Origin of the sequence: Maribacter flavus (genome assembly GCF_008386635.1) — a bacterium.
GTDB classification, from domain to species: Bacteria; Bacteroidota; Bacteroidia; order Flavobacteriales; family Flavobacteriaceae; genus Maribacter; species Maribacter flavus.
Genome location: NZ_VUOE01000001.1, coordinates 1,612,574 through 1,727,916 on the forward strand (window position 1 = coordinate 1,612,574; position 115,343 = coordinate 1,727,916).

105 protein-coding genes and 1 tRNA gene (2 of these 106 running past the window's edge) are annotated in these 115,343 nt (G+C 43.2%); 52 read left to right on the forward strand and 54 right to left on the reverse strand.

Annotation, left to right across the window (positions count from 1 at the left end; genetic code table 11):
- Positions 1-964: the 3' portion of a DUF1501 domain-containing protein gene (locus tag F0361_RS06980; protein ID WP_154917791.1), read on the forward strand. The gene continues 491 nt to the left of window position 1, outside the view; 964 of the gene's 1,455 nt are visible here — the last part of the coding sequence; its start codon lies off the left edge, out of view; the stop codon is at positions 962-964.
- Between the two features lie 4 nt (positions 965-968).
- Complete coding sequence (locus F0361_RS06985; RefSeq protein WP_154917792.1) at positions 969-2,408, forward strand: c-type cytochrome domain-containing protein; 1,440 nt, start codon at positions 969-971, stop codon at positions 2,406-2,408.
- Between the two features lie 348 nt (positions 2,409-2,756).
- On the opposite strand, the gene F0361_RS06990 is transcribed toward F0361_RS06985, so the two are convergent.
- Entirely contained in the window at positions 2,757-4,052 is a 1,296-nt protein-coding gene (locus F0361_RS06990; RefSeq protein ID WP_246160826.1) for an alpha/beta hydrolase family protein, read from the reverse strand.
- Positions 4,053-4,691: 639 nt separating this feature from the next.
- On the opposite strand from F0361_RS06990, the gene F0361_RS06995 reads away from it, so the two are divergent.
- Positions 4,692-5,147, forward strand: coding sequence for a nucleoside deaminase (locus F0361_RS06995; protein ID WP_154917793.1), 456 nt, complete (start codon positions 4,692-4,694; stop codon positions 5,145-5,147).
- Positions 5,148-5,515: 368 nt separating this feature from the next.
- On the opposite strand, the gene F0361_RS07000 is transcribed toward F0361_RS06995, so the two are convergent.
- The 11 genes from F0361_RS07000 to F0361_RS07050 all read right to left on the reverse strand — a co-directional run bounded on the left by F0361_RS07000 (position 5,516) and on the right by F0361_RS07050 (position 21,512).
- Complete coding sequence (locus tag F0361_RS07000) at positions 5,516-5,887, reverse strand: hypothetical protein (RefSeq protein WP_154917794.1); 372 nt, start codon at positions 5,885-5,887, stop codon at positions 5,516-5,518.
- 401 nt (positions 5,888-6,288) lie between these two features.
- A complete protein-coding gene (locus tag F0361_RS07005) occupies positions 6,289-8,475 on the reverse strand; it encodes a xanthine dehydrogenase family protein molybdopterin-binding subunit (RefSeq protein WP_154917795.1) in 2,187 nt (728 codons plus the stop codon).
- A 4-nt stretch (positions 8,476-8,479) separates the two neighbouring features.
- Positions 8,480-8,953 (reverse strand): (2Fe-2S)-binding protein, encoded by a 474-nt coding sequence (locus F0361_RS07010; RefSeq protein ID WP_154917796.1) that lies wholly within the window; start codon positions 8,951-8,953, stop codon positions 8,480-8,482.
- Between the two features lie 82 nt (positions 8,954-9,035).
- Positions 9,036-10,442 (reverse strand): AGE family epimerase/isomerase, encoded by a 1,407-nt coding sequence (locus tag F0361_RS07015; protein ID WP_154917797.1) that lies wholly within the window; start codon positions 10,440-10,442, stop codon positions 9,036-9,038.
- A gap of 1,437 nt (positions 10,443-11,879) precedes the next feature.
- Complete coding sequence (locus F0361_RS07020; RefSeq protein WP_154917798.1) at positions 11,880-12,683, reverse strand: SH3 domain-containing protein; 804 nt, start codon at positions 12,681-12,683, stop codon at positions 11,880-11,882.
- A 208-nt stretch (positions 12,684-12,891) separates the two neighbouring features.
- Positions 12,892-14,448 (reverse strand): arylsulfatase, encoded by a 1,557-nt coding sequence (locus F0361_RS07025; protein WP_154917799.1) that lies wholly within the window; start codon positions 14,446-14,448, stop codon positions 12,892-12,894.
- Between the two features lie 515 nt (positions 14,449-14,963).
- Positions 14,964-15,170 (reverse strand): YgaP family membrane protein, encoded by a 207-nt coding sequence (locus F0361_RS07030; protein WP_154917800.1) that lies wholly within the window; start codon positions 15,168-15,170, stop codon positions 14,964-14,966.
- An 18-nt stretch (positions 15,171-15,188) separates the two neighbouring features.
- A complete protein-coding gene (locus F0361_RS07035) occupies positions 15,189-15,494 on the reverse strand; it encodes a hypothetical protein (RefSeq protein ID WP_138256730.1) in 306 nt (101 codons plus the stop codon).
- 218 nt (positions 15,495-15,712) lie between these two features.
- Positions 15,713-18,961: an efflux RND transporter permease subunit gene (locus F0361_RS07040; RefSeq protein ID WP_154917801.1), complete on the reverse strand. Its 3,249-nt coding sequence runs from the start codon at positions 18,959-18,961 to the stop codon at positions 15,713-15,715.
- Between the two features lie 123 nt (positions 18,962-19,084).
- Positions 19,085-20,167: an efflux RND transporter periplasmic adaptor subunit gene (locus F0361_RS07045; RefSeq protein WP_154917802.1), complete on the reverse strand. Its 1,083-nt coding sequence runs from the start codon at positions 20,165-20,167 to the stop codon at positions 19,085-19,087.
- Positions 20,168-20,210: 43 nt separating this feature from the next.
- Complete coding sequence (locus tag F0361_RS07050; protein ID WP_154917803.1) at positions 20,211-21,512, reverse strand: TolC family protein; 1,302 nt, start codon at positions 21,510-21,512, stop codon at positions 20,211-20,213.
- 189 nt (positions 21,513-21,701) lie between these two features.
- On the opposite strand from F0361_RS07050, the gene F0361_RS07055 reads away from it, so the two are divergent.
- The 3 genes from F0361_RS07055 to F0361_RS07065 all read left to right on the forward strand — a co-directional run bounded on the left by F0361_RS07055 (position 21,702) and on the right by F0361_RS07065 (position 26,877).
- Positions 21,702-22,625 carry a formylglycine-generating enzyme family protein gene (locus F0361_RS07055; RefSeq protein WP_154917804.1) on the forward strand — a complete coding sequence of 308 codons (924 nt, stop codon included), beginning with the start codon at positions 21,702-21,704 and terminating at the stop codon, positions 22,623-22,625.
- A gap of 20 nt (positions 22,626-22,645) precedes the next feature.
- Positions 22,646-23,959 carry a Gfo/Idh/MocA family protein gene (locus F0361_RS07060; RefSeq protein WP_154917805.1) on the forward strand — a complete coding sequence of 438 codons (1,314 nt, stop codon included), beginning with the start codon at positions 22,646-22,648 and terminating at the stop codon, positions 23,957-23,959.
- Positions 23,960-24,261: 302 nt separating this feature from the next.
- On the forward strand, positions 24,262-26,877 hold the full coding sequence (locus tag F0361_RS07065; RefSeq protein WP_154917806.1) for a M14 family metallopeptidase: 2,616 nt from the start codon (positions 24,262-24,264) through the stop codon (positions 26,875-26,877).
- A 98-nt stretch (positions 26,878-26,975) separates the two neighbouring features.
- On the opposite strand, the gene F0361_RS07070 is transcribed toward F0361_RS07065, so the two are convergent.
- Positions 26,976-27,713 (reverse strand): sulfite exporter TauE/SafE family protein, encoded by a 738-nt coding sequence (locus tag F0361_RS07070; RefSeq protein ID WP_154917807.1) that lies wholly within the window; start codon positions 27,711-27,713, stop codon positions 26,976-26,978.
- A gap of 91 nt (positions 27,714-27,804) precedes the next feature.
- Between F0361_RS07070 and F0361_RS07075 the strand changes: the two genes are divergently transcribed.
- The 4 genes from F0361_RS07075 to F0361_RS07090 are packed head-to-tail and all read left to right on the forward strand — an operon-like array spanning position 27,805 to position 31,634.
- A complete protein-coding gene (locus tag F0361_RS07075; protein ID WP_154917808.1) occupies positions 27,805-29,613 on the forward strand; it encodes a sodium:solute symporter family protein in 1,809 nt (602 codons plus the stop codon).
- A 10-nt stretch (positions 29,614-29,623) separates the two neighbouring features.
- On the forward strand, positions 29,624-30,709 hold the full coding sequence (locus tag F0361_RS07080) for an acyltransferase family protein (protein WP_154917809.1): 1,086 nt from the start codon (positions 29,624-29,626) through the stop codon (positions 30,707-30,709).
- A complete protein-coding gene (locus F0361_RS07085; RefSeq protein ID WP_154917810.1) occupies positions 30,706-31,275 on the forward strand; it encodes a hypothetical protein in 570 nt (189 codons plus the stop codon). Before F0361_RS07080 ends, F0361_RS07085 begins: the two co-directional genes overlap by 4 nt.
- The gene (locus F0361_RS07090) at positions 31,260-31,634 is read left to right on the forward strand and encodes a DUF2237 family protein (RefSeq protein WP_138256741.1); all 375 of its coding nucleotides are present in this window, start codon (positions 31,260-31,262) and stop codon (positions 31,632-31,634) included. Before F0361_RS07085 ends, F0361_RS07090 begins: the two co-directional genes overlap by 16 nt.
- A 58-nt stretch (positions 31,635-31,692) precedes the next feature.
- Here F0361_RS07090 and F0361_RS07095 read toward each other — a convergent pair whose 3' ends face one another.
- Complete coding sequence (locus tag F0361_RS07095) at positions 31,693-32,283, reverse strand: riboflavin synthase (RefSeq protein WP_138256742.1); 591 nt, start codon at positions 32,281-32,283, stop codon at positions 31,693-31,695.
- 58 nt (positions 32,284-32,341) lie between these two features.
- Here F0361_RS07095 and pdxA point away from each other — a divergent pair, with 58 nt between their 5' ends.
- The 15 genes from pdxA (at position 32,342) to F0361_RS07170 (ending at position 47,834) form a co-directional block, all read left to right on the forward strand.
- A complete protein-coding gene (pdxA, locus tag F0361_RS07100) occupies positions 32,342-33,394 on the forward strand; it encodes a 4-hydroxythreonine-4-phosphate dehydrogenase PdxA (RefSeq protein ID WP_154918519.1) in 1,053 nt (350 codons plus the stop codon).
- Between the two features lie 119 nt (positions 33,395-33,513).
- On the forward strand, positions 33,514-34,044 hold the full coding sequence (locus tag F0361_RS07105; RefSeq protein ID WP_154917811.1) for a YceD family protein: 531 nt from the start codon (positions 33,514-33,516) through the stop codon (positions 34,042-34,044).
- A gap of 8 nt (positions 34,045-34,052) precedes the next feature.
- Positions 34,053-34,250 carry a 50S ribosomal protein L32 gene (rpmF, locus tag F0361_RS07110; RefSeq protein ID WP_125221936.1) on the forward strand — a complete coding sequence of 66 codons (198 nt, stop codon included), beginning with the start codon at positions 34,053-34,055 and terminating at the stop codon, positions 34,248-34,250.
- A gap of 238 nt (positions 34,251-34,488) precedes the next feature.
- The gene (locus tag F0361_RS07115) at positions 34,489-35,481 is read left to right on the forward strand and encodes a beta-ketoacyl-ACP synthase III (protein WP_154917812.1); all 993 of its coding nucleotides are present in this window, start codon (positions 34,489-34,491) and stop codon (positions 35,479-35,481) included.
- Between the two features lie 31 nt (positions 35,482-35,512).
- Positions 35,513-36,010 (forward strand): acetyl-CoA carboxylase biotin carboxyl carrier protein, encoded by a 498-nt coding sequence (accB, locus tag F0361_RS07120; protein ID WP_154917813.1) that lies wholly within the window; start codon positions 35,513-35,515, stop codon positions 36,008-36,010.
- Positions 36,011-36,093: 83 nt separating this feature from the next.
- A complete protein-coding gene (gene accC / locus F0361_RS07125; protein ID WP_154917814.1) occupies positions 36,094-37,446 on the forward strand; it encodes an acetyl-CoA carboxylase biotin carboxylase subunit in 1,353 nt (450 codons plus the stop codon).
- A gap of 453 nt (positions 37,447-37,899) precedes the next feature.
- A complete protein-coding gene (locus tag F0361_RS07130) occupies positions 37,900-39,567 on the forward strand; it encodes a hypothetical protein (RefSeq protein WP_154917815.1) in 1,668 nt (555 codons plus the stop codon).
- A gap of 288 nt (positions 39,568-39,855) precedes the next feature.
- On the forward strand, positions 39,856-40,152 hold the full coding sequence (locus F0361_RS07135; RefSeq protein WP_154917816.1) for a hypothetical protein: 297 nt from the start codon (positions 39,856-39,858) through the stop codon (positions 40,150-40,152).
- A 116-nt stretch (positions 40,153-40,268) separates the two neighbouring features.
- On the forward strand, positions 40,269-40,886 hold the full coding sequence (locus F0361_RS07140) for a hypothetical protein (RefSeq protein WP_154917817.1): 618 nt from the start codon (positions 40,269-40,271) through the stop codon (positions 40,884-40,886).
- A 131-nt stretch (positions 40,887-41,017) separates the two neighbouring features.
- Positions 41,018-42,409 (forward strand): alpha/beta hydrolase family protein, encoded by a 1,392-nt coding sequence (locus F0361_RS07145; protein ID WP_154917818.1) that lies wholly within the window; start codon positions 41,018-41,020, stop codon positions 42,407-42,409.
- Positions 42,406-43,518: an NAD(P)/FAD-dependent oxidoreductase gene (locus F0361_RS07150; protein WP_154918520.1), complete on the forward strand. Its 1,113-nt coding sequence runs from the start codon at positions 42,406-42,408 to the stop codon at positions 43,516-43,518. Before F0361_RS07145 ends, F0361_RS07150 begins: the two co-directional genes overlap by 4 nt.
- A gap of 169 nt (positions 43,519-43,687) precedes the next feature.
- The gene (locus tag F0361_RS07155) at positions 43,688-44,284 is read left to right on the forward strand and encodes a hypothetical protein (RefSeq protein WP_154917819.1); all 597 of its coding nucleotides are present in this window, start codon (positions 43,688-43,690) and stop codon (positions 44,282-44,284) included.
- Positions 44,285-44,327: 43 nt separating this feature from the next.
- On the forward strand, positions 44,328-44,723 hold the full coding sequence (locus tag F0361_RS07160) for a GreA/GreB family elongation factor (RefSeq protein ID WP_154917820.1): 396 nt from the start codon (positions 44,328-44,330) through the stop codon (positions 44,721-44,723).
- Between the two features lie 59 nt (positions 44,724-44,782).
- Positions 44,783-46,504: an IlvD/Edd family dehydratase gene (locus F0361_RS07165; RefSeq protein WP_154917821.1), complete on the forward strand. Its 1,722-nt coding sequence runs from the start codon at positions 44,783-44,785 to the stop codon at positions 46,502-46,504.
- 1 nt (position 46,505) lies between these two features.
- Positions 46,506-47,834 carry a GntP family permease gene (locus tag F0361_RS07170; RefSeq protein ID WP_154917822.1) on the forward strand — a complete coding sequence of 443 codons (1,329 nt, stop codon included), beginning with the start codon at positions 46,506-46,508 and terminating at the stop codon, positions 47,832-47,834.
- Positions 47,835-47,876: 42 nt separating this feature from the next.
- Here F0361_RS07170 and arfB read toward each other — a convergent pair whose 3' ends face one another.
- The 7 genes from arfB to F0361_RS07205 all read right to left on the reverse strand — a co-directional run bounded on the left by arfB (position 47,877) and on the right by F0361_RS07205 (position 55,323).
- Complete coding sequence (gene arfB / locus F0361_RS07175; RefSeq protein WP_154917823.1) at positions 47,877-48,278, reverse strand: alternative ribosome rescue aminoacyl-tRNA hydrolase ArfB; 402 nt, start codon at positions 48,276-48,278, stop codon at positions 47,877-47,879.
- A 221-nt stretch (positions 48,279-48,499) separates the two neighbouring features.
- Positions 48,500-49,552, reverse strand: a complete 1,053-nt coding sequence (locus tag F0361_RS07180; protein WP_317131730.1) for an ABC transporter ATP-binding protein — start codon at positions 49,550-49,552, stop codon at positions 48,500-48,502.
- Between the two features lie 20 nt (positions 49,553-49,572).
- A complete protein-coding gene (locus F0361_RS07185) occupies positions 49,573-51,729 on the reverse strand; it encodes a prolyl oligopeptidase family serine peptidase (RefSeq protein WP_154917824.1) in 2,157 nt (718 codons plus the stop codon).
- An 89-nt stretch (positions 51,730-51,818) separates the two neighbouring features.
- Entirely contained in the window at positions 51,819-52,808 is a 990-nt protein-coding gene (locus F0361_RS07190; protein ID WP_154917825.1) for an aspartate-semialdehyde dehydrogenase, read from the reverse strand.
- A gap of 285 nt (positions 52,809-53,093) precedes the next feature.
- Positions 53,094-53,501, reverse strand: coding sequence for a large conductance mechanosensitive channel protein MscL (mscL, locus tag F0361_RS07195; RefSeq protein ID WP_125221951.1), 408 nt, complete (start codon positions 53,499-53,501; stop codon positions 53,094-53,096).
- A 78-nt stretch (positions 53,502-53,579) separates the two neighbouring features.
- Positions 53,580-54,686, reverse strand: a complete 1,107-nt coding sequence (gene alr, locus F0361_RS07200) for an alanine racemase (RefSeq protein WP_154917826.1) — start codon at positions 54,684-54,686, stop codon at positions 53,580-53,582.
- Positions 54,679-55,323 carry a thymidine kinase gene (locus F0361_RS07205; RefSeq protein WP_154917827.1) on the reverse strand — a complete coding sequence of 215 codons (645 nt, stop codon included), beginning with the start codon at positions 55,321-55,323 and terminating at the stop codon, positions 54,679-54,681. The genes alr and F0361_RS07205 overlap by 8 nt, the downstream gene beginning before the upstream one ends.
- A 106-nt stretch (positions 55,324-55,429) precedes the next feature.
- On the opposite strand from F0361_RS07205, the gene F0361_RS07210 reads away from it, so the two are divergent.
- The 7 genes from F0361_RS07210 to F0361_RS07240 all read left to right on the forward strand — a co-directional run bounded on the left by F0361_RS07210 (position 55,430) and on the right by F0361_RS07240 (position 61,624).
- On the forward strand, positions 55,430-56,113 hold the full coding sequence (locus F0361_RS07210; RefSeq protein ID WP_154917828.1) for a hypothetical protein: 684 nt from the start codon (positions 55,430-55,432) through the stop codon (positions 56,111-56,113).
- A gap of 63 nt (positions 56,114-56,176) precedes the next feature.
- Positions 56,177-56,848, forward strand: coding sequence for a 16S rRNA (cytidine(1402)-2'-O)-methyltransferase (rsmI, locus tag F0361_RS07215; protein WP_154917829.1), 672 nt, complete (start codon positions 56,177-56,179; stop codon positions 56,846-56,848).
- Between the two features lie 111 nt (positions 56,849-56,959).
- Positions 56,960-57,334: a hypothetical protein gene (locus F0361_RS07220; RefSeq protein ID WP_154917830.1), complete on the forward strand. Its 375-nt coding sequence runs from the start codon at positions 56,960-56,962 to the stop codon at positions 57,332-57,334.
- Positions 57,335-57,593: 259 nt separating this feature from the next.
- The gene (locus tag F0361_RS07225) at positions 57,594-58,394 is read left to right on the forward strand and encodes an MbnP family protein (RefSeq protein WP_154917831.1); all 801 of its coding nucleotides are present in this window, start codon (positions 57,594-57,596) and stop codon (positions 58,392-58,394) included.
- 52 nt (positions 58,395-58,446) lie between these two features.
- Positions 58,447-59,490, forward strand: a complete 1,044-nt coding sequence (locus tag F0361_RS07230) for a cytochrome-c peroxidase (RefSeq protein WP_154917832.1) — start codon at positions 58,447-58,449, stop codon at positions 59,488-59,490.
- 2 nt (positions 59,491-59,492) lie between these two features.
- Positions 59,493-60,470, forward strand: coding sequence for a transporter (locus F0361_RS07235; protein ID WP_154917833.1), 978 nt, complete (start codon positions 59,493-59,495; stop codon positions 60,468-60,470).
- Between the two features lie 26 nt (positions 60,471-60,496).
- Positions 60,497-61,624: a DUF819 family protein gene (locus F0361_RS07240; RefSeq protein WP_154917834.1), complete on the forward strand. Its 1,128-nt coding sequence runs from the start codon at positions 60,497-60,499 to the stop codon at positions 61,622-61,624.
- Between the two features lie 88 nt (positions 61,625-61,712).
- Here F0361_RS07240 and F0361_RS07245 read toward each other — a convergent pair whose 3' ends face one another.
- The gene (locus F0361_RS07245) at positions 61,713-62,315 is read right to left on the reverse strand and encodes a carboxymuconolactone decarboxylase family protein (protein WP_154917835.1); all 603 of its coding nucleotides are present in this window, start codon (positions 62,313-62,315) and stop codon (positions 61,713-61,715) included.
- A 58-nt stretch (positions 62,316-62,373) separates the two neighbouring features.
- On the opposite strand from F0361_RS07245, the gene F0361_RS07250 reads away from it, so the two are divergent.
- From F0361_RS07250 to F0361_RS07265, 4 genes are read left to right on the forward strand one after another with little or no spacing between them, the layout of a single operon-like run.
- Complete coding sequence (locus F0361_RS07250; protein WP_154917836.1) at positions 62,374-62,802, forward strand: OsmC family protein; 429 nt, start codon at positions 62,374-62,376, stop codon at positions 62,800-62,802.
- Positions 62,803-62,843: 41 nt separating this feature from the next.
- A complete protein-coding gene (locus F0361_RS07255; RefSeq protein WP_154917837.1) occupies positions 62,844-63,215 on the forward strand; it encodes a four helix bundle protein in 372 nt (123 codons plus the stop codon).
- 35 nt (positions 63,216-63,250) lie between these two features.
- Positions 63,251-64,939: a single-stranded-DNA-specific exonuclease RecJ gene (recJ, locus tag F0361_RS07260; protein ID WP_154917838.1), complete on the forward strand. Its 1,689-nt coding sequence runs from the start codon at positions 63,251-63,253 to the stop codon at positions 64,937-64,939.
- 7 nt (positions 64,940-64,946) lie between these two features.
- Positions 64,947-66,215, forward strand: coding sequence for an MFS transporter (locus F0361_RS07265; protein ID WP_154917839.1), 1,269 nt, complete (start codon positions 64,947-64,949; stop codon positions 66,213-66,215).
- A gap of 20 nt (positions 66,216-66,235) precedes the next feature.
- Here F0361_RS07265 and F0361_RS07270 read toward each other — a convergent pair whose 3' ends face one another.
- Positions 66,236-66,991 carry a UDP-2,3-diacylglucosamine diphosphatase gene (locus F0361_RS07270; protein WP_154918522.1) on the reverse strand — a complete coding sequence of 252 codons (756 nt, stop codon included), beginning with the start codon at positions 66,989-66,991 and terminating at the stop codon, positions 66,236-66,238.
- A 38-nt stretch (positions 66,992-67,029) separates the two neighbouring features.
- The gene (locus tag F0361_RS07275; RefSeq protein ID WP_154917840.1) at positions 67,030-67,479 is read right to left on the reverse strand and encodes a 6-pyruvoyl trahydropterin synthase family protein; all 450 of its coding nucleotides are present in this window, start codon (positions 67,477-67,479) and stop codon (positions 67,030-67,032) included.
- Between the two features lie 87 nt (positions 67,480-67,566).
- Between F0361_RS07275 and F0361_RS07280 the strand changes: the two genes are divergently transcribed.
- Positions 67,567-68,214, forward strand: a complete 648-nt coding sequence (locus F0361_RS07280) for a 2OG-Fe(II) oxygenase (RefSeq protein ID WP_154917841.1) — start codon at positions 67,567-67,569, stop codon at positions 68,212-68,214.
- 344 nt (positions 68,215-68,558) lie between these two features.
- Here the strand turns inward: F0361_RS07280 and F0361_RS07285 are convergent, their stop codons facing one another.
- From F0361_RS07285 to F0361_RS07295, 3 genes are read right to left on the reverse strand one after another with little or no spacing between them, the layout of a single operon-like run.
- The gene (locus tag F0361_RS07285) at positions 68,559-69,326 is read right to left on the reverse strand and encodes an enoyl-CoA hydratase/isomerase family protein (protein WP_154917842.1); all 768 of its coding nucleotides are present in this window, start codon (positions 69,324-69,326) and stop codon (positions 68,559-68,561) included.
- A 22-nt stretch (positions 69,327-69,348) separates the two neighbouring features.
- Positions 69,349-70,683, reverse strand: a complete 1,335-nt coding sequence (locus F0361_RS07290; protein WP_154917843.1) for an MATE family efflux transporter — start codon at positions 70,681-70,683, stop codon at positions 69,349-69,351.
- A 7-nt stretch (positions 70,684-70,690) separates the two neighbouring features.
- A complete protein-coding gene (locus tag F0361_RS07295; RefSeq protein WP_154918523.1) occupies positions 70,691-71,191 on the reverse strand; it encodes a GNAT family N-acetyltransferase in 501 nt (166 codons plus the stop codon).
- Between the two features lie 51 nt (positions 71,192-71,242).
- Here F0361_RS07295 and F0361_RS07300 point away from each other — a divergent pair, with 51 nt between their 5' ends.
- Positions 71,243-72,040: a universal stress protein gene (locus F0361_RS07300; protein WP_138256771.1), complete on the forward strand. Its 798-nt coding sequence runs from the start codon at positions 71,243-71,245 to the stop codon at positions 72,038-72,040.
- A gap of 49 nt (positions 72,041-72,089) precedes the next feature.
- Positions 72,090-72,166 (forward strand) — tRNA-Ala (locus F0361_RS07305).
- A gap of 42 nt (positions 72,167-72,208) precedes the next feature.
- Here the strand turns inward: F0361_RS07305 and F0361_RS07310 are convergent.
- The gene (locus F0361_RS07310) at positions 72,209-73,144 is read right to left on the reverse strand and encodes an ion channel (RefSeq protein ID WP_154917844.1); all 936 of its coding nucleotides are present in this window, start codon (positions 73,142-73,144) and stop codon (positions 72,209-72,211) included.
- A 41-nt stretch (positions 73,145-73,185) separates the two neighbouring features.
- Positions 73,186-74,505, reverse strand: a complete 1,320-nt coding sequence (locus F0361_RS07315; RefSeq protein ID WP_154917845.1) for a sugar porter family MFS transporter — start codon at positions 74,503-74,505, stop codon at positions 73,186-73,188.
- 106 nt (positions 74,506-74,611) lie between these two features.
- On the opposite strand from F0361_RS07315, the gene F0361_RS07320 reads away from it, so the two are divergent.
- The gene (locus F0361_RS07320) at positions 74,612-75,328 is read left to right on the forward strand and encodes an SDR family oxidoreductase (protein WP_154917846.1); all 717 of its coding nucleotides are present in this window, start codon (positions 74,612-74,614) and stop codon (positions 75,326-75,328) included.
- A gap of 1 nt (position 75,329) precedes the next feature.
- Here F0361_RS07320 and F0361_RS07325 read toward each other — a convergent pair whose 3' ends face one another.
- From F0361_RS07325 to F0361_RS07340, 4 genes are all read right to left on the reverse strand, one after another.
- Positions 75,330-78,095: a PD-(D/E)XK nuclease family protein gene (locus F0361_RS07325; RefSeq protein WP_246160827.1), complete on the reverse strand. Its 2,766-nt coding sequence runs from the start codon at positions 78,093-78,095 to the stop codon at positions 75,330-75,332.
- Between the two features lie 50 nt (positions 78,096-78,145).
- Positions 78,146-79,486, reverse strand: coding sequence for an OmpA family protein (locus F0361_RS07330; RefSeq protein ID WP_138256775.1), 1,341 nt, complete (start codon positions 79,484-79,486; stop codon positions 78,146-78,148).
- Between the two features lie 112 nt (positions 79,487-79,598).
- The gene (kbl, locus tag F0361_RS07335) at positions 79,599-80,792 is read right to left on the reverse strand and encodes a glycine C-acetyltransferase (protein ID WP_154917847.1); all 1,194 of its coding nucleotides are present in this window, start codon (positions 80,790-80,792) and stop codon (positions 79,599-79,601) included.
- Between the two features lies 1 nt (position 80,793).
- Positions 80,794-83,889: a UvrD-helicase domain-containing protein gene (locus tag F0361_RS07340; protein ID WP_154917848.1), complete on the reverse strand. Its 3,096-nt coding sequence runs from the start codon at positions 83,887-83,889 to the stop codon at positions 80,794-80,796.
- Between the two features lie 120 nt (positions 83,890-84,009).
- Here F0361_RS07340 and F0361_RS07345 point away from each other — a divergent pair, with 120 nt between their 5' ends.
- Positions 84,010-84,618: a superoxide dismutase gene (locus tag F0361_RS07345; RefSeq protein WP_138256778.1), complete on the forward strand. Its 609-nt coding sequence runs from the start codon at positions 84,010-84,012 to the stop codon at positions 84,616-84,618.
- A gap of 648 nt (positions 84,619-85,266) precedes the next feature.
- Here F0361_RS07345 and F0361_RS07350 read toward each other — a convergent pair.
- From F0361_RS07350 to purN, 4 genes are all read right to left on the reverse strand, one after another.
- Positions 85,267-87,165: an amidophosphoribosyltransferase gene (locus tag F0361_RS07350; RefSeq protein WP_154917849.1), complete on the reverse strand. Its 1,899-nt coding sequence runs from the start codon at positions 87,163-87,165 to the stop codon at positions 85,267-85,269.
- A gap of 41 nt (positions 87,166-87,206) precedes the next feature.
- The gene (locus F0361_RS07355; RefSeq protein ID WP_154917850.1) at positions 87,207-88,133 is read right to left on the reverse strand and encodes a PfkB family carbohydrate kinase; all 927 of its coding nucleotides are present in this window, start codon (positions 88,131-88,133) and stop codon (positions 87,207-87,209) included.
- 89 nt (positions 88,134-88,222) lie between these two features.
- Positions 88,223-88,858, reverse strand: coding sequence for a ribonuclease H1 domain-containing protein (locus tag F0361_RS07360; protein ID WP_154917851.1), 636 nt, complete (start codon positions 88,856-88,858; stop codon positions 88,223-88,225).
- 42 nt (positions 88,859-88,900) lie between these two features.
- On the reverse strand, positions 88,901-89,479 hold the full coding sequence (purN, locus tag F0361_RS07365; RefSeq protein WP_154917852.1) for a phosphoribosylglycinamide formyltransferase: 579 nt from the start codon (positions 89,477-89,479) through the stop codon (positions 88,901-88,903).
- A gap of 260 nt (positions 89,480-89,739) precedes the next feature.
- Here purN and F0361_RS07370 point away from each other — a divergent pair, with 260 nt between their 5' ends.
- The 6 genes from F0361_RS07370 to F0361_RS07395 all read left to right on the forward strand — a co-directional run bounded on the left by F0361_RS07370 (position 89,740) and on the right by F0361_RS07395 (position 94,777).
- A complete protein-coding gene (locus F0361_RS07370) occupies positions 89,740-89,973 on the forward strand; it encodes an acyl carrier protein (RefSeq protein WP_047247024.1) in 234 nt (77 codons plus the stop codon).
- Positions 89,974-90,081: 108 nt separating this feature from the next.
- Complete coding sequence (gene fabF / locus F0361_RS07375) at positions 90,082-91,332, forward strand: beta-ketoacyl-ACP synthase II (RefSeq protein WP_154917853.1); 1,251 nt, start codon at positions 90,082-90,084, stop codon at positions 91,330-91,332.
- 7 nt (positions 91,333-91,339) lie between these two features.
- Positions 91,340-92,071 carry a ribonuclease III gene (gene rnc / locus F0361_RS07380; protein ID WP_138256784.1) on the forward strand — a complete coding sequence of 244 codons (732 nt, stop codon included), beginning with the start codon at positions 91,340-91,342 and terminating at the stop codon, positions 92,069-92,071.
- A gap of 117 nt (positions 92,072-92,188) precedes the next feature.
- Positions 92,189-92,656: an IPExxxVDY family protein gene (locus F0361_RS07385; RefSeq protein WP_154917854.1), complete on the forward strand. Its 468-nt coding sequence runs from the start codon at positions 92,189-92,191 to the stop codon at positions 92,654-92,656.
- 2 nt (positions 92,657-92,658) lie between these two features.
- On the forward strand, positions 92,659-94,101 hold the full coding sequence (gene pyk, locus F0361_RS07390; RefSeq protein ID WP_138256786.1) for a pyruvate kinase: 1,443 nt from the start codon (positions 92,659-92,661) through the stop codon (positions 94,099-94,101).
- A 220-nt stretch (positions 94,102-94,321) separates the two neighbouring features.
- A complete protein-coding gene (locus F0361_RS07395; RefSeq protein ID WP_154917855.1) occupies positions 94,322-94,777 on the forward strand; it encodes a COG2426 family protein in 456 nt (151 codons plus the stop codon).
- A gap of 35 nt (positions 94,778-94,812) precedes the next feature.
- On the opposite strand, the gene dinB is transcribed toward F0361_RS07395, so the two are convergent.
- Positions 94,813-95,916, reverse strand: coding sequence for a DNA polymerase IV (dinB, locus tag F0361_RS07400; RefSeq protein ID WP_154917856.1), 1,104 nt, complete (start codon positions 95,914-95,916; stop codon positions 94,813-94,815).
- A 28-nt stretch (positions 95,917-95,944) separates the two neighbouring features.
- On the opposite strand from dinB, the gene F0361_RS07405 reads away from it, so the two are divergent.
- Genes F0361_RS07405 through F0361_RS07415 form a run of 3 tightly spaced genes read left to right on the forward strand, consistent with a single transcriptional unit; the run spans position 95,945 to position 97,566 of the window.
- Positions 95,945-96,616 (forward strand): NAD(P)H-binding protein, encoded by a 672-nt coding sequence (locus tag F0361_RS07405; protein WP_154917857.1) that lies wholly within the window; start codon positions 95,945-95,947, stop codon positions 96,614-96,616.
- Positions 96,609-97,076: a CYTH domain-containing protein gene (locus F0361_RS07410; RefSeq protein WP_154917858.1), complete on the forward strand. Its 468-nt coding sequence runs from the start codon at positions 96,609-96,611 to the stop codon at positions 97,074-97,076. The genes F0361_RS07405 and F0361_RS07410 overlap by 8 nt, the downstream gene beginning before the upstream one ends.
- Position 97,077: 1 nt before the next feature.
- A complete protein-coding gene (locus F0361_RS07415; RefSeq protein ID WP_154917859.1) occupies positions 97,078-97,566 on the forward strand; it encodes a YciI family protein in 489 nt (162 codons plus the stop codon).
- 32 nt (positions 97,567-97,598) lie between these two features.
- On the opposite strand, the gene F0361_RS07420 is transcribed toward F0361_RS07415, so the two are convergent.
- The 16 genes from F0361_RS07420 to F0361_RS07495 all read right to left on the reverse strand — a co-directional run bounded on the left by F0361_RS07420 (position 97,599) and on the right by F0361_RS07495 (position 114,099).
- Entirely contained in the window at positions 97,599-98,741 is a 1,143-nt protein-coding gene (locus F0361_RS07420; protein ID WP_154917860.1) for an AEC family transporter, read from the reverse strand.
- Positions 98,742-98,745: 4 nt separating this feature from the next.
- Positions 98,746-99,939, reverse strand: a complete 1,194-nt coding sequence (locus tag F0361_RS07425) for a pyridoxal phosphate-dependent aminotransferase (protein ID WP_154917861.1) — start codon at positions 99,937-99,939, stop codon at positions 98,746-98,748.
- Between the two features lie 159 nt (positions 99,940-100,098).
- Positions 100,099-100,494, reverse strand: a complete 396-nt coding sequence (locus F0361_RS07430; protein WP_138256793.1) for a hypothetical protein — start codon at positions 100,492-100,494, stop codon at positions 100,099-100,101.
- A gap of 40 nt (positions 100,495-100,534) precedes the next feature.
- Positions 100,535-101,554 (reverse strand): phenylalanine--tRNA ligase subunit alpha, encoded by a 1,020-nt coding sequence (gene pheS / locus F0361_RS07435; RefSeq protein ID WP_138256794.1) that lies wholly within the window; start codon positions 101,552-101,554, stop codon positions 100,535-100,537.
- 94 nt (positions 101,555-101,648) lie between these two features.
- A complete protein-coding gene (locus F0361_RS07440; RefSeq protein WP_154917862.1) occupies positions 101,649-102,284 on the reverse strand; it encodes a carbonic anhydrase in 636 nt (211 codons plus the stop codon).
- A gap of 87 nt (positions 102,285-102,371) precedes the next feature.
- Positions 102,372-102,998 (reverse strand): carbonic anhydrase family protein, encoded by a 627-nt coding sequence (locus F0361_RS07445; RefSeq protein WP_154917863.1) that lies wholly within the window; start codon positions 102,996-102,998, stop codon positions 102,372-102,374.
- On the reverse strand, positions 102,995-104,578 hold the full coding sequence (locus F0361_RS07450) for a SulP family inorganic anion transporter (protein ID WP_154917864.1): 1,584 nt from the start codon (positions 104,576-104,578) through the stop codon (positions 102,995-102,997). The genes F0361_RS07445 and F0361_RS07450 overlap by 4 nt, the downstream gene beginning before the upstream one ends.
- Before the next feature lie 77 nt (positions 104,579-104,655).
- Positions 104,656-104,952 carry a hypothetical protein gene (locus F0361_RS07455; RefSeq protein WP_138256798.1) on the reverse strand — a complete coding sequence of 99 codons (297 nt, stop codon included), beginning with the start codon at positions 104,950-104,952 and terminating at the stop codon, positions 104,656-104,658.
- A 73-nt stretch (positions 104,953-105,025) separates the two neighbouring features.
- Positions 105,026-105,784: an SH3 domain-containing protein gene (locus F0361_RS07460; RefSeq protein WP_154917865.1), complete on the reverse strand. Its 759-nt coding sequence runs from the start codon at positions 105,782-105,784 to the stop codon at positions 105,026-105,028.
- Positions 105,785-105,786: 2 nt separating this feature from the next.
- Positions 105,787-107,565: a BatD family protein gene (locus F0361_RS07465; RefSeq protein ID WP_154917866.1), complete on the reverse strand. Its 1,779-nt coding sequence runs from the start codon at positions 107,563-107,565 to the stop codon at positions 105,787-105,789.
- A 10-nt stretch (positions 107,566-107,575) separates the two neighbouring features.
- The gene (locus tag F0361_RS07470) at positions 107,576-108,433 is read right to left on the reverse strand and encodes a tetratricopeptide repeat protein (protein ID WP_154917867.1); all 858 of its coding nucleotides are present in this window, start codon (positions 108,431-108,433) and stop codon (positions 107,576-107,578) included.
- 1 nt (position 108,434) lies between these two features.
- Entirely contained in the window at positions 108,435-109,481 is a 1,047-nt protein-coding gene (locus F0361_RS07475; RefSeq protein WP_154917868.1) for a VWA domain-containing protein, read from the reverse strand.
- Between the two features lie 3 nt (positions 109,482-109,484).
- Positions 109,485-110,483 (reverse strand): vWA domain-containing protein, encoded by a 999-nt coding sequence (locus F0361_RS07480; protein ID WP_154917869.1) that lies wholly within the window; start codon positions 110,481-110,483, stop codon positions 109,485-109,487.
- Positions 110,484-112,139 (reverse strand): hypothetical protein, encoded by a 1,656-nt coding sequence (locus F0361_RS07485; protein ID WP_138256804.1) that lies wholly within the window; start codon positions 112,137-112,139, stop codon positions 110,484-110,486.
- A gap of 3 nt (positions 112,140-112,142) precedes the next feature.
- Positions 112,143-113,009 (reverse strand): DUF58 domain-containing protein, encoded by an 867-nt coding sequence (locus F0361_RS07490; protein ID WP_138256805.1) that lies wholly within the window; start codon positions 113,007-113,009, stop codon positions 112,143-112,145.
- An 88-nt stretch (positions 113,010-113,097) separates the two neighbouring features.
- A complete protein-coding gene (locus tag F0361_RS07495) occupies positions 113,098-114,099 on the reverse strand; it encodes an AAA family ATPase (RefSeq protein WP_138256806.1) in 1,002 nt (333 codons plus the stop codon).
- 157 nt (positions 114,100-114,256) lie between these two features.
- Here F0361_RS07495 and F0361_RS07500 point away from each other — a divergent pair, with 157 nt between their 5' ends.
- A complete protein-coding gene (locus F0361_RS07500; RefSeq protein ID WP_154917870.1) occupies positions 114,257-115,132 on the forward strand; it encodes an aldo/keto reductase in 876 nt (291 codons plus the stop codon).
- Between the two features lie 11 nt (positions 115,133-115,143).
- Positions 115,144-115,343, forward strand: partial view of an SDR family NAD(P)-dependent oxidoreductase gene (locus tag F0361_RS07505; protein ID WP_154917871.1) — the 5' end (the start) only. Its footprint extends 556 nt past the window's final position; the window shows 200 of its 756 coding nt (coding positions 1-200); it begins with the start codon at positions 115,144-115,146; its stop codon lies beyond the right edge, outside the window.

Sequence of the window (115,343 nt, forward strand, 5' to 3'; positions counted from 1 at the left end):
TTTTCAGACCGGGAGCCAGATATCCGGTAGGCCCAGTATGGGTTCTTGGATGAGTTATGGCCTGGGCAGCGAAAATAAGAACCTGCCTTCTTTTGTGGTTCTGACCTCTAGGGGAGATGGCAATAGCCAAGGGCTCTATTCAAAACTTTGGTCCAGCGGGTTTTTGGATTCCAAGCACCAAGGGGTGCTGTTGCGTTCCGGAAAGGACCCCGTACTCTATCTCAATGACCCGGAGGGTATTTCCCGATCGGAAAAACGAGACCTCTTGAACGAGGTATCCGTATTGAACAAGTTACACCATGTGGAGACGGGCGATGACGAGATAGAATCGCGTATTGCCCAATATGAAATGGCGTATCGCATGCAGATGTCGGTTCCCGATGTCATGGACATTTCCAAGGAACCCAAATCCATTATCGACCTATATGGCGAGGATTGCCAGGTACCCGGAACCTATGCGGCCAATGCGCTTCAAGCAAGAAGATTGGCGGAGAACGGGGTGAGGTTCATACAATTATACCATCAGGGCTGGGACCAGCACGGCAATCTGCCCAACGAAATGGCGGGTCAGGCGAAGGATGTTGACCAAGCCTCGGCCGCTTTGGTTTTGGATCTGAAACAACGGGGCATGTTGGAGGATACCTTGGTAATCTGGGGAGGAGAATTCGGAAGGGGCAATTACTGCCAAGGAAAGTTCGACCCGGCCAATTACGGCAGGGACCACCACCCCAGGGCCTTTAGTATCTGGATGGCCGGTGGGGGCATAAAGCAAGGCTTGAATTACGGTCAGACCGATGAATTTGGGTACAACGTCATTGAAAATCCGGTGCATATCAACGATTTTCATGCAACCTTGATGTATGCCTTGGGACTGGACCATGAACAGCTCACATATAAGTATCAGGGGCGTCGTTTTCGATTGACGGACGTGGCCGGGAACGTTATCAAAGATCTTTTAGCATAACCCGATGACAAAGTCTACGCAAAAACGCTGGGTGGACTACCTCATTTTGGGGCTTTCCGTCTTTTTGGTCTTTTGCCTGCTGTTTGAATCCTACATGGAATTACCGGCGTGGGTGTCCTGGTTGGGACGGTGGCATCCCTTGGTGCTGCATTTCCCCATTGTGCTGCTGCTTATAGCAATTTTCTTGAGCCTAACGGGTAAAAATGTGCCGAAAAGGTTGCTAATAGTTGCGGTTGTATCGGCCTTGGTTACGGCCATATCAGGATTTTTTCTAGGGAAGGACACCTTGGTAAAAGGAGACCTGCTCGTTTGGCACCAATGGTTGGGCGGGGCCCTGGCCTTGCTATCGGCAGTATGGTATGCCTTCGTAAATATGTTTCCATCCCAAATACGCTACCAACAAGTAATCCAGGTCGTACTCATAGGACTTATTGGGTTTACGGGCCACTATGGGGGAATGGTCACCCATGGACCGGATTTTTTGGCCTTTCCACAAAGCAAAAGACTGGATAAAATACCCGAAAACCCGAATATTTATTCGGATGTCGTGATGCGTATTTTGGACAATACCTGCCTATCCTGCCACAACCCCAACAAACAAAAAGGCGAACTCTTGATGACAAACCTTGACCAACTTTTTAAAGGGGGAGAACACGGCCCGGCCGTGGTACCCGGGGATTTGGAAAAGAGTTTGTTGGTACGGCGTGTACGGCTGCCCAAAGAGGACGAGGACCATATGCCACCGGAGGGAAAGACCCCTTTGAGCGAACTCGAAATCAATATCTTGGAACGTTGGATTGCCCTGGGCGCTCCCGATACGGTACGACTCGACCAGCTAGAACCCTCGGAACCGCTGGTAGGGCTCATACAGGAAATGAGGACGCCGGACCACGAAGAAAAATGGAGGAGTTTTGCCACGGTTGCGGATAGTACCTTGCAGAACCTGTCCTCGGACTATCTCACCATTGAAAGAATGGTGGCCAACTCCAACGCCCTTAGTGTGGACGTCTATGCGCCACCAAACTATGACCCCAAACCGATAACGGATTTAAAACGGGTAGCGGACAACCTCGTGGAATTGGATGTGAGCGGCCTGCCGGTTGGCACTGAGGAGATGGCCACAATCGCCTCCTGTACGAATCTGGAATGGTTGGAAATTGATGGAACCCCATTGACGGACAAAGAGTTACAATCGCTTACGAATTTGCAGAACCTGACCCTCCTCAAGGTATACCAAACGGGAATAACGGATCGGAGCGTAGAAGTTTTCAAACAGTTGCCGAAGCTCTCCAAACTCTATGTTTGGGATACGAATATCTCCGATGCGGCTCTGGAAGCCCTTCAAAAAGAGCGTCCCGCACTTCAGGTATACAAGGGCATAGACCCCAAGACCAAGGACTTTTTTGTAACGACCGATTCCACGGATACCAGCAGTCTCCAATAAGTTTGCCCTTTAATAAGAAACTGTTTACCAAAATGCTTTCCCGTTTTAATGTTCCATCACAAATGCCATTGGTCAAGAGAAGAGTCCACCAAACAAAAATGCTAACCAAGGGTAGGTTTTTGTTGTTGCACCAAGTGAGGTGGTCTACCTATCTTTAACTAGCCTCTTTTTGTTTATCAAAATGAGTATTATTTGTCAAGGTACATCAACGACTTTAGCGATAAATGCCCTTAAGCAAAACTTTAGGTCAATAAATGGACCTGTAAAGAACACTGTCTTGAATGGTCTTGGACCAAAAAGCCAAACCAAGACCTTATAAATTGCATCAGATTGAACTATCTATTTTTTCTATTCCATTCCCTGTGCATGTAACAATTCCATGCCGGTGGATGAGCGTGGTTTAAAACCGGGCCAATCCTTCTCATTGGAGTTTTTAGGAATGTCCAAGAGTAGGGAATGGTCCTCTCCCTTTAGATGGATACCCAGAAATGCGGTGACAAAGTGTTGATTAACATTATTTATTTTACGCTGGTCCCATGAGGAATCTGCATAGCGATAATATTCATCCATGTGGAGTCCGGGCGCCAAGGATTCGGTCGGTGGTGGATTTGGGGCCACATTATGCCTTGCATTCATATAGGTAAGCAGGTATCGGTCTGCATTGATAGCTCCTTCATATAGGGCCTTGATACCATTTTCATAGCCGGATATATCATCCTGACTGCCGGCAATGAAAAAAGTGGGTTTTTTTAACCCTTTTAACCCTTCAGCATCCCAAACCCCCCGCGCCATACCCCAAGGGGCAAAGGCTACGATCGCCTTTATGCGTGGATCAATGGATTCTTGATAATCGGGATTGCTAGCTACAAGGGATTGGATAGCCGTGCTGCCCCCTGTCATTTGTCTGAAGAAACCAGCAGCACCATCACTATAACCCGCACCACCCACATTTAAAACACCATAGCCGCCCATGGAATAACCAATTATGCCCGTACGGTCTATATCCGTAATTTTCCCAAAGGGGGTATTGGTCAAAGCAGCCATTTCATTTAAAACAAATGTGATGTCCTTGGCCCTGTTCAGCAAGGTACTGTAAAACGCATTGGCGTCCCTAAAAGTAGAATCGGTATGGTCAATGGCAACAACTACATACCCTTTGGATGCTAAATTTTCTGTGAGATAGGTCATCAAATAGCGCGAACCTACATAGCCATGCGAAACTATTACCAAGGGAAAAGCACCTTCCGTTGTTTTTGGTGCTGCGTCTCGAACGGCCCTGCCTTTAAAAGTAAAGGGAATCAATGGGCGCAGGCTATCCCCACGCGTGCCCATTACTTCTTCGTATGTCGTCAATACGTTGTTGGCTGATGCTACTGCTGCAGGATACCAAACTTCAACGGTCAGAGGTCGATCGTAAAGCACGTCCTTTCCTCCTTTAGAATTTAGGATGTCAATTTGATCTTTATGGAAGAGCTCCATGGTTTGGACCCCTACGGTGTGTTTGCCCCGTGCGGCAAGTTTCGGTGCATCCGGTAAGAGATCACCGTATAGAAATTCTTGTTGGGCGTTAAGCGTTTTTCCAGCACACAGTGCAAGAAAGAATATGGCCAAAAATGGCATGGAGCAGATTTTTTTACCTTTCATGATCGCGTTTTACGTTAGGTAATCAAGATACTTAATTTTGATTGTTTCCTAACAGCCAAGTCAAAATTTACAAGGCATTTGGGACATTACGATATTCCATAAGGCTATTTCGTTAAAATGGCCGGTATAGCCGCACGCTTTTAGGATGCGCTTTTGAATGTTGGGCCTAGTAGGTTCGATGCCTTCAGGAAAGTACTTTGGTATATTATAGGATAATCACGTATCTTGTAAAGGCCCACCCTGTTCGCAATTTCAATGTTCCCCCGAAATATGTTATTGCTGCTATCCAGAAATGGGCCTATTTTTACGGGAACAAAGAAAGGATGCGGAATCAAACTAAAAAATACCCAATTATGGGGATATTTTCGTTGGATATAAGAAGTAAAGTTTAACATTATAGGCAAATGCTTAAGAATTGAAAATATTGACAAATCAGAAATCCCACGGCATATTTTAATATTTTTCACACTTTCCTGTTTTTGGCTCAGCTTCCATTCGAAATGATATTTTCTATAAACCTTAAAAAAGGTATTGGTCATCAACTGAGAAAGATAGTTCCAAATAAAGATTATATCCCATGTTTGGGTGAACGAGCACGGTAGTCGCAATCAATCGACTTATCTTTAACAACAAAACACCATGACACACGAGACCTATATGCAAATGGCCATCACAAAGGCCAAAGAGGGGAAAAGCGCTTCTACCGGAGGTGCTTTTGGGGCAGTTATCGTTTTAAACGATGAAGTAGTGTGCGCCGTGCACAATCAAGTAAAAAAGGAACAGGACATTACCCAACATGCGGAGCTACACGCCATTCAAATTGCTGCTAAAAAACTGGGCAAGCATCGATTAAAGGATTGTGTGCTATATACCAGTTGCGAACCTTGTATGATGTGCTTGGGAGCCTGTTATTGGGCGCAGTTTAAAGCTGTTTATTTTGGGGCCTCTGCGCAGGATGCCAAGGATTATGGATATGTGTATTCCAATTGTTACTACGAAATGGATAGCGACCAGCGGCACAAGGAATTTAGAATGACGCAGCTATTGGCTAAGGAGGCCATATCGGTTTGGGAGGAAAAGGGTGTTTCTCGTTAAGTGAAATGGGAAGGGTCAGAATTCGATACTTTTTCCATCGCCGATAAAGGTTTCAAAAACGATAGGATGGAATTTTAGATTTCTCACGTTCATTATATTCAGTTCGAAATGACATCGGGAGTGATTGGGTCATTTTGACTCAGCTCAGTGAACAAGCTGTGGACTGGCCGCTCAAGGCAGTTTTTTTGACTAGAAAGCTTCTCGATACATTTTCGACTTCACTACCGTTCGTTTGAAAACACTCGAAGTGACAGAATGTTTATTCGATATTTTTTGGATTTCTATACTCGATTCGAAATGACATATTGGTCAATTTGTGAATCAGGTAACCGTTCGACACCTGCAAGCTATGGTCTACAAAATGATGATCATTCTGTACGTATTCTTCGCTCTAACCAAAAAAACAAGCACATTCCTGCGGCGTAGCAAAGTAAGTCCCAAGGGTCTTGTGTATAGCGCGCATTTATAATGGGCAGATATCCTTCGAAGTAGCCAGCGAATAGCAAGGTGACTGTGAAGCACAACATAGGGGGCAATTGCAATCTATTGTCCGATTTTATAAATCGCGCCACTTCCAAACAAATTTTCAGCACAATGGGCATACACAAGAAATCGTTCAGATAATTATTTGCTAGCGCTGGAAGGGATATCTCCAAGCGTTGCGCCAAATAGATTAACACCGCAAAGAGTGAAAATACCTGAAAATAGTGTTTTTGAAATGTTAGAAAGACCTGCTTCATCGGAATGGTTTCAAATCCTAAGCCGCAATATATCCAAAAACCAACGCTAAAAAAGAACCTATGGCCAGTACCACAATCCAAATCGAGTAAAAAAAGCGGGCGGTATACCGGATGACTATATTCTCATGTTGCTTTGCGTCTTCAAAAAAGAGGGTTATTTTATTTTTTTTCTTTACCTTTTGGATTGCTCTCTTTTCCTTTACCTTTTGCTGGCGTTCAAGCTTTCTTTTTAAATTAATATTGATTATTTCCCCACAGTTTTTACAATAATCCCGATTTAAATTTTCGGTTCCACAATTTTGACAGGTTCTATAGGTGTCTACGGACATTTATTATTAATTGTTTTCGAGTTTATATGTATTGACTTCGGGATTCTTTTATTGATATTCTCAACCATCGTTCTAACCAATCAAGACCTCCAAAACCCGGTCCGGGGTAAAGGGTAGGTGCCGCAAGCGTTTGCCGGTCAATTTTAAAAAGGCATTGGCAATGGCCCCGGCCACCATAGGCGTTGCCGTTTCACCCACTCCTTCCGGATGTTCCGCTGAGGGAAGGATGATCGTTTCAATGCTATCCGGAACTTCCTGCATGCGCAGCAGTGCGTAACTGTCATAATTGCGTTGTTGTACCTGTCCGTCCACGATCGTAATCTGTTCCTTGAGCACGGAACTTAGTCCCATGACGATACCACCTTCCATTTGCGCCTTCACGTTGTCCGGCTGTACCACCACCCCGGCATCCAGGGCAATCCAAAAATGGTGCACGCTGATTTTTCCCGTATTGCGGTTCACAGAGATTTCACACACCCCAGTACCCAAGGAGCCATGCTCTACAAAGGCAACACCTTTAGCCCGACCTTCAGGGGAAGGGGTATCCCAATTGGAGATTTCAGCTACTTTGTTCAGGGTGGCCAGGGCGCGAGGGGAATCGGCCATGAGTTTGCTGCGTAAGGCCACCGGGTCTGTCCCTTGATCATGGGCCACCTCGTCCAACATGGCCTCAATAGCGAATTTGTTAGGGCCATGCCCCACGGAACGCCAATGTTTTAAGCGTACCCCGTGCGAGGCTTCCCGCCATTCCACCCATTGGTTGGGGATGGTATAATGATCGTTCCTTGCTCCGCTGGCCACCAAATTGCCACCATCGCCCACTACACAGTGCGAGAAACCGCTAAGGTTTCCTTGGGCATCGGCACTTACTTTGAGCCGCTGCAACGTTAAGGGTCTATAGGCACCATAACGGACATCATCCTCCCGGGTCCATAGCAATTTTAGGGGCTTCGGTGCCATTTGCTGTGCTAGGCGGCCACATTCCAGAACAAAATCGTTCATACTGCGCCGTCCAAAGCCACCGCCTAAATATTGCAGGTGAACGTTGACGGCTTCGTGGGGAATGCCCAACAGATCAGGGATTCCCAATTTGGTATCCGGACCCTGCTGACTGCCTACCCAGACTTCGGCACTTTGGCCATCAGCAGCTACTTGAACCACCGCATTCAGAGGTTCCATTTGGGCATGGTAGACATAGTCGTTCTTGAAGTCGGCTTCATAGGTTTTGGCCGCGGTCCGAAACGCTTGGTCCACATCTCCCACTTCATTAACGGTATTTCCCTTTTCTGGGGCACTGGCCATTTGGGCATATACATCGTAAATTTCCTGTGAGTTGAATCCGGAGGCCTGCGCATCGCTCCATGTGATGTCAAGAACTTTTTTAGCTGCCAAGGCAGCCTCCAAAGTACTTGCTACAATACCAATAGCATAGTTAAAAGGCACAACTTTTAAAACACCATCCATGGCCAGGATGTCCGATTCATTGTTCAGGGTAGGTTTGGCCCCATGTAAGGCACCCCGTTCCAAAACACCATAGACCATATCGGGCAAACGAAGGTCGATGGCAAATTGGGCACTCCCGTCCACTTTCTGTGGGATTTCCGTACGGGGAATTAGACTTCCGATCAATTTAAAATCTTTTGGATCTTTTAATCCCCCATCATTAAAATCGGGCAAGGTTTCGGGCATGGTCAAGTAAGGTACTAGTGCCCCGTAGCTTATTTTTTTACCGCTGTTTTCATGCATTATTTCACTGGCACCCGTGGTCAATTCCTCCAAAGGAACCTCCCAGTGTTTGGCCGCCGAATGCAACAATACATAGCGTGCCTGAGCTCCCGCGTTTCGCATGACGGTGTAGTAACTATTGGTAGTTCGACTCCCCACCGTAAACATCAGCTTGGTACCGGGCTGCCATCCCGGGGAACCATAGATGTCCGATTCCTGGGGAGAAAATTCTACATCCACTTTGGACCAATCCGCATCCATTTCTTCGGCAAAAATGACCGGAAGTGACGTCATAGATCCCTGGCCCATTTCTGCGGCGGGATTGTAGATGGTTATCTGGCCATCTTCGGTGATTCGTACCCAAGCCGTGACGTCGTGTTTTGCGAATTGGCCCTCCATGCCTTTGGCATCCGTACAGGAGATTAAATTGGGCAAGAGGCCCGAAACTCCAATAAAAAGGGCCGCTCCTCCAGAGGATTTTAGGAACTGCCTGCGGCCTATGGGCGCTATCGCTTTTTTGCTGATATTTTTCATGGCCTTACGAAGTTGTATTGGTTTGTTCCTTGGCCATTTCTATGGCCTCTAGGATGCGTAAATAGGTGCCACAACGGCAAAGTACCCCGTTCATATGGCTTTTGATTTCTTCTCGTGACGGATTCGGATTTTTTTCCAAGAGTGCGGCTGCTTGCATGATTTGCCCCGATTGGCAGTAGCCACATTGAGGTGCCTGCGCTTCTACCCACGCCTTTTGCAAGGGATGGTCACCATTTTCAGACAGACCTTCTATAGTCTTGATTTTCTGTCCGTTGGCCACATTGTCCACTTGAAGGACACAGGCCCTGACCGGATTTCCATCCAAATGGATGGTGCAACTTCCACATTGCGCAATACCACAGCTATATTTGGTACCCGTAAGTCCCAAGTGTTCCCGTAATACCCAGAGCAATGAGGTGCCCTGGGCCACATCGACCTCGTACAAGGTTTCATTGATGTTAAGCGAATAGGTAGCCATAATCCTTTAGTTTCCGTTAAGTTAGCAAAAATAGAATTGCCTTTTGGCCCGTAGCTAGAAACTTTAAGGATGCCAAAGGCGTTTATTGGTGGGACTGGGTCAGTTCAAATTCGCCTTTCATCATTTTTATGACGTTCATCAACGACCTGACATTGTGATAGTTTACCTTCCAAATTTGGGCCTTGGCCCTTTTTTCCGCCTCTGGGCTTGTATCCAAACCGGCGTCAAACCAACCGTTATAGGTATGGTCTATCAGATAGGTGTTAATATAGTGCCATTGTTTCTCAAACAACTCGTAATAACGCGGTTCTTCCGGATATAGTTTGGACATGAGCAACAGCGTGTTCAGGCATTCTGCTTGTGTCCACCATACCTTCCGGGCATCTTCAATGGTTCTAGTATTGGTTTCTTCCCAATGGTGACCTCCTTCGTAAAAGCCACCTTTTGAGTCGTCCCAGCCCCAATCCAAGGCATGGTCTACCATGATTTTTGCCCTCCTCATGGTAAGTGTATCGTTTTTCTTGCCCAGCACATGGGAGGCCTCCAAGAGTAAAAAGGCGGTTTCTACATCATGACCGAAGGAGACATGGTCCAAGAAGAAGTTTTCTTTGCGGACACTTTCCGTAGAATCTTTATAGGAAACTGGAGTCCAATCCCGTTGCAAGTGCAGGATGAGATAGCCATTTTTCGTTGTGATGGTATCTCTAATCAAGACCAAAAGCTCTTCCAGCCGTTCTTTTACCAAGGCATCGGGCCATACCTCATATAATGCTGTGAAACTCTCTAACAGATGTATCGATGAGTTCTGATCTTTCCAGTCCTTCCGGATATAATTGTCATAATTACGGTCATTTTCGGTAACATCCAACATCCAGGAACCATCCATTTGCAACACATCAAAATAGCCTCCATATTCTGGATCATGGGCATGTTCCTCCAACCAACGGAAGGTTTTTTTGGCCAAATTCAAAGCCGAAGTATCTTTTGAGACCTTGTAATACGTGGCCAGTCCGTAAATGGCAAATGAATTTCCATAGGCGCTTTTCCCTGTCGATAATAGTTTTAGGGAATCCCCTTCTACACCTAACAGGGTATGGAAACCCCCGTGCTGGGAATCCCACATGTGATTTCGTAAGAAATGATATCCGTGTTTGGCGATTTGCTGATATTTGGAGTCATTGTAATACAGGGCCAAGGTGGAGGCGGTCCAAACATGCCGAGCCTGACTCACCAACATTTTGTTTTGCTCTCCAACCTTTTCCCATTTATAATCAAAGTCCGACCAAAAACCTCCGTGAACACTATCAATGGTCCTTGGGTACCAAACGTTGGAAAGGGTATCCAATGAAGCTTCTAATGCCGTGAGGAGTTGTTTTTTAGTGTCATTGTTCTCACTAGGAATTTCTTCGCATGAAACGCATAGCAATGAAAAGAATACAATCAGAAATCCATAGGAACTACGTAGAAATAAAGTGTTCTTTGAAATCATATTTCGGTGCAAGAATGATTACACCTAAAGCTACAGATTAATTTTCAAAGAATTAGGGCGTAGCTTTTAAGAGGACAATGAATGGTTTTTTTCGATTGATTTCTCACATTCACTCCATTCAGTCGACTTAGACTCCCTTCGGCTGCGCTCAGGGCGAGCCGCTCAGTCTGACAGGTTCGAAATGACTTTCTGTTTATGTTTGGTCATTTCGAAGAAGCTTGCGACTGAGAAATCTCATTTCATAAGCCTAGATTTCTCACGTTCCACTCTGTTTCGGTTCGAAATGACATTCTGTGTTTGTTTAGTCATTTCGACGGAATCCCTATTCCCATCGGGAAGACAAAAAATGAACACAATTATTCTTCATTTTCTTTACTTGCCTAAAGAAAACGAAGCAAAAGAAAGTGCACTTTCCAGTAGGAATTTTTACTTCGTAAAACCCATCTCGAAACTCGGCCGTTCCGTTGCACGGAACAGGTACCTTTCCGAGCTTTCTCGATGTTTTCTTCTGGAAAGGGAATCAAAAATTCGGTATTTGGTCATTGTCCGTCATTTTTCCAAACTGCTTTTCCCAAGTTGGAAATGCCCATATTTTTTACCCAGAAAAAGCTCCCCTCCCTGAGTAGGGAGGGGTCTTTCGCTTTAGTGAAATGGGGAGGGTTGGAATTCGACACTTTTTCCATCGCCGAAAAAAGGTTTCAAAAATGTTGGTTGGAATTTTAGATTTCTCACGCTCCTTATCAGTCGGTTCAAAATGACATTTGGTTTATTTTAGTCATTTCGACAGAGTCCCCGATGCCCATCGGGACGATGAGAAATCCACAAGAGCCTTCTTCTCTAAGTACTGAAGGGTGTTTCTCCGATTGTCAGTTCGGGTGGCGTCCCGAAAGAGACGTTGTATCGAGAACCCTTCGGCTTCGCTCAGGGCAGGCTCCTTGTTTACCCGAATGCTTATCGATACAAATTTTCTCGTACCTCAAAAATTCACTCGAAGTGACGGAAAGGAGGTACAAATTAATAGGAGTAAATCTGCCGTTAAAAAATCAAATGTCAGTTCGAGTGGCGTCCTGAAAGAGACGTTGTATCGAGAACCCATCGCCTTCGCTCAGGGCAGACTTTTTTTGGGTCCGAGAGCTTCTCGATACGAATTTTCTCGTACCTCAAAAATTCACTCGAAGTGACGGAAAGGAGGTACAAATTAATAGGAGTAAATCTGCCATTAAAAAATCAAATGTCAGTTCGAGTGGCGTCCTGAAAGAGACGTTGTATCGAGAACCCTTCGGCTTCGCTCAGGGCAGGCTCCTTCTATACCCAAATGCTTCTCGATACAAATTTTTTCGTACCTCAAAAATTCACTCGAAGTGACGAACAGACCGTGATATTACAAAACAAAAACCTGCCACTCATGGTGACAGGTTTAGATCGAAATCATTGCTATTATCGCTGTGCCAGCTCCAGATTAAGATTGTTCCAGACCAGTATTTTGGTCTCTTTGCTCATCTTTTCCCACTCGGCCGCTTCATTAAAGTTTTCCCCTATTTCCTTTTTATAGCGGATTTTTCCAGGTACGCCATATTGGTCTTCGGGGAAAATGAATTCCTCCCAGTAATAATAGACCCCTGCATCGGAAGTTTGGGAAAGTCGGGCCACTTGGTGCAGGGCGCCTTCCTGTTGAAAAAGGTAAATGCCACCGCCTTCGACCCCACAGGCTTCAGCCAGATAATCTATAAATAGGATTCCCTCAATATTCGGGAGACCCTTATTTCCCAAAGCACTTAAATAGAACTGGCCATTGGCCAACCGGGTGGATTTTTCGATAAAACTGCCATCGTTCTTTAAGGAGCGTATCAAGAGATAATCCTCATCGCCCGTTTTGCTCCGCCCGAAAAGATGGACCACATCATTGATCACCTTTTTTTCCAAGGAAATGAGTCCGCCAAGGACATAGCCCGCTACGCCCTTATAGGTTACCCTGTAAAATGGGTGGTCAACGCCTTTATAGGGCCATGAGTTTTCGTGCTTTTCTTGGATAACCAAAGGCGAACCTATGGAAAGGGTTTTCAGCACTTTGGAATTTGTGGTAGGCGCTTCCCGTAGTTGTACCTGGTCGCCAAATAGGTACACGGTCTGCCCGGGTTCAAAGCCACAATCTTCATAGATACAGTGCACTTTTTCTTGGGCCTTGGTAGACAAACAGATGGTTAGTATGGTAAGGATGGACAATATCTGTTTTGCTTTCATCGTAAAGAAATTTAATAGTAAATAAAGAACGTTGACCTAGCTAATGGTCTGTATGAACCCGGTTCCTTATACCTACGTGATGCTAAATATCAAGAGCCGACAATATCGATGAAAAGTGTTGTTTTGTGGATGAACTACGGGATTTATTAAACCCTTAACAGTGATTTTAGGGTAGATCATGGCTAAATAATGAACACATCCCTCAAGATCAAGAACCCAATAATCCCGATTCTATCAATGGAATCCGAAACCGTTCCGTTTCCGCATTGGTATGTTCCCTAGCAAAAATGGCAGCGGCCTTTTCCAAAATTTCGGGGTGCTGGGTGGCGACATTTTCGGTTTCGGCGGGGTCCGTTTGTAGATTATAAAGTTCCAAAGTGGGACTTTCTTCATCCTTTAAATGTTGACGGACCACTTTCCAATCGCCCATACGTATGGCGACCTGACCCCCGTATTCCGGGAATTCCCAAAAAAGGAATTCATGCACCTCCTGTCCTTCATGCTGTAACAACGTGGGTAAAAAACTGATACCATCCGTGTCCGAAGGTTTTTCATAGCCGATTAAATCGGACAGCGTAGCCATGACATCATACTGTACCGAAATATGGTCCGTCTTGGAACCTGCTTGAATATGGCCCGGCCAACTCGCAATCATGGGAACCCGGATACCGCCTTCATAAACAAACCCCTTGCCTTTACCACGTTCCTCCCCAAAAGGTCCGGAGCTATTGAAAAATTCCCCATCGGTTCCTCCGGTGAAGGTGACTCCATTATCGGAACTAAAAATAATCAGCGTATTCTCATAAAGACCTTCTTTCTTAAGGTGGGCGATTAGTTTGCCCACATTCTCGTCCAAGTATGAAATCATGGCGGCATAGCCTGCCCGTGGATTTTGGTGGGGAAAATACCCCTTGTCGCCCAAATAGGGTTCTTCCGGACCAAACTTTTTCTTGTAATAGTCCACCCAACGTTGCGGGGCCTGTATCGCATTGTGGGGTATGGGTGTGGCCCAATAGAAAAAGAACGGGTTTTTTTGTCGCTCGGAAATAAAACTGATCATTTGGTCGAACATCAAATCCGGAGCGTAGTCATTAAGGGTATAATCGGCATAACTTGCCGGGTCGTTAGGGTCCGTTCCTTCGGGAAATTTGGTGGAAGGGGGCACGGTATCGTTCTGCAGATGTACCCTATTTTCATTATGATAGAGGTGTAATGGATAGTAGGTGTGCGCCTGCCGTTGGCAATTATAGCCAAAGAAAAAGTCGAACCCCATTTTCGTGGGAATGGACTCCGTATGTGGGGCTCCCAAGCCCCATTTCCCTACCATGCCCGTGGCATAGCCTTGTTCCTTTAGTTTTTGGGGCAATAACACGGTATTGGAAGGTATGGGCCGCTGCCCTTCTAGCGTAGAATCTTTGGCCATAGCCCTATAGTCCCAAACATCGCCCCGTACGCCCCACTCATCATTGCCTCTTATATAGGCATGCCCGGAATGTTTTCCGGTCAATAACATGTACCGGGCCGGGGCACAGACCGGTGCACTGGTGTAGTGTTGGGTAAAAAGCATACCGCTTTTGGCGAGGGCATCTATGTTTGGGGTTTCTATTTTTTCCTGTCCATAGACGCCTAGTTCACCGTACCCTAGGTCATCGGCAAGAATGTAAATTATGTTTGGTTTTTGTGGTTTGGGAGCTTCGGTTGTTTGTTCCTCTTTACAGCCAAGTATCAAAAGGGAGCATAAAAGCAGGGAAAAGGTTGGTTTCATGGTGTTCGATTTTCTTCCTACAAGCTACTAAAAATTGGCGGATTTGTTTTGGATGGAGATTAATGCCTAACGACCCTCCCCGTTCCGCTCTCGCGGAACGCCCCTCCCTGACCAGGTAGGGGAGCTTTTATTAGTTGTAAAAAAAGGTAAGTGAAATGAATTGATGTTTAGGGGAAAACGGCTTGGGCGATGTGGACCAAGGACTGCTTGGATTTTAAGTATCCCACAATCAGCCTAGCTTTATTTGGATACTTTTTCGGCAATGGAAAAAGTATCGGAGACAGACCCCATTTTCTCTGCTAGGTATCCCTTTGGGCAATCTTTCCCACAACGGATACTTCGCTTTGCTCAATAAGATAAATCGGTGTCTGTTGTCATTCTTATGACGGGCATAGCGAGGAAGAAGAATCTATTTATTGCCCGACCCTCCCCGTTCCGCTATCTAGAAACACCCCTCCCAGAACCGGGTGGGGAGCTTTTTTTGTGTAGAAGAAGTTAGTTGGCAACTATTTAGTTTAGGCCTCACATCCTTTATCTGTATCCTTGACACCAATTTTTCTAAGGATATCTTCCATCAAGCACCATTTGGTAAAAGAGGATTGCAACAAGTTGGCTCCAACGAATACGGTGAACCATAACCAATTAATGTTAACATAGAGAGCCAATAGTACGCTAATGATGATAAAAGTACCGGCAATTGCACGAATATATCTGTTGATCATAGTTTTTGGATTTAGTTTTTAAATTGATTTTTCAATGGGGACCACAACAGCTTTAATTGGGTTATTGGTTTCCATCTTACTGTTGAATTCCTTAATGAGGCCGAAAAGCTGGTCGATATTTTCATCCTCCGTAAAGGAGAAGAAAAGGCTGGACTCCACACCGCCTTTTTCGCTGGGGAACCAACTGGCGGTTCGTACCATGGGCGCAACATTTTTATAGCCGTCAATATCGGAGCCGCTATAGCTATCGATATGTGCTTTTTTAAACATTTGAAGGATTTCGGTATCGAACTCCTCCACTACGGTGACGATCAATAGTTTCATCTGTTTATATTTAATATTAATAAAAGGTCAGATGCAATTCGCCAATAACCATCAAGGTTGGTATCAAGACTTGTTATGGCTCATTTCATACGGTTAAAATTCAAGTTCAAGTACAAATGTCAAATTCAATTGTTTATTTCAAATCCCGATTTCCAATTAAAAATAGCTACATGGTTTCACTCGTTTTGAAAGTTGAAGCACCATCCAATCCATGAAAATCAAATACTGTCAATCTCATCTTCCGTTGTTCCTCCTTCGGGGGTAAGGGGGCTTTCCGGATAATTCTTCTTTTCGATCATATAATACACCAAGGGCACTACCAGTAATGTCAATACGGTAGAGACAATGGTTCCCCCCATGAGGGAGATGGCCAGACCTTGGAAAATAGGGTCAAAAAGGATGACAAAGGCCCCGATTACCACGGTTCCTGCTGTCAATAGGATGGGCGTCGTACGAACGGCACCCGCTTCAATGGCCGCCTGTTTTAAGGACACTCCCTCAGCCAAACGCAGGTTGATAAAATCGATTAACAAGACCGAGTTCCGTACCATGATACCTGCCAAGGCAATCATCCCAATAAAAGAAGTCGCGGTAAAGAAGGCACCCATTAACCAATGCCCTAGGATAATCCCGATCAAGGATAAGGGTATCGCTACCATCATGACCACGGGCGCTTTAAAGTTCTGGAACCATCCCACGATCAAAATATAGATGAGAATAATGGCCCCCATAAAGGCAATGCCCAAATCGCGAAATACTTCCAAAGTAATCTGCCACTCTCCGTCCCATTTTACGGTATAATCATCTTCATATTCGGGCTGGCCCAAGTACATCTCGTTTATTGCGTAGCCTTGCGGTAGCCGTATTTCTTTCAACTTCTCGTCCATACCCAAAATGGCATAGGCGGGACTCTCCAATTTCCCGGCCATATCCGCCATTACATACACCACGCGTTTCTGGTTCTTTCGGTAGATACTCTTTGCGCTGGTGACGGGCTGTATATCGACCAGATCGCCAATGGGGACCATATTCCCTTGTTGGGACTTTACCTTCAACTGGGCAATGTCCGTTATGGTAGATTTCTCCTTTTCATCCAAGGCCAATACCAATCCCACCTGCTGAACGGCGTTCTCATCATATAGATTCGCAATAGGTCTATTGCTCAATGCCATATTCATGGTATAGGCTATCTGTTGTGGGGCCACCCCATACAACATGGCTTTTTCCCGATCTATGACAAACTGATACTCTGTTTGATCCGATTCTACCATCCAATCGATATCTACCACATCTTGAGTGTTTTTCAAGATATCCTGAACATTATCCGCAATTTGCATTTGGGTATCGTAGTCCGGACCGTATACTTCCGCCACGATGGTTGAAAGTACAGGGGGTCCTGGTGGTACCTCTACCACCTTTACATTGGCATTGTATTTTGAGGCGATGCGTTGTATTTCAGGTCGTAGCAATTTGGCAATATCATGGCTTTGGGCACTTCGTTCGCCCTTGTCGATGAGGTTTACCTGAATGTCTGCCATATTGCTACCGCCACGAAGATCGTAGTGCCGTACCAAACCGTTGAAGGTAATGGGAGCAGAGGTACCTACATAATTTTGATAGTTTACCACTTCTGGCCTGGTGGCCAGGTATTGGGAAATTTCCTGGGCTACGACTCCGGTACGTTCCAATGTGGTACCTTCTGGCATATCGATGACAACCTGAAATTCATTCTTGTTATCAAAAGGCAACATTTTAACCGCTACCGATTTTGTAAAGAACAGCAACATGGTCCCGATAAGCAAGAAGAAGGTGAAACCAAGGAACATCCAACGTTTCCCCTTGTTCTCTATCAACGGACGCTCAAACTTGTCATAGAACTTATAGATCAACGTGTCCTCCAACGGTTTTTCCTTTTTCTCCACGGTTTCCTTTTTCTCCTTTTCCCGCAAGAAAATATATCCCAAATATGGGGTGATGGTCAAGGCCACAAAGAGCGACAAGATCATGGCAATGGATGCACCAATGGGCATTGGGGCCATATAAGGGCCCATCAATCCAGACACAAATGCCATGGGCAATACGGATGCGATTACGGTGAACGTAGCCAAAATGGTAGGGTTGCCCACTTCGTTTATGGCATAGAGCGCGGCCTGTTTAAAAGGCAGCCGTTTCATCTTGAAGTGGCGGTGCATATTCTCCGCAATGATGATGGAGTCGTCCACCACGATACCTGTTACGAACACCAAGGCGAAAAGGGTGATTCGGTTCAAGGTATAATCCAGCATGTAATAGCTCAACAAGGTCAAGGCGAAGGTGATGGGCACCGAAAGGAATACCACCAAGCCACCGCGCCATCCCATTGCCAACATGACCACAAAGGTCACCGCAATGATGGATCCGATGAGGTGCAACAGGAGTTCAGACACCTTATGGGAGGCCGTCTCCCCGTAGTTTCGGGTGATTTCCACATGCACATCATCGGGAATAAGTGTGGTCCTTAAATAGTCTACCTTATCCACGATCACTTCCGCAATTTTCATGGCATCCGCTCCTTTCCTTTTGGCCACGGATAGGGTCACTGCAGGGTATTCAGATGGATATTCCGAAGCTTTTTCACTGGCCTGGCCAAATCCGAGGCTCACGTAATTTCGGGGGATTTCCGGACCATCGATAATTTCTGCCACCTGTTTGAGGTAGACCGGTCTATTTTGTTGTACCCCCACGACCAGGTTTTCGACATCGGTGGCGGATTCCAAAAACTTTCCGGCACTCACTAAAAATTCGGTATCGTTTCGGTCAAAACTCCCCGAATTCAGTTGGGCGTTGTTGCCCTTTATCATTTCGGAAACACTTAGGAAATCCAGTCCACTGGCGGCCAATTTGTCCTTGTCCAGAACCACGCGTAATTGTCGGTTTTGCCCCCCTATTTTATGGGTAACCGCCACATCGTTCACTTTTTTGATTTCCGCTTCCAGCTCCTGGGCCATTTGTCCCAGTTGGTAGCCGCTATAGTTTTCGCTCCAGAGGGTCAATCCCAACATGGGAACATCGTCTATGGCACGGGTCTTTACCAAGGGAAAGGTCACCCCCAGTGGCATCTGATCCATGTGCTTGTTGATCTCGTTGTATAGTTTTACGAAAGAGCGCTCAATATCTTCGCCCACGTAGAACTGCACGATGACCATGCCCTGTTCCTTCATGGACGTGGAATACACATATTCCACCCCCTTAATGTTACTGATGAGCTGCTCCAAGGGTTTTATGACCCTCGATTCCACTTCGGTTGGGCTTGCCCCAGGGTATCCCACAAAAATATCGGCCATGGGCACATCGATCTGTGGTTCTTCCTCCCGTGGGATCAAAAACGAGCTATAGACCCCAATGACCATGAATACGATCATCAGGAGCACCGTTAACTTACTACCTATGAACATTTTGGCAATCTTGCCAGCTAAACCTTCTTTCATGTGTTTTTTTATTAGTGGGGCGTTTTCACCTGCCAATGGGGCAGGCGGGCGGGCTTTCCGTTAATACTCCTCCCTGCCAAGGCAGGTGCGGGGTAACCACTGCAATCCCTAACGCGTTTCCTTTTATTGTATGGCCAATTTTGCTCCGTTGTACAGTTTTCCTTCGGAAGAAACAATATACTCCTCATCGTGCGCAAGGCCGGAGAGAACCTCTACCTTGTCACCCAAAGTCCTTCCCAATCGTAACCATCGCAACAAGGCGGTATTACCTTCACTTACGGTATACACCCCGGTAAGACTTCCTTGCGTCACCAAGGCATCCTTAGGTATCAAAATTGCGGCGCTGTTTGTTTTTTTGGTTACAGGGAACTGTACTGTGGCATACATTCCGGATAGTATCGGGATGTCTGTTTTTTCCAAAACCACCTTCACCATATACTGTCCTCCCGTGTTTTTAGAGGAGGAACTTACCTCGGTCACTTTACCCTTTACATTTTGCTCCAAGGACTTAATCAGGACGGTTACGTGGGTATCATTCTTTACTTCGGAAATCTCGGATTCCGGTACCATGGCCAATACCTGATAGGTGCCCGGGGCCTCTACTTCCAATAAGGGCATCCCAGGGTTTGCCATATCCCCGGTATTGATAAATTTATTGGTCACCACGCCGCTAAAGGGAGCGCGAATGTTGGCATAGCCCATTTGCGCATTGACCTCGTTCTTCATTTGTTTGGCCGACTCCAATCGGGCCTTGGCCATAGTATAATGCGCCGTAACGTCATCCAGTTCCTTTTGGGAAGCACTGTTCTCCTTAAAAAGGGCGGTAAACCGGTTATAATCCTTTTCGGCATTGGTATAAGCGGCGGTTGCCTCGGCAATACCGGCATTCACTTGGGCCAACTTGGCGGATACATCCGCATTGTTCACGCTCAACAAGAGCTGCCCGTTGGTCACTTTTTCACCAACCTGTACGTATATTTTATCCACATACCCCATCATACGCGTACTGATGTTCGCACTTCTGGCCGCTTCCACCTTGCCGCTTACGGTAAGGAACGGGTCATTGCTGTTTTGTGTAACGGTACTTGTGGTAACCGAAATGGCAGCACCTTTGGTTGCCACAGCTGTTTTTTGGTCGTTTCCACAACTGGCAAATATGGTGAGTGCCGCCAAAGCCATTACTGATATATAAAGATTATTTTTCATGTTTCTTATTGTATTTGGTCTTACGTTGAACCTGTATTAATTATTAAATTTTTGTCAAGAACTGCACGTACGCCAAGGCATAGTTGTGTTCAAAAATGGTCATATAGTACTCCAGTGTTTTTTGGGAATATTGGGTTTCGGCCATTAACAGGTCGGTCGTTTTTTCCAGGCCCTGCTCAAATCGGTTCGTACGGATCCGCAGGGATTCTTCGGACTGTTCCAAGGCCATTTTCGTAAGCCTTAGCTTATTCTGGGCGTTCTCCAAGTTTCGTTTTGCCCTGTTCAGTTCCAAAGCACTTTCAGATTTGTATTGCTCCAATTGCAGTTTGGCCTTGTTGTATTCGGCCTTGCTTTTTTGTGATTTCCCAAAACGTTTGCTTCCCTCAAAAAGGTTCCATTTAAGTTCTGCCCCAAACAAATATCCATCGGCATCGCCCTGAAAGACTTCATCGTCATGCATTTCGTAGGTACCAAAGGCATTCAACCTGGGGAGAAAGGACATTTGATCGGCCTTGTGCATTTGTTTATAGGCCTCGGTAGCGGAATCTAGGGCCAAAATATCCTTTCGGTTTTCAGAAAGCGATACTGCATCGATGTCCGAATAAGAAACGGAGAGGGAGTCCGTCGGTTTCAGAACCGAAGTTCCGCCCTCGTTCATGAGAACCGACAAATAGTTGCTGGCATTCAGGATATTGCTCTGGGCATAGTGCAGTTGGTTGTCAATTTCCGTGACCCGTACTTGTACGGCCAATACGTCCGACTTTTGCAAATATCCCTGGGCAAAGCTGTTTTCCGCAATGCGCTGGTTTTCCAAAGCCGTTTCCTTCGCTTTTTCCAACACTTCTACCGTTTTATAGGCAAGCTGTAATTGCATATAGGCTTTTTCAACTTCAAGGGCCATGTAATCGCCGGTGCGTTCCGATTGTAATTCGGTTGCCGTCCACTTCGCCTTGGCAGCCTTTCGTTGAAACATACCGTCCAAGTTGATCAAGGGCTGTTGTACTTCTACCCTGGTGGCATAGTCCTCTATTTGCCTGGGGTCGTTCAATAAGGTTGGGTCGAAGTCCGCCGCCGTAAGGATCTGCTGGTTCAATTTGGAACCAAAGGCCATCAGGGGATTTGTAGTGGCGATTCCCGTATGGGAAACGCTTATGTTGGGCAATAAAACGGCATTCGTCTGCAGGTAATCCCCTTTGGCGGCAAGGGCATCTTGCGCCGCAATTTTAAGGGTATTATTGCCCTCCCTCACTTTTGTCAAAACTTCTTCCTTCGTAATGGGCATGGTATTTTGACCTATCCCAAAATAGCAGGAGAAAAGAATAATATATCCTAGTAGGTATTTCATTGTTGTAATATATTTTGGACAAAATTAGATTGGGGAAATAAGCTGTGCAGTAACATTTGTTACCGAACCCCTATGGCAGGAAAATGGATGTTGATTGTTCGTTTTATAAATGGGACATTTCTTTGGTAATCAAGAATTAGTATGATTTCATATATTTACTAGGCACCAACGTCATATGGAATTTCAAATATGAAAATCACTACCCTTATAATCACCATGATGCTGCTGGTATACGTACATCAGGAACCAAAAGCCTATACGCAGAAGCTGCCTGGAAGCGATTTGGAAATTGAAATGGTTGCGATTCCCTCCGGTTCGTTCCAAATGGGTAGTACCGATCCGGAAGACAAAAATGCGTATCCACAAAGGAGGATTTCTGTAGATGGTTTTTGGATGTCCTCCAAGGAGGTTACCTGGGAGCTTTACCGCGAGTTCTTAAAACGGGAATTGGATGGCGCTGCCATGAAGAACGAAACTATTGAAATCGATGCCGTTACCGGAGCAACCATCCCCTATGTGGATATGGGGTTGGGCATGGGTTCCGAAGGTTCCTTGCCAGTGGCAAATGTAACCGTGCTAGGCGCATCACAGTTCTGTAAATGGCTTACCGCTTTGACCGGGGTATATTACCGATTGCCTACAGAGGCCGAATGGGAATATGCTGCAAGGGCCGGAAGTGCTGGACCCTATTTTTTTGAGGATGACGGAAATCTAGAGGAGTACGCATGGTTCGATGAAAATAGTGGAGAGAGCTATCACGAAGTAGGACAAAAGAAACCCAACCCATGGGGCCTCTATGACATGTATGGCAATGTGGCCGAGTGGACCTTGGACCAATATGTTGAGGATGCCTATACGAAGGACCAGGTATTTCATCCTATTACAAAACCGTATCCTACTGTGGTTCGAGGAGGGTCATTTAAGGATACGGCCGAAGAAGTAGGTTCAACGGTCCGTATGGGGTCTGATTTGGTATGGAAGGTACGCGACCCCCAGTTTCCCCAAAGCAAATGGTGGAATACGGATGCCGCCTTTGTCGGGTTTAGAATTGTCCGACCCATGCGTACTCCTGAAATAAAGGAAGACAACACTTTTTGGATAACAATAGATTAACAACACATAAAATTAAACTGATGAAAAATACACGAAGGGATTTTGTAAAGAAGGGCACCATGGCCTCGGCCGGATTGGTATTGACACCTTCACTGGAAGCACGAGGAATGTTCAACATCTTTAACGAAAAGAAACTAAAAGTAGCCTTGGTAGGTTGTGGCGGTAGGGGTTCCGGTGCCGCAAACCAGGCCCTACAGGCCGATGAAAACATCGAGTTGGTGGCCATGGCCGATGCTTTTGAGGACAGGTTGACCGAAAGTTACAACAACCTGTATGAGAAGTATAAGGATACTGGAAAGTTCAGTGTAAAGGAAAAAAATAAATTTGTAGGATTTGATAGCTATAAAAAGGCCATTGATCTTGTTGATGTCGTCATTTTGGCAACACCGCCGGGATTTAGGCCCGCCCACTTCGCCTATGCCGTAGAAAATGGAAAGCATGTATTTATGGAAAAACCGGTGGCCACTGATGTTCCGGGCATTCAAAAGGTACTAAAGTATGCCCGGGAAGCAAAGGACAAAAACCTAAAAGTGGTTGTAGGGCTGCAGCGCAGGTATCAGGAAAACTATTTGGCCGCGTTGGAGGAAATCAAAAAAGGTGCCGTTGGTAAGTTGGTGGGGGGACAAGTGTATTGGAACAGTGCCGGGGTATGGGTACGGCCAAGAAAACCGGAATATACGGAGCTGGAATATCAAATGAGGAACTGGTACTATTTTAATTGGCTCTGTGGGGACCATATTTTGGAGCAGCACATTCACAATATCGATGTGGCCAACTGGTTTTTGGATGAATTTCCCGTTTCAGCGCAGGGTATGGGAGGAAGACAGGTACGCACTGGCAAGGACCATGGGGAAATCTTTGACCATCACTTCGTAGAGTTTACCTATCCCAGTGGTGCCGTTATTTCCAGTCAGTGCAGGCATCAGCCAGGTACGTACAATAGGGTAGCGGAACAATTTCAGGGAACCAAAGGATTTGTTAGTACCAATGATGCCGCTGCGGCCTTCTTATATGATCTGAAAGGGAACGAAATAGGGAAGTTTGAAAATTCATCCGGGCATAACCCGTACCAGGAAGAGCACAACCGCTTGTTAAAGGCGATTCGCGAAAATACAGAACTTAATAATGCGGAATACGGTGCCAAAAGTACCTTAACGGCCATTATGGGCCGTATGGCCACCTACAGCGGGGAGGTTATCAAGTGGGAGGATGCCATGCAATCCACGCTCCAACTTGTGCCGGATGATATGACCTGGGATACCCCACCGCCGGTACTACCAAAAGCGGATGGATTCTACGAAATCCCGACACCGGGCAAGACGAAGGTTTTGTAATCATTTAAAAAGCTTTTTGCAATGAGGCTGTCCAAAAAGTCACAATTCCATTAATATGTCACATCGAGCGCAGTCGAGATGCGTTAAAAACCAGAAAGTTATAATTCTCGACTCCGCTCGAATTGACAGTAGAAATGACTTTTTAGTCAGCCTCTTTTCTTTATATATAAATCGATAAAAACCGCAATGATATATTGCCAATTTGGAAAAAGTCGGAAGAACAAGGGCAAACCAAGCGTTTCGGTTTTAATACTTCCAGAGGAATGCTTAAATTCCTGACTCAAATCAAACTAATTCAAAAAATGAGTTCAAAATCAACAGGATACAAGGTCATGATTATGACCGCAGTAGTGTTACTGTCATGTCTTTTCCAGACCATGGCACAGAATGTTCCCTCCCCCAAGGATGTTTACGGTTTTAGGGTGGGTGACGATTATAAACTGGCGGACTATGCCCAGATAGAGGATTATCTGGGGAAATTGGCGGCTGCCTCCAATAGGGTGAAAATGCAGGAGATCGGTACCACCGTCCTGGGCAGAAAAATGTACATCCTATTTATTTCGAGCGAAGAAAACCTGTCCCAATTGGATAAATGGAAGGATATCAGTTCGAAACTGGCCCGGGTAAAAGTTTCTGACCAAGAAGCGATGCAGTTATCCGAAGAAGGTAAAGCTATTGTATGGGTTGATGGAGGCATGCACTCCACGGAGTTGGCCCATGGACAAATGACTTCTGAACTTGCCTATACCCTTGCCACTTCCGAAACCACGGAAATGAAAAAGATCAGGGAGAACGTCATCACCATTTTAATGCCCGTAATGAATCCGGATGGGCTGGACATTGTTGTGGATTGGTACAAGAAGAATTTGGGAACACCCTATGAAACTTCGCGACCCCCTATTTTATACCACTATTACATGGGACACGACAATAACAGGGATTGGTTCATGAACACCATGCCGGAAACCTATAACGTGACCAAAATTTTATACAATGAATGGTACCCACAGATTGTGTACAATCACCACCAATCCTCTCCCTCATGGACAAAGATTTCCATACCTCCCTATGCAGATCCGGTTAACCCAAAAATACACCCAGCGGTTACCGCCGCGGTGAGCGAGGTCGGCTCCGCCATGTCCAAGCGCTTTTCCTTGGAAAACATGCCCGGAGCCATTGCGGATAACTTCTATACCATGTTCTGGAACGGCGGTGGAAGAACCGTACCCTACTACCACAATATGATTGGTATCCTGACCGAAACGGGTCACACCACCCCCACCCCACGTTTCTATGATCCTGAAAAACTGCCCAAAACCGTAGCAGGAACAACTCCGACCGATGGAACTGATATCATGTATCCCGATCCATGGAAAGGTGGGGAATCCCATTTTAGGGATGCCGTAGATTATATGTTAACGGCTACCTGGGCGACTTTGGACCTTGCTGCCGATAGAAAAAGCAATTACCTATACAACATCTACAAAATGGGCGCTTCGGCTATTGAAAAGGCCAAAACCGAAGGACCATTTGCCTATGTCATCGGGACCGACCAATGGGACCATTTTGAAGCGGTCAACTTGGTGAACGTGCTCCTTAAAGGCGGTATCGAAATTGAAAAGGCGACCAAGAGTTTTACCGTTGGCGATAAGAAATACGAGAAGGGATCCTATGTCATTTATGGCGGACAGGCCTTTAGGCCTTATTTATTGGACCTGATGGAAAAACAGAACTATCCTACCCGTTTCCAATACCCAGGGGGTCCGCCGGATACTCCCTACGATTTGGCCGGTTGGACCCTTCCCATGCAGATGGGCGTGACCGTGGATAAAATAAAGGATTCTTTTGACGCCAGCACCGAGAAGGTCACGGATGCGGCAACTTACAAGGAGGGCGATGTGGATGGCAAGGGTTCTTTTGGTTTTGCCCTGAGTGCCAATACAAATGCGTCAGTTTTGGTCACCAACAAAATTTTAAAAGCCGGCGGAACGGCCTATAGGACAAAGGAAGAAATGAAGATTGGTAAAGCGACCTTGCCCGCAGGTTCCTATATCGTTACTGGGGGCAGTGCATCCGTTGCCGAATTGGCGGGTCAGTACGGTTTGGAAGTTATCGGAATTGCTGATAAACCGGAAATCGGGCTGACAAAGATCCACTTGCCCAAAGTGGGACTTTACAAATCATGGGTGTCCAATATGGATGAGGGCTGGACCCGCTTTGTCATGGATGAATATGAATTCGCAATGGATACCTTGCACGATAAGGATATCCAAACGGTCGACCTATCTCAATACGACGCGCTGATCATTCCTTCGCAAAGACCCGGTTCTATTTTACACGGCCATTCCAATTTGGAAATGCCCGAAAATTTTACGGGAGGTATCGGTTTGGAAGGTACGGTCGCCCTTAGTAAATACGTAAAGAACGGAGGCACCTTGTTGGCTTTTGACGAAGCCAGTAACTATGTCATCGAACAATTTGGGCTACCGCTTAAGGATGCCACAGAAGGTGCGGACAGTAAGGATTTCTTCATTCCTGGTTCGTTGATTAAAACGGGAATCGACACCAAACACCCATTGGCATTTGGCATGCAGGATACCGTTGCGGTTTCCTTCAATAGGAGTCGGGCATTCACAATCGACAAACAAAGTAAGAAAGGCGAAGGAGGAGAGGAGAAAATTGCCGATGCCCCTGCGCCGGACGTTGAGGTAATCGCTAATTATGCCGCAAAAAACTTGTTGATGAGTGGCTGGGCAATGGGCGAGGAAAAATACATCGCTAAAAAACCCGCCATGGTCAAAGTGGCCTATGGCGAGGGCGACGTTATCCTGTTTGCGTTCAGGCCCCAATTCAGGGCACAGCCCAGGGGCACTTATAAACTGATTTTCAATGCGCTGTACGAGGGAGCATCGGAATAGTTAAAACAAACGAGAACGGTAAAGGCCTGTCAATGTAATGATAGGCTTTTTTTATATCAGGGCACTAAATTTTGTACTTGAAATTTGGTGTTTTGTAGTTATCCCACCATAATCAAAAGGGCACCCAAAGCGGTAAGCACCAAGATCATTTTCCGAAAGAATTCCTCGTTTATCAATTTAATGATGCGGATGCCCACAAAGAAACCCAAGAAAATTCCTGGTAGCAGCTTTACGTTGAGCATCAAGGATTCCCAAGTGATGGTCTTCCAGACAAAGAAATGAAATGGCAACTTTAATACATTGACGATCAAAAACAGCCAAGCTGCCGTGCCTATGAAATGATTTTTGGGCAAACGCATGGCCAAAAAATAAATATTGGAAAAGGCACCTGCCAAATTTCCAACCATCGTAGTGATACCCGCCAAGGTACCAATGGCACCCGAAAACGTCCAATGCGTGGGAACGGTCTTCACCTTTTTTCGATCCCACCAATACATCATAAATACGGTAATGATGATGATTACGGCCATCCCGATCCTAAAAAGACTTTCCGGCAGGTCTTTCCCAATGAATACGCCTATAATCAACCCGAATACCATCCAAGGAAGTACCTTGAATACGTAGCTCCATTGCGTATGCCTGTTGTAATAAATGACCGCGAAAATATCGGCCAAAATCAGTAAGGGAACCACCATACCGGTCGATTCCTTGGCACCAAAGGCCAAGGCCATAAAGGTGACATTAATGACCGCAATACCCTTAATTCCGGCTTTGGACATCCCAATTACAAAGGCAGCCAGCGTGGCCAAAATCCAGGACGTTAAAGAAATTTCCATGGTACGAAAGTAATTACCGAACGGTTTATGGGGCAAATCACAAAAGTATCTTAAATTATTTTATCTTTAGTAGCTAACTAACAACCAAACTATGGAATTAAGCACCCTCGACTACAGTTTTATAGTGGTCTTTTTCTCGATTGTCCTAGGTATAGGGATTTATGTCTCCAAAAAATCAGGGAAGGACTCTTCGGAATTTTTCCTTTCAGGGCGTACCATGCCTTGGTGGTTACTTGGGCTTTCCATGGTAGCCACGACGTTTTCAACCGATACGCCGAACCTCGTGACCGATATCGTACGTACCAATGGTGTTTCAGGAAACTGGGTATGGTGGGCCTTCTTATTAACCGGTTTGCTTACGGTCTTTGTGTATGCCAAATTATGGAGACGTTCCAATGTAAATACGGACTTGGAGTTCTATGAAATGCGGTATGGAGGTAAACCGGCAAGCTTCCTGCGCAAATTCAGGGCGGTATATTTAGGGGCCTTGTTCAACATTATTACTATGGCCTCCGTTACCTTGGCCGCCATTAAAATTGGAGGTATAATGTTGGGACTTGAACCATGGGAAACCGTTGTGGGAGCGGGCTTGATTACCGTGACCTTTAGTGCACTTGGGGGTTTTAAGGGTGTAGTGTATACCGATTTCCTTTTGTTTTTCGTTGCCATGTCCGGTGCCATTGGAGCGGCGTATTATTTGGTAAACATCCCCGAAGTAGGTGGTGTGGAGGCCTTAATGGCAAACGACTTGGTAAAAACGAAACTTGATATTCTCCCGAATTTTAGCGATAAAAAAGCGCTCATAATGTTGCTCATCATACCCTTGGCGGTGCAATGGTGGAGCGCCTGGTATCCCGGGGCCGAACCTGGTGGAGGCGGGTATATCGCACAACGAATGTTGGCTTCCAAGAACGAGAATCATGCGATAGGAGCTACGTTCTTCTTTAACATTATGCACTATGCCTTACGACCTTGGCCTTGGATTTTGGTCGCCTTGGCTTCTTTAGTCGTTTTCCCGGACATTGCAAGCATCCAAGAGGCCTTTCCCAATATCGATGAAGGTAAATTGGGACAGGATTTGGCCTATTCGGCCATGTTGACGAAGTTGCCAAGTGGTCTTTTGGGGGTCGTTTTGGCCTCCTTGATCGCCGCGTACATGAGTACCATTTCCACCCAATTGAACTGGGGTTCTTCCTACATCGTTTTTGATTTTTACAAACAACAATTGAATCCCAACGCCACCGAAAAACAAATGGTGGCCGTGGGCCGAATTTCAACGGTCATCTTAATGGTATTGAGCGCCGCCTTGGCACTTGCTCTTGAAAACGCCCTTCAGATTTTTGACATCCTTTTGACATTTGGTGCCGGGACCGGGCTCATATTCATATTACGATGGTTTTGGTGGCGTATCAATGCATGGAGCGAAATCGCCGCCATGTTCGCCTCTGGAATTATTTCCATTCTTTTAAAGACAACCGCTATCGGACCATTTCTTTTTGCCGAAGAAACGGGAGTTTTTCCAAGTTGGAGCGAGTATGTATTTGTAGTACTGCTTACCACGGCCATTTGGCTTGCCACTACATTTATGACCAAACCGGAATCCAAGGAAACGCTACGCTCTTTTTATAAGAAAATTCAGCCTGGGGGTCCGGGCTGGGCAAAAATTGTCCAGGAAGCAGAAACGGACGGAGTCCAAATCGCGAAGGACGAAAAATGGAGCGTACCCCAAGGAATTACGGCAATGCTTTTAGGTTGCGTCCTTATCTATTCCATCATGTTCGCAACGGGCTATTGGATTTATGGGAGGAGTACAAGTGCCCTCATCTTAACGGGTATTGCCTTGGTTACGGGCTTTCTGTTGGTAAAGGCTTGGAATAGAATGAAAGATAACATCCTTTAATTTTAGTCTTATGCAAAACAGAATTCTTTCCGTTGATATTTTTAGGGGTGCGACCATCTTGTTAATGGTTCTAGTAAACACACCAGGTACTTGGACGAACGTATATGCCCCCTTTAGACATGCCGAGTGGCACGGGTATACCCCAACCGATCTGGTATTTCCCTTCTTTTTGTTTATTGTGGGAACAAGCATTGTGTTTTCATATCGGAACAAAGAGGTGAATTCCAACACCTATAAAAAAATTATCGTTCGGACCCTTAAACTTATAGGTTTGGGGCTATTTCTGGGGGCCTTTATCATCGAGTTTCCTTTTTTTAAAGCTTGGGAGAATATTCGTTTTCCAGGGGTATTGCAACGGATCGGTGTGGTTTTCTTTTTCGCGTCTATTCTTTTCATCAATTTTAAATGGAAAACTTTGGTTGGTATCGCTATTGGACTTTTGGTAGGATATTGGTTGTTAATGACCTTGGTGTCTGTGGACGGCGTTGCCTCAACCTTGGAAAGGGCTCCTAACAATTTTGCCAATTGGTTGGATGTTAAAGTATTCGGGTCGCATAATTACAAGCCGGATTATGACCCCGAAGGACTTTTGAGCACCATCCCTTCCATAGTCAGTTCCCTACTGGGGATTTTTACCGGATTGATACTGGTTTCCAAGCAGGAGAAGAAAGCAACGCTCTTAATGGGTATTGGAGGCAGTCTTTTGATCATCGGGCACTTATGGGATTTAGTATTTCCTATCAACAAGGCCTTATGGACCAGTAGTTTTGTGTTGGTTACCGCAGGTTGGGCCAATTTGATTTTGGCCTTGATTTATTATTTGACCGATGTTAAACAAATCAAGTTTGGGAGTATTTTTAGATATGCCGGGGCCAATGCCATTATCATCTATTTTCTGTCCAGCTTCATTGCGAAAGTGATGGGTCAAATTCAGGTGGGCGACACGTCCCTACATGGTTGGTTGTTCCAGAAAATCTATGTGCACGATGCTATTTCGATGGAAATGTCTTCCTTGTTATATGGACTTACCGTTCTGGCCTTTTACGCCTTTTTGGGATATGTGTTGTACCAACGGAAGATTTTTTTCAAAGTATGATTTCACGGCTTCCGGTTCGACAAACTTACTTTTTATCGTTTCTGTTCATTTTTTCAGTTAATATAAGTGAAATCCAGGCGCAGGAAGTGTATCTCCCTGGTTATGTTGTCACCTTGAAAGGAGACACTTTAATCGGCAATGTTAGTGACCGAAAAATGGGTCCGTTTGGAGGTATTCATGCTAAAATCAAATTTAAGGGCAACGGGCGTAAGAAGCGATATTCAGCAGATAACATCCAATCCTATAGAAAAGGCGATTCCATTTACAGATCGTTTAATTTGGACGGAGAGGACAGGTTTCTTCGTTTGGAAGTAGAGGGAGTAGTTTCTCTGGATAAGTTTGAATTGCAGGAACAAGGTGAAGGGATGGTAATGGATATCGCGTATCTAAAAAAGCGGGATAACCCTACATTGGTAAGGGCAGACCAAGGACTCTTAGGATTAAAACGGAACCTGTTGATTCAATTTTTTAGCGATTGTCCACCTTTGGCCGACAAAATCCGAAGCAAGGAATTTAAATTCCCCTATCAGGTAGTAAATTTTTATAACGAATGGAAAGCTCGCTAAAAAATGTTTTGGGTACAACACTGATTGCCTGTTGCCATAAACCCAAGACCGGTTTTTACAGGGACGGATTCTGTAAAACAGGTGTTGAGGACGTGGGTACCCATGTGGTTTGTGCCATAATGTCCAAGGAATTTTTGGAATATACGAAGTCCATGGGCAATGATCTATCTACACCAATTCCCCAATGGAATTTTCCCGGACTTCAAGAAGGTGATAAATGGTGCCTGTGCATTTCTCGTTGGCTACAGGCGGAGAAAGTAGGAAAGGCACCCAAGGTACTATTGGAAGCCACACATATTAAGGCACTAAAATTTACCTCGCTTGAAATTCTTAGTGCATACGCCGTAGAAAGTCAATAACGAAATGAAGTTTTCCAATTGAATAGGTTTTCCTTCAATTTACCTAAATTGATTCCTGTTACTTCGATTGCCCCATCAACTTGGCCACGTACTTCCCTATAACATCAAATTCAAGATTAACTACCGTGCCCACTTTATAGGTATTGAATCTCGTATGCTCGTAGGTGTAGGGAATTATCGCCACATTAAAAGTGTTTGTTCCTGAATTCACTACTGTCAGACTTGTGCCATCAATAGTAATGGATCCTTTTTCTATGGTAGGGTTTCCGGTGGCCGGGTCATATTCAAAGGAGAATATCCAACTTCCGTTTTCTTCTTGGATGTTTGTGCAAACGCCAGTTTGGTCCACATGTCCCTGGACGATATGCCCGTCCAATCTGGAACCCATGATCATGGCACGTTCCATATTCACTCTGTCGCCTACCTTTAAATCGCCTAAATTGGTCTTTTTCAAGGTCTCTGCAATGGCGGTTACCCTATATGCATTGCCTGATATTTCCACAACGGTCAAACAAACGCCATTATGCGCCACACTTTGGTCTATTTTTAATTCAGAGGTAATGCCGGAAGATACCGTGATATCAAGGTTTCCACCCTTGGATTCCAAATGTGTTACTGTTCCCAATGTTTCAATGATTCCGGTAAACATGTGTCGTTTAATTTAAGTAATTTTGAAGTCTAAATCAGCTCACAAAGATACAGATATAATGGAGGAAAACGGGAACATTAAGTTGGGGATATCCATTGGGGATTTAAACGGAATTGGCTGCGAGGTGGTCCTAAAGACTTTTGAGGACAGCCGTATGCTCGATTTTTGTACTCCCATCATTTTTGCATCCAACAAAACCATTTCGGGCCAGCAAAAGGCTTTGAACATTTCCATTCCCTTTAACGGGGTTCATGAGGCTTCCAAGGCCGTGGACGGAAAACTGAACATTGTCAATGTATGGAAACAAGTTCCTGAGATACAATTTGGCCAGGCTACCAAGGAAGGGGGTGATTTCGCCCTCCAGTCCCTAAAGGCCGCTGTGGCCGCCTTAAAAAATGGCGATATCGATGTCCTGGTTACGGCGCCCATCAACAAGAACAACATTCAGGCGGAGGATTTTAAGTTTCCCGGTCATACTGATTATCTCGCGCAGGAGCTGGAAGGGGAAAGTTTGATGTTCATGGTTACGGACGACCTCAAGATAGGGCTGTTGACGGACCATGTAGCTGTTAAGGATGTGGCATCGGCCATTATACCCAGATTGATTCGGGATAAGGTAAATACGATCGAGAAATCCCTGAAAATGGATTTTGGTATCCAGAAACCCAAAATCGCGCTTTTGGGCATCAATCCGCATAGTGGGGACAACGGGGTGATAGGCAATGAAGACGAGGAGGTATTGAAACCCGTTATAAAAGAAATGGCCAATAACGGACATTTGGTCTTTGGGCCCTACTCCGCGGACAGCTTTTTCGGTTCGGATAATTACAAGAATTTTGATGCCGTATTGGCGGCCTATCACGACCAGGGACTGATTCCCTTTAAGACCCTTTCCTTTGGAAGGGGCGTTAATTTTACGGCGGGACTCAATAAGGTGCGCACTTCTCCGGATCACGGTACAGCGTATGAAATTGCCGGCAAAGGACAGGCAGACCATAGTTCCTTCAAGGAAGCCGTATTTATGGCCATCAAGATTTTTAGGAACAGAACAGAGTATTTGAAGCTTACGGAAAACGTTTTGAAAAAGCAGCGCCTCAAGCGTGAACGTTAGTTTTTGGCACCCAAAAAGTTATGAAGATAAATAGTTGATAACTATTGCCCGTTATCAAAATAATAGTATCTTTGCACCCGCCTTTTAAGGTAAGGATTTAATATTAAGAGTTGTACGTGATGAAGCAAAAGGAGTATACTATTCCTTTTTCAGGGTTGAAACAGGGAAAACACGACTTTAAGTATGAAATCGACAACAAGTTCTTTGAATCTTTTGGTTACGACGAATTTAATGAAGTAGCTGTTGACCTCACGATTGTTCTGAACAAAACAAGTACCATGTTGGAACTTGATTTTGAAGCGACGGGAACGGTGAACGTTGACTGTGATATGACCAGCGAACCCTACGATCAGCCTATAGAAGGGAGCTTGGAGCTCGTGGTAAAATTTGGTGAGGAATACGACGATGAAGACGACGAAATCCTCATTTTACCGCACGGAGAGCATCAGGTGAACGTTGCACAGTATATCTATGAGATGATTATCTTGGCCGTACCCCAAAAAAGGGTGCATCCAGGTATTGAGGACGGTACGCTGAAATCCGAAGCCTTGGAGCGACTCCAGGAACTTCAGCCAAAAGACAAGAAAAACGAAAACGAGGCAAGTGATCCCCGTTGGGACGAATTAAAAAAACTATTAACGGATAAATAAGGTTACAAATGGCACATCCTAAAAGAAAGACATCCAAAACCAGGAGAGACAAAAGAAGAACACATTACAAAGCGGTTGCACCTACATTGGCTACAGATTCTACCACTGGAGAAATGCATTTGTACCATAGGGCCCACTGGCACGAGGGTAAATTGTACTACAGAGGCCAGGTTTTGATTGACAAAGCAGAGGAAGTAGAGGCATAATGCGCCTTTTATAAACGGACTATCGACTCCCACTTCATATGAAGCGGGAGTTTTTTTTAGCCATAATCCAAATGTTTACCGAAATAATCCGCTTTAGGCTTTTTAAGAGTGCATCGGTATCAAACACATTAATTTTTTCAAAAACAGGTTGTTTTGCCACAAAAAGTCGGCGAAAATCACTAATTTTCACAACTTTTGACGTGTTTTTGAAAGTTTTTCACACGAAAGCAATTAAAATATGACCAAAATTACAGCAGCCATAACCGCTGTGGGAGGCTATGTTCCCCAATTTATCCTCACCAATAAAATGTTGGAAGAAATGGTAGAAACCAATGATGAGTGGATTACTACCAGAACGGGAATCAAGGAACGACGCATATTAAAAAAAGAGGAAGGGGAAGGTTCTTCCTATTTGGCCATCCAGGCGGCTAAACAGATCCTTCAAAAGAAAAACCTGGACCCGGCGGAAATAGATTTGGTCATCGTGGCCACCGCCACACCGGATAGTATGGTCGCCTCTACTGCGGCCTTTGTAGCATCGGAAATTGGTGCGAAGAACGCTTTTGCCTATGATCTTTTGGCGGCATGTTCCAGCTTTTTGTTCGGGATGTCCACTGCCGCCAGGTATATAGAATCTGGCCGATATAAAAAAGTATTGTTGATCGGGGCCGATAAAATGTCCTCCATCATAGATTACACCGATCGTACGACTTGTATCATCTTTGGGGATGGTGCGGGTGCCGTACTGTTCGAACCCAATGAGGAGGGATTGGGACTAAAGGACGAATATCTTAGGGCCGATGGCTCTGGTCGTCAGTTTTTGGGCATGGAAGGGGGAGGCTCCTTAATGCCCGCAACGGAACAGACCGTAAAGGACAAAAAACATTTTATATTTCAGGACGGGAAGACCGTATTCAAGTTTGCGGTCTCCAATATGGCAGATGTAGCGGAGCGCATCATGAAACGTAACAACCTTACGGATACCGATGTATCCTGGTTGGTACCGCATCAGGCGAATAAACGCATCATCGATGCCACGGCCAATAGAATGGGGCTGGACCAATCCAAGGTATTGATGAACATACAACGGTACGGCAATACCACATCGGCAACCCTACCTTTGCTGTTAAGCGATTACGAGGATAAATTAAAAAAAGGAGATAATTTAGTTTTTGCCGCCTTTGGTGGTGGATTTACATGGGGATCCATTTATTTAAAGTGGGCCTATTAATTGGGAGACCAACTAACATTTAATTACAACTATGGATATTAAAGAAATTCAAAGCCTTATTAAATTCGTAGCTAAATCGGGAGCTAGTGAAGTGAAATTGGAGACGGATGACATCAAGATCACCATCCGTACCGGAAGCCCAGGCAGTGGCGAAACTACATTTGTACAATCCATTCCTATGGCCCAAGCGCCCGTAGCACCTACCGCTGCCCCACAAACGCAGCCAGAAGCACCTGCTACTCCTGCGGCCCCTGCCAAGGAAACGGAAAAGAAAGAGGACGATTCCAAATACATTACGATCAAATCGCCTATTATTGGAACTTTTTACAGAAAACCATCTCCGGACAAACCCGCCTTTGTGGAAGTTGGGGACAAGATTGCTGCCGGTGACGTTCTTTGCGTTATCGAGGCCATGAAGTTGTTCAACGATATCGAGTCTGAAGTGGCAGGTACCATTGTTAAGGTATTGGTAGATGACTCCTCACCAGTGGAGTTTGATCAACCATTGTTCTTAGTAGATCCATCATAAGGTTAAACCGCAAGCATCGAGTGCCAAATACCAAAAATGCTATTTTGGAATTTGGAATTTGAAGTTTGGAATTCGAAACTGTTATGTTTAAAAAAATACTGATTGCAAATAGGGGAGAAATTGCGCTGCGCGTTATCCGTACCTGTAAGGAAATGGGTATAAAAACGGTAGCGGTGTACAGCAAGGCCGATGAGGAAAGCCTTCATGTGCGTTTTGCGGATGAGGCCGTTTGTATAGGACCTGCACCCAGTAGCGAATCCTATTTGAAAATACCGAATATCATTGCGGCGGCAGAAATCACTAATGCGGACGCGATTCATCCCGGTTATGGTTTCCTTTCGGAAAACTCCAAGTTCTCCAAGATATGTGCGGAGCACGATATCAAGTTCATTGGGGCCTCTGCGGAACAAATAGACCGTATGGGCGATAAGGCCACGGCCAAGGCGACCATGAAGGCGGCCGGCGTACCCTGTGTACCTGGATCGGACGGACTCTTGAAGGATCTGGCCGATGCCAAGAAGACCGCCAAGAAAATGGGCTATCCCGTTATGATCAAGGCCACTGCCGGAGGTGGTGGTAAGGGAATGCGGGCCGTTTGGAGCGAGGACGAAATGGAGGCCCACTTTGAAAGTGCCGTAAAAGAGGCCAAGGCGGCCTTTGGGAACGGAGGGATGTATATGGAAAAGCTGATCGAGGAGCCTAGGCATATTGAAATCCAAGTGGTGGGCGACCAATATGGCAAGGCCTGTCACCTGTCCGAACGTGACTGTTCAGTACAGCGTCGCCATCAAAAATTAACGGAGGAAACCCCATCCCCTTTTATGACGGACAAACTCCGGGACGAAATGGGAAAAGCCGCCGTAAAGGCAGCGGAATATATCAAATACGAAGGGGCCGGTACGGTAGAGTTTTTGGTGGACAAACACCGTAAATTCTACTTTATGGAGATGAACACCCGTATCCAGGTAGAGCATCCCATTACGGAGCAGGTCATCGATTACGATTTGATCCGTGAACAGATTTTGGTTGCTGCCGGGGTACCTATTTCCGGAAAGAACTATTTTCCAAAACTGCACTCCATAGAATGTAGAATCAATGCGGAGGATCCTTACAACAACTTTAGGCCATCGCCGGGCAAGATTACTACCTTGCACATACCCGGAGGCCATGGCGTTCGTATGGATACGCACGTATACAGTGGCTATAGCATACCGCCCAACTACGATTCCATGATCGCCAAGTTGATTACCACCGCACAGACACGGGAAGAAGCGATCAATAAGATGAAAAGGGCCTTGGACGAGTTTGTGATCGAGGGCATAAAGACCACGATACCCTTCCATAGGCAATTGATGGACCATCCGGATTATTTGGCGGGGAACTATACCACCGCCTTTATGAATGATTTTAAGATGGACCCCCCAAAGGAAAATTAAAATGTAAAACTCCAACAGCAATGTTGGAGTTTTTTTTTGTTGCGAACTGGTCACTTCGACTCCGCTCAGTGACCCAAATAAGTCCATTCGGGCATTGAGAAGATTGCTTGTCCCCAAGCGTATTCCCAGAGTAGCCTGTCCTGAGCGTATACCCTGAGCGGAGTCGAAGGGAGTCGAGGGAGAGTCGAACGGAAGCGAAGGATAGTCGAAGGGAGACGAAATGCCAACCTCCTAAAGAATTATCAATAATAGATTTGTGTCAAACCATCATCAAAAACGGACCAACCACAAACCTGTAATACTTTTCCTAACAAGGATTTAATTATCTTAGGCGCACAGTGGGTATATGATCAAATGATTATATGTAATTGTTGCCAGTAATATTGAAACACAAGAAAGATTATACATTAATAATCATTTTAAATATATATTTCCGTTTTAGCATAAAAAATTATGAGGCGACAATATTACCTTTTAACACTAATCATACTAATAATAGGTTGTGAAAAAGAACAAACCTCTACGGAAAAGCAAATAGATATAATAGATGAAGTTTTAGAAAATGAAGACATTGACATTTCTTATATATTGGAAAATCCCATTATATATGAGAGCGTGAATTTCACCTTATCTATTAAAAACAATGAGCTTGGAATATCGAAAATAGAAGCTCAAATTGCTGATGAAATTGTTGCTCAAGTAGAAGATGGCAAAGAATTGGGGATAAACTTGAACCCTGATAATTTTCCCGCAGGAGACACTATCTTAACCTTAATAATCACAGATGCAAACGGTAATATTACCCAACACAATTATCCTATAAGCTTTCATAGAGTTCTATTGGAATTGGATTTAAAAGAAAACTTTTTCTTACCACCCCAATTTGTCGATTTTTATTTTTTCGCATCAGCTATAGATGGATCATTATTGGCATCAATAAAAATTGACCCCATATCCCAAAATTTCAAATTAACAACACCAATCGATATTTCTCCAGAGACGCCTTATTCGCTTACCTATGCGGCTATAGCTAGAGATATAAATAATACGTATACATTAACCAATCTATTTACAATTAAAGACCTCACCAGGAATAATTTACCTTTATTTTCACCCAAAGGGATATTATATTACGGTGCTTCGTCAAGAAGTGAATATAGCACTAATGGATTCCCAGATGATGATGTAATCAATATCGGTACAGTTTTTCCAAGTTACGGATATGATGTAGGGTATTATTCTAACACGAAAACCTTCGTTGTGGACAATATTGAAATGAATTTTGAAGATAGAGATATAACAAATTACTATGTTCCCTATCATAACTTATCTCAAAACGATTACGCTTATATCTGGCTTAATAAACAAGAACTATCATCAGATTTTGTATTGGACTTCAATAATTTACTTAGGGACGGTATAGAGTCAAGAATTTTCGATGCTTCTTACAATGATGGCAAAGGAGATGGTAGATTTGGCTATTTGACCATATTGGGCTATAATAATTCCCAAGATTTTCAGGATGGTATTTTTCATTATCTATGGCAAAGAAACCATGCAATAGATGCCTCATTCCCCACAGTCAATACTATACCGTATTTTTTAAACACAACTTTTGAAACATATAGTCATATTTACCAATGGGAAGACTATTATACAAATAGAATAGGGGTGCCATTAGAATCTTATAATATCCCGGTATGGTCATTTGAATATATTCAAAATGGAAAAGAAATAGATATTATTAAAAACGGAGATGGCCATACTTCTGGCAAGATTTTTTTAAATAATTTAAATGATGAAGCCATTATAAATGGAAAAAGAACCATTTACAATTGGAGTTACCTCTTTGATAGCCAGAATACTGAAAAGATAATCTTACCAGAATTACCAGATGATCTAAAGAATTCAGAGTTTGGGAGTTTACATAGCTCTAACAGCCTTTTAATAGAAAGGGTACTACTTAATAGCTATGATGGTATCTCAAGTTATCCTGATTATTTGGATAAGGTCATAAAAACGAATGAAAATATTTTAAAAGTTACTCCTAAGGTTGAAGCCAAATTTATAAACAGGAGGGGAAATCAATGGGTAATAGAAAGTGATAAGTTCTTTTACTGATTTCTTTTGTTTGAAGAATTTATTGATAGATTTTTCTCTTCATTTAATTATACAATAATAAAATTCAGAAGCAAACTTAAGCGGTGTATAATTAATTGTGGCCGGAATTTCCAACTGGAAATTCCTGCAATCAATTATCTTTAGAATACAAAACACCTAATATGGTATATAAATTAACAGCGTAAATCTATTTTTAACCTGTAGCCATATTTCAGGACTAGACATTGAACGGGAAAATCTAGGAAAGAATATGTTACTGAATATTGTGATAAAATTAGGTCCGGGCACTTGGAATATTCCAATTTTCGGAAGGAATTGCAATTGAGAATAATGGATTCTGAGGACATAGAAATTATTATGAAGCGAGTGGACCGTGATTTGAGTCACATGGCTGCTGCCGATATTACAAGAAGCAAGGGAAAACAAATGTTCTACGGTGGATTGGCTATTATGGCCTGCGGTATACTGGGGACTACAACCACCTATCTCGGAATTCTAGATCTTGGTGACCAATTTATATTAGCCTATGGTCCGGCTCTTGGTTTAGGAATGGCCGTAGTTGGAATGCATAAAATGAGCAGTTAGAAAACGTTTGCTAAAAAAATGTAAAATCAATTCCAGGTGGATTTTCGGAAATATCAAATGAATATTTCCGTTCCAAAAACTCGCACTAATCATACATACAACGTTGAATAATAATTATGAGAGAGTTCATCACTTCTACCTATTTAGTCGTATTCTTCTGTATTAATCTCGCAAGTCAAGAATCCGAATTTTTAGACGGAAAAATTATCACAAGAAAAGGAGACACGTTGAAGGGGCAGATTAAAGTACAAAATAGGTTTAGGAGTTTTAATAAAATTATTTACCTAGATAATGAAGGAAATGAAAAAAAAGTTGCAGTGGATAGTATTAAGAGCTATGAAAGGGGTAAAGAATTCTTTGAAACATTAATTATAAACTCTAAACTTTTTGTCTTGGCCAAACGAATTATCCTAGGCCCGAATATGACTCTTTATTATAGAAATGAGGCCACTGAAGTTTTTCCTGGACTATTAGATATGGACGGTGTATTACCAAAAGTCTTGAATAATGAATATCGCTATAAATACCTAAAAGACAAGAATAATAATGTTATTACCTTGTCTTTTACAAGAAGAGCGGGAGAGACACCCTTTAAGGATATTGTTGAGAAATTAAATTCTAAACCACTCCATAAAAATAAAAGCCTTAAAAGATTCTTATCTGAATATCCGAACATAATCAAAAAAATAGAAGCCAAGCAAATAACTAAAATCGAGGAGGTTGTAGTAGAATGAAACAATGTTAGTGGAGAATACTGGAAGAATTAAATAACTATTGCTAGTATCGTTTAATATTTATTGTCTTTAGAATTTCCATTTTGAAGTCCTTGCAATCAATTATCTTTAAACAAGAAGTCCATTCCTATATGAGAACCCTCCCCACAGTCCTTATTTTATTCCTTTCGGCCTTCACGGTAACTGCGCAGGACATCACCGGAGATTGGCATGGGGGGTTACAAGTTCAGGGTATCCAATTACGGGTGGTGTTTCATATTCAGGAGGAAGGCGAGGGCTATACCGCTACCATGGACAGTCCTGACCAAGGGGCCAAGGATATTCCGGTGACTTCCACGTCTTTTGAAAATCAAGTATTAAAAATAAACATGCCCAATCTGGGGATTGTCTACGAAGGTACTTTAAACGAGGCCGGCACTATAACGGGAGATTTTAACCAATTTGGGCAAATCCTACCCTTGGAACTGAGCAGGGAAGCTGCAAAAAAAGAAACGGTGCTGCGGCCCCAGGAACCTACAAAGCCTTATCCTTACTATACTGAAGAAATCACCTTTAGAAATGAAAAGGCGGATATAGAGCTGGCCGGGACCTTGAGCCTGCCAAAACAAGAAGGTGTTTTTCCCGTGGTGGTCTTGATCAGTGGGAGCGGACCCCAAAACAGGGACGAGGAATTGTTTGGGCACCGGCCTTTTTTGGTCTTGGCAGATTACCTCACCCGCAACGGCATTGCCGTCCTCCGCTATGACGACCGTGGTACGGCCCTCTCCACCGGGAATTTTGAATCGGCCACCAGTGAGGATTTTTCAGAAGACGTGGAAGCCGCCGTGGCCTATTTACGAACCCGAACGGAAATCGATAAAAATAACATCGGACTTATTGGCCACAGTGAAGGGGGTATGATCGCGCCCATGGTGGCGAGTCGGGATAAGGACATCGCCTTTATCGTGCTCATGGCGGGCGTAGGGATTCCCGGGGACGAATTGCTGTTGTTACAGCAGCGGGCTGTGGGAAAGGTTTCGGGCCTCAGCGAGACCCTATTGATGGATATTGAAACGGGCAATAGAACCGTTTTTTCCATGATCAAGGAATCCACGGACCTGACGCAATTAAGTGCGGACCTTACCCAATACTTTAAAGAACATCCGGGACCAAGCAAACCCCCAGGGGTTGATGTAGATACGTATGCCCAATTACGGGTAGATCAGTTGCTGAATCCATGGTGGCTGCATTTTATCCGTTATGACCCGGCGGGTACGCTAGGGGAAGTGGCATGTCCTGTACTGGCCATTAACGGGGAAATGGACGTACAGGTGCCCCCACGGGAAAATCTGACCGCTATCCAAGAAGCCTTGGAAGGTGGAGGAAATACGCAGGTGACCATCAAGGAACTCCCAACGCTGAACCATTTGTTCCAGGAAAGTACTACGGGTTCTCCAACCGAATATGGGCAGATTTCCCAGACCCTGGCCCCGGAAGCACTTGATACGATGCTGTTATGGATCCAAAAACAGGTACGGCCATGAACCTGAGCTATTGGGAACGAAAATCGTGGCTGTCCGAGGTAGATTTCACCATCATCGGTAGTGGAATCGTAGGGCTGACCTGCGCGTTACGACTTCGCGAAAAACATCCTAAAGCGAACATTTTGGTTTTGGAACGGGGCGTTTTGCCCCAGGGCGCCAGCACCAAAAACGCGGGTTTTGCCTGTTTTGGAAGTATTTCGGAAATCCTGTCCGACCTAAAATCCCATTCCGAGGAGGAACTATTGTCCTTGGTGGAACAGCGCTATTGGGGCATCCAATCCCTTCGGGAACTTTTGGGCGATGATAACATCGGGTATTACAAGTATGGGGGGCATGAAGTGTTTTTGGAAAAGGATGCCGACTTATACGAACAATGCTTGGATAAATTGGAGTATATCAATGCCTTGCTGAGGCCTATTTTTAAGCAAGCTCCTTTTGAAGTTTCGGACAATAGGTTTCGTTTCAAAGGTATCCAGGAGAACTATATCACCCATCGGCTGGAAGGGCAAATAAATACGGGGAATATGATGCGGTCCCTGCTTCAGAAAGTACAAACAACGGGAATACAGATTTTGAATGCCACCGAGGTTAAAAAAATCGAAGATTTGGGAAGATCGGTTTTGGTTTCTTGTGCACATTTTGACTTTAAAACAAATAAACTTTTGATTGCCACGAACGGCTTTGCCCAACAATTGTTGCGCGAAGAAGTACAACCCGCCCGAGCCCAAGTAATCATCACCAAGCCTATTCCAGGTCTGGCCATCAAGGGTACCTTCCATTTTGATGAGGGCTATTATTACTTCCGTAACATCGATAACCGAATCCTCTTTGGTGGCGGAAGAAACCTCGATTTCAATATGGAGGAAACAACGGAATTCGGTTCCACACAAGTCGTTCAGGATAAATTGAAAGACCTCTTACAAACGGTGATTTTGCCTCATCAAGAGGTTGAGATCGATTATGGTTGGAGCGGCATCATGGGCGTAGGTTCCCAAAAACGGCCTATCATCAAACCACTTTCTGAAAACGTGGCCTGTGGCGTACGCCTAGGAGGTATGGGCATCGCCATTGGAACCTCTGTAGGAAGGCAATTGGGCGACCTGTTTTAAGGAAAATATACCGTACACCTATTTTTAATCCATCTTATCCCTCACCCTATTGCAGATGCTATTTTCTTCCTATATTGCATGTTCCCGTTTCTGGGAATAAAGTGCCCCAAGCCTTTATAATGTCTTCCTACATTTTTGCTTTTTTATGTTTAAAAGAGAACTCCGTTATATGGGAAGAAGTTTCCTTATTGCATTAATTTTTGTTTGTCTGCTTTCGTCCTGTGCGGTGAACCAGACCAAATATCAGCGCAGATATAATGAGGTTTGGCGGGAGATGATACAATCCCAGGCCTGGATGGAATCGCTAAAGGGCAAGGATGTTGATTCAGCAGTGGGACTTTACGCGAGTTTGGATGACGAGGAAGTCTTGGACGAATCTACTACAAATTACGAAATGGCTTTCGAGAGCCAATATCAATCCCTTGTTTCAAGGGCCTACTTTAAAATCATTACCGAAGCAGAGAAATTGGACACCCGTATTACTGCCGAATATAAACAGATACAGAACAACCCCGAAAATTTTTCAAAGAAGGAAAGGGAGGAGGTTGAGCGCAAGTTTCAGGCACACAGGGCCATGCTGAGTGGTTTACGGTCCTGGAATATCTTCAGTGACGACCGATCCGGGGATTTGGATTATTTTAAAAGGGAAAACAGGGAAGCCATCCAAGAAATGATGCAGGAGGGCAAAGGTTCGGACCAAATGATTAACTTCCTGATTTATAAATTAGCCGATTTATATCACGTTGAAGAAGCATCGGGAAATTAAAAAACGGGCCTACGAACACTGCAAGGAATTTGTATCCAATCGTATGTCCAGAATATCCAAGCAAATTCAGGAAGTTCAGGAATCCTTGACTTCTGAGACCAAAAGTAGTGCCGGGGACAAGCATGAAACCGGAAGGGCCATGTTGCAGTTGGAACGGGAAAAACTGGGCAATCAACTGGCCGAATGTGAAAAAATGCAGGAACTGCTCCATAGGGTACAGCCAGATTCCCTGAACTCCATGGGAGGCTTAGGGGCCTTGGTAGAAACGGAAGATCGGTATTACTTTATTGCAATTTCCGCAGGGGCGATTACTACCGAAGGCCTTCCTATTTACTGTATTTCCCCGGCGACACCCATCGGCAAATTGTTATTGGGAAAAACTACCGGGGAGAGTTTTTTATTTAACGGGAACGCTTTTTCCGTTTTATCGATATCCTAAATAATCCGTGGATTTTTTGCCTATCTTGACACCAAATTAATATTTGTTGCGACTTTCCTATGGATAAAAAGAAAAAGCTTCGAAGTTCCGAATGGTTCGGGGATGACGGTAAAATGGGTTTTGTACACCGTTCGTGGTTGCGAAACCAAGGCTATCCGGACGATTATTTTGAGGGTAGGCCGGTCATCGGTATTTGTAATACCTGGTCTGAACTGACTCCTTGCAACGGACACCTTCGTGATTTTGCCGAGGTCGTAAAAAAAGGAATCTTGGAAGCTGGGGGCGTGCCCATGGAATTCCCCGTGATGTCCTTGGGCGAAACGATCATGAAGCCTACCACCATGCTTTTTCGAAATCTCGCTAGTATGGATACCGAGGAATCCATCCGGGCAAATCCGTTGGACGGTATTGTATTATTAACAGGTTGTGATAAAACTACGCCTTCTACGATTATGGGCGCTTGCAGTGTGGACCTTCCAACGCTTGTAGTGCCGGGCGGACCTATGTTAAGCGGACGTTTTCGGGGTGAAAAGGTAGGTTCCGGGTCCATGAACTGGATGATTAAGGAACGGCAGGAAAACCAAGGATATTCAGCTGCCGATATTCGCGAAGCCGAAGTCTGTGTGGCCCGAAGCATCGGTCACTGTAACACGATGGGTACCGCATCAACGATGGCCACTATGACCGAAGCCTTGGGATTGACCCTTCCGGGGTATTCCTCTATTCCCGCAGCGGATTCCCGGAAGAAAATGTACGCCCAGTTGTCAGGCCGAAGAATTGTGGAGATGGTCAAAGAAGACCTTACGCTGTCGAAAATATTGACAAGAAAGGCCTTCGAAAACGCCATCATTGTGAACGCAGCGGTTGGAGGGTCTACCAACTTGATCATTCACCTTACCGCCATTGCCCGCAGAATCGGTGTCGATTTAAAATTGGAGGATTTTGATACGATTGGAAGCAAGATTCCACTATTGGTGAATATGAAACCTTCCGGGAAATACTTGATGGAGGATTTCTATTATGCCGGAGGACTTCCGGTTGTCATCAATGCCCTGACCCCATTGCTACATCCGGAGACGGTTACGGTCAACGGAAAAACACTGACGAAAAATTATGACGACGCCATTTGTTATGATACCGATGTTATTGCGAAGCTTGAAAAACCTTTTCAGGAGAAATCGGGCATTGCCGTACTCAAAGGAAATCTTTGTGAGAATGGCGCGGTGATCAAACCTTCGGCTGCTTCGCCCAAACTGATGAAGCATAGGGGGAAGGCCGTGGTCTTTGAGACGATGGAAGATTACCACGAACGCATAGACGACCCCAATCTGGACATCGACGAGAACAGTGTTATCGTCCTAAAAGGGGTAGGGCCCAAGGGCTATCCCGGCATGCCGGAAGTGGGGAATGTGGACCTTCCTAAAAAATTGTTAGCCAAGGGCATTACGGACATGGTCCGTATTTCAGATGGACGCATGAGCGGTACTGCAGCCGGAACCGTTGTACTTCATGTTTCACCGGAATCAACGGTGGGAGGAACGTTGGCCGTGGTACAGAACGGGGATTGGATAGAACTGGATGTACACAAAAGAACCTTGCATTTGGATATTGACGATGCCGAATTAGCGAAACGGAAGAAAGCATGGATTCCACCAAAACCTGTGGCAGATAGGGGGTACGTGAAACTATATATTGACCATGTTGAGCAGGCCGATTTGGGTGCCGATTTGGACTTTTTGGTAGGTGGCTCAGGATCCAAGGTAGAACGGGATTTACACTGATATGGTACTGATTTATTTGCTTTTGGCCATTGTGGCCATCATTTTCCTAACGACCCGATTGAAGGTCCATGCCTTTATGGCCCTCTTAATAGTTTCCTTGGCCTACGGTCTATTTTCTGGCATGTCCTATTCAGATATCATTATGTCCATAAACGATGGATTTGGTGGTACATTGGGCAAAATTGGACTTATCATTGTTTTGGGCGTCATTATTGGTGCCTTTTTGGAAAATACTGGAGGGGCCTTTGCCATTGCCGAAAAGGTCTTAAAGTTCATCGGCAAAAAAAGAATCATCACGGCCATGGGTGTCTTGGGCTATATTGTTTCCATTCCCGTTTTCGCGGATAGTGGATTTCTATTGTTGCACCCATTATCCAAAAGTCTTTCCAAAAAAGCAAAAATTTCCATTGCAGGTCCGGCCATTGCCTTGGGATTGGGACTTATGGCATCGCATACCATGGTGCCACCAACACCGGGTCCCATAGCGGCGGCAGGTATTTTGGGGGCCGATTTGGGCTTGGTCATTGCCTTTGGCTTTCCGGTGAGTATCATTGCTTTGATTGCAGGGCTCGTATTTGCATCGAAGTATGCCTCCAAAACCTATATTGAACCCGACTTGATCGGGGGTGCGGATTCTGAAAGGATATACAAGGAACAGCCAAGTGCCTTGAAATCGTCCATTCCCATCATTATACCCATTTTACTGATCGTTTTACGATCGATATTGAACCCGGAACGAACAGGAATCGATAATGCTTTTGTCGACTTCCTGAATTTTGTCGGGGAGCCGGTTATTGCTTTGCTTATAGGTGTTTTTCTGTGTTTACTATTGCCGAAAAAACTGGAGTACGATATGGTCTCCTCCTCGGGATGGATCGGTAAGGCCATTATGGATGCGGCATCTATCATCTTGATAACAGGAGCGGGCGGTATTTTTGGAAAGATTCTTCAAAATTCCGGTATTGCCGAAACCTTGGGCGATTTGCTCAGCGGATATAATCTGGGTATTTTTCTGCCCTTTGTCATTGCCGCTGCCATAAAATCGGCGCAGGGCTCCTCAACCGTGGCATTGGTGACCTCGGCCTCGATTATTTTTCCCATGATGTCGTCCCTAGGTTTTGAAACGGAAATACAGAAGGCTCTGGTGGTGATCGTTATTGGTGCCGGGTCGGCCGTGGTCTCCCATGCCAACGACAGTTTTTTCTGGGTGGTTACCCAAATGAGCGGGATGAACGTAAAAAATGGCTATCGATTGTTTAGCTTGGGAAGCGGTATACTTGGCTTAACCGGGGCGTTGGCCGTTTTTGTTTTGTATACGCTGTTTGCGTAACATCCAATAAGACCGCTCCTTCAAAGGAAGAGAGCTGTTCTTCTATAATTCCGGTTTGGACCGATTCGCTTTTTTTTCGGCATTGGCTTTCTTGGACTTCAACCGCTTTTCTATGGCCGATTTGGAGGGCTTACTGGCTTTTCGTTTTTTGGGAACTTTAAGTGCGGCTTCCAAAAGTGCAAAAAACCGCTCAACGACCAGTTCCTTGTTCTTATGCTGACTGCGGGATTCGTCACATTGCAATAACAAGGCCCCTTCATTCGTCAATTTGGAAGCCAATTTTTTGGAAATACGTGTTTTCTCGGTTTCGGAAAGAACCGATGAATTTACTACATCAAAGGTTAGCTCCACCTTGGAGGACACCTTATTGGCATGTTGTCCGCCTGGCCCGCTACTGCGAATGGCCTTGAATTGTAGTTCCTTTAAAATTCCTTCCTTGTCCAATCAGTTGTTTTGAACAAAGGTAAGAAACTACCTGGGAGTGCGTTCTTAGTTGATAAAAAGGGGCGCTAGTAGTAAGGTAAAAACGACTAGGGTCAGGATAAGATGTACTCTTTTCATAATTCGTATTAATTGTAAATGAACCCAATAACGGTCCAAAGTGCGGATTAGTTTATGGAAGGGCAAAATTTTGCTGAGAATTGGCCCATTTCCCTATTTTATCGTTAAACTGTCGTTCCTCCTTGCAATCGTTGGTTTATGGTTTCGATGGAAACGTTGAGATACACTTTCTTTTCCGGTTCCAAGGGATAGGGGGAGTGAAAGAATAGGGTTTCCCCTTCTTCCGACGCTCCTTCGATCAAATAATAAGGGCCCATAGGATACGATTCTTTGGCGAAAACAGTGATGCCGGAATTTTCAGAAATCCTGAACTCATGGGCATAGACGATGATTTTTCGCTTGGTGTTGGCGTAGGATTTTAGCACATCGATAGAAATACTGTTGGCCTCGCCAAACAGGGAGGCAATATATAGGCTTTTAGGGTTTGTATACAGGTCCATGGGTTTTCCTTTGGCCAAAACGGTCTTGTCCTTTAGTACTACTACCCTGTCCGTAAAAGGGAGCACATCCTGATAATCATGCGTAGCCACAATACAGGTAATACCATGGTCCCTTAAATATTTAAAAATGTTTCTTCGTAAGCTGTTTTTCAAGAAGTTGTCTATATGGCTAAAAGGTTCGTCCAAGAGAAGAATTTCCGGTTTTTGGGCCAATACACGCGCCAGTGCTACCCTCTGCTTCTGCCCCCCGCTAAGGTTTTTCACTTTGGTATCGGCAAAATCGGTAAGCTCGATCATCTCCAAAAGTTTCTGGGTACGCTCCTTTAATTCCTTCGGATAGAAAACGGAAAGATATTGACTGATATTTTCCGATACGGTTGTAAAGGGCATCAGGTCAAAATCCTGGGAAAGGTATTTCATAAACGGGGCACCAGGCACCAGATTGTAGGCCGGTCCCAGAACAGGTTCGTCTTCCCAAAAGATCTGGCCCTGTTCCAAATCCATCAGGCCATATAGAATTTTTAAAAGGGTGCTTTTCCCGCACCCGCTCTCCCCTATGAGGGCCACATGTTCCCTGCGCTGGACCCTAAGGTCTATGTTTTCCAGTACGGTATCGGCATTATAACCAAAAGAAACATTTTCTATTCGTAGCATAACCAGTGTGCTGTTCTGTTGGGCACAAAAAATCCGTTCCAAAAATAAGAACGGATTTTCCATTTAATTATTGATTTAAACCCTTATTCCTTGAATTCCTTCAATACGGATTGGTTGGGCAGTTCCTCAAAGCCCATATTGAAAAGGGTAAACCCAAAAATATCGGCATATTGTTCTATGGTCTTACTCACAGGAGTTCCCGCACCGTGGCCGGCATTGGTCTCGATTCTAATCAAGGTTGGATTGTCCCCGGCCTGTTTTTCCTGTAGCTCCGCGGCAAACTTAAAGCTGTGGGCAGGCACCACGCGGTCATCATGGTCGCCCGTAGTGACCAAGGTTGCAGGATACGCCGTTCCTTCCTTTACATTATGAACGGGGGAGTAGCCCTTGAGATAGTTGAACATTTCCTCACTTTCCTCCGAAGTACCATAGTCATAGGCCCAACCGGCTCCGGCGGTAAACGTGTGATAGCGAAGCATATCCATGACACCTACGGCAGGCAGGGCCACTTGCATCAAATCAGGACGCTGGGTCATGGTGGCACCTACTAAAAGTCCGCCATTGGAACCCCCGCGGATGGCCAGATATTCCTTGGAGGTATATTGGTTTTCGATGAGGTATTCCGCAGCGGCGATGAAGTCGTCAAACACATTTTGTTTTTTGGTCTTGATACCCGCATTGTGCCATTTCTTGCCATATTCCCCACCACCTCGTAAGTTGGGAACGGCATACACACCGCCCTGTTCCATCCAAACGGCATTTACGATACTGAACGATGGGGTAAGACTTACATTAAAACCGCCATAGCCGTAAAGAATGGCGGGGTTTTTTCCGTTCAATTCGATGCCTTTTTTATGGGTGATGATCATAGGGATTTTGGTCCCGTCCTTGGAAGCGTAGAAAACTTGTTTGGATTCATAATCATCTGGATCGAAATCGATTTCCGGTTTCCAATATTGCTCGTACTCCCCGGTGTCTACATTGTATTTATAGGACGAACCGGGAGTGTTATAATTGGTAAAGGAAAAATAGAATTCCTTTTCGTCTTTTTTCCCGCCAAAACCACTGGCGCTTCCCACACCCGGAAGCTGTACCTCTCGCACCAAATTTCCCTCGTAATCGTACTGAAATACTTTGGATATGGCATCTACCATATACTCGGCAAAGAAGTAGCCGCCTCCCGTATTGGGACTCAATACATTTTCCGTTTCGGGAATAAAATCCTCCCAATTCTCCGGGGAAGGATTTTTGGCATCCACGGTAACGATTTTTTGATTGGGTGCATTTCTATTGGTTACGATGTAGAGTTTGGAACCTACATTCTCAATGATGTAATTGTCAGAATCCGTATCATCCACAATGGGGATCAGGAGTCCGTTGGGGTCCTGTAAATCGCGAATAAACAATTTGTTTCCTGAGGTAGAAACGGATGCGGATATGACAAGGTATTTTTCGTCCTCGGTAACGCTGGCCCCAACATAGCGGTGTTTTTCCGTGGGGATACCGCCATAAATAAGTTCGTCCTGCGATTGTGGGGTTCCCAATTTATGGTAGTAGACCTTGTGTTGGTCCGTTTTGGCGGAAAGCTCACTGCCTTCGGGCTTATCGTAACTGGAATAATAAAATCCATCATTTCCTTTCCATGAAATTCCGCTGAACTTGATATCGACCAAAGTATCCTCAACAACCTCCTTGGTTTCCGTACGCAGCACGATGGCCTTGCGCCAATCACTTCCCCCTTCCGAGATAAGGTAGGCTGCCAGGGATCCGTCCTTGGTAAACTCCAAACCGGCCAAGGAGGTGGTACCGTCCTCCGAAAAGGTATTGGGATCCAGGAACACCTCGGCTTCGGCATCCCCTTTTTTCCTATAGACCACATATTGGTTCTGTAGCCCATTATTTTTATAGAAGTACGTATAGTCGCCTTCCCTAAATGGGGCACTTACTTTTTCATAGTTCCAAAGTTTTTCCAACCGTTTTTTTAGGTCGTTCCTATAAGGGATGTTTTCCAAATACCCAAAAGTGGTCTCGTTCTGTTTTTTGACCCAAGCTTCGGTTTCCGGACTTCGGTCATCCTCCAACCAACGGAACGGGTCTTTAACCTCGGTTCCAAAATAGGTGTCTACGGTGTCGACTTTGGCAGTTTCAGGATAGTTCACAACAATCGGTTCTTTTTTTGTTTCTGTCCTGCAGGCTTGCAAAGCTAGGGCAGCGCAGGAAAAGAAAAGGATCTTTCGCATGGTTTTTAAAATTAGTCGGATTAAAAATACCACAAAAAAACCTCCAAAACAGGCGTGTTTTGAAGGTTTTAACATTCTTTAGGGTGGGTTTAAACCAAACCTTTCTCCACCAAATATTCCGCAATTTGGACCGCATTCGTGGCCGCTCCCTTTCTAAGGTTGTCCGCAACGATCCACATGTTTAAAGTGTTGGGATTTGTTTCGTCCCTACGAATCCTTCCCACGAAAACCTCGTCCTTATCATGTGCGTAGATGGGCATGGGGTAGGTGTTGGTGTCCGGGTTGTCCTGGACCGTAACGCCTGGCGTGTCGTTTAGGATTTGTCTGACTTCGTTCAAATCGAAATCATTGTGGAACTCCACATTGACGGATTCTGAATGTCCTCCGGAAGTTGGAATCCGTACGGCGGTCGCAGTAACCGAAAAGGTTCTGTCATCCAATATTTTCTGCGGCTCTCTGGCCAACTTCATTTCCTCTTTGGTATACCCGTTTTCTAGGAATACATCACAATGGGGAAGGGCATTTCTTCCAATGGGATACGGGTACGCCATTTCGCCGGTAACCCCTGCGATTTCGTTCTCCAATTGTCGCACGGCTTTCACCCCCGTACCGGAAACCGATTGATATGTGGATACAATGACCCGTCTCATTTTATATTTATTGTGAAGTGGGGCAAGTGCCATGACCAATTGTATGGTAGAGCAGTTTGGGTTGGCAATTATTTTGTCATTGCTAGTTAAAACATTGGCATTGATTTCCGGAACCACTAATTTTTTATCCGGGTCCATACGCCAAGCGGATGAGTTGTCAACAACGGTCGTTCCAGCTTCCGCGAATTTTGGTGCCCATTCCAATGAGGTATCCCCACCTGCGGAGAAAATGGCGATGTGCGGCTTGGCCGCCACGGCATCAGCCAATCCAACAATGGAGTATTCCTCACCTTTATAGGGCATTTTTTTGCCTACAGATCGTTCCGAGGCGACCAACAAAAGTTCACTAATGGGAAAATTGCGTTCGGCCAATACCTTCAACATCACCTCACCTACCATGCCCGTGGCGCCAACTACAGCTACCTTCATAATTCTTTAGTTTAAAATTCTCGCGCAAAAATAGGTATTACCCTAACTTGGACAAGGGAATTCGGAATTAATAATTAAAATATAACAAAAAGTTTTAAAAATAACATTTTGTGCAAAACCTATAATCCAGCCTTGTAAAGTCCTAAATTGATTGTCTCCCTAGCTTTTAGAGTGTTTTTAAATCTGACTATCGGATAAAAAAATACCGCCAAACTGCTAGCGAAGCAATGTTGACGGTTTTTAAAGTTAGACTGCGGTGCAGCGGTTTATCCTGTAAAGGGATAATTACTTTTTCAAGGCGTCCCTAATTTCCATAAGCAACTCCTCGGCTGTTGGGCCTTTTGGTGCTTCCGGAGCAGGCTCCTCTTTCTTTTTGGTCTTGTTGTAGGCCTTAACGATCATAAACAGTACAAAGCCTACGGTAATCAAGTTGATGATGGCGTTGACCCATTTTCCGTACATAATGGCATTTTCTGGTTTTGTAACCTCTCCATCGGCACCTACAACAGCTTCGTCCAATACGATTTTCATGTCGGCAAAGTCCAGACCACCGGCAAAGTGTCCTACGATCGGCATCATTATATCTGAAACGAACCCGTTGACAACAAGACCAACGGCCCCGGCAAGTATAACCGCAACTGCCAGGTCAATGACATTTCCGGTCATAATAAAATTCTTAAATTCTTTTAGCATGATTTAGTGTTTTATTGGTTTATAGGGATGCAATGTAAGAAAAAATAATTCTTAATAAAATGTGAAATAAATCAAATTTTAACTGGAATATATTCTTCTTACCCGTTGTGAAATCCCTGTAATCAACTCATAGGAAATGGTGTTCGCGGTTTTTGCCACTTCATGGGCGGATAGCTCAGGGCCATATAGAATCACCTCATCCCCTTCCTTACTGGGGATATCCGTAATATCGATCATGATCATATCCATACAGACGTTTCCAATAATTGGCGCCATTTGACCGTTGACCAACACAAAGGTTTTGCCCTTGCCATATTGTCTTCCAATACCATCTGCATGGCCAATGGGCAGAGTGGCAGAGACCCTGGACGACCCTGAAACATAGGCCCTATTGTAGCCTACGGTATCATTGGGATTTAGGTGATGGATTTGGGAAATGATGGTTTTTAGGGTTGCGATGGGTTTCAGTTCCGCGTCATATTTAGCTTCATTTCCATAACCGTACAAGCCTATTCCGCTTCGTACCATATCGTATTGTGCTTCCTGATAATTCAGGATTCCAGAAGTGTTGAGAATATGCCTTATGGGTTGAATTTTTAACCGATTGGTTACTTCAACACTTATTTCTTCAAATTTGGCAATCTGCTTTTTGGTGAACGCTTCTTCCTTAGGGTCTTCGGTGGCGGCTAAATGGGAAAATAGGGAAACAATTTTCAAAGTATCCTTATTTCCCAATAGCTCCAAAAGGGATTCAACGTCCTTTTCCGCAAATCCCAATCGGTTCAATCCGGTATTGAACTTGATATGTACCGGATATCGATTGATTTTTTTCCGATTCAATAACGCAGTGAATTGGTTCAGGATCCCAAAGGAATACATACTGGGTTCCAACTGGAACTCGATGAGGGTTTCTAAATTAACGGGTTGGGGATGGAGTACCAAAATGGGTTTCGTAATCCCAGCTTTACGCAGGGCAACGCCTTCTTTTACATAGGCCACGGCAAAATAGTCGGTTCCCAGTTCCTGTAGTTTCAAGGCAATTTGGTCCGCATCGCTACCATAGGCAAAGGCCTTGACGACCGAAAGAAATTTGGTGCCCGGATTTAATTTGGACCGAAGAAAACGATAATTATGTTCCAGGGACTTCAAGTCTATTTCCAGAACGGTCTCCAGGGCCTTAGGCATTTGGTTTTCTATTGGGATTTTCGATTTCCACAGAATCTACCTTCATATGCTTCACTTTTTCCTTTAACATGGCCTTGTAAAAGGCACCACGGCTTAGGGGTTCATATTCGTTCGTTTCACCTAACAGGACAAGCTTGTCGTTGTTGGATTTTCGAAAGCTGTAATTGGCCAAATTCCCGGTTCTCGTACAGATGGCATGTACTTTGGTCACATATTCTGCCGTGGCCATAAGCGCCGGCATTGGTCCAAATGGGTTGCCCTTGAAGTCCATGTCCAACCCAGCAACGATTACCCGAACCCCTTTATTGGCAAGGTCGTTGCAAACGGTAACGATTTCATCATCAAAAAACTGTGCCTCGTCTATGCCAATAACATCGCAAGTGTCGGCCAAAATACGAATGTTCGCGGCTGCCGGTACCGGCGTGGAGCGTATTTCGTTAGCATCATGGGAAACCACCATATCGTCATCGTATCGGGTATCCACCATGGGCTTAAAGATCTCCACTTTGAGTTTGGCGAACTGTGCCCGTTTTAGCCTGCGTATCAATTCCTCGGTCTTGCCCGAAAACATGGACCCGGCAATGACTTCTATCCAGCCGAATTGTTCCTGGTGATTAACGGTATTTTCGAGAAACATTTTGTATTTTTAAACGAAAATAAGGGGTTTTTCCGTTCTATTTATAGAATCTTAAAGTTATTAAAAAAAGGAGCGGCTTTCGCGCGGAATAAACTAATTTGTAGTTATGAAGGAAAAATTAAGGGCAGATTTGATTAAAATGTCCACGGACATCATTACTTCCAGGGAGATAAATGATATTACGGACTTGTACGAAGCTGCCAAGAAACTTTACGAGAAGATTGCGGTACTCAAGTTTATAGAAGAGGAACTGAACGACATTCAGGTGGACGTTTCCAAAAACATCATTGCCGAAAAGTTCGAGAAAATGGCGAATGCCGTGATGCGCGCCAATACCTCTGTTCCCGAAAGCAATCCACATGAGGAGGATATCATGACACCGGGTATGGAAACCATAAAGGATATGGTTTCAGAAATGCCCAATTCTGAAAATTTGGAAGAAGTCTTGACGGAGTTCATGTCCAAACCGGATTTGATGAAGAACGACAAGGAGTTGTTCATGCCCCCGCCAACTTCCAAAAAACAGGAGACCCCTAAATCCTTGAACGAGCGATTGGCAACAAGGGAACTTCAAGTAGATCTTAACAACAGGCTCGGTTTTATAAAACATCTTTTTAACGGCAGTGCAGAGGATTACAATAGGGTATTGTCCCAATTGAGTACCATCGACAGCCATGAGCGTTCCGTATCATTCATTAAGAATATGGTAAAACCGGATTATGATAATTGGGAAGGAAAGGAAGAGTATGAGATGCGGTTTATGGAACTCATAGAACGTAGATTTTTATAAAGCGACGGTATTTTTATAGCAATAAGGCCCAGCACTTGGTGTTGGGTCTTTACTTTTGTAACCATGGGAAAACTATATATTGTGCCTACGCCCATTGGCAATTTGGAGGATATCACCTTAAGGGCCATTCGGGTCTTAAAGGAGGCCGATTTGATTTTGGCCGAAGATACCCGTACCAGTGGAAAGCTTTTACAACATTTGGAGGTATCTACGCCCATGCAGAGCCATCATATGCATAATGAACATAAAACCGTATCCGGACTTGTGGATCGCATCCAGGCAGGTACTACAATTGCCTTGATTTCAGATGCGGGGACGCCCGCCATTTCCGATCCTGGGTTTTTATTGACCCGCGCCTGTGTGGAAGCGGGTGTGGAAGTGGAATGCCTGCCCGGGGCCACGGCCTTTGTACCCGCCTTGGTTAACAGTGGCCTGCCCAATGATAAATTTGTTTTTGAAGGTTTTTTGCCAGTTAAAAAAGGAAGACAGACCCGACTGACTTTTTTGTCCGAAGAAACCAGAACGATGATTTTTTACGAATCCCCGCATAAACTGCTAAAGACCTTGGCCAATTTTGTGGAATATTTTGGTGTGGACAGGCCCGTTTCCGTTTCTAGGGAACTTACCAAAATGTACGAGGAAACCATCCGTGGCACCGCCGAGGAAGTACTAAAGCATTACACCGAAAAGCCTCCAAAAGGAGAGATAGTGATTGTGGTTGGGGGGAAAAAGTAAGTATTTCCTTCTTAACATTTGAATGAAGCGATATCATTTCGTGATTGTTAATTCTTGCCATAAGCTATAATTTTCCAGTAGGACTGTGTATCTTGGCGGCGAAATTCAGAAATGAGAAAAAATCTGTCATTACTTTTTACCTTACTATACTTTATGGCCATGGTAAAGCCGGTAATGCCCGTATTGGAGTATCTATATAACCAAGATTATATTGCCGAGGTTCTTTGTATCAACAAGGACAAGCCCATGCTTAATTGTGATGGTAAATGTTACTTGGCCCAAATGATCAAAGAGCAACAAAAGGAAAAACAGCATCAGGATGTTCCTTCGGCAGATTTAAGGGAATACCCGATTGGATTCGTAAGTATTTTTGAACCCTCCTTTTTTTCATCGGATTTCACCAAAAAAAACGCATTACCCTGGAGTAACAGTTACCTAGGGCAACATGTTTCTTCCATTTTTCACCCTCCCAATTTTTTAGTTTAAATAGCGTATTGGAATACCTTTTTCATTGTAGATGAAGATGGTGGCCTTTAGCAATTAACCTTTTGCTGATTAAGTTGCATCAGGGAACATTTGCGTATTCAATTCATTCGGTTTGGGCACAAAAAAAGTTAGTGGCCCTGCCTTAATATAAACTAGTATGAAATGAACCATAACAAGTCTTGATACCCATTGAGATGTCCCTATAGCTGTGGGGATGGCGAATTGCATATGACCTATGACAAACATTAAAAATAAACAGATGAAAACTATATATAAGCTATTATTGCCCCTTTTTTCCATAATTATCCTTGTAGGATGCAGTGACGATGACAACATGCAAGAATTGACAGGGGAAGGTATCGTAAAACTTTCCTTTGACAATGCCGTTGGTTCAGATGACCTGTTGTTGGGGTCTTCCGGTTATACCAATTCACAGAACGAGGTCTTGACCATTACACGGCTCAACTATATCGTTAGTAATTTTACCCTTACCAATGACAAGGGCGAGAAATTTACATATCCTAAGGATGATAGCTATTTTGTAACCAGTGAGGAGACTGGAGAAACTGAAATCTCCTTGACGAACATTCCGGCGGGCAGATATGTTTCCGTAACATTTGGCATTGGTGTAGACCAAGAGAAATACCTACAAGGAGCCGAAGGCCAAGGTACTTTTTTGGCCAAGGCCGAAGCTACCAATATGATGTGGGCGTGGCAGGCAGGATATAAATTCTTGAACTTTGAAGGAACTTTTACTTCCCAATCCGTAACTGAGCCAACTAATTTCAAGGTGCATATGGGCAGTCATGGCTCAAGTTTGGACAACTACAAGGAAGTTACCTTGAATTTGGGAACGGAAGCTTTGGTAAGTGATGAAATGACCCCAATAATCCATTTGGTGGCAGATGCGAATGCCATTTTGGACGGGGCCAATAAACTTTCCCTCTCCGAACAGGCCGTTATCATGGTAAGTGAGGAAAAATCCCCAAAAGTGGCGGCGAACGTGTCGGGCATGTTTACGGTGGACCATGTGCATAATGGTACTGGTGACACACACTAATATGGAATTGGGCTGTTACGGCAGCCCAACTTTCTTCACTAAAAAAGTAAGGATGAAATTTTTATATAGCATTTTGATGCTGGGCGTTTTTATGTCCTGCTCCAATGATGACGAATATGCCAGCTTTGCAGAAAACGAACAATTGGCGTTCACTGTTCCCAAAAACTTTCCGGAAATGGTCTACGACATTGAGAGCAACCCGCCAACAAAATTCGGTTTTGAACTGGGTAAAAAATTGTTTTATGATGGCAAACTTTCCTCCAACGGATTTATTTCCTGCGGATTTTGCCATGAACAACGTTTTGCCTTTACCCATCACGGGCATCAGTTTAGTCACGGGGTGAACGATTTATCGGGCACAAGGAATACACCTTCAGTAGCGAACATGGCCTTTTTGAATGAGTTTTCTTGGGACGGTGCCACGTCCCACTTGGACCTCTTTCCCATTATCCCTATTACCAATGAAGTTGAAATGGGCGAGACCATGACTGGGGTCATGACAAAGATTCAAGCCGACCGTGAATATCAAAGGGCCTTTGAGGCCGCCTTTGAGGAGGGTGGCGTTAGTACCGAGAATTTTTTAAAGGCGCTGTCCCAATTTATGGTCATGATGATTTCTTCCAATTCCAAATATGATAAATACATAAGAGGGGAAGATGGTGTACAGTTCACTGAAAAAGAGGCGTATGGTTTGGATGTATTTAATGAAAAATGTGCATCGTGCCACGCCACGGATTTATTCACCGATAGTAGTTTTAGGAACAACGGTCTGCCCCCAAATCCTTCCTTGAACGATTTGGGAAGGGCGGAGGTCAGTGGCAAGGCAAGTGACAATTACAAGTTTAAGGTTCCTAGCCTCAGGAATGTTGCCCTAACGGCGCCCTATATGCACGATGGTAGGTTTGGCAGCTTGGAATCCGTTCTTAATTTTTATACCCGGGGCATGGTAGATTCCCCAACCTTGGACGAGACTTTGAGAAATGGGGAAGAACTGGGTATTCCATTGGATGATGAGGAAAAGGAAGGACTCTTGGCCTTCTTACAAACTTTAACGGACGACACTTTTATCAACGATAAACGATTTTCAGAATATTGATAATGAAAAAATACATAAGCTTTCTTTTGTTCTTGGTCGTTGCTTCCTTTTTGCGGGCCAACGAATCAATAAACGGTACCAATACCGATCCATGTATCTGGGCAGGTACCATGTTCGAGGATTTTTGTGACACCTGTGGATGTGGCGGTAATGGTGGTAGTATGGGGTTTGGGACCGGGTTGAACAATAACTTTATAGGGTTACGGTACATTGGTCAGAAATATCGGTCGCGCGATGGTATTTTTGCCAATTCGCCTTGGATAAACGAAAATTTCAACACCGTGCAGGTCTGGGGGAATTTCCCCATAGGAAAGAGGGTTTTGGTCAATACGTTGATTCCCTTTCATTCCCACAACCGAAGGTTTTCGGATAACTCGGAACAAACAATCAGCGGTATCGGCGATGCAACCGTACTTGCCTACTACCAATTGATCGCCCCCCTTCCTGATAGTATAATTTCCATTAAGCCCAAGCATATATTGCAATTGGGAGGAGGGGTCAAAGCACCCACGGGAAGTTTTAAGGAAGAAAATTTGGAGGGCAGTGTTAATCCTAGTTTTCAGTTGGGAACAGGTAGCTGGGACTATATTTTAGCGGCCAACTATGGGCTTACCCACAGAAATTGGGGAATTTCCGCGCTTGTAAACTATACCATAAAAACGGAAAATAGTGTCTCATACCTATTTGGGAATCAATGGAACCTGGCCGTTAATACTTTTAAGACCTATTACCTATCGGATAGTTGGTCGTTTACACCACAATTGGGTCTTGGGGCTGAATTTTTTGAAAAAAACAAGGAATTTGGACTTTTGGTTAACGATACGGGCGGGGACGTTTACTTTGGCCGATTGGGGCTCGAGGCCAATTACAATAGGTTTGCCTTGGGAATTTCAAGTATGCTGCCCATAGCCCAAAATTTGAACAATGGGAAGGTAGAAGTGAAAAATCGGGTAATGCTATATCTCAATTTTAACATTTGAAATAAAATTTAGCTTAAATTGAACCCATGTGGGTACCATGGGTTATTTCCGGTTTTACCGTGATTGCGGTTTATTTTTTGGACCGATGGGAAAATAGGCATATAAAATCTTTGTTCGATTGGGTACCGGCCATTTTGTTGGCCTATATTATCCCTGCCCTTATTTCGTATGTTTTCAACGTAGACTATTCCCAGGCTGAAATCCATAATTTCAGCCGGGATTACTTTATTCCCTTGGCCATTATCGCCGTGATGAGTAGTTTGTCCTTGGGTCAGTTGAAGTCCATAGGGTATAAGCCGATATTGGTTTTTCTGGCGGGCTCTTTTTTTATAGCGGTTTTCCCGATAGTCCTTATGCTACTTTTTTCAGAATCCGAGTTGATTTCAAAGACCTTGGTAACGGAAAACTATTGGATGGGCATTCCGCCCATTGTGGGCAGTTGGATCGGGGGAAGTACGAGTCAGCTCGTATTAAAGGAGTTGGTGGAATGCCCGGAGAATATCTTTTTGACGGTTTTGGTGATGGACAATATTTTGGTGAATGTCTGGACGATTTTGATGTTCCAGACCATCAAAAAGAGTGAAATATTAAATAAGTGGTTTAGGGTATCGGATGTTGCCATTCCAGAGGATATCCGTTTGGAAAAGGGAAGCAAATGGAATCCATGGTTATGTGCCTTGGTGCTTTTGATCATTGTGGTTTTTAGCAATTACCTTATTGACAGCTTCATTGTAAAAGTGGTGCTACTTTCGTTTGTAGGGTTGGGATTGAGCAATTTTATACCGAAATGGAACTTTGGATTCGCCCTAAAGGCAGGGGGAATCCTAATTATTGTGGTGATGGCGGTTTTGGGATTGAAATTGCAGATTGCCACGTTGGGCTTCAACCTACCTTTTTTCGGGTTTTTATGCGTGTGGCTTTTGGGACATTTTATTTTTATGGTCTTGGTGGCCAAATTGCTGAACGTAAACATGGCCTGGGTGCCTATCGCCAGTATGGCCAATGTAGGCGGAATTGCCACGGCTCCGGCGGTTACGGCGGCCTATAACCTCAAGTGGATGCCCCATGCCATAGTGTTGGCCATTTTAAGTATGGCAACCGGTACCTTTTGGGGAATGTTGACGATTTGGTTGTTTAGGGCTTTTGTGGTGTAAATGAGCAGGTTTTAAAAACAAATTACTTCTCGACTGCGCTCGAAGTGACAGAAAAATCACTTTTTTACCAACAACCATAAACTTTTAACTAATACAGAGAGCCATCATGCTTCCCTTTCTCCCAACCATGTTTGCCTAAATATTGGTCGGCACTTTGTACCGCTCCATCCTCAATGGAAGTTCCCATGGAGTCGTTCCATCGGTTTAGGTAACCGAATAGGGAAATTACCCCTAGCATTTCCACAATTTCGCCTTCGTCCCAATAGTTGTACAGTCGTGCTTTTATTTCGGCATCCACGGCATTGGGTACTTGGGAGGCTTGCAGTGAAAAATCCAATGCGGCCCTTTCCGCATCGGAGAAAGCTGGATGGGTACGGTATTCCCAAATATTGTCCAGTTGCTCCTGTTCTGCGCCATAACGTTCGGCGGCCCGAATGGCATGGGCCTGGCAATAGCGGCATCCCGTAGCGTTACTACTTACCCAGGCAATCATTCTTTTTAATGCCGAAGTGACCCTTCCCTCATTGGCCATGACAGCTTTGTTGAGATTGATAAAGGCTTTGGATATGGCAGGCCGGTGCTGCATGGTCAATACGGAATTAGGGCAAAAGCCCAAAGTCTCGTTGAAGAATTTGGCCAATTTTTTTGTTTCGGGGTCGTGGCTGGGGTCCAAAGGATTTACAAGTGCCATAGGCTATTTTTTGGAGGTTAATTATGGTATTTTTGTAGTCCACAAGAAACAAAAAATTATGGGTACAACAAATCACATTACCACCAAATGGTTGGGTAACATGGCCTTTGAGAGCAATAATCCTTCAGGGCAAACGATACGGATTGACATCGCCAAGGAAGACGGTGGCGACGGCAGCGGTGTAAGACCCAAAGCGTTGATGCTATCCGGATTGGCGGGATGTTCGGGCTTGGATGTTGCCGCGCTTATCAAAAAAATGAAACTTGAGGTAACCGATTTTCATATCGAAACCATCGCCAACCTTACGGACGAACATCCCAAATACTATGACAAGGTCGTTATTGAATACCATTTTCACGGCCCCAATCTTGATGAAAAAAAGCTACAACGCGCCGTAGATCTATCGGTAGAGAAATATTGCGGGGTAATGGAGATGTTTAGAAGATTTGCTGTATTGGATATTAAAACTATATTTCACAATAGTTAAATTCAAATTCAAGCGTCAAGTTCAAGTTCAAAGGAATAGCGATGAATCCCGAGAGGAAATTTGATTTAGAAGAAAGACTTGTAAATTTTGCAGCGGATATCGTTTTCTTCTGCAGAGATATGCCCTCAGATATGACAGGTCATTATTATGGTAACCAACTGTTGAGATCTGGTGGTAGTTCTGCATTGAATTTTGGCGAAGCACAGGGCGCAAACTCAGATAAAGATTATATCAACAAGATCTCGATTACTCTAAAAGAATTAAAAGAATCCAGGGTAAATTTAAAAATCTTGGACCGGGTGAACTATGTGGACAGCTCTATGCCAAATAAATTGTTGAACGAAGTAGAACAACTTGTAAGAATTATTGCTACTATTATCAAGAACAAAAAACAAGGACAAGATACCCTTTGAACTTGATATTTGAGTTTGAACTTGAGCTTTAGAAAATGCGCTGGACGATAAAACCTAGACCGGAACAAGTTGAGATTGAGCGATTGGCCAATGCCTTGGGTGTGGAAAAAATCGTGGCCCATTTACTGCTTCAGCGGGATATTTCGACCTTTGAGGAGGCCAAAAAATTCTTTCGGCCACAATTGGAGGAATTGCACAATCCTTTTTTGATGAAGGACATGTATTTGGCGGTAGCCCGAATCGAAATGGCCATAGCCGAAAATGAAAATATCCTGGTTTATGGCGATTACGATGTGGATGGAACCACGGCCGTAGCCCTAGTATCTTCCTATTTACTTTCGTATTACCCCAATGTGGCCACCTATATCCCAGATAGATATGACGAGGGTTATGGGGTGTCCTACAAGGGAATCGACTTTGCCGAGGACAATGGGTTTAGCCTCATCATCGCCTTGGACTGTGGTATCAAGGCAGTGGAGAAAGTTGGGTACGCCAAGGATAAGGGAATCGATTTTATTATCTGTGACCACCACAGGCCAGATTCGGTTTTGCCTGCTGCTGTTGCCGTTCTGGACCCCAAACGGGAGGATTGCAACTATCCCTATGATGAACTCTGCGGTTGTGGTGTGGGGTTCAAGCTGGTTCAGGCTTTAGGTTCCAGACGAGGTGAAACTATAGATGATTTGTTGTACTACCTTGATTTAGTGGCAACTGCCATTGCGGCCGATATCGTTCCGATAACCGGTGAGAATCGAATCTTGGCATATTATGGACTACAGGTTATCAACCAGAGTCCTAGGGCCGGGTTCAGGGCCATCATACAACAACTTAAAAAATCGACCCTGACCATTACCGATGTTGTGTTTATCATCGCGCCCCGCATCAATGCCGCCGGTAGAATGGAGCACGGCCAACATGCCGTAAACCTACTCACCGAAACTGATATTTCAAAAGCTATGAGGTTTGCATCGGAAATAGAGAAATATAATTCCGATAGAAAAGGATTGGACCAGGAAATTACCCAGGAAGCCCTTCTTCAGATTCAGGACAACAAGGAGGAGGACCGATTCACATCGGTTGTGTTTCAAGAGCACTGGCATAAGGGTGTTATTGGTATCGTGGCCTCCAGATTGACGGAAACCTATTATAGACCAACGCTTGTCTTTACCAAAAGCGGGGATAAATTGGCTGCTTCCGCCCGATCGGTAAAGGGTTTTGATGTGTATAATGCCCTGGAACGTTGTTCGGATTGTATCGAGCAATTCGGTGGCCATAAATATGCCGCCGGACTCACCTTATTGGAGGAACAATATCAGGCATTCAAGGAGCAGTTTGAAAAGGTGGTCAAAGAAACCATAGATCCTGCCCTCTTAACTCCTGAAATCCTGGTCGACTGCATAATCGAACTTAAGGACATTACCCCAAAATTATTACGGATTATCCGCCAATTCGCACCTTTTGGACCGGGTAATATGGCTCCGGTTTTTATGGCCCAAAATCTAGTGGATACGGGCTATGCCAGAACTGTAGGGCAGGAAGATGCCCATTTAAAGGTATCAGTTACCCAGGAGGATAGCCACAGGATTGACGGCATTGGGTTCAATCTTGGGAATAAACTTGGCAGGGTTACCAGTAGGAATCCCTTTGATGCCGTATTCTCCATCGATGAAAATGAGTGGCAGGGAAACATCAGTCTTCAGCTAAAAATCAGGGATATAAAATAGCGAATGCATGACCAAAAAGATTGATCCGTACGCGGCCCTGCGATTTAGGGAATTCAATATTTTTTTATTGGTGCGCTTTGCCATGGTCTTTGCTTGGTCCATGCAGTTCATCGTAATCGAATGGCAAGTGTATACCTTAACAAAGGACCCATTGTCCTTGGGAATCATTGGTTTGATGGAGGTCATCCCGGCCGTGGGGATGGCCCTTTTTGCGGGACATATCGTGGACCAGAAAGAAAAACGGAACCTTTTGGTGAGATGTATTTTGGGCTTTTCGGTGATTAGTTTCGGTCTATTTTTGTTGAGTTGGCCCGGTTTGGAAGACACTTGGGAAACTAAAACCATTTTGTATGGAATCTACGCCCTTGTTTTTTTGGGAGGTTTGGTACGGGCTTTTTTGGGACCTACGATTTTTTCCTTAATCGCGCTTATCGTGCCCAAGAAAATTTATCCGAATGCGGCCACGTGGAGCAGCTCTACCTGGCAATTGGCTTCGGTTTTAGGTCCGGCACTGGCAGGATTTTCCATTAGTTTTATTGGGGTACATTGGTCCATGTGCGTCATTTTTGGATTTTCGGTATTGGCATTGATTACCTTGTTCCAAATACCACGAAAACCGATCATGAACCCCAAAATTGGGGAACCGGTCTTTCAAAGCTTAAAGGAGGGTTTAAAGTTCGTGTTCGATACCAAGGCTATTTTGGGCGCCCTTACCTTGGATATGATCGCGGTACTCTTTGGAGGGGCCGTTGCCCTTTTACCTGTTTTTGCCCAGGATATTTTACACGTAGGTTCTGAAGGTTTTGGGATTCTCAGGGCCGCCCCAGCCGTTGGCGCGTCCATTACCATGTTGGGGTCTACCCGCTTTCCTTTGCATAAAAATGCAGGAAAAAAACTGCTTTGGGCCGTTTTTGGGTTTGGGGTCTGTATCATCGTTTTTGGTATGTCCACGTATTTTTGGCTATCGGTCCTAGCACTATTTGTGAGCGGTGCCGTTGACGGAGTGTCCATGATCATTCGCCAGACCATCCTACAATTAAAGACACCGGACAATATGCGGGGTAGGGTTGCATCGGTAAACTCTATGTTCGTGGGCTCTTCCAACGAATTGGGCGCTTTTGAAAGTGGTGTTACGGCAAAACTTATGGGAACGGTTACGGCCGTTATTTTTGGTGGAAGTATGACTATCCTAACCGTTGGGCTAACAGCTCTGGCATGGCCATCCTTTAGAAGATTGGACCTTTCCAAGGATATCGAAGATCATGAAAAGGAATGAAGTTGATCCTTTTAAAAAGGTTAAGAGTATTTTTTTAATTCTAGTTTCTTCCCATCAAAAACGGCATAGGTAAAATAGGTAACCCAATCCCCAATATTGGTATATTTTGATTTTTCGTTGAGGTCGATTTCCAAAGGTAAATGCCGATGTCCGAATATAAAATGGTCGTAGTGCTGATTCTCTAGTTTACGTTTGGCATACTGTACCAGCCATTCCGTATCCTCCCCTAAAAATTTGGCATCATCATCTCCCGATATCAATTTGTTCTTGACGGAAAAGTACTGCGCGACCTTCACGCCCAAATCGGGATGGAGCCATCTAAAGAACCATTTGGCCACTGGATTGGTAAACACCTTTTTCATTCGTTTGTACCCTTTGTCATGAGGGCCTAGGCCATCACCATGTCCTATAAAAAATGAAACCTCGTTTATCTGGTATTGTTTGGGTGCATGATACACTGGAATATTCAGTTCTTCCTCAAAATAGCCGTTCATCCATAGGTCATGATTGCCTACAAAATAATAAATGGGAATTCCAGCATCCGATAGCTCGGCCAGTTTTCCCAAGGTTCTGGTAAACCCCCTGGGCACTACGGTTTTATATTCGAACCAAAAATCGAAGAGGTCGCCCAAAAGAAAAATGGATCCCGCATCGGCTTTGATTTCATCCAACCACCTTACGAATTTTTGTTCCCTGGGGAAACTCGAACCCGCATTGGGCGCACCCAAATGATTATCGCTTGCAAAGTATACCTTTTTGCCCTCGGGAAGATGTATAGTGGTCATGATGGATAAAGATAGGAAATGTTTGTGCCTTAATTATCACTGGCATACCATTCCGCAAAGGAGGTTTCCGTTTCCTGTAGTTTTAGGGAAAACAATTCAATATTTTTAGGAAGTCTCGCCTTGATTTTTTTGGCAAAGTCTATGACCATATTTTCGCTCGTAGGCTGATAGTCCGCCAAAATTACGTTATGTCCTCTTTCCGTAAGCTCTTTGGCAAGATCCACATGGGGCGTATTTTTGTTGAATACCGTGGCGTGGTCAAATTTGTCCACGATTTCCTCTTTGACAATTTTTTTTAAGTCGCCAAAATCAATGACCATTCCCAGTTTTACATGGGAGGTATCCGTAATGGGTTTTCCAATTACGGTAACCGAAAGTTTATAGCTATGCCCATGTACGTTTCGGCATTTGCCGTCGTAGCCATACAGCGCATGGCCGGTCTCAAAATTGAACTGTTTGGTGATCCTAATAGTTCCCATAAGAATTCATTGATTGTACAAAGGTATTCAATTTGTAAAACCAATCTGTTTTAGAATTACATTTGTCGGCTTTTTAAAAAAATCGTAATGGCCGGATTGGTAGAACAACTTGACTTTGAGGTGAATCCGCTTTTTGAGCGATTGATCGAGGATATCCTTAGGGACGGTTACAGTATCATGGATACGTTTTTTCCCGAGGAAACCATTAACGGTTTACGTGCCGACCTGCTCCACAAATATGAAGAGGACTATTTTAAAAAAGCGGCTATTGGGAACCGGACCAATGAAATCATTAAAACCGAAATACGGGGCGATTTCATTCTATGGATGGACGAGGCCAAGCTTAACTCCGTACAATCCGTATTTTTTAATCGGATTAACGAACTTTCCGATTATCTCAACAAGACCTGTTTTTTGGGAATCCTAAAAAAGGAATTTCATTATGCGGTATATCCAGAAGGCAAGTTTTACAAACGGCATTTGGATACCTTTCAAAATGATGACGGGCGCAGACTTTCCGTCGTGTGTTATTTGAACGAGAACGATTGGTTACCCGAACACGGGGGAGAGTTGTTACTTTACCTAAACGATGAAAATGGAAAGGAATATGCCAAGCGGGTTTTTCCAATGCCCGGTAGGACGGTCATATTTGAAAGCCAAAAAATTGAACACGAGGTAAAACCGGCCAACCGCCAACGATTGAGTATCACGGGCTGGTTGAAGACACGTTCATAAGATCAAGTTCAAGTTTCAAATTCAAATACAAACTCAAATATCAAGTACAAATACAAGTTCAAGCACAAATATCAAGCACAAGTTCAAACTTGATTATGTCCAGTGTCTGGTTAAAACCGCGGACCTAATCCCTGTTAATTTGGAATTTCCTCTGAATTTTGGAAGTTGAGGAATGGCTAAGGCTAGCGTTTGAACTTACGCCTTGTACGTATTCTGTTCACAAAATATACAACTACGACAAAGAGGGCGAGCAAGGGAAAAATGAGATCCCCGTTCAAAAACTGCAGAATTTCCATGGAGTTAAATAGTTACGTACAACAACGGTATAAACTTTGTCATATTGCCTATTGTTTGAATTTTGAAAGCGCATTTCGGGTAGAATCTGAAAGTACCAAGGTGCCGGTAATGGCAGCTCGCTCAATCAATAATTGGCCCCAATGATCGGTCCCCTTCCACAAGACCTTTTTCCATTCCGTTAGTCCATCTGGATTGTAGGAGGCCAATTTTTGGGTGAAAAAGTCGAGTTCCTTGTCCATCTCTGAAAAGGAATCGAATACCCTGGAAAACAGTCCCTTTTCCTGGGCCCAGTAGGCCGATTTCCACTCGGTTGGTGCCAGTGACAACTCTGACAACCCGCCAGTTCCTATTTTACGTTCCACGGCCGGTTCAATGACCAAGGGCGCGATTCCAATACTCAATTCCGATAGTTTTATGGCGGCATTTTCATGTGCAAATACATAATCACAGGCGGCGGCCAATCCAACGCCCCCGCCCACGGTTTTTCCCTGTACGCGGCCTACGATCACTTTTTTACAGGTTCGCATGGCGTTGATGACATGGGCAAACCCACTGAAAAACTCCTTGCCTTCTTCCAAGTTGGATACGGCCATCAATTCGTTAAAGGAGGCCCCGGCACAGAAGGCCTTTTCCCCTTCGGATTTTAAAATGATTACATGTATATCCTTGTTTTCTGATAGTTTGTCAAATTCCTTGGCCAGCCGGTCCAACAGAACCGCCACGAAGGAATTACTGGCGGGATGCCCAAACTCTATGGTCGCCACATTGCCGTTCATACTGGTGTAAAGACTGCCGTTTTCCCTATCGGTACCCATAATCAAAAGGTTTTCACCAAAATTAATGGTTTTGTAACAGGGGTCGAAACTTTCTTCGGAATTTAAGAACCAAGGCCCCACCCCGTATCAACATCCACAGCGTAAACGCTACCCAAATGCCCGCAAGCCCCCAACCTAAATACCTCCCTAAGAAAAGCACGGGTATAAATCCTAAAAACGTAGCGATGAGCAATGTGTTTCGCAGGTATTTCATTTCGCCAAGACCCTTAAAGACTCCGTCAAGAACAAAGGCGATGGTATTTATCGGTAAGCCTATTATGATAATGTAAAATACACCATAAAAAGCGTTCAAAACCAGCTCCTCGTTAGAGAAGAGTCGGCCTATTGGTTTATAAAACAGAAAGGATACCGCCATAAGGACCAAGCTTACATAGATTCCATATTTCACAATTTTCTTTGCCAAAAGCCATAAATCGGCATAGTTCTTTTCTCCCAAAAGCCTTCCCCCCATAATGTTTCCAGCGGCTCCATAGCCATCGATAAAAAATGCCGAAAAAAGCCAAAGATTGATGGCAATGGTATGTGCACCTATGAATTTATCGCCCAAGGCGGTCGCCTCCCGTACCGCCAGAATAAGGGCGGTGTTCAATGCCAGGGCCCTTACAAAAAGGTTTAGGCTCATTATCACCAAGCGTCCCAATTCTGGATGTATCGGAAATTTCATTACGAGACTTATTTCGGTCTTTTTCCATAGGAGCCATAGTGCCATAATGGCCATAACGGATTGTGCGATAAGGCTCGCCCATGCCGCTCCGTCCAAATACATGGGGGCAATAATTCCATCTACCCCATAGACCAAAAGAAAATCCAGTATCACGTTGAGTACCGCTCCCGTAATCGCGATGACCATGGGCCAATAGGTATTTTGCAGCCCTCTAAAAATACCCATGACGGCAAATACGAAAAGGGTAAGGGGAAAGCCCCAAACCCGAATGGAGTAGTAACTGATGCAATATTCCAGAATTTTACCGGAGGCGTTCAATAGCTCAAAAATCTCACGGATTACAAATACGGTGGACAACAAAATGAGCACACTCAGGGCTATATTTAAGTAAATGGCCTGTGCGGGCAAGGTCTTTACCTCTTCGAGTTTTCCCGCTCCCAGGTATTGGGAGATGATGGCCGAAATGGCACTTCGGGTCTGACCCAACACCCAAATAAGCATAGATAAAAAGGATCCTACGATTCCGGCCGCCGCAAGTGATTCCAGCCCGTCTACGGGAATATTACCAACAATCGCCGTATCGGTAATGGAAAGCAGGGGTTCTGCAATTCCAGCAACCGTGGCCGGTATGGCCAGGCTATTGATTCTTTTTAAGGTGACAGTGGATTTCAAAATGGCTTTACACTACAAGTTCATAACAATGAAAGGGGTAGGTACTCTGTTCTGGAAAGTAAATATCCTCCAATTTTTTATAACCCCTTGCCTCATAAAATCGCTGATTCCTTTTGTTCCGACTAAAAGTGTCCAACCGGATAGATTTAAAATCGTTTTCCCGGGCATAGTTCTCTGCAAAGTCCATCAGTTGTTGGGCATAACCCTTTCCCTGATTCTCTGGATGTACCGCCAATCTATGAACGTACAGGTTTTTGGAATTGGGCGATAACCAGGCGACCTCCTTATATTCTTCGTCCATGAGCGTAGAGATGACAATACACCCAATAATATGTTCCTCTTTCTTCAGGACATATAATTCCTGCCTTTCTATATCTGAAAGGAATTTTTCCTCGGATGGATATTCTGTCGTCCATTGAAAAATATTCTTGGATTCCATGTGCACTCTACAGGCCCTTGTCATGGATAGAATTTCTGGAATTTCCGATATCTTTGCAGGCTGAATCACCATCCGATGTATTAAAATTGTAAATTTAGAGGAATTAACAACAAAACCACCATGAAGAATATCCTTGTTCCCATTGGCACATCTCCCGATGCCAGCGAAACCTTACAATATGCCGTAGACTTTGCAACCGATTTTGGTGCCCAGGTTTATGTAATGGAAGTCTTTAACGTTACTTCCAAAACAGGAACCTTGGCCAATGTTTCGGAAAAAGTTGCCGAAAGTGGAAAGGAGCGTTTAAAGGGAGTAATCGCACAGATCGATGCAAAACAAATCGATATAAAAATTGCTTCTTATAATGGGGAATTGGTAGATGGACTTGTGGAAATCGATAAGGAACTTGGTATAGATTTGATCATTCTAGCTCCTAGAAGCAATGACATACGGGAGGAAGTCTATTTGGGTCCAACATCTGGTAAAATCGTAAAACAGACAAATATCCCAACCTTAGTCGTACCCAAAGGAACCCAGTACAAGCCATTTCATAATATATTGGTCGCCTTTAGATCTGGTATCCTAAAAAGGAAAAGAATCTTAAATCCCTTGATTACCATTTCTGAAAAGCATCGATCCAAGGTTAATTTATTATTGGTGAAGACCCCGGGATATTCAGATGAAGATTTAAAGATAAATACGGCCTTGATGGACATAAGCTCCCAGTTGACAATCACTGAAAATGCGACTACCTATTTGGGCGTATTGGAGCATTTTCAATCCAAACACCCGGAACTATTGTGTGTCTTTAGAAGAAAGCGGGGCTTCTTTAAAAAGCTTTGGGAGAAGAGTACTATTTTAAAATCTGAGTTCTCAGTCCCCATCCCTGTATTGATATTGAGTACAAAGAAAGATTAGGATGGATTTTGATACGTTCTGAAAAAGTATTTCCTTTGCCACGCAAAATGGGGGATTAGCTCAGTTGGCTAGAGCGCTTGCCTGGCAGGCAAGAGGCCACCGGTTCGAATCCGGTATTCTCCACCAGAGCCACACGAAAGTGTGGCTTTTTTGTTTTTAGGAGTCTGATTATTGGTTCAGGTCTATTTCAAAGGTGTCATCAATTCTTCCCACATCAATGGATAGGCCTGTATCATCCCTCTTGGCAAGATATGTGAACTTGGCTCCCCATTTTATTTCATTGGCCTTGTAGGATGATCGAGAATAGACGGATTGTGAAAATGACTCGTCAAATGCTTTTATGACAACAATGAACTCGGCTTCCTTTTCAATAAGATTTTGTTGATTAAATCCATAAATTGGACTTTCACTGGAAACAGGGTGCACAATGGTCCACATGGTGGGAAAGAAGACTACCTTGGAACGCTCCAGTTCCAAGGAGTAGAAATCGCGTAAATCTGAATTCGCTCTTTTTAAGGAAAGGTTTACGTTCACTTCTACCTCCAATAATTGGTTCTTTTTGGGATTCACTACCCGGAACATAAAGCCATTTATCTCTTTATATGGAGCAATTACGGCAATGGAACTGTATTTAATGCTGGCTACGGGTTTTGAAAACCTTCCATACATAAGTCCGGTGGCCAAGGCAAACAGCAACAGGCCCAAAAGCGATTCTGAAGCGGCGACAATGTTAGCGGCTAGGTTTAAAGGTGCTATTTGGCCATATCCCAAGGTGGTAATGGTCTGGGCACTAAAAAAGAAAGCTTCAATGAATTGATCCAATTTGGTCGTGCCATATATCCCGGTCAAGTGCTCCGTTCCAATTAATAAATAAAGGGATGCAAAAACCAGATTAATCGTAAAATATCCTAGGGCAAGAACCAATAAAAATTGAAGCCATGACATGGAAACCAGGGAATGAAAAATATTCATTCCCTCAAAAAAGGAAACATTTTCTTTATGAACGTTAAACGTACCATCCTTATTAAGGGCTCTGTAACCACTTGAAGGAGCTTTGGTATCCAGACCAAGATCGTTGTATTTTTCCTTATTATATAGTTTCAAACTTCCTTGATTTTTCCTTCTTGGTATTTTTTTAGCGCTTCTTATTTTTTACCTATAAGAATATTGCTCAATTCTTCCAAGGTTATCCCTTTTGTTTCGGGCATCATGAATTTTACGAATAAAAGCTGTAAAACCATCATAAAAGCAAAGAAAGCAAATACCATTCCCGCTCCGATACTGGAAAAAAGAAACGGCACTGCGGCGGGGATAGCCGCTGCCATGACCCAATGAACTGATGAGCCAAAAGATTGACCACTCCCCCGTAGGTGATTGGGGAATATCTCAGAAATAAATACCCAAATAATGGTTCCTTGACCAATGGCATGCGCTGCAATAAAAATGAACAGGAAGATAGGAACCGCCATTCCATCCCACCCTAGGAAGAAAGCACAGGCTACTAACGAGAGGGATATTATATAACCAATAGAACCTATATACATTAATTGCCTTCTTCCCAAACGGTCGATCAAGTTGATGCCTATCAACGTGAAAATCATATTGGTCACCCCAATGCCCACACTACTCAAAAGTGCCGTGCTCTCCCCAAGTCCGGCCTCTTCAAAAATCCTGGGTGCGTAATATAGGAACGCGTTGATTCCCGAAGCCTGATTAAAAAAAGCGATTAGGAAAGCTAGGATCAAGGGGAACCGATACTTTTTCATGAATATGTGTTCATGACTTTCTGGCATTGCATTATTTTTTTGAATTTCTTGGATCATTTCGTCCACGTTTCTATTTGGATTGATTAACTGAAGTATTTTGCCTGCCTCTTCGGGTTTTCCGTTGATCAATAACCACCGTGGGCTTTTGGGCACAGATAAGATAAATAATGTATATATGATGGCTGGAAATGCCTCTACGCCCACCATCCATCGCCAATCATTATCTCCAATTCCACTTAAAAGGAAGTTCGACAAAAACGCGATCAGAATTCCAAATACTAGACTGAACTGATAAAAGCCTACCAGTTTTCCCCTTTTATCCGCAGGAGAGATTTCCGAAATATAGGCGGGAGCGGCAATCGTGGATACACCCACACCCACGCCACCAATGAACCTAAAGAAGGCAAAGGTTATCGGGTCATTGGCCAAGGCCGATCCAATGGCAGAAATACTGTACAATAATCCAATGGCGATTAGGGTATTTTTTCTACCCCATTTATCCGTAGGAATACCTGCGAAGATGGCACCCAATACAGTACCCCAAAGAGCACTGGAAATTACTACCCATCCATGAAATGAATCGGAACTATCCCAAAGGGCTTGCAATTTTTTATCGGCTCCCGAAATCACCACAGTATCAAAACCAAATAAAAATCCTGCAAGGGCGGCCGTTATGGACCAAAGTACAATTTTGTTCATTTCTTTTTTATTTAAAACTTTTAAATATAGTAAATCAAAACCGTTAAATGTTTACCCTTATCCGCTACTTTAAAGCAAATGGATTTATAATTTTGTAAAAAAAACGATGAAAGACTTGAACGAAAACGAAAAGGTGGTTTATATCACCGGAGGTACAAAAGGAATAGGTTTGGGCGTTGCCAAAACGCTGTTGGATCAAGGAATGCGGGTAGCCATTAGCGGCCGATCGGATGCAAGTGTAGAACAAGGACTCAATTTCTTAAATAGCGATAGGGTTTTAGGTATTGTTTCCGATGTTTGCAAGATTGAGGATGAGAAAAACGCCGTCAACCAAATTGTTGAAAAGTGGGGCCAATTGGACATAGTACTTGCCAATGCAGGTGTTGGAAATTTTGCTCCAATAGATGAAATGACAGAAACCCAATGGCATCAAATGATCGACACCAATCTTAATGGGGTATTTCACACTTTAAAGGCTTCTGTCGAGGAACTTAAAAAGACCAAGGGATATTATATGACCTTGGCCAGTTTGGCAGGAACCAATTTTTTCGCATCCGGGGCAGGATACAATGCTTCCAAGTTTGGGGTAGTTGGTTTTACACAGGCCGCCATGTTGGATTTACGAAAATACGATATAAAAGTAACTACCATAATGCCGGGCTCCGTGGCAACCCATTTCAATAATAATGTTCCCGATGATTCCGATGCCTGGAAAATTCAACCGGAGGATATAGGCCGACTGGTTCTGGACCTTTTGAGAATGCATCCAAGAACATTGCCGAGCAAAATTGAGGTAAGACCTACACGGCCCGATAAAAAGTAAATTACACTACTTTTTCCAAAAACGGGATATCAGGGTTCAGGATTTCTTCTATCAATTGAAACAACAATTTTTCAAATTCAAGGATGACCTCTTTGCCTATATTAGGATTCTTTTTTGAATCTCGGGTAGATGATTTTTTGTAAAAGAGCATCAGGCCGTCCTTTAGATTTTTGATGCTGTATATGCCCGCATGTATATTCTCCAGGGGGTTTTCGGCCAGAAACATATACGAATAACAGAGTAGTTGAAATGCCTTGGCGCAGTCATAGGATTCGGTGAGATTTTGCCAATCGATTATCTCAATATGGCGCTTTTCTACCTTTCCTGTTTTGTAGTCGATAATACGGGTCACGCCGTCGCATAAATCTATTCTGTCAAGTTTTCCCTTGAGTACTACTTTCTGGTTGGAGTTGGGAAGGATAATTTCCAGATATAGTTTTCGTTCCAACCCTATAATTTTAATCCTGTGCGATGCAAGCGCTTCAATTTCATGGTCCAGGAAATTCTCTATATACCGGACCACTACATTATAGGCAATTAGATTTTTTCCACTGTCATAGGCGCCATCCATATAGGATTTCTGAAAGTTTTTATGCACGATGGATTCTATGGAATCCTTTGACTTGATAAGTTGTTCGCGGTCTATTTCTTTGTCTAGGAAAGGTGTATAGAGTTCTTCAAGCGTGTCGTGGATGATGGTACCCATGGTGTTCGCAGCTATATTCTCTTCTACCTCTTCATTATCCTGAATGCCTAATAGATTCTGTTTATAAAAATCTATTGGATTTCTAATATAATTACTTAATGAACTGGGAGAAAATCCCTTTTGGGCATAACTTTGCAATAAATCCATAAGGCTAGGTGTCTTACGGACCATTTTTGGTGGTACGGTAATTTCCCCAATATTGGGAGATGCTATTTTTTCTATTACATCCCGTCTATTTCCATCCGTTAGTATTTGCGTTATCAACCTACTTTTTTCACCTCCTTCCAGTACATCGGGCTCCGTGTTGTATAACAAATAAACGTTTTTAGCCCGTTGCAATAACCGATAAAAGTGATAGGTGTATACCGCATCCTTTTCCTTATAGGTTGGCAGACCGAATTCAATTTTCAGATCAAAGGGAATGAATGAATTATTGGATTTGCCCGAAGGAAGAATGCCTTCATTTACGGAGGTCAGGATTACCGTTTCAAAATCCAAATTTCTACTCTCCAGCATCCCCATAATTTGAAGGCCATCTAAAGGGTCACCCTGAAAATCCAAGGTTTCTGAGGCAAGTAATTGCCTGAATAGACTTTTTATACTTTTTAATGAATTCAGGTAGGCATACTCCTGTATCAGTTCCATTATTTGATTGAACAGCGTGTGTAATTTGTACAATTGTTCCAATCCCAAATAGTCGTTCTTGTTGTCAAAAACCCACTTGAAATCGTGAATGAGTAAGTTGCATTGATGAACAAATTGAGTGGGGGATTCATACTGGAAAAATAGTTTTGAGAGTTTTTGTTCATCTACTTTCGGGAATTTCGCGAAATCATTTTCAGTAATGTATATCCAATTTTTTTTATGGATATGAGTGGTCAATTCCCCTATTTTAATATTGTACTTTTCTAAAACTATTGCGGTAAAGGGGTTGTTTAGGAATGAAGTGAAATCCTTGTAGAACCAACCTTTTTTTGATCTTAAGAGGCGAAAATCTATAAGGTTCAGGAAAAAGGAGGCTAACCCAGATAACTCCAATTTTTGTCCCATTGTAATATTCACGGCACTGATGGATTCCGGTATACTATTCAGTAGTGGATTTAAGAGGGATTCATCACCCAGAACAACTGCAGACTTCTTTAATTGATCTGGATTTTCACTTGCTATTTGATTTACTAATTCCCCTACAAGTTTTGTCTGTGCTATGTTCTTAGGCGTTCCCACTACAGATATTTTTTTATTTTTCAGATAGTGATTGCTAATGCCCCTGAGGTGGTTTGCACTTAAATATTTCCAGTCCGTTACATGTTTTCTTATGAAATGTCCGGCGTCATGCAATTTGTCCTTAAGAAAGTACTCGTCAAGGTCCCAGAAGATTTTGGAATTAGGGTCATTTAGAATTTCCTGAATGATGCTACTTTCGGCCGTGTTTAAGGCATTAAAGCCAAGAAAAATGTGTGGTCTTTTTTCATTTAGGGCATATTGGGAAGTCATCTCCGAAGCTTTTCGGTATACAAGCCCTTGATGCCCTATTTGTTTGGCCAGTAAGTTCGAATTAAATGCTTTGTAAATGCCATGAAGCTGATTCCAAAAATGCAGGTAACTTTTCATTAGGGAAGTCTGCTCTTTATCAAGGGACCAGTGATTCACCTCTTGTATTGCCGCCAATCCAGAAAAGAGAGACGAAGTATCAATAAGATACCTATCGATTTCATTAATATCTTGTAATAACGTTTGTGCCCAATTTAAATAGGACTCGAAGCTTTCCTTTTCATACGATCCAACTTCTAAGTAGGCCTTATATAATTCGAAAAGTTGTTCTGTCTGAGAAGCATAGGACAGACTAGCTATTTTTTCAATGAATCCTTCTATACTGAATATGTCCGGCGAAATTATGGTTTTGCCTACCTTCCTAGATATTATTTTTTTTAGAAAGGTACCCGCTCTTTTGCTTGGAAGTATATAGATGCATTTTTCTATTGCAACCTGATCATTGCATAGTTCTTCAATTACTTCTTCCAAAAAGCTTACCATAGATGTAAAAATAAAAAAGCTCCGCATTATGCGGAGCTTTTCATGTATTAAAACACTTAATGTTTATATGGGATAACTTATTTTACTAAGTTAATTTCAACCCTTCTGTTTTGAGCTCTACCAGCAGCAGTATTATTAGTAGCGATTGGCTTGTCCTCACCATATCCAACAGCCGATAATCTGAACTCTTCAATTCCTTTGTCAACCAAGAATTCTTTTACGGAAAGAGCTCTGGACTCAGAAAGACTTTGGTTCAATTTAGCACTACCAACACTGTCAGTGTGACCTTCAACTGTAAATTTAGCAGTTGGGTATTCGTTCAAAATTTGAATGATATCAACCATTACAGAAGTAGACTCAGCTTTGATGGAAGACTTACCAGTATCGAACAAAATAGTTCTAGCGTAGTCGTTCAATTGTTTTTGTACTTCTTCAGTAACTTCTGGACATCCAGCGTTTGCTACAGTACCTGCCACTTCTGGACACTGATCGTCTTTGTCAAGAACACTATCACCGTCTGTATCTGGCCATGGACATCCATTGTTCTCAGATGGACCAGCTTCGTTAGGACACTCGTCATCTTTATCGGCTACACCATCTCCGTCAGCATCAGGACAACCAGCCAAAGACGCTAAACCGGCTTCGTTAGGACAAGCATCATCTTTATCGGCTACACCATCTCCGTCAGCATCAGGACATCCATTCATTTCTTTAGAACCAGCCTCGTTAGGGCAGCTATCTTTGCTATCCTCGATTCCGTCACCGTCAGAATCCGGACAACCGTTGAAAGCTTCTAAACCAGCAACTTCTGGACAGGCATCATCTTTGTCGTACACACCATCGCCATCGGTATCAGTTCCACCAAATTTAACGGAGATACCAGCTAAGTGTTGAAAATGTTTAACGCCATAATCCTCGAAGGCATGCTTGTAAGTAGACTGCAAGGTAAGGCCTAGGTTTTCAGTAAACCAGAAATTAAGTCCCAAACCACCATTCACAGTACCGGCACCAATCTCATCAACCCAAGTGTAACCACCACCAACTTCAATAAAAGGTTGGATAACAGTTTCTTTGGTAAAATTATATTTTATTGTACCATCTATAGCATAGTGAGAAAGATCATCAACGCTTACATCACCTAATTTGCTGATTTTGTTTAAGGAACCTCTAGCTCCAATAGAAAAACCATCACCAATACTTTTAGACACCCCTATGTAAGAAATAGAAGGAAGAATGTTCCAATGGTCGTTTACATTAAAGAATTCATTACCAAAAGAGCTAACGTCACCAGTTGGATATACATCGATGGCGTTTGCCCCGAATTGCACTTGCCAAGGATTATTCTCGTCTTGCGCTTGTATGTTGTTAAAACCTACAACAAGTAGGACAACAACTAATAATTTGCTAAGATGTTTCATGTTCAAATTTTTAAGTTTAAGTGTTTATTAGCTGCAAATGTAAGTTGTTAAATATTATTAACAAAATCAATTTCTTGTTTTTTTAACTCATTTAATAGTATAAAATGCGCATTTAAACGACATTCAGCGCCTTGCCTACCTTGATAAAGGCATTGATTGCCTTATCCAGATGTTCCTTTTCATGAGCTGCGGATAATTGCACCCTTATTCGTGCCTTTCCTCTAGGGACCACTGGATAAAAGAAGCCAATAACGTAAATACCTTCTTCCAGAAGTTTTTCGGCCATTTGCTGTGAAAGCTTGGCATCATATAACATGACAGGAACAATGGCGGAATCCCCGTCAATAATGTCAAAGCCCGCTTTTTTCATTCCGCTCTTGAAATAATCGGTATTGGATTGGAGTTTATCCCTCAAGGAGGTATCCTTGGCCAACATGTCGAAGACTTTAATGGAAGCGCCTACAATGGCCGGTGCCAAGGAATTTGAAAAAAGATAAGGCCTTGAACGCTGTCTTAAAATCTCTATGATCTCTTTTTTCCCGGTGGTGTATCCGCCCATGGCTCCACCCAAAGCCTTGCCCAAGGTTCCCGTGATAATATCGATTCTACCCATTACATTTTTTTCTTCCAAGGTTCCAATACCCTTGGGACCGATGAAACCTGCGGCGTGGCATTCGTCTATCATGACCATGGCATCATAGGCATCGGCCAGATCGCAAATTTTATACAATGGTGCTACTAGGCCGTCCATGGAAAAAACACCATCGGTAACAATGATTTTAAATCGGGCGCCATTTTCATTGGCCTTTTTGAGCTGTTCTTCAAGATCTTCCATATCGCTATTGGCATACCTGTACCGCTGTGCTTTGCACAATCGCACCCCATCAATAATGGAGGCATGGTTAAGGGAATCCGATATTATGGCATCTTCGGGTCCTAGGAGCGGTTCAAATACCCCGCCATTGGCGTCGAAAGCCGCGGCATATAAAATTGTATCTTCTGTACCATAGAATTCAGCGATTTTACGCTCCAATTCCTTATGAATGTCCTGGGTTCCGCAAATGAATCTCACGGATGACATTCCAAAACCATGTGTGTCCAACGTATCCTTGGCCGCCTTTATGACGTCTGGATGCGAGGACAGCCCCAAATAATTATTGGCGCAAAAATTTATTACCTCTTCCCCGGTCGAAATTTTGATAACCGCGTCCTGCGGGGAAACGATGATCCGTTCCTTTTTGAAAAGGCCATCTTCCCTTATCTGGTTTAATTCTGCCTGTAAATGTTCTCTTATTTTTCCGTACATATTATATATAGTCTACAATTATCTCCTCGTTAATATAAGCAATGATTTTATTTTGAACGGTATATCCCATCTCTTGGTAAGCCCTGGAATAGGATTCCAATTGCTCCTTGTATTTATTGTTTTTTCTTCCTGTTTTATAATCAATAATATCTACCGAGTTCCCTTTCAGTACAACCCGATCCGGAATTAAAATGGTACCGTTGGAAATGAGTAGCTCCTTTTCATTATAAATGGTAGAGCCTTCCGAGTAAAACTTGCCTAGTACGGGATGATGTATCAATTTTATCAGGGTTTCACGTACCTTTTCAAATGTGGAATCACTAAGAACTCCTTTGTTCAAGGCACTTTTCAAGGCAGGTTCCAAATCTTCCGTAGTTATTACATTTTCAAGAATGTGATGGTATACGTTTCCTTGTTCCAATGCAATCTCCCTATCGGTGTCCCAAAGCATGCCTGCTTTGGTATGTATTTTAAAGGCTTCGCGATTTTTGTACGTGTAAAGGTAGGGAACCGTCCATTTATTTCCTTGCCCAATTTTTAATTTTTTAGTCTTCCAGAGCTCCCCGAATTCATATTCCAATAAGTCCTCCTTCCAAATACCCAAATCGGATAGATACTTTAGGAACAGTCCTGAAAAATACTCGGTTTTATAACTGCCATCCTTTCTCAAATCCTTACAGCTTATGACATACAAGGAATTAACCGCTCTTGTAAGGACCACATACAATAGGTTAAAAGCATCCAATTGTATTCTTTGATGTTCTTCATCAAAAAGCTTGGCACCTAGTTTCCCATAATTTTTAATTTCCTGTTTTTTGCTGATGAGCAGCTCTTCAAAACCCATAAAAACATCCCGATCTACGGGAATCCAAAGTTTTGGGTCTATTTCCTCAAATATATTGGTGTTCGCATACGGAAAAATGACCACAGGAAACTCCAGTCCCTTGGATTTGTGGATGGTCATAACCTGCACGGCCATGGAATCCTCTGGCGTGCTGATGCTCAGCGAATTGGATTTGACCTCCCAATTGTTCAAGAAAGCTTGGGCATCCGTGCCATGTTTCTGTTCCATCTCAAAGACAAAATCCATAAATGCCAGCAGGTGTGCGTCAGAAGTTGGCACCAGGTCAAAAACCTTTATGGCATGCTCCATGGAATCCATAAGCGACCTGCCCCTAAGGATATCGACATCAAAATTATGTTCTGTAGTTAGATAGAACGAAAGGTCGTTCAAATGCAGATGGATGAAATCATGGGTGTCTTCTTTTGAATCGGACAAATATTCAAGAATCGAATAATTGTTTTCAAGGTCATCGGTCATCAACATGAACTTGACCAATGAAACCAGGAACTGAACTTTTGGACTGCTGGACACCAAAAGGGAATCCGAAGAAATTACGGGAACGGATTTGGACATTAGGAAGTCGGTTAGTATTACCCCGTGCTTCTTTTTTCGGACCAAGACACAAATATCACCATAGTTGAATCCCGCTTGAAGGGATTGGTCAATAGCTTCCATAACCTTATCCGCATAGGCAGTGTCATCCTCTTCCTGCAAGAAACTTATTTTGACATATCCTCCCGGATTATCGTTGGATTCCTGCTTATTTCCAGCTATAAAAAAATCCCGGTATACATCATTTTCCAATAGCGTACCAACATGCTGGAAAAATGTATTGTTGAATTTAATGATTTCGTCCTGGCTCCTATAATTTCTTGGTAGTTGGTGGGTTTCTCCTGTAATGGAGAACGGATTGTTTTTCTTGGTAGCCAAATCCAAGAATTGCTCGGCGTGACCACCACGCCATCGGTAAATCGCCTGTTTAGCATCCCCTACCAAGAAAAGTGACCCGGACCTTCCCTGATCATCCTTTCCTTCCAAGGCGTTGGCAATCAATGGAACCAGGTTGTTCCATTGCATTTCTGAGGTATCCTGAAACTCGTCTATAAAATAATGGCGGTACTTTTCGCCCAACCGTTCATAAATGAACGGAGCGGGCTGATTCTTTATTTCCTCGGAGATTATCCGGTTGAATTCTGAAATGGAAAGCTGTTCCTTTTCCCTTTGTATATTCTTTATTTCGTTTTCTATGGAATTCAAAAGTGTTAGGGGAACCAGGTTGCCGTATAAATTGAATAAAAACCCTCGCTGGTAAATTTTCTCCTTGATGGTCAAATAATTCCGTAAGATAGTTTGGGCAAAATCCTCCGATGGATTCTCAACACCTACCTTTAGGATTTTGCCTTCCACGAGATTACCCTCAAGATTGTTGTTATAGAGTAGGGAAGGACTTAGGGTACCGTCCAAAATCTTCCTGAAGTGGTTTGGAAGCGTTTGTCTGGGAAAATCTGATTCTTCAACCCCACTTGAGCCTATATAGGCAAGTGTTTCTTCGGCCAAATCATTGATATCCATTTCCGTTAGCCTTATGAGTGATTTTAAATGTTTTTGTAAACTTAAAAAATCAGATAGGCTCTTATTCCCAAAACCTTGTATATGGAATGTATTCGTTTCGTCCTGTAGTAGTTTGCCAATTTTTAGTAGGTCGTAGCCTATATCCCAACTTTTGTCATCATCAATTTTTTCCATGGCAAAGTCCATCAGGATTTTGGTAAGCTCTTGGTCTTCGCCTGCTTTTGCCAAGACCCTTGCCACGGCCTCAGATAATAGCAAGTCCATATCCAAAACCACTTCAAAGTTTTGCGGTAGTTTTAGGTCTCGTGCAAAGGTTCTTATGACCCTGTGGGTAAATTTGTCTATGGTTGAAATATCAAAAAAGGCGTAGTTATGTAAAATTTCCTTTAAACGGAGTCTACATAAATCCCTTAAACCTTCAACGCTCAATTGTAGGGCATCCATAAGTTCAAGAAAGAGCGGGGGCGAATCCTTCAATGAATGGATTTTTGAAAAAGAATAGAGGCTATCCAGAATTCTGAACTTCATTTCATTCACCGCCTTGTTGGTGAAGGTAATGGCCAGAATTCTTTTGAAACTATACGGACTTGAAAGAACTATTTTTAGGTAGGCTTTTGAAAGAGCATAGGTCTTGCCTGAACCTGCCGAAGCGTTATATACCTTGAACGTACTTTCCTGCACCTAATTTTTACTTGCAAAATAAGGATTATGGCACAGTTCTTAACAAATAATTGGGTTAATATAAATGTTAAAATCCTTAATTTTGAAGAACTACAATTATTAATCTAAAAACAAAAAATTATGGCTTTTCAATTACCGAACTTGCCCTATGCTTATGAGGCTTTAGAACCACATATAGATGCTAGGACAATGGAAATACATCATACAAAACATCATAACGGATATACCTCCAAGCTTAATGCGGCCATTGAGGGTACCGATTTGAGCAGCAAATCTATTGAGGATATTTTGACCAATTTGGATATGAACAACATGGCGGTTCGAAATAATGGGGGAGGTTTTTACAACCATGCTTTGTTTTGGACCATTCTGTCCCCAAAGGGTGGAGGAACCCCATCCGGGGATTTGGCCAAGGCCATAGACGATGCCTTTGGCTCCTTCGATACCTTTAAGGAAAAATTCAGCGATGCCGCAGGAACTAGGTTTGGGTCCGGTTGGGCTTGGCTCTGTGTGCATAAAGGTGGAAAGCTCGAAATCTGCTCGACCCCCAATCAGGACAACCCAATAATGCCGGGTGTAGGTTGTGGTGGATATCCAATCTTAGGTTTGGATGTTTGGGAACACGCCTATTATTTAAACTATCAGAACAAACGCCCTGAGTACATTGACGCGTTTTTTAACATCATAAATTGGGACGAGGTTTCAAAATTGTATTCCAAGAATAAATAACTAGGTACCTTTCAATTTATTAAAACTTTAAAAACCGCTATGGAAATAGTTCCAAAGCGGTTTTTTTATGCTTTCAATAATAGAAAAGGGCGGAGAAGCCTCCACCCTTTTCGTCCCAAATCTTACCATAAACTTAACCTACTTATGCTATGGCAAAACTAAATTACTGGTATTGTGGGAAATAAAAAAAGAATTGTTAAAAAAATTTATTTTCTTTTTATAGGAGCCTGATTTCTTGTGGGGTATGCATCTTCCAATTTTATGAAATAAAAAAGGCGGAGCAAAGCTCCACCTTTTTTCCCCAAATCTTACCATGAACTTAACCTACTTATGCTATGGTTCTTCAAAGATATAAGCAAGAAACGCAGAAATAAAAGGAATTGGTTGAACGGCGTAAACCTTAGTTGAAATACCTAAGCTGTGTTATTATCCTACAGTAAGGGAAAGTTGTACGTATGTAAACGGAAGAAAATAAAAAAGGTGGAGAATCTCCACCTTTTTTGCCCCAAATCTTACCATGAACTTAACCTACTTATGCTATGGCAAGTTTAAAATTAAGTTTAGTCCTACCCTAAAAACTATTACATCGACGAAATGCACATTTTGTCGATGAAACGCATAGGTTTCAGGTTAAACGGTTCTGTTTTTTTAATAGGCTCTTTCGTTTCTACCCTCATAAAAATTGATGAAAGCCCTGTTTACGACTCTGTTTCCCCCAGGTGTAGGATAATTTCCAGTAAAGTACCAATCTCCCAGATTTTTAGGACACGCTTCATGGAGACCGGATATTCCTTGATAGATGATTTGAACTTCGGCCTTTATATCAATCGGGCTTAATAGCTGTCCAATCTTATGGGATATTTGTTCGGCACTAAAAGGGGCATAAATCTCTTTCACATAATTTATGATATCCCTGTCTTTTGACTTCACTTGGTCAATACATTTTTGATAGACCTCCTTAATCACATGCATGGTGTTATTCTCCTCATGCAAAGCAAGTGCCGCCCTAAAGGCTATAAAATCCTCAAGTTTCGCCATATCGATTCCGTAACAGTCGGGATACCTAATTTGGGGGGCTGAAGAAACAACAATGATTTTCTTTGGAGACAGCCTATCCAAAATCTTTAAGATACTTTTCTTCAAAGTAGTACCTCTCACAATACTGTCGTCTATAATCACTAGGTTGTCCCCTTCTTTTACGGAGCCATAGGAAATGTCATAGACATGGGCAACCAAGTCATCCCTACTGTCATCCTGGGTTATAAACGTCCTAAGTTTGGCATCCTTGATGGCAACCTTCTCAATTCTGGGCCTTACCTCAAGAATTTCATGTAGCTCCTCACTGGTGATTTTTGCACCGATGGCAAGAATTTGCTCTTCCTTTTTCTTATTTAGATAGTTTTGGGCCTCTTTTACCATTCCAAAGAACGAAGTTTCCGCCGTATTTGGGATATAGGAAAAAACGGTATTCTTGAGGTCGTGGTCTATGGCCTTGAGGATTTGGGGGAATACCAGTTTGCCCAACATTTTTCGCTCCTGATAGATTTCCTTGTCACTTCCCCTGGAAAAGTAAATCCGTTCAAAGGAGCATGCCTTTCTTTCCCTTGGTTCCAAGATTTGTTTGATTCTTGTGGTGCCGTTCTTTTTTACGATAATGGCATTGCCCGGCTCCAATTCCTTAACCTCTTCAAATGGAACGTTAAAGACCGTTTGTATGGCCGGTCTCTCCGAAGCAACCACCACAATCTCATCGTCCTTATAATAATAGGCTGGCCTAATTCCGGCGGGATCTCTTAGAACAAAAGCATCTCCATGGCCCAGAAGACCTGCCATGGCAAAACCACCGTCAAAATTCTTGGCGGCCCTTTTTAATATTTTCGAAACCTTTAGCCTTTCTGCTATGATAGGGGACGCTTCCTGCTTGCTGTAACCTTCCTTTTTTATTTGTTTGTAAAGTTTGGCAACGGCATCGTCCAAAAAGTGGCCTATCTTTTCCATGACGGTAACCGTGTCCGCCATTTCCTTTGGGTGTTGGCCCAATTGTACCAAATTGTTGAACAGCTCGTGTACGTTGGTGAGGTTAAAGTTTCCGGCAACGATGAGGTTTCGATGCATCCAGTTGTTTTGCCTCAAAAAAGGATGTACACTTTCTATACTGTTCTTTCCAAAAGTGCCATAGCGAACATGCCCCAATAATAGTTCTCCTATATATGGAATGTTCTTTTTTTGTAGTGCAACATCATTTTCATATTCTGGATTTTCCTTAAGTTCCTTATTGATTCGTTCGTTTATTTGGGCAAAAATATCCTGGATAGGTTGTTGTTGACAGGAACGCACCCTACTCATATATCGTTGACCCGCTTCCACATCCAACTTTATGCTGGCAAAACCCGCACCGTCCTGGCCACGGTTATGCTGCTTTTCCATCATCAGGTACATCTTGTTTACCCCATAAAAGGCGGACCCATATTTTTCCTTATAATATTCAAGCGGCTTGAGTAGTCTTATGACCGAGATGCCACACTCGTGCTTAATAGCGTCACTCATTGGTTTTAGTATTAAAAAAACCCCAAGAGAGGGGCGTGGGGTTAGTGCAATTCAATTTCAAACTGTGTTAGTGCCTTAAATTGATGTAACCTTATAATTACTTCATCCCTTTCTAGGTCCAACATCCGTTCCGTACCAAATTTTTCAACAGAAAAGGAGGCTAAGTTAGAACCATGGATTACGGCTTTTTTCAAATTTTCAAAGGTAAAATCTTCCGATGCCGCTAAGTAACCCGAAAATCCTCCGGCAAAGGTGTCACCGGCACCCGTGGGGTCAAAAACATCTTCGAGCGGTAAAGCCGGGGCAAAGAACACTTGTTCCTCGTGAAAAAGCAAAGCTCCGTGTTCACCCTTTTTAATGACAACATAATCTGGACCCATTTCAAAGATTTTCTGTGCGGCCTTAACCAAAGAATATTCACCGGTTAGCTGTCTTGCTTCCTCATCGTTGATGGTCAGCACATCTATTTTTTTGATTACTTCAGTCAATTCTGGCAAAGTATGGTCCATCCAAAAATTCATGGTATCCAAAATGATGAGCTTTGGTCGTTTTTCCATCTGATTAATTACACCCATTTGGATATTTGGGTGTAGATTTCCCAGCATAACCACATCGGAGTCTTTGAAACCATCTGGGACAATAGGATTGAAATCGGCCAAAACATTGAGTTCCGTTACCAAAGTATCCCTAGAATTAAGGTCGTTGTGGTACTTGCCTTTCCAAAAAAAAGTTTTACCTCCCTTGACTACCTCAAGAGCCGAAATGTCTATGTTCCTTTCTTCCAATAGGTCCAGATACTCCTTGGGAAAGTCTTCCCCAACTACAGAAACGATGGCAGCATCCACATCGAATTGTGAAGCTGCAAGACCAATAAAAGTAGCGGCTCCTCCCAAAATTTTGTCCGTTTTGCCAAAAGGTGTTTCAATGGCATCGAATGCGACCGTACCTACTATTAAAAGCTTGCCCATACCGTAGTTAAAAATGAAGTGCAAATATACGGATTTGCCAACTGAATTGTGGTTTAAAGGCAAGCACAATTTTGAATAGTTATCAAAAGTTACTTTCGTCCAAAATCTGCAGGAATTTCGCCCCATGCCTTGGTTTCCCATTTTACAATCGGCGTTTTGTACGAGTTTGTCTTCAACCAATTTTCCGCCCTTCGTATCAGGTCGAACAAGGCTTTGTTTTTAGGGTTTTGGGACAAATTTGTATTGCATTTTTTCTTTCGTACCCAACTCATCGCTGTACGGGAATCGGTATAGATTATTCTGTCACTATTCCGTTCCTTTAGAAAGGCCAGGCCATGAACAATGGCCAAAAACTCGCCGATATTATTAGTGCCTTCTTCAAAAGGTCCTTGCTTAAATAACTTTTTTTTGGACTTGGTATCCACACCCTGATACTCCATGATTCCGGGATTTCCACTGGATGCGGCATCTACGGAAATGGAATGATAATTGGGCTGGCCTATTTTAAGAAGTTCGGCCGGGGGCAGCTCAGTTGCACCTTTTTTATTCCCTTTAAAATCAGCAAAATTTCCGTTGAAGGCTTTTTTTGCCAAATCAAACGTTTCAAATGATTTGTATTCCGCCCCTTTTGCCCCGTTGATGGCAGCCTTGCAATCTTCCCAAGTCTCATAGATTCCGGGTCGTTTGCCCTTCCAAACCACGTAGAACTTTTGTTTTTTACCCATAGGAAACCTGTTTTTTCATTTCCGCGAAGGCGGAAATCTGAATCAGTTCTGTGTTTTTAAGATATCTTCAATCACCTTTGGAAAATGTTCATACTCCAAATGGTGCACTTTTTCCGCTATATTCGCTGGGCTATCATTCGCAAAAATTACGGTTTTTACTTGTTTTATGACCGCACCTTCATCGTATTGGGCATTTACATAATGAATCGTTATGCCGGTTTCTGTTTCCTTATTTTCCTTTACCGCAGTATGTACGTTCATGCCATACATTCCCTTACCCCCGTATTTGGGCAATAGGGCGGGGTGGATGTTTATGATTTTATTGGGAAAGGCATCAACCATGTCCTCAGGAATCTTCCAAAGAAAACCAGCAAGAACGATTAGGTCCGGTTGTATTCCCTTTAGGATGTTCAATACAAAATCACCCCCAAGGAAGGCATGTCTATTAAAGTATATAGCGTTAACGTTCAACCTGTTACACCTGTCCAATACTTGGGCATTCCGTTTATTCGTAAATACCGCCTCAATCTGTACGTTGTCATTCTTATCAAAATAACGGACAATATTTTCCACATTGGAGCCGGAACCCGATGCAAATAGTACTATTTTTTTAACGTCCAATGGTTCTTGTTTTAAGGTTAGGATGGAAGAATTCTGAGAATTTAAGGGCAAAAGAAAACAGAAATAAAGTAAGCACCAAGGTTTTGTTCATAAATGACGTTGGAGGGCACATCGTTTTCGGAAGAAAAATTTATGGTTTCATGTAGGGAAGTATGATTTTTATTTTCTTAAATTACCTTACATTTTAACGACAATTAGTGTAATTAATCCAAAGTTTTATATTTTTGCCTTCAATTTAAATTTTTAAAACCAATATTATTATGTCAGACATTGCATCAAGAGTTAAAGCTATCATTGTTGATAAATTAGGAGTTGACGAAAACGAGGTGGTATCAGAAGCTAGCTTTACGAACGATTTAGGGGCAGATTCATTGGATACTGTTGAGTTGATTATGGAGTTCGAAAAGGAATTCGATATTCAAATCCCTGATGATCAAGCTGAGAACATCGCAACAGTTGGCCAAGCCATTAGCTATATAGAAGAAGCAAAGTAATTTGATGATTTCTTAAACAGAATTTAAATTATCCATGTGGTAAATGCTCCGCATGGATAATTTTTTTTAATTTACCTTCAGTTTATTTCTAAACTAAAAAAAAGTTCAATGCAATTAAAGCGAGTTGTCGTTACTGGATTGGGTGCTCTTACCCCAATTGGTAACAATATTGAGGAGTATTGGAACGGTCTTGTAAATGGTAAAAGTGGGTCCGCACCCATAACATATTATGACACTGAAAAATTTAAGGTAAAATTCGCCTGCGAACTAAAAAACTACAATACAGAGGATTATTTTGATCGTAAGGAAGGACGTAAACTGGACAGATTTGCACAGTATGCGCTTATTTCTTCGGATGAGGCCATAAAGGATTCCGGATTGGATCTGGACAAACTGGACAAATTCCGCACCGGGGTCATTTGGGGTGCCGGCATAGGTGGTTTGGAGACCTTTCAAAATGAGGTGATGAATTTTGCCCAAGGGGACGGAACACCAAGGTTTAACCCTTTCTTTATACCCAAAATGATCGCGGATATTGCTCCCGGACATATTTCCATAAAGCATGGTTTTATGGGACCAAATTATACAACGGTTTCAGCATGTGCATCCTCTGCAAATGCTTTGATAGACGCTCTCAACTACATACGTCTGGGCCATTGTGATGTCATCGTATCTGGAGGAAGCGAGGCTGCCGTAACCATTGCAGGTATGGGCGGTTTTGGTGCCATGCACGCACTTTCTACACGAAACGATAGTCCGGAAACGGCCTCAAGACCCTTCGATGCTACTAGGGACGGTTTTGTCTTAGGAGAAGGCGCAGGAGCATTGATACTTGAGGAGTATGAGCATGCCAAGGCAAGAGGGGCAAAAATATATGCCGAAGTTGCAGGAGGGGGACTATCCAGTGATGCCTATCATATGACCGCTCCACATCCAGATGGTATCGGTGTGGTTAAGGTAATGGAAAACTGCCTTCGCGATGCTGGTATGGGCATCGAGGAAGTGGATGCCATTAATACCCATGGTACTTCTACACCCTTAGGGGATGTCGCCGAGTTGAAGGCCATATCGGAAGTATTTGGGGAACATGCCAAAAATATAAATATCAATTCTACAAAGTCCATGACTGGGCATTTGTTGGGTGCCGCGGGTGCCATAGAGGCCATTGCCTCCATTCTGGCTATGGAACATGGCATGGTTCCGCCGACTATCAATCATACAACAGTAGACGAAAACATAGATCCTAGTCTAAACCTAACGCTCAACAAGGCCCAAAAAAGAGATGTTAGGGTTGCCATGAGTAACACCTTTGGATTTGGGGGGCATAATGCCTGTGTTGTCTTTAAAAAAATAGACTAAGACCTTTATGACCTTTCCTAAAAATATATTCAATTCCCATTCTAAACAGGATGGGGATTTTTTTTTAGGATTAAAAAGGATTTTGGGATTTAAACCAAAGCATTTGGTTTATTATAAAAAGGCCTTTTTGCACCGATCAATGAACCAAAAGGATGAAAATGGAAATCCAATGAACTATGAACGATTGGAGTTTTTGGGGGATTCCATGCTTGGAACCATTATCTCCAAACATTTATACAATGAAGTCCCGGAAGGTGATGAAGGGTATTTGACCAAAATGCGATCCAAAATCGTCAGTAGGGAACACCTGAACGAATTGGGTAAGGATTTGGACCTGATCAAGTATGTAGAAAGTAGGATTCCAAAATCGCATTTTGGGGAAAATATACATGGAAACGTATTCGAGGCATTGATTGGCGCTATTTATTTGGATAGGGGCTATAAATACTGTGAAAAGTTCATAAATACTAGGGTCATAGAGCCGTATGTGGATATCGAACAGTTGGAAGGAAAGGTTATAAGTTATAAAAGTCTGATTATAGAGTGGTGCCAAAAGCAAAAAAAATCATTTAATTTTAATGTTTACGAGGACACAGGGAACGATTCGTTAAAGCATTTTGCCGTAAAGCTTTCCATAAATGATAACGTAGTGGCCAAGGCTAGGGCTACCTCTAAAAAGAAAGCTGAGGAAAGAGCATCCAAAAGGGCATTTTTTGCACTACAGGATAGAATGAAATAGAATCGTTAGAATTACAACAAAACGCTAACGTTTTCGTAATCAAAACCACTTCTTAAACTTATTTAGCCGTTAGGCTTTATTCTTTAATAGTTCTATATTTACCGTTTTTGAGTGTGTATGTCGGCAGTGTATAAAATAAAAGATGATTTTTTTGATGAATCCTTTCTTTTAGTCGCTTTGCATAGCACTTTGGAGGATTATGCCATTGCCTACGGATTAAACCGTATACTGAATTCGAATTTTAAAAGAGGCAAGGCGGATTTTGATTTATCGGAAAATAGGTCCTTCCCGTATTATGATTGGGAAGATGAGTTAAATTACAGGTATTGGGTGCTCGTTTCCAATCAAAGCGCGAAAAAAGAGTTGGTAACCAACAATGACCTGTTTCAGTACGAAACAACCTATTCCACTCCCCGTTTGATCCCGGAGCTTAAAGAGGTGGATTATTTCCTGAAAATAGAGGGAGATGAGGATACAGTGGATAGCAGTAAAATAATAAAAACCCTTTTGGGCATTCCTAAGATAATGGCCGCCTACGAGGTAGATATAAACAAACTAAAATCTAGAAATAATTTAATTTTTTAATAATGTCAAGCAACAAGAAGACAAAGATCGTAGCAACCCTAGGCCCTGCTACAAGTAAGAAAGATGTGCTTAGAAGCATGATGCTGGCAGGAGTAGATGTCTTTAGGATAAATTTTTCCCATGCCGACTATAAAGATGTTAAGGAACGGGTAGACCTTATACGTGAGCTCAATGAAGAGTTGGAAACCAATACGGCTATTTTGGCCGATTTGCAAGGACCTAAACTTAGAGTTGGTGTAATGTCCGGTGAAGTTGTTGTGAGCCCTGGCGACGAACTTACCTTCGTAACAGGCGAACCCTTTGAAGGTACGGCAGAAAGGGTATACATGAACTATAAGGAATTCCCTAGGGACGTAAAACCCGGTGAACGTATCCTTTTGGACGACGGAAAGCTGATATTCGAGGTCGTATCAACGAACGGGGAATCTGAAGTTAGGGCAAAAGTGATTCAAGGAGGGCCACTAAAGTCTAAGAAAGGGGTGAACCTTCCAAACACGAACATTTCCCTACCGGCCCTTACCAAAAAGGATATCAAGGATGCGGAATTTGCGATTTCTCTGGAAGTGGATTGGATAGCATTATCCTTTGTAAGATTCAGCCAGGATTTGATTGACCTTCAGAACATAATTAAGCAACACTCCGCTCATAAAATCCCAATAATTGCAAAAATAGAAAAGCCAGAGGCTGTTGAGAATATTGATAAGATTGTCGCGTATTGTGATGGTTTAATGGTTGCCAGGGGAGATTTAGGTGTTGAAGTACCGGCACAAGAGGTACCTTTGATTCAAAAGAAATTGGTGCTTAGGGCCAAAAAGGCACGAATTCCCGTAATTATTGCCACCCAGATGATGGAGACGATGATTACCAGTTTGACCCCTACCAGAGCAGAGGTGAACGACGTTGCCAACTCGGTCATGGATGGTGCGGATGCCGTTATGCTATCCGGTGAAACTTCCGTTGGAAATTATCCTGTACAGGTAATCGAAAAAATGGCCAGTATCCTTAGGAGCGTGGAATCTTCGGAATTGATTAAGGTCCCTCACGAACCACCTCATGTTAGGACCAATAGGTATATCACAAAATCGATATGTTTTCACGCAGCTCTCATGGCCAATGAAATTAAGGCCAAGGCCATTTCCACATTGACCAATAGTGGCTATACCGCTTTTCAGATATCGGCGTGGAGACCAAGTGCACACATACTGGTATTCACTTCCAATAAAAGAATCCTTACGCAGTTGAATCTTTTGTGGGGCGTAAAGGCGTTCTATTATGATAAGTTTGTATCTACGGACCAGACCATTGAGGATGTTAACGGAATTGCCTGTAAAAAAGGCTATTTGGAAGTTGGCGATATGCTGGTAAGTTTGGCGGCCATGCCCATAAAGGCAAAAGGAATGGTAAATACACTAAGGGTCACGGAAATAGAGACCTGTAATTTTTAAAGAGCAAAAAATAATACCGTTTTATAGACCTGATGAATTCATCAGGTCTTTTTTTTATTATAGGTATTTCATGTTCTAATAGAATAATTATCCTTTTGACACAATCTTCGGAGAATCGTTGAATTTGTATCGACCCTTAACTTTAGTTCTTTTTTATGAATTGGAACAGGTGCCTTAATCAGAAGGATGACTAGCTTCGTAGACCTAAATTAACCTGTTTGTGATATTTGATTTTCTTTTGGCAATATTGTGGAGTTTTTCCCCTTTTGGAGAGGCCAAGGTAGGGATACCATACGGTGTGCTTAAAGGGTTGGACATCTACGCTGTATTTATTTTTTGCTTTTTGGCAAATGTCCTTGTCTTTCCCATGATGATGTTCTTTTTAGATAAAATCAATGTTTATTTTACACGTTGGCACTTCTATAAAAAATCGGCTTTATTCGTTGCAAGAAGGGCAAAAATGGGTTCTGGCGATAAAATCAAAAAATTTGGCTTTTTTGGGTTGATTTTCTTCGTAATGATACCACTCCCAGGTACTGGTGTTTATGCAGGTAGCATAGCTACTTATCTATTCAAAATTGAGAGGCAAAAGGCTTTTTGGGCCAATGCTATTGGTATCTTTTTGTCCTCGGTCATTGTATGGTTGGCTACCCTTGCCTCCATGCAGGTAATTTAGTTAGATCCTTTAAATAAAGGGTCTTTAAAAGAAAACTAAAAATCAAACTTAAGCTGATAGGAAACGGTCTCATTCTCTTTTTTGGGCTGCTCCTTTTTTTCCGTATTTAAATTGGATAGTGAAATCCCTAAAAGCCTTACAGAGTTCTGTAACCTTTCTTGGTACAACAACTCTTTTGCCGTCTCAAGAATAAGCTTTTTGTCCAATATAAAATAAGGCAAGGTTTTACTGCGGGTGTTTAAGGTAAAATCACTGTATTTTATTTTCAACGTTACCGTTTTTCCCGCTATTTTGGATTTTTGAAGTCGTTTTTCCAGTTCACTGGCAATGTGTTCCAAGCGTTCCAACATGAATATTTCACTGCTCAAATTTTCGTTAAAGGTACGTTCCGCACCTACGGATTTTGGTATTCTATGGGGTTTCACGGGGCTGTTGTGAATGCCTCGTACCACTTGGAAATAATAGCTTCCGCTTTTACCAAAATGTTCCTCCAAAAAGGCAAGCGATTTTCCCTTTAGGTCCTTACCGGTAAAAATACCAAGGCCGTACATCTTGTCGGCCGTAACCTTTCCAACACCATAAAACTTCCGTATTTCCAATTCTTCCAAGAACCTTTGTACCTCCTCCGGGTTTACCGTTTTTTGTCCGTTTGGCTTGTTTACATCACTGGCCACCTTGGCAATGAACTTATTTATGGAAATACCTGCCGATGCATTTAGCCCTGTTTCCTTCAGGATTCTATCCCTAATTTCCTTGGCAATAAGAGTGGCTGAAGGATTCCCTTTTTTGTTCACAGTAACATCCAGATACGCTTCGTCCAACGATAATGGCTCTACCAAATCCGTATAATCATAAAATATGGACCTAATCTGTTTGGAAATTTCCTTGTAACGGTCAAAGCGAGGTTTTACGAAGATGAGGTCCGGACATTTTTTCTTGGCCAATATACCGCTCATGGCACTGCGTACCCCAAATCTTCTAGCCTCATAGCTTGCCGCCGAAACAACGCCGCGCAGCTCATTGCCACCCACGGCTACGGGCTTTTGCCTAAGATCAGGATTGTCCAACTGTTCTACGGAGGCATAAAATGCGTCCATATCCACGTGGATAATCTTTCGTAAAGGAAAATCATTGGACATCCTGTAAAATTAAGGTATATTTAATTTGATGTACCAAAACAAAAAAACTGCAATTATTCTTGGGGCTACCGGTCTTACCGGCGGTATACTTTTACAGCTTTTGCTGGAGGATGACCGATACGATAGAATAAAACTGTTCTCCAGAAATCGTGTAAATATTGTATCGGATAAGATCGAGGAACATATTGGGGATGTCCTAAACTTGGAAGGTTTTAAACCGAAATTTAAAGCAGACGAGGTATTTTGTTGCATAGGCACGACAAATTCCAAAACCCCGGACAAGGAACTGTACCATAAAATAGATTATGGAATTCCTGTTTCCGCCGCACAAATATGCAGCAAACAGGGTATCGAAAAACTTTTGGTCATTTCCGCTTTGGGTGCCGATCCGAATAGTTCCATTTTCTACAACAGGGTAAAGGGAGAAATGGAAGAAGCGGTATTAAAAATAGGGATATCGAAGACCTATATTTTACAGCCTTCCTTAATTTCCGGACCACGGGAAGAACGACGTCCTGGCGAGTGGCTGGCAAAGCAATTATTTAAGGTTTTAAATGTATTTATGGTGGGGCCATTGAGAAAATATCGGTCCATTCATCCCAAGGAAATAGCGATATGTATGCTGAAATTGGCCAATGGGGAAGAAGCAAGCGGAAGAATTACTTCGGATGAAATAAAAATAATCGCAAATCATGATTGAGATTGAACGTAAATTCTTGGTCAAGTCCATGCATTTTGTGGACAATGCGGTTTCAAGTACCAAAATCATTCAGGGATTTTTGAACACACACCCTGAAAGGACCGTGAGGATACGCATAAAAGAGGAGAAGGGTTTTTTGACGGTTAAGGGAAAATCGAACGAAACCGGGACCACCCGTTTTGAATGGGAGACTGAAATAGCGCATATCGATGCCCAAAAGTTGCTCCAACTATGTGAGAAGGGCGTTTTGGAGAAGACAAGGTATTTAGTGCCTTTTGAGGGTCACAATTTTGAAGTCGACGTATTCGATGGGGAGAACAAGGGTCTTATTTTGGCAGAAATCGAACTCACCACTGAAAGTGAACTATTCCAAAAGCCCCATTGGTTGGGGGAGGAAGTCACCGGAGATATTAAATATTACAATTCGCAATTAAGCAAACAACCTTTTAATACCTGGTAATATGAAGAATGTTCTTAAATTATTGGTACTGACGTTCATCTGTTCCTGTGGAAATCCAAGACAGCAGCTGGAAATGAATAGCGCCTTGGAAGAACCAACCAAAACCAGCGCAGAAATAAAAAAGGAATTGACGGATAAAGGCTATGAAATCTTCGATTATGTAGATGAGGATACCAAAGATACCGTGTTGATGCAGCAATATTTTATAGCGTTCTTAAAATCAGGACCTAACAGGAGCCAAACAAAGGAAGAAGCGGATAGTCTTCAGTCCTTACATTTGGCACATTTAGGCCGAATGTACGAACTGGGTTATGCCGATATCTCCGGGCCATTTGGGGATGACGGGGACATAAGGGGCATTACCATTTACAATACACCTACCCTTGAAATGGCCGATAGTCTTGCCAATATGGACCCTATGGTAAAGGCAGGCAGGCTGATTATTGAAATGCACCCTTGGTGGGCGGCCAAGGGATTTCCCTTACGATAGGACGTTGTTTAAAGTATTCTTTGCGTAAAAAATTAAGTCGTTTCCGTACGAGTGGTTTTGTATATAACCCAATCGGCCTTTTTTTGACCTACCTTTTTTCTGGTTTTGAATAGCTGTTTTACCAAATAGGGGACAGCGCCTACAAAGGAAAAAATCAAGCCTAAAACCAACACGGAATATCCATTTGAGAAAAGGTTTCCACTGGATAAAATCCCCAGGATTAAAACCGTGGACAAAGGAAAGGATAACGCCAGGATGTTAACGCCAAAAGTGGCATTAAAAGTTTTGTGCTTCTTTTTTATGTCCATTTCTTGGGAACCCACTACGGCAATGTGCGAAAAGGGCCAAAAGCTACAGGCACTTAGTCCAAATGAAAGCAGGACCAAAATATCCTGTTGAACCTCTACCTTGGCTATCAAAATAAATACTCCGGAAAGGATGCCAACAAAGCCGGCCCTTAAAAACAGAAGCGAAAAAATCTTATAAATCTGCTCTTTTTTTATTTTCACCGCCAAGCCTATGAACAATAGTACCAACGGTGTCATGATTACGCTAAGCCGGGTCAACGTATCGCTAATGAAAAATGGCAACGACTCCATTTTAAAACCAAAAAATACCAAAATCAAGGCAATGACTATAAAGATATTTACGGGTTCGGAGATCATTGCCATTGTCAAAGACTTCAATTTTGCAGCTCGTGATTGGTCTGTAATCGCTCGTTTGCTATAATACCAATTCATGGCCACCAAGTAGAGGATTATCAGTACAAAGACTTTATTGCCCAGGTCTGCCATTGCCGCCTTTGCCAAATAGGCCTCGCCCAAAAATTCCAAAACAAATGGAAAGCAGGAAAGTCCAGGTGCCAAGGAAGGAACCAACAACCTTGCCGTACGGTATTCCGGGGTGTCCCTCTTTATCCCGGTAAGGGGCATAAGGTAGGGGAACAACAAAAACAATAGGATGTTTAAGGCAAGTGCCAAAAATGGCAAAGAAAGCAGCGCCGCGTCAATTTGAACGCCCAATAGGGCAATAAAAATAGTAGCGGGCAAGGCAAGGTTTAAAATTATTTTCTTGATACCGGTCAATTCCTCCTTGGAACCAAATTTGAGCTTTAGGAGCAGACCAATGCCAATAAATAACAAAAAGGTAAACGTCTTTTGTAAAGTATAATCCATGTTTTTATGCTAATACGTCTGTAAGCGCCGCCGTAAATATTTTCATTTCGTCCATGGTGCCCATGCTCACACGGCACCAATTTTTACCCATAAATTCAAAGGCCCTGACCCCTACCTGTTTTTCAAGCATCTTATCGAGGAATAGTTTTCCGTTCATCTCTATGGGGAAAATGATAAAACTTGTATGGGAAGGCACGTAGTCATAGCCCAATTTTGTTAGGCTTTTGTATACATACTCCCTAGCCGCCGCATTTTTTTCTTGGGACATATTTTGGAACTCTTTGTCGTCCATACTCGCTAGAGCGGCAAAGATGGATGTATAGGATATTCCCATGCCGCCTCTGGTGATTTTCTGAATTTTTTCCAAGGTGGATTCCTGTGCCACGATATAACCAACCCGAAGCCCTGCCATGCCATGGATTTTTGAGAAGGTCCTCGCGATGATTACATCCTTTCCTTCGTTTATGAGGCTGACCATACTTTGTTTGGCGCCGTCCTCCAGGAATGCCAAGTAGGCCTCATCGACGAAAACAGGTACTTTTTCAGAAACCCTGGAACAGAAATCCAACAATTCTGTACTATCCGTAATACTACCGGTAGGATTGTTTGGGTTGCAGATGTACACAAGCTTCGTTTCAGAGTCGATGGCTTCTTCCATGGCCTTTAAATCGTGCGACCAGTCATCTTTCAATGGAACGGGCTTCCAACTTGCACCCGTGGCTTGGGCCACTTGCATCAAGGACATATAGGACGGGTCCGCGGATACGACATTGCCTCCGTTCAAGAACAGCACCATACCCGTTTTTTCCAGAAGATCTGAAGATCCAGGTCCCATCATGATATTTTTTGGACTTACCCCTTCTTCCGCGGCGATTTTATCGATTAAGTCGAACAGTTCCCGCCAGGCGTATCGGTTTCCTTTGGTAGCTACATTTTTGAGCGCTTCCACCGCTTTTGGCGATGGCCCATAAGGATTTTCGTTGGCGTTCAGCTTTGCCAAAAGTTTGGATTCTTTAGGAAATTCCTTGGGGATGAATTCCTTAAAAAAGGGACTATATAGGGCGTTGCCTTTGGCATCCAAAGGAATATAAGTTTTAGGCACTTCAGAAATACCTAAGTGGGGAAATAGCGTAATGCCTCCCGCTGTGAGCAATCCTGTCTTTAGCCAGTTTCTACGATTTAATTTTCCTGTTTCCATTAGTTCTATAGGGTTTAATTAGCTATAGAGACTAATTTAAAACTAGGCAGGTCCAAATCCTATCTTAATAATGTAAAAATCAGGCAGTTAAAATTTTACATGAATAATAATAGACTCATAAAACTATCAATATGACAATTAATGGGTCAAAAAACAGGGCTATTTTGCGAATATCCCATCCTTTTCAATCAAAGGGACATGGGTAAGGTTCTGTTCGTTGACGGAACCCTTTTCAAAGAGGAACTTCTTTTCATAAAGCTTGTTATCCGCATAATAGGTAACAAAAAACTCATTGTTAAGGCGCAGCACTTCTTCCTGTACAAGCTCCACTTTTTCAAAGGATTTGGCAGCTACGACCCCAATGGCATGCCGCATGGTGGAGGTTTTTACCTTTTCGTCATATCCCTTTGAAACGATCAGGGCCATTTCAATGGGCGTTTTCCTATTATTAATAATGTAAGCGTTCCAATCCTTGGACAGGAATTCATCGTTCCACTCGTAAACAAGGGCAATATACACGTCTTTGGCAATAGGTATTTCGATGTCTTTTTTCAAAAATATCCGTTATTTATCCGAAGAATTTTACATCCAATGCTTATAGGGAACTTTTGAATTGTTCCAAAAACCGAATATCGTTTTCACTCAACAAACGTATGTCACTGATCTGATGCAGCAAAAGGGCGATCCTATCTATACCCATTCCAAAGGCGAAGCCTGAATAGATTTCCGGGTCAATATTGCAGTTTTTAAGGACGTTTGGGTCAACCATCCCACAGCCCATAATCTCCAACCATCCGGTACCTTTGGTCATTTTATAATCGGTTTCGGTTTCCAGCCCCCAATAAACGTCAACTTCCGCACTGGGTTCGGTAAATGGAAAATAGGAGGGGCGTAACCGAATCTTGGACTTTCCAAAAAGTTCCGTGGTGAAGTACTGTAGCGTCTGTTTTAAATCGGCAAACGAGACATCCTTATCAATATATAGCCCTTCCACCTGATGAAAAAAACAATGGGACCTCGCCGATATTGCCTCGTTCCTATAAACCCTTCCAGGGGAAATCGTTCTAATGGGCGGTTTGTTGTTTTCCATATACCGCACTTGAACCGAGGAGGTATGAGTCCTGAGTAGAATATCCGGATTAGTTTGTACGAAAAAGGTGTCCTGCATATCGCGTGCAGGATGATACTCCGGTAGGTTCAGGGCCGTAAAATTGTGCCAATCATCCTCAATTTCAGGTCCTTCCGAAACATTGAACCCTATTCTTGAAAAAATATCTATAATCTTGTTCTTGACAATGGAAATGGGATGTCTTGCGCCCAATTCGGTGGGGTTACCGGGTCGCGTAAGATCGCCAAAAAGTTTTTCTTCGGATGCGTTTTGCTCCAAGGCCTGTTTCAAGAGCTCCACCTTTTCCGTAGCGGCCTGTTTTAATTGGTTGATGGTTTGGCCAAATTCCTTTTTTTGCTCGTTAGGAACATTCTTGAACTCTGCAAAAAAATCGTTCAAGACCCCTTTCTTGCCCAAATATTTTATTCTAAATGCCTCTACGGCATCCAGATTGTCAGTGGTGAAAGAGGATACTTCTGCAATTTGTTCCTTGATTTTATCAATCATAATGCTTGATTAAAGCCGCAAATTTAAAACTTTTAAAAAAGGTGGAATGTGTTTTTGGGGATTAAGATATGCAACCAAGGTAAATTGAAAGGAGTCAATCCAAATGATATATTTCCATAATTTCCTTTAGAATCCCCTCAAAATCGATATTCAGGTCAATGAGTTCCCCGGAGTGTACATTAAATACCCAGCCGTGCACCGTAAGTTCCCTTTGCCTATATGCTTTTTGTACCACCGCCGTTTTTATAAGGTTCACACACTGTTCCTGAACATTCAGCTCTACAAGTCGGTCGTATTTTTTTTCTTCATCCTCTATGGTGTTCAGTTCATCCTTATGGATTCTATACACATCTCGAATGCATCGCAACCATGGATTTAGTATGCCCAGATCGGCTGATTGCATAGCGGCTTTTACGCCTCCACATGCATAATGACCGCAGACTACAAGGTGACTTACCTTGAGATGCTCTACGGCATATTCCACTACGGACATGGTATTCAGGTCTATGTTAATGACCATATTGGCAATATTCCTATGAACGAAAACTTCACCGGGATTGAGCCCCATAAGTTCCTCTGCGGTAACCCGGCTATCGGCACAACCTATATATAAAAACTCCGGATTTTGGCCTTTCCCCAGTTCATTGAAGTAATTGGGCTTTAAGGATAATTTGTCCTGAATCCACTTTTTATTGTTCTCGAATATCCTGTCTAAATAGTTGGCAGCCATAGAAATTTATAATTCTTAGGAAAGTTAACCTATTCTTGTATGTAGCGGCCTATTAATTTTTCTTGACCAAGCCTTTCAAATGAATTTTTAGTAAAATTCAACGGCGCCAGAGGAGATATCGTACATGGCTCCTACAATCATTATTTCGCCATGTTCCTCCATTTCCGCGAGGACCCTACTACGCTGTCTGATATTTTCTATGGTGATTTCAACATTTTTTGCCGCTACCGCATCTACAAATTCCAGATTTTTGGAATTTCTTTTGCTTTCGTCAACGGGTTCCTTAACGGCAGCCACTGCAGGTTCTATTTTATTGATCAAAGCCGTGAGGTTTCCCAATCTGGCATGATCACAAGCCCCTTTTATGGCACCGCAACTCGTATGGCCCAAGACCACAATTAGCTTTGTCCCAGCCAATTTGCAGGCAAACTCCATACTCCCCAAAATATCCTCGTTCACAAAATTTCCGGCGATCCTAACACTGAAAATATCTCCCAATCCTTGATCAAAGACCAGTTCTGCGGATACCCTGGAGTCGATACAGCTTAAAATGGTAGCAAAGGGAAATTGTCCTTCGCTGGTATCGTTGACCTGCTCCAAAAGATTTCTGTTCGCTTTAAGGTTATTCTGAAAACGTTGATTGCCTTCCTTTAAAAATTGCAATGACTTTTGTGGGGTCATTGTCGCCTGTGTTTCTTTCGTATGGGCTTTCATTCTGATTTCTTCTTTTTAAGATTAAAAAATTCTATAAAACTGGTTGGATTCTCTACAATACCTCTTTCTGAAATAAGTTTTATATGAATGCTTCGTTCCTTGGCTTTTGTTTTAAAGTCCTCAAGGATTTCAATTATATCATTATCCAAATACTTGGTCTTTACAACATTTATTTCTAATAGGGTATTTTCAGATAGGTTGTCTAATTCCTTTAAAATTGCTCCTTTATTAAAGAAAGTGACTTCTTCGGCCAACGTCATCTTTACTATATTTTTACCATCATCCTTTTCTTCAATATGCAAAAAGTGAGAATTTTGATAACTCTTCAAAAGGATAACAACTATACCAACACCTAGTCCAAGACCAATACCAATCAAAAGGTCAGTAAAAATTATTCCGATTACAGTCACGAAAAATGGAATGGATTGTTTCCAGCCCAAATTGTACATCTTTTTAAACAATGAAGGTTTTGCCAGTTTATAACCAACAATGAATAATATGGCCGCTAGCACTGAAAGCGGAATCATGTTCAGGATTTTAGGGATAAGAATTACCGAGAACAAGAGGAAGAAACCGTGAATGATAGCGGAAAGTTTTGTTCTGCCGCCCGATTGAATGTTGGCAGAACTCCTAACGATCACTTGGGTAATGGGTAATCCCCCTATCAACCCAGAAATAATATTGCCCGTACCCTGTGCCAATAGCTCCCTGTTTGTTGGGGTTACATTTTTATGGGGATCCAGCTTATCCGTAGCTTCCACGCATAGTAAGGTTTCCAAACTGGCAACCAATGCTATAGTAAAGCCGGTCACCCAAATCTGTGGATTTGTAATCGCGGAAAAATTGGGAAAACTAAATTGCCCGAAGAAAGAGGCCGTATCCTCTGGAACCGGGACACTTACCAAATGTTCCTTTGAAATCCCAAACACTTCATGGTCCGCGGTAAGTACATAATAAATAATTCCTATGGCCACGGCTACCAATGGTCCTTGAATCAATTGGAATATTTTGGATTTTTTGGTCAGCACCTGGTCCCATAATATCAATATGGCCAATCCAATAATCGCGATAAGGGTCGCACCCGGACTAATGTTGTTAATCGTATTGACAATTTCGGAAAAGGTGTTTTCACCGTCTACCTGAAAAAATGCCCAATCCCCCTCAGGATCTGGATCATACCCAAAAAAATGGGGTATTTGTTTCAAGATGATAATGATACCGATACCCGTCAACATTCCCTTGATTACGGAGGAAGGAAAATAATATCCGATGATACCGGCCTTCAAGAGGCCAAAAATCAATTGAATGACACCGCCAATGACAACGGCTACCAAAAAGTTCTGATATCCGCCGAGCGCTCCTATCGCCGTTAATACAATGGCCGCCAGACCCGCCGCCGGTCCGCTAACACCAATATTGGAACCGCTTAGGGCGCCTACTACAATCCCGCCAATAATTCCCGCAATCAGGCCCGAGAATAAGGGTGCGCCACTTGCCAGGGCAATTCCCAAACAAAGGGGAAGTGCTACAAAGAATACCACGATACTCGCGGGTATATCGCTTTTTAAATGTTTGAACATGTTTTTTGAAATCTTTTAAAGTAGACCAAATAGGTGGTCAAGTGAATTTTTAAATCGTTATTTAACGGAAAGAAAATTTACACTTTTGGAGGAGGTAAGAATACTTCTTTAAAATTGGAAAGGATTAAACATGTATCATCTTTGGAGAAAGAATGTAATTTCCCAAATGCTAAAAAGGACATATCATTTTGAAGGTTGTTGTTTACAAAATGCTTTTCGGCAAACTCTATCGTGGTTTCATAATTTTCCTCTTCTTCATTAAAATCCATTACAATCTGTTCACCATCAAATAGCTCCATCAATGTGCCAATGGACGGAGCTAATATGGCAATCAATAAAGAAAATGACAAAAAGTAAACTACGAGTGATTTCAAATTTATTGGTCTGTTTTGACGAATATACTGAATATCTACTGAAGGTATATCTGTATGTCAGGTTTAATTGATTTTAAAAATCCTTTAAGACCTTAAGATCACTGGCAGGTATCCAACCCGTTTTGCCGTCGGCCAGCCTAATTTTTCGGTAGTCGTTGAGACTGTCCAGAACGTTTACCTTGGTGCCGGAGTGCAAGGTAAATATATCCTCACTAGAAGTATTGGGCTCCGAACGTACGTTCACCTCATCGGCAAAAATAATGGCGGGATTATCCGCCTGATAGGAACTGAACTCCACGGAAGCAAATACTATGAATACGATACAAAGGAACAATGCGATTAAACTTCCAATAAAGGCGAACCTTTTTCTAGTGGAATATTGATTGTAATAAAAGGCAATATAAAGGAGCACGAACAAAATCATGCAAAAAATGCTTGCGTAGGCCCATTGGTCAAAGGTTAACCGGGAGGTTATACTCTTATAAATGCGCGAAAGTCCGGTCTGGGGCAGCGTTTCTATGGCATCCAAGGTCATATTCTGGGCATAGGTCAGATTGGTTCGTACTTCTTGGTCGTCCGGATTCAACAAAAGCGATTTCTCGTAATAATAAATACTCTCCGGTATTTGGTTTAACTTGTAGTAGGCGTTCCCAAGGTTATAATACAAAGCTGCGGAGTGCTGATTGTTTTCCAAAATTTTATCGTACGCCTCAATAGCTTTTTCATACTCACCGTTGTTATAGGCTTCGGTAGCCTGATCAAACAAGTTGGTACCTTGTGAGTTCCCAAGGAATCCCATTAGTAGCATTAATATGGATAATTTTTTGATCATACCTACAATTGTTTATCCATTAAAGAAATTACCTCACTTGCCTTGTCGTAGTCCCTTTGCATTTCTACATTGGAGAATGGGCTATATCTGGCCGCCTCACAATTCTGTAGCAGTCCAATGAATTCGTTTATAGTTGTTTCCTCTATACCCTTTTTGTTCAAAAGTTGGGAAATTTTATCCTTACTGAATTCAGAGGTTTCTATTTTTAGCTTGGCTTTCAGGTAATTGTGCAGGGCACGTTCCAAAGCTATATAGAACGCATCTTTGTTGCCAAGTTCCTTTCGGGCTGCGGAAAGATATTTTCTGGCCAATTTATTGGCGCGCTTTATCTTATTTCCCACTACATCTTCCGCGATGGCATCCCTTTTCTTCCGTAGGATTATCGCTAAGGGAATTAACAGTAAGGGTAGAAGGAGCCATAAATAATACCGTGTGGACCCAAAGAAATAAGAGGTTCCCATATTCGTAAGATTGGGGGAAAGCTTTATAAAATTGAATTGGCTCCCCGTAGTCACCACCTGCTGTTTGTTCGTTTGACCAATGGCCGAGTTGGAGAGGCTTCCACTATTATTGGGCCCCTCAAGTACATTGATGATGATTTCGTCCGAATTTAAGGTCTCGTATCGTTCCGTCTTCGGATTAAAAAAGCTAAAGGATATAGAAGGGATGGGATACTTGCCCCTAAAAGAAGGTACGATCGTATAACTATTGCTCACTTTTCCCTGCATGCCGCTGAGGTTCGTGCGTACATCTTCGGTAAACTCCGGTTCATATACTTCCAATGAGCTTGGAAGTTCCGGTTCTGGAAGTTTGAAAAGCTTTAAATTTCCTTTACCGCTAACTTCAACGGTAGCCTGTAGGGATTCCGTCGCATTTAGTTCCGTTTTTGTTGTATTGACCGAAAAATCGAATTCACCCACAGCTCCGGTGAAATTTGCCGGTTGATTGGCGGTAGGAAGGCTTTTTACGTTTATTACCCTGTTGCCGGCCGAAACGGTTTTATTGGTTTGGGAATAGATCCTGCCCCCAAAAAAGTCCCTTCTACTGGTTGGAACGTCCACGGTGACGTCCAAGGACAAGGGTTCAATTTCCAATTTCCCAGTTTTTTGCGGATAGAGCACCACTCTTTTTAGAACAACATACCTGTAAGGTTTGCCTTGATAGGTACCATTTTGTGCCGTTAGCCTAGAAACTTTGATATCCTGACTCCAAAAGTTATTATAAGTAGGATTATCCAGAGGCTGATAATTGGAAACACTGATATTTGGGCTCACATAGAGTTTATATACCACACTTATGGCTTCGTTGAGGTATGGATTTGTTTTGGAAACCTCGGCCACGAGATGCAGGTTTTCATCGGCTACATCCTCTGCCGTCATCTGATCACTGGGCTTGTCCACAGCGGCCGTCACTTCTATTTCCTTTGGGAGAGATTTATAGGTTTTACCGGCAATAACGATGGTCGCCTGTTCAATAGTAAACTTTCCTTTGGCGGTGGGAGCCAAGGTATAGGAATAGGTTTTGGAATAGCTTCTTACACCATTGATCCAGGATGAACTTATGGATTGGGAAGGGCCCATTAAGACCCGGAACCCATTAAAATCCGGGGGATTGAAATTGTCCCCGTCCTTGTTCATGGTAAAATCTACACGAAGTCGCTCGTTCAATCCCAATTTTGGTTTGCTCAGCTGTATTTCAAAGGTAACGGCGTCGGCATCCTGCCCCTTCACTAAAAAGGAGAGAAAGAAAAAAGGAATTAGTATAATTAGCTTCTTGATCATGGACTCTTGCCTACCAGTCTTTTTCGTTCTTCACTTTTGCACCTTTTACCTTTTTGGCATCTATTTTCTCCTGAACCTGCTTTTCAGCGTTTTGCATCGCCCTTAAAAGGTTCTCTACCTGTTGCTTTGAGAGCTGGTTAGGTTTTCGTTGCGGTTGGTCCTGGGGTTGGTCGCCTTGCTCTGGTTTCTTGTTCTGCTCCTCTTTTTGGTCACCATCACCTTCTTTGTTCTCATCCTTCTTTTCGTCGCCCTTATCTCCCTCATTGCCATTTTCTCCCTGATCTTTGTTGTCCTGGTTTTGGTCCTCCTTATTGTCCCCGTCCTTATTTTGATCCTGGTCCTTTTTGTCCTCTTGGTCCTGCTGGTCCTTGTTCTCGTCGTTCTTGTCCTTGTTTTCCTCTTCCTCCTTTTTTTGCATTTCCTTGGCCAGGGCAAGATTGTATCGGGTTTCATCGTCCGTAGGGTCGTTTCTAAGGGCTTCCTTATAGGCTTCCACGGCTTTGGAGTAATCCTTACGTTTCATGAACACGTTGCCCATGTTGTGATAGGCCTTGTGTTTATCCTTTTTTGATGTGGCGACCTCCCCTGCTTCCTTAAACCTTCCAAAGGCTTCGCTATAGGTTTCGTTATTGTAATAGGCAGTTCCTAAATTATAAGGAGCGGCCACATTTTCGGGGCTTTTGGCAATGGCCTGTCTGTAATCTACTTCGGCCTGCACAAAATTATTTTCGGAAAGGTTCTTGTTCCCATCCCATGTTAGGTTGGTAGAGGTCCTTAAGGCCCTCTCCTTTTCCTTTGCATCCTCTTCCTGTGAAAAAACGGAAACGGAAATGAAAAGGAGCAAAAATGTATAGATCAATTTTCCCATTTTATTCCGGATGTTTTTCGTTAAACAAATTGAGTTTCTTCAACCATTTTGTCTTGCGGTCCAAGATAAAAATTTCCAAAAACAGGAACAATAATCCAGCCCCCAGAAACCATTGAAATTGGTCCTTGTATTCCGCAAATTGTTTGGCCTCAAACTCTTTTTTATCCATTTGCAGCAATTCTTCTTTGATGAACTCTACAGCGGCATCCGTATTGGAACCGTCAATGTAGGCGCCATTGCCCTCATTGGATATTTCGGTCAACACTTCCTCGTTCAGTTTGGTAATTACCACTAAGCCTTGCGCATCCTTCTTGAGGGATTCCATAACGCCATTTCTTTTTATGGGGATGACAGAACCCTTTTCAGACCCCACACCTATGGTATAGATGGTGATTCCCTCATCTACGGCCTCCTCAACGGCACTCATGGTGGAATCTTCCGAATGGTCTTCCCCATCCGAAATTATGAAAAGGACCCTGTTGGTCTGTTCCTCGTCATCGTAAAACGTAGTGGCCAATTCTATCGCCTCGTTGATGGCCGTTCCTTGCGACGTGAGCATGTCTGTGTTCATGCTTTGTAGAAACATTTTGGCGGCCCCATAATCCGTTGTAATAGGCAATTGCGGAAAGGCCTGACCTGCATACGCTATTATCCCGATCCTGTCACTGGCCAATTGGTTTATAATTTCCGACACCAGTCGTTTTGCTTTTTCCAACCTGTTTGGTGCGATGTCTTCCGCCAACATACTTTTTGAGACGTCCACGGCAAAAACGATGTCCACACCTTCTCTTTTAACAGTCTCCAGCTTGGTGCCAATTTTTGGATTTACAAGACCCATTATCAGGGCCGAAAGCCCCAAAAGAAAGAATATAAGCTTTAAGGTGCCTTTGTAATAGGATCTGCTAGGCGTCAATCGCTTTAATAATTTGGAATCCGCAAACTTTTTTTGGGTCCTTTTTTTCCAAATCAAAAGCAATAGAAATATGACTATGATCACCGGTATGATGAACAATAGATAAAAATATAATTTTTCGTCTAACTGAATCATTTTCTAAATAAAGCTTCTAAATACCGTATTTCTCAAAACCCATTCCAAAAGTAACAGGGCACCTGCAAGCAATACCAAAGGTCTAAATTTCTCCTCGTATCGGTAATATTTGAATTCTTCAATATCCGTTTTTTCTAGTTTATTAATCTCCTCATAGATTTCTTCCAAGGTCTCATTGTCCGTTGCCCTAAAATATTTTCCGCCCGTAACCTCGGCAATGTTTTTCAAAAGCTCCTCATCGATTTCTACTTGTCGCATCCCATACCTAAAGGAACCATCGGCATTATATGCTATGGGGGATAGGGCATTCCCATTGGTTCCCAGACCAATAGTGTAGGTTTTAATATCGAACTCTATGGCAAGATCTGCCGCGGTCTGAGGTTCGATAAACCCGGAATTGTTCACCCCGTCGGTCAGTAGAATAATGATCTTACTTTTTGCCTTGCTTTCCTTCAACCTGTTTACGGATGTGGCCAGACCCATTCCAATGGCCGTGCCATCCTCCAGTTGCCCATAGGTTATTTCGTTCAGTGCATTGAGCACGATGTTTTTGTCCGTGGTAATGGGTGTTTTCGTATACCCTTCACCCGCATAGGCCACCAAACCAATACGGTCATTGGGCCTTTTTTTGATAAAATCCGCAGCGACTTCCTTAAGGGCGGATAGGCGATTTGGTTTAAGGTCCCGTGCCAACATACTGGAAGAGACGTCTATGGCCATAACAATGTCGATACCCCTTGTAGTTTTGGTACGTGTGGATATATCTTCCGTTTGAGGCCTGGCCATGGCAATAATAATCGCACTTAGGGCCAAAAGCCTTAGGACAAAAAGCCCCGGTTTTAACTTTGGGAGAATACTTTTGTACTGAAAACTCTTGATCGTGGCTATTTTGAGGGCTGCGGTTTCTTCCTTACGTTTGAATATATACCATACCAACGCCAATGGCAGTGCTAAAAAAAGCCAAAAGAATTCCGGATTTGCAAATGATATATTATCTAACATTTAAACATCTGTTTTAACTTCTACAGTGGAAAGAATCCTATCCACAATATCCTGTGCGTAGGTGTCATCTTCCAACCAGGTAAGGATTACGTTCTGTTGGAATCCCTTGCCCCCAAAGAGTAGTACGGTGTACTCGCCCTTTACCAATTCTTTGGAATTTGGGACGGGAAAATCGCCGCTACCAAATACTTTGATACCTTTTACACCGCTAATGGTAGTGAACTCCTCCTGCTTTGTAATAATGTTCTTGGTACCTTGACTTTCAAAACCCTGAATGATCTGTTCAATGGTCTGCTCAAAGGGAGCTTCCATTTCTGGGTTCATGGTCACGGAAGTCGTCCCCACGGTAAAAAGTCCGATGGGGCTATGGTATGAAAATGCCTGAATATCCTGAATGTTGGCCTTTGCCTCCGGAGGCAGTTTCACTTCTTGCCGCACCAAGACTTTTGGGGTTTCCAAAATAATAGGGGGAAAACCATAGGAGCTGGAAATCCATTCCCCTTCCAATAATTCCTTGGTGGGGTGGCCAAGGACCGTATCCTTTAAATAGGTAAACCCGAATTTGAACCCAGCAATCAACACTCCCAGAACGATGACTCCTGCCAAGGTAGAAAGTCCAATAATGAGCTTTCTTTTCTGTTTTCTTCGGCCCAGTTCCTCCAAATATTCCGCTTGTTGCATCAATTCTTCTTCCGTTGGTTCAGGCAGGGCTTCGTGGGTTTTGACCACGATCTGCTCCACCAATTTTCGGTCCTGCTCCGCTACGGAGGTGGAAGGTTTGGTCCTGGCGAACTTTACCAGATCCGCCGTCTGAAGTATGTTCCTAAACTGTTGGATGGTATCCTTGTCCAACTGCAATTCCCCGGAATCGCTCAAGAGTTCCAAGCGTTCTATTAACTGGCCCGTAGTACTTTCCAGAGCGGCTACATGTGCCTCTTCTTCCAAATAGGCACGAACGATCGTCGTTAATTCCGAATAGTATTCCTTGAACTCATCCTGGATTAAGTATTTGGAATTTTCAAGTCGCTTCAACTCCAAAAGCGCCCTGTCGTAGGGAGGTAACAAGGCTTCTTTTTCTTCTTGGGTCAAAGGCTTTTTCCGTAGTACGAACCAATAAAAAAGTCCGCCAAGTACCAATAGTACCAATAGCCCAATAACCACGTACTTCCACCATCCCATATAACTTTTCTCTACATTGATGAGGGGTTTAATGTCGTACATCTTCTGGGCAATGGTATCCACCGGAACCGTTTCTACATGGATCATTGTGCTATCCGTAAAATAGCCTATGCCATTGATTTCAATGCGTTGGGTGGGCAGTTTATAGGAACCGGAATCGAATTGTGTAAGTGCATATATTTTTTGGAGGGTAAGCCTGTCGTTTTTTCGTGTGGTATCCGTTGCGAACGCCTCTACTGTTTCCAGCGGGGAAAAGGTCTGACCTTCCGGAAAGATTACCTGATCGGTAGAATCCACTTCCACGGAAACCTTCCATTGGACCTGTTCCCCAATTTTAATATACGTAGTGTCTACGGATGTCCTGATATTCCGATTTTCTTGGGCCTTTACGGTTGAAAGGGACAAAATAAGGCACACAAACGCCAGGAACCTTGCCATTCGCATTACTGGAAAATGTGTGGTTGAAATAATCCGCATTTTTTATCCTCTTCTTTTAAAATAGCCCAATAGCTTTTTTACATAGCTTTCGTCTACCCTGCAATCCAAAACCCCGCAACCCGATTTTGTAAAGGTTTCCTTGAAATAATTGACCCGATTCCTGTAGTATTCCGCATAGGAATTGCGCACTTTCTTGGATTGGGTATTGATCAATTGCAATGCACCGGTCTCCGCATCAATCATTTGGACCAATCCTAGGTTTGGAATTTCTTCCTCGCGTTCGTCATATACCCGTATTCCCGTCACGTCATGTTTGTTGCCCGTAATTTTTAAGGTCTTCTCATAGTCGTCCGCAATAAAATCCGACAATACAAAAACGATCGCCTTTTTCTTCATTACATTGGTAAGGTATTTTAGGGCTTCGCCGATATCCGTTCTGTTGCTTTTAGGGGTAAATTCTAATAGCTCCCGTATGATTCGCAATACATGGGTCTTCCCCTTTTTTGGTGGGATGAAAAGTTCCACTTGGTCCGAAAATAAAAGTACCCCCACTTTATCGTTATTCTGTAAGGCACTAAAGGCCAATGTGGCCGATATTTCCGTAACTATTTCGTTTTTGAACTGATTTTTGGTGCCAAAAAATTCCGAACCGCTCACATCCACCATGAGCATCATGGTAAGTTCCCGTTCTTCCTCAAATACCTTTACAAAAGGCTCATTATACCGCGCGGTCACGTTCCAATCGATACTTCTAACATCGTCCCCAAATTGATACTGCCGTACCTCGCTAAAAGTCATACCCCTTCCCTTGAACGTAGAATGGTATTCCCCACCAAAAATATGGTCGGACAGACGGCGTGTCTTGATTTCAATCTTACGTACTTTTTTGAGTAATTCCTTGGTATCCATTTGGTCTAGTAAACAGTTTTCAGCAAGCAGTATTCAGTAGGGAACACAATATTGTGTACTGCCAACCGCATCTGCCAACCGCCCACTTTTAAGGTACTTCTATCTCGTTTACGATTTTGTTGATGATTTCCTCAGAAGTAATGTTTTCGGCCTCTGCCTCATAGGTAATGCCTATTCTATGCCTTAGAACATCGTGGACTACGGCCCTAACATCTTCCGGAACAACATAGCCCCTGCGTTTAATAAAGGCATAACATTTTGCCGCTACGCCTAAGTTGATACTTCCCCTGGGCGAGGCACCAAAACTGATAAGGGGCTTCAATTTTTCAAGGTTATATTTTTCAGGGTAACGGGTAGCGAAAATAATGTCGAGAATGTATTTTTCAATTTTTTCGTCCATGTATACTTCCCTAACGGCCTTTTGGGCACTCAAGATCTGATTTAAGGAAACCACGGGTTTTACGCTTTCAAATCCACCTAAAAGATTCTGGCGCATAATCAACTGTTCCTCGTTCATTTTGGGGTAGTCGATAACTGTTTTCAGCATAAAACGGTCAACCTGTGCTTCGGGCAAGGGATAGGTTCCTTCCTGTTCAACCGGGTTTTGCGTGGCCATAACTAGAAAAGGTTTGTCCAGAATAAAGGTTTCGTCACCTATGGTCACCTGTTTTTCCTGCATGGCCTCCAATAGGGCGGATTGTACCTTTGCGGGAGCCCTGTTGATTTCATCGGCCAAGACAAAATTGGCAAAAATGGGACCTTTTTTTATGGAGAAATCGTTCTCTTTTATATTGTAGATGAGTGTACCCACAACGTCTGCGGGAAGTAGATCTGGGGTAAACTGGATCCTACTGAAACTTCCCTTTACTGCCTTGGCCAAGGTGTTGATCGCCAAAGTCTTTGCCAGACCGGGAACACCTTCCAAAAGGATATGCCCCTGCCCCAACAGGCCAATCAGCAGGCGCTCAACCATGTGTTTCTGACCAACTATGACTTTGTTCATTTCAAGAACAAGTAAATCAATAAATGCGCTTTCCTGTGCTATTTTCTCATTGACCGCACTTATGTCTACAGTTGTATTTTCTTCCATGTATCAGATACTATTTCGCGAAATTTAGCTAAAAATTTAACAGTTGTGCAAATTGAAAATTAATTGGTTGAGTAGCTGTTAACGATTGGTTAAAAAATGGTAGAAGGCCCTATTTTTGTGAAGTATTTATGGTATTTCTTTTTAATTTAACTTCTTAATGAACAGCACTACGGAATATTCCAAAATTATTGCCGGTACCATGACCTGGGGCAAATGGGGGAAAAGACTTACAACCGATGAAATGGTATGCTTGATGAACCATTGCGTGGATCTTGGTATAACCACATTTGACCATGCGGATATCTATGGAGATTATACCACCGAGGCGGATTTTGGCGCGGCCTTTTCAAAAAGCGGCATACAAAGGGAAAACGTTCAATTTATCAGTAAATGCGGAATCCAGTTCAAGGTTGAATCCAGGAGCAACAAGGTAAAGCACTATGATTACGACAGTGAATATATCATTTGGTCCGTGGAGCAATCCTTACAGAAACTGAACACGGAGTATCTGGACCTGCTATTATTGCATAGACCGAGTCCCCTTATGGATCCGGAGGAGATTTCACTTGCTATATCCAAACTAAAACAGGAGGGAAAAATCAAGCAATTTGGGGTTTCCAATTTTAGCCCATCACAAATAAAATTATTGGAAACCAAAGTGAAGGTTGAAGGGAATCAAGTGGAATGCTCCCTTACCAGCAACGATGTTATGGATAACGGCACCCTTGATGATTGTATCATTAAAGGCCGTATGGTCATGGCATGGAGTCCGTTGGGCACGTATTTCAGAAAATCATCTGACCGTACCAATCGCATCCAAAAGATAATCGACCAATTGGCGCCAAAATATAATGCCACTGAAGACCAATTGTTGCTTGCCTGGGTATTACGACATCCGGCCGGCATCCGCCCCGTGGTTGGAACGGCCAACGAAGTCCGACTTGCCCTGGCGATCAAGGCCTTGGAAATCCAAATGGAATTGGAGGATTGGTTTCTTTTATTGGAAGCGAGCAATGGCAGTGAAGTAGCATAAAATTAAATATAATGGGAAAAACAGCATTTATTACTGGGGCGACCAGTGGCATTGGAAAGGCAACGGCAATGCATTTTGCGAATAACGGTATAAATCTGATCCTTTGTGGAAGGCGCGATAATCGGCTAAAAGGCCTTCAGGAAGAACTTTCGAGGAAGGTGAAAGTGCACACACTCTGTTTTGATGTAAGGGATAAGGAATCCGTGAAAAA

What these genes read in the sequence shown, in the direction of transcription:
- F0361_RS07115 (WP_154917812.1), top strand. Translation starts at nt 34,489, where the DNA reads ATGACCAAAATTACAGCAGCCATAACCGCTGTGGGAGGCTATGTTCCC.
- accB (WP_154917813.1), top strand. Translation starts at nt 35,513, where the DNA reads ATGGATATTAAAGAAATTCAAAGCCTTATTAAATTCGTAGCTAAATCG.
- F0361_RS07095 (WP_138256742.1), bottom strand. Translation starts at nt 32,283, where the DNA reads ATGTTTACCGGAATCATTGAAACATTGGGAACAGTAACACATTTGGAA.
- F0361_RS07025 (WP_154917799.1), bottom strand. Translation starts at nt 14,448, where the DNA reads ATGAAACCAACCTTTTCCCTGCTTTTATGCTCCCTTTTGATACTTGGC.
- F0361_RS07425 (WP_154917861.1), bottom strand. Translation starts at nt 99,939, where the DNA reads ATGGAAACAGGAAAATTAAATCGTAGAAACTGGCTAAAGACAGGATTG.
- mscL (WP_125221951.1), bottom strand. Translation starts at nt 53,501, where the DNA reads ATGCTAAAAGAATTTAAGAATTTTATTATGACCGGAAATGTCATTGAC.
- F0361_RS07360 (WP_154917851.1), bottom strand. Translation starts at nt 88,858, where the DNA reads ATGGGTAAAAAACAAAAGTTCTACGTGGTTTGGAAGGGCAAACGACCC.
- dinB (WP_154917856.1), bottom strand. Translation starts at nt 95,916, where the DNA reads ATGTCCAATGATTTTCCTTTACGAAAGATTATCCACGTGGATATGGAC.
- F0361_RS07250 (WP_154917836.1), top strand. Translation starts at nt 62,374, where the DNA reads ATGGGTACAACAAATCACATTACCACCAAATGGTTGGGTAACATGGCC.
- F0361_RS07445 (WP_154917863.1), bottom strand. Translation starts at nt 102,998, where the DNA reads ATGAAAGCCCATACGAAAGAAACACAGGCGACAATGACCCCACAAAAG.
- F0361_RS07485 (WP_138256804.1), bottom strand. Translation starts at nt 112,139, where the DNA reads ATGCGGATTATTTCAACCACACATTTTCCAGTAATGCGAATGGCAAGG.
- F0361_RS07140 (WP_154917817.1), top strand. Translation starts at nt 40,269, where the DNA reads ATGAGAGAGTTCATCACTTCTACCTATTTAGTCGTATTCTTCTGTATT.
- F0361_RS07490 (WP_138256805.1), bottom strand. Translation starts at nt 113,009, where the DNA reads ATGGATACCAAGGAATTACTCAAAAAAGTACGTAAGATTGAAATCAAG.
- F0361_RS07320 (WP_154917846.1), top strand. Translation starts at nt 74,612, where the DNA reads ATGAAAGACTTGAACGAAAACGAAAAGGTGGTTTATATCACCGGAGGT.
- F0361_RS07015 (WP_154917797.1), bottom strand. Translation starts at nt 10,442, where the DNA reads ATGATTTCAAAGAACACTTTATTTCTACGTAGTTCCTATGGATTTCTG.
- F0361_RS07480 (WP_154917869.1), bottom strand. Translation starts at nt 110,483, where the DNA reads ATGTTAGATAATATATCATTTGCAAATCCGGAATTCTTTTGGCTTTTT.
- kbl (WP_154917847.1), bottom strand. Translation starts at nt 80,792, where the DNA reads ATGTACGGAAAAATAAGAGAACATTTACAGGCAGAATTAAACCAGATA.
- F0361_RS07190 (WP_154917825.1), bottom strand. Translation starts at nt 52,808, where the DNA reads ATGAAGGTAGCTGTAGTTGGCGCCACGGGCATGGTAGGTGAGGTGATG.
- F0361_RS07315 (WP_154917845.1), bottom strand. Translation starts at nt 74,505, where the DNA reads ATGAACAAAATTGTACTTTGGTCCATAACGGCCGCCCTTGCAGGATTT.
- F0361_RS07185 (WP_154917824.1), bottom strand. Translation starts at nt 51,729, where the DNA reads ATGCGAAAGATCCTTTTCTTTTCCTGCGCTGCCCTAGCTTTGCAAGCC.
- F0361_RS07005 (WP_154917795.1), bottom strand. Translation starts at nt 8,475, where the DNA reads ATGAAAAATATCAGCAAAAAAGCGATAGCGCCCATAGGCCGCAGGCAG.
- F0361_RS07370 (WP_047247024.1), top strand. Translation starts at nt 89,740, where the DNA reads ATGTCAGACATTGCATCAAGAGTTAAAGCTATCATTGTTGATAAATTA.
- F0361_RS07475 (WP_154917868.1), bottom strand. Translation starts at nt 109,481, where the DNA reads ATGATTCAGTTAGACGAAAAATTATATTTTTATCTATTGTTCATCATA.
- F0361_RS07065 (WP_154917806.1), top strand. Translation starts at nt 24,262, where the DNA reads ATGAGTTCAAAATCAACAGGATACAAGGTCATGATTATGACCGCAGTA.
- F0361_RS07460 (WP_154917865.1), bottom strand. Translation starts at nt 105,784, where the DNA reads ATGATCAAAAAATTATCCATATTAATGCTACTAATGGGATTCCTTGGG.
- F0361_RS07045 (WP_154917802.1), bottom strand. Translation starts at nt 20,167, where the DNA reads ATGAAAAATAATCTTTATATATCAGTAATGGCTTTGGCGGCACTCACC.
- F0361_RS07330 (WP_138256775.1), bottom strand. Translation starts at nt 79,486, where the DNA reads ATGAAACATCTTAGCAAATTATTAGTTGTTGTCCTACTTGTTGTAGGT.
- F0361_RS07085 (WP_154917810.1), top strand. Translation starts at nt 30,706, where the DNA reads ATGATTTCACGGCTTCCGGTTCGACAAACTTACTTTTTATCGTTTCTG.
- F0361_RS07130 (WP_154917815.1), top strand. Translation starts at nt 37,900, where the DNA reads ATGAGGCGACAATATTACCTTTTAACACTAATCATACTAATAATAGGT.
- F0361_RS07355 (WP_154917850.1), bottom strand. Translation starts at nt 88,133, where the DNA reads ATGGGCAAGCTTTTAATAGTAGGTACGGTCGCATTCGATGCCATTGAA.
- F0361_RS06995 (WP_154917793.1), top strand. Translation starts at nt 4,692, where the DNA reads ATGACACACGAGACCTATATGCAAATGGCCATCACAAAGGCCAAAGAG.
- F0361_RS07055 (WP_154917804.1), top strand. Translation starts at nt 21,702, where the DNA reads ATGAAAATCACTACCCTTATAATCACCATGATGCTGCTGGTATACGTA.
- F0361_RS07105 (WP_154917811.1), top strand. Translation starts at nt 33,514, where the DNA reads ATGAAGCAAAAGGAGTATACTATTCCTTTTTCAGGGTTGAAACAGGGA.
- F0361_RS07070 (WP_154917807.1), bottom strand. Translation starts at nt 27,713, where the DNA reads ATGGAAATTTCTTTAACGTCCTGGATTTTGGCCACGCTGGCTGCCTTT.
- F0361_RS07210 (WP_154917828.1), top strand. Translation starts at nt 55,430, where the DNA reads ATGAAGGAAAAATTAAGGGCAGATTTGATTAAAATGTCCACGGACATC.
- F0361_RS07165 (WP_154917821.1), top strand. Translation starts at nt 44,783, where the DNA reads ATGGATAAAAAGAAAAAGCTTCGAAGTTCCGAATGGTTCGGGGATGAC.
- rpmF (WP_125221936.1), top strand. Translation starts at nt 34,053, where the DNA reads ATGGCACATCCTAAAAGAAAGACATCCAAAACCAGGAGAGACAAAAGA.
- F0361_RS07145 (WP_154917818.1), top strand. Translation starts at nt 41,018, where the DNA reads ATGAGAACCCTCCCCACAGTCCTTATTTTATTCCTTTCGGCCTTCACG.
- pheS (WP_138256794.1), bottom strand. Translation starts at nt 101,554, where the DNA reads ATGATTGATAAAATCAAGGAACAAATTGCAGAAGTATCCTCTTTCACC.
- F0361_RS07235 (WP_154917833.1), top strand. Translation starts at nt 59,493, where the DNA reads ATGAAAAAATACATAAGCTTTCTTTTGTTCTTGGTCGTTGCTTCCTTT.
- F0361_RS06985 (WP_154917792.1), top strand. Translation starts at nt 969, where the DNA reads ATGACAAAGTCTACGCAAAAACGCTGGGTGGACTACCTCATTTTGGGG.
- rnc (WP_138256784.1), top strand. Translation starts at nt 91,340, where the DNA reads ATGACCTTTCCTAAAAATATATTCAATTCCCATTCTAAACAGGATGGG.
- F0361_RS07180 (WP_317131730.1), bottom strand. Translation starts at nt 49,552, where the DNA reads ATGGAAAATCCGTTCTTATTTTTGGAACGGATTTTTTGTGCCCAACAG.
- F0361_RS07230 (WP_154917832.1), top strand. Translation starts at nt 58,447, where the DNA reads ATGAAATTTTTATATAGCATTTTGATGCTGGGCGTTTTTATGTCCTGC.
- F0361_RS07155 (WP_154917819.1), top strand. Translation starts at nt 43,688, where the DNA reads ATGGGAAGAAGTTTCCTTATTGCATTAATTTTTGTTTGTCTGCTTTCG.
- F0361_RS07255 (WP_154917837.1), top strand. Translation starts at nt 62,844, where the DNA reads ATGAATCCCGAGAGGAAATTTGATTTAGAAGAAAGACTTGTAAATTTT.
- pyk (WP_138256786.1), top strand. Translation starts at nt 92,659, where the DNA reads ATGTCAAGCAACAAGAAGACAAAGATCGTAGCAACCCTAGGCCCTGCT.
- alr (WP_154917826.1), bottom strand. Translation starts at nt 54,686, where the DNA reads ATGCCTAAGGCCCTGGAGACCGTTCTGGAAATAGACTTGAAGTCCCTG.
- F0361_RS07275 (WP_154917840.1), bottom strand. Translation starts at nt 67,479, where the DNA reads ATGGGAACTATTAGGATCACCAAACAGTTCAATTTTGAGACCGGCCAT.
- F0361_RS07075 (WP_154917808.1), top strand. Translation starts at nt 27,805, where the DNA reads ATGGAATTAAGCACCCTCGACTACAGTTTTATAGTGGTCTTTTTCTCG.
- F0361_RS07205 (WP_154917827.1), bottom strand. Translation starts at nt 55,323, where the DNA reads ATGTTTCTCGAAAATACCGTTAATCACCAGGAACAATTCGGCTGGATA.
- rsmI (WP_154917829.1), top strand. Translation starts at nt 56,177, where the DNA reads ATGGGAAAACTATATATTGTGCCTACGCCCATTGGCAATTTGGAGGAT.
- F0361_RS07030 (WP_154917800.1), bottom strand. Translation starts at nt 15,170, where the DNA reads ATGATCAACAGATATATTCGTGCAATTGCCGGTACTTTTATCATCATT.
- F0361_RS07385 (WP_154917854.1), top strand. Translation starts at nt 92,189, where the DNA reads ATGTCGGCAGTGTATAAAATAAAAGATGATTTTTTTGATGAATCCTTT.
- F0361_RS07000 (WP_154917794.1), bottom strand. Translation starts at nt 5,887, where the DNA reads ATGAAGCAGGTCTTTCTAACATTTCAAAAACACTATTTTCAGGTATTT.
- F0361_RS07325 (WP_246160827.1), bottom strand. Translation starts at nt 78,095, where the DNA reads ATGCGGAGCTTTTTTATTTTTACATCTATGGTAAGCTTTTTGGAAGAA.
- F0361_RS07410 (WP_154917858.1), top strand. Translation starts at nt 96,609, where the DNA reads ATGATTGAGATTGAACGTAAATTCTTGGTCAAGTCCATGCATTTTGTG.
- F0361_RS07080 (WP_154917809.1), top strand. Translation starts at nt 29,624, where the DNA reads ATGCAAAACAGAATTCTTTCCGTTGATATTTTTAGGGGTGCGACCATC.
- accC (WP_154917814.1), top strand. Translation starts at nt 36,094, where the DNA reads ATGTTTAAAAAAATACTGATTGCAAATAGGGGAGAAATTGCGCTGCGC.
- F0361_RS07285 (WP_154917842.1), bottom strand. Translation starts at nt 69,326, where the DNA reads ATGGGTACCGATAGGGAAAACGGCAGTCTTTACACCAGTATGAACGGC.
- fabF (WP_154917853.1), top strand. Translation starts at nt 90,082, where the DNA reads ATGCAATTAAAGCGAGTTGTCGTTACTGGATTGGGTGCTCTTACCCCA.
- F0361_RS07245 (WP_154917835.1), bottom strand. Translation starts at nt 62,315, where the DNA reads ATGGCACTTGTAAATCCTTTGGACCCCAGCCACGACCCCGAAACAAAA.
- F0361_RS07420 (WP_154917860.1), bottom strand. Translation starts at nt 98,741, where the DNA reads ATGGATTATACTTTACAAAAGACGTTTACCTTTTTGTTATTTATTGGC.
- F0361_RS07350 (WP_154917849.1), bottom strand. Translation starts at nt 87,165, where the DNA reads ATGAGTGACGCTATTAAGCACGAGTGTGGCATCTCGGTCATAAGACTA.
- F0361_RS07240 (WP_154917834.1), top strand. Translation starts at nt 60,497, where the DNA reads ATGTGGGTACCATGGGTTATTTCCGGTTTTACCGTGATTGCGGTTTAT.
- F0361_RS07170 (WP_154917822.1), top strand. Translation starts at nt 46,506, where the DNA reads ATGGTACTGATTTATTTGCTTTTGGCCATTGTGGCCATCATTTTCCTA.
- F0361_RS07280 (WP_154917841.1), top strand. Translation starts at nt 67,567, where the DNA reads ATGGCCGGATTGGTAGAACAACTTGACTTTGAGGTGAATCCGCTTTTT.
- F0361_RS07060 (WP_154917805.1), top strand. Translation starts at nt 22,646, where the DNA reads ATGAAAAATACACGAAGGGATTTTGTAAAGAAGGGCACCATGGCCTCG.
- F0361_RS07090 (WP_138256741.1), top strand. Translation starts at nt 31,260, where the DNA reads ATGGAAAGCTCGCTAAAAAATGTTTTGGGTACAACACTGATTGCCTGT.
- F0361_RS07405 (WP_154917857.1), top strand. Translation starts at nt 95,945, where the DNA reads ATGTACCAAAACAAAAAAACTGCAATTATTCTTGGGGCTACCGGTCTT.
- F0361_RS07265 (WP_154917839.1), top strand. Translation starts at nt 64,947, where the DNA reads ATGACCAAAAAGATTGATCCGTACGCGGCCCTGCGATTTAGGGAATTC.
- F0361_RS07300 (WP_138256771.1), top strand. Translation starts at nt 71,243, where the DNA reads ATGAAGAATATCCTTGTTCCCATTGGCACATCTCCCGATGCCAGCGAA.
- F0361_RS07225 (WP_154917831.1), top strand. Translation starts at nt 57,594, where the DNA reads ATGAAAACTATATATAAGCTATTATTGCCCCTTTTTTCCATAATTATC.
- F0361_RS07150 (WP_154918520.1), top strand. Translation starts at nt 42,406, where the DNA reads ATGAACCTGAGCTATTGGGAACGAAAATCGTGGCTGTCCGAGGTAGAT.
- F0361_RS07465 (WP_154917866.1), bottom strand. Translation starts at nt 107,565, where the DNA reads ATGATCAAGAAGCTAATTATACTAATTCCTTTTTTCTTTCTCTCCTTT.
- F0361_RS07010 (WP_154917796.1), bottom strand. Translation starts at nt 8,953, where the DNA reads ATGGCTACCTATTCGCTTAACATCAATGAAACCTTGTACGAGGTCGAT.
- F0361_RS07160 (WP_154917820.1), top strand. Translation starts at nt 44,328, where the DNA reads ATGTCCAGAATATCCAAGCAAATTCAGGAAGTTCAGGAATCCTTGACT.
- F0361_RS07470 (WP_154917867.1), bottom strand. Translation starts at nt 108,433, where the DNA reads ATGGGAAAATTGATCTATACATTTTTGCTCCTTTTCATTTCCGTTTCC.
- F0361_RS07500 (WP_154917870.1), top strand. Translation starts at nt 114,257, where the DNA reads ATGAACAGCACTACGGAATATTCCAAAATTATTGCCGGTACCATGACC.
- F0361_RS07415 (WP_154917859.1), top strand. Translation starts at nt 97,078, where the DNA reads ATGAAGAATGTTCTTAAATTATTGGTACTGACGTTCATCTGTTCCTGT.
- F0361_RS07345 (WP_138256778.1), top strand. Translation starts at nt 84,010, where the DNA reads ATGGCTTTTCAATTACCGAACTTGCCCTATGCTTATGAGGCTTTAGAA.
- F0361_RS07440 (WP_154917862.1), bottom strand. Translation starts at nt 102,284, where the DNA reads ATGGCTGCCAACTATTTAGACAGGATATTCGAGAACAATAAAAAGTGG.
- pdxA (WP_154918519.1), top strand. Translation starts at nt 32,342, where the DNA reads ATGGAGGAAAACGGGAACATTAAGTTGGGGATATCCATTGGGGATTTA.
- F0361_RS07450 (WP_154917864.1), bottom strand. Translation starts at nt 104,578, where the DNA reads ATGTTCAAACATTTAAAAAGCGATATACCCGCGAGTATCGTGGTATTC.
- recJ (WP_154917838.1), top strand. Translation starts at nt 63,251, where the DNA reads ATGCGCTGGACGATAAAACCTAGACCGGAACAAGTTGAGATTGAGCGA.
- F0361_RS07495 (WP_138256806.1), bottom strand. Translation starts at nt 114,099, where the DNA reads ATGGAAGAAAATACAACTGTAGACATAAGTGCGGTCAATGAGAAAATA.
- F0361_RS06990 (WP_246160826.1), bottom strand. Translation starts at nt 4,052, where the DNA reads ATGAAAGGTAAAAAAATCTGCTCCATGCCATTTTTGGCCATATTCTTT.
- F0361_RS07050 (WP_154917803.1), bottom strand. Translation starts at nt 21,512, where the DNA reads ATGAAATACCTACTAGGATATATTATTCTTTTCTCCTGCTATTTTGGG.
- F0361_RS07220 (WP_154917830.1), top strand. Translation starts at nt 56,960, where the DNA reads ATGAGAAAAAATCTGTCATTACTTTTTACCTTACTATACTTTATGGCC.
- F0361_RS07020 (WP_154917798.1), bottom strand. Translation starts at nt 12,683, where the DNA reads ATGAAAGCAAAACAGATATTGTCCATCCTTACCATACTAACCATCTGT.
- F0361_RS07035 (WP_138256730.1), bottom strand. Translation starts at nt 15,494, where the DNA reads ATGAAACTATTGATCGTCACCGTAGTGGAGGAGTTCGATACCGAAATC.
- F0361_RS07040 (WP_154917801.1), bottom strand. Translation starts at nt 18,961, where the DNA reads ATGAAAGAAGGTTTAGCTGGCAAGATTGCCAAAATGTTCATAGGTAGT.